At 51.7% G+C, this 107950-nt stretch carries 141 protein-coding genes and 1 tRNA gene; 91 read left to right on the forward strand and 51 right to left on the reverse strand.

Annotation, left to right across the window (positions count from 1 at the left end):
* The first annotated feature begins 162 nt into the window (after window positions 1-162).
* The 15 genes from QQS14_RS01020 (at window position 163) to QQS14_RS01090 (ending at window position 14281) form a co-directional block, all read left to right on the forward strand.
* Window positions 163-894, forward strand: coding sequence for a hypothetical protein (locus tag QQS14_RS01020; RefSeq protein ID WP_285905023.1), 732 nt, complete (start codon window positions 163-165; stop codon window positions 892-894).
* Window positions 895-900: 6 nt separating this feature from the next.
* Window positions 901-1557, forward strand: coding sequence for a DUF4400 domain-containing protein (locus QQS14_RS01025; protein ID WP_285905024.1), 657 nt, complete (start codon window positions 901-903; stop codon window positions 1555-1557).
* An 18-nt stretch (window positions 1558-1575) separates the two neighbouring features.
* Window positions 1576-1914 carry a hypothetical protein gene (locus QQS14_RS01030; RefSeq protein WP_285905025.1) on the forward strand — a complete coding sequence of 113 codons (339 nt, stop codon included), beginning with the start codon at window positions 1576-1578 and terminating at the stop codon, window positions 1912-1914.
* A 342-nt stretch (window positions 1915-2256) separates the two neighbouring features.
* Window positions 2257-4719: a VirB4 family type IV secretion/conjugal transfer ATPase gene (locus tag QQS14_RS01035; RefSeq protein ID WP_285905026.1), complete on the forward strand. Its 2463-nt coding sequence runs from the start codon at window positions 2257-2259 to the stop codon at window positions 4717-4719.
* Between the two features lie 13 nt (window positions 4720-4732).
* Window positions 4733-5554, forward strand: coding sequence for a TrbJ/VirB5 family protein (locus QQS14_RS01040; RefSeq protein WP_285905027.1), 822 nt, complete (start codon window positions 4733-4735; stop codon window positions 5552-5554).
* Between the two features lie 15 nt (window positions 5555-5569).
* Complete coding sequence (locus QQS14_RS01045; protein ID WP_285905028.1) at window positions 5570-5821, forward strand: hypothetical protein; 252 nt, start codon at window positions 5570-5572, stop codon at window positions 5819-5821.
* A gap of 95 nt (window positions 5822-5916) precedes the next feature.
* Window positions 5917-7110, forward strand: coding sequence for a hypothetical protein (locus QQS14_RS01050; protein WP_285905029.1), 1194 nt, complete (start codon window positions 5917-5919; stop codon window positions 7108-7110).
* A 141-nt stretch (window positions 7111-7251) separates the two neighbouring features.
* On the forward strand, window positions 7252-7407 hold the full coding sequence (locus tag QQS14_RS01055; RefSeq protein ID WP_285905030.1) for a hypothetical protein: 156 nt from the start codon (window positions 7252-7254) through the stop codon (window positions 7405-7407).
* Entirely contained in the window at window positions 7394-8149 is a 756-nt protein-coding gene (locus tag QQS14_RS01060; RefSeq protein WP_285905031.1) for a VirB8 family type IV secretion system protein, read from the forward strand. Before QQS14_RS01055 ends, QQS14_RS01060 begins: the two co-directional genes overlap by 14 nt.
* A gap of 4 nt (window positions 8150-8153) precedes the next feature.
* Window positions 8154-9113 (forward strand): TrbG/VirB9 family P-type conjugative transfer protein, encoded by a 960-nt coding sequence (locus tag QQS14_RS01065; RefSeq protein ID WP_285905032.1) that lies wholly within the window; start codon window positions 8154-8156, stop codon window positions 9111-9113.
* Between the two features lie 20 nt (window positions 9114-9133).
* Entirely contained in the window at window positions 9134-10165 is a 1032-nt protein-coding gene (locus QQS14_RS01070; RefSeq protein ID WP_285905033.1) for a TraB/TrbI/VirB10 family type IV secretion system protein, read from the forward strand.
* 4 nt (window positions 10166-10169) lie between these two features.
* Window positions 10170-12203 carry a hypothetical protein gene (locus QQS14_RS01075; protein ID WP_285905034.1) on the forward strand — a complete coding sequence of 678 codons (2034 nt, stop codon included), beginning with the start codon at window positions 10170-10172 and terminating at the stop codon, window positions 12201-12203.
* 53 nt (window positions 12204-12256) lie between these two features.
* Window positions 12257-13249: an ATPase, T2SS/T4P/T4SS family gene (locus tag QQS14_RS01080; protein WP_285905035.1), complete on the forward strand. Its 993-nt coding sequence runs from the start codon at window positions 12257-12259 to the stop codon at window positions 13247-13249.
* Between the two features lie 58 nt (window positions 13250-13307).
* Entirely contained in the window at window positions 13308-13862 is a 555-nt protein-coding gene (locus tag QQS14_RS01085; protein WP_285905036.1) for a lytic transglycosylase domain-containing protein, read from the forward strand.
* Complete coding sequence (locus QQS14_RS01090; RefSeq protein WP_285905037.1) at window positions 13862-14281, forward strand: hypothetical protein; 420 nt, start codon at window positions 13862-13864, stop codon at window positions 14279-14281. The genes QQS14_RS01085 and QQS14_RS01090 overlap by 1 nt, the downstream gene beginning before the upstream one ends.
* A 32-nt stretch (window positions 14282-14313) precedes the next feature.
* On the opposite strand, the gene QQS14_RS01095 is transcribed toward QQS14_RS01090, so the two are convergent.
* From QQS14_RS01095 to QQS14_RS01105, 3 genes are all read right to left on the reverse strand, one after another.
* Window positions 14314-14847, reverse strand: a complete 534-nt coding sequence (locus QQS14_RS01095; protein ID WP_285905038.1) for a metal-dependent hydrolase — start codon at window positions 14845-14847, stop codon at window positions 14314-14316.
* A 75-nt stretch (window positions 14848-14922) separates the two neighbouring features.
* Window positions 14923-15174 carry a hypothetical protein gene (locus QQS14_RS01100; RefSeq protein WP_285905039.1) on the reverse strand — a complete coding sequence of 84 codons (252 nt, stop codon included), beginning with the start codon at window positions 15172-15174 and terminating at the stop codon, window positions 14923-14925.
* A complete protein-coding gene (locus QQS14_RS01105) occupies window positions 15174-15440 on the reverse strand; it encodes a hypothetical protein (protein WP_285905040.1) in 267 nt (88 codons plus the stop codon). Before QQS14_RS01105 ends, QQS14_RS01100 begins: the two co-directional genes overlap by 1 nt.
* Window positions 15441-16368: 928 nt before the next feature.
* On the opposite strand from QQS14_RS01105, the gene QQS14_RS01110 reads away from it, so the two are divergent.
* The 31 genes from QQS14_RS01110 to QQS14_RS01260 all read left to right on the forward strand — a co-directional run bounded on the left by QQS14_RS01110 (window position 16369) and on the right by QQS14_RS01260 (window position 40926).
* A complete protein-coding gene (locus QQS14_RS01110) occupies window positions 16369-16893 on the forward strand; it encodes a single-stranded DNA-binding protein (RefSeq protein ID WP_285905041.1) in 525 nt (174 codons plus the stop codon).
* A gap of 123 nt (window positions 16894-17016) precedes the next feature.
* On the forward strand, window positions 17017-17244 hold the full coding sequence (locus QQS14_RS01115; protein WP_285905042.1) for a hypothetical protein: 228 nt from the start codon (window positions 17017-17019) through the stop codon (window positions 17242-17244).
* A 9-nt stretch (window positions 17245-17253) separates the two neighbouring features.
* Window positions 17254-17595 carry a hypothetical protein gene (locus QQS14_RS01120; protein ID WP_285905043.1) on the forward strand — a complete coding sequence of 114 codons (342 nt, stop codon included), beginning with the start codon at window positions 17254-17256 and terminating at the stop codon, window positions 17593-17595.
* A 25-nt stretch (window positions 17596-17620) separates the two neighbouring features.
* Window positions 17621-17791 (forward strand): hypothetical protein, encoded by a 171-nt coding sequence (locus QQS14_RS01125; protein ID WP_285905044.1) that lies wholly within the window; start codon window positions 17621-17623, stop codon window positions 17789-17791.
* A gap of 109 nt (window positions 17792-17900) precedes the next feature.
* A complete protein-coding gene (locus tag QQS14_RS01130; RefSeq protein WP_285905045.1) occupies window positions 17901-18647 on the forward strand; it encodes an ERF family protein in 747 nt (248 codons plus the stop codon).
* A 78-nt stretch (window positions 18648-18725) separates the two neighbouring features.
* Window positions 18726-20051, forward strand: a complete 1326-nt coding sequence (locus QQS14_RS01135; RefSeq protein ID WP_285905046.1) for a hypothetical protein — start codon at window positions 18726-18728, stop codon at window positions 20049-20051.
* Window positions 20052-20137: 86 nt separating this feature from the next.
* Complete coding sequence (locus tag QQS14_RS01140; protein WP_285905047.1) at window positions 20138-20593, forward strand: hypothetical protein; 456 nt, start codon at window positions 20138-20140, stop codon at window positions 20591-20593.
* A 70-nt stretch (window positions 20594-20663) separates the two neighbouring features.
* The gene (locus tag QQS14_RS01145) at window positions 20664-21125 is read left to right on the forward strand and encodes a glycine zipper domain-containing protein (protein WP_285905048.1); all 462 of its coding nucleotides are present in this window, start codon (window positions 20664-20666) and stop codon (window positions 21123-21125) included.
* Window positions 21118-21522 (forward strand): hypothetical protein, encoded by a 405-nt coding sequence (locus QQS14_RS01150; RefSeq protein ID WP_285905049.1) that lies wholly within the window; start codon window positions 21118-21120, stop codon window positions 21520-21522. Before QQS14_RS01145 ends, QQS14_RS01150 begins: the two co-directional genes overlap by 8 nt.
* 82 nt (window positions 21523-21604) lie before the next feature.
* Window positions 21605-21736: a hypothetical protein gene (locus QQS14_RS01155; RefSeq protein ID WP_285905050.1), complete on the forward strand. Its 132-nt coding sequence runs from the start codon at window positions 21605-21607 to the stop codon at window positions 21734-21736.
* Complete coding sequence (locus QQS14_RS01160; protein ID WP_285905051.1) at window positions 21733-22284, forward strand: hypothetical protein; 552 nt, start codon at window positions 21733-21735, stop codon at window positions 22282-22284. The genes QQS14_RS01155 and QQS14_RS01160 overlap by 4 nt, the downstream gene beginning before the upstream one ends.
* A gap of 77 nt (window positions 22285-22361) precedes the next feature.
* A complete protein-coding gene (locus tag QQS14_RS01165) occupies window positions 22362-22676 on the forward strand; it encodes a hypothetical protein (protein ID WP_285905052.1) in 315 nt (104 codons plus the stop codon).
* A complete protein-coding gene (locus QQS14_RS01170) occupies window positions 22676-23713 on the forward strand; it encodes a DUF6094 domain-containing protein (RefSeq protein WP_285905053.1) in 1038 nt (345 codons plus the stop codon). Before QQS14_RS01165 ends, QQS14_RS01170 begins: the two co-directional genes overlap by 1 nt.
* An 11-nt stretch (window positions 23714-23724) precedes the next feature.
* Window positions 23725-24300, forward strand: a complete 576-nt coding sequence (locus tag QQS14_RS01175) for a hypothetical protein (protein ID WP_285905054.1) — start codon at window positions 23725-23727, stop codon at window positions 24298-24300.
* A gap of 79 nt (window positions 24301-24379) precedes the next feature.
* A complete protein-coding gene (locus QQS14_RS01180; protein ID WP_285905055.1) occupies window positions 24380-24538 on the forward strand; it encodes a hypothetical protein in 159 nt (52 codons plus the stop codon).
* Window positions 24539-24551: 13 nt separating this feature from the next.
* Window positions 24552-26885, forward strand: coding sequence for a DEAD/DEAH box helicase (locus QQS14_RS01185; RefSeq protein WP_285905056.1), 2334 nt, complete (start codon window positions 24552-24554; stop codon window positions 26883-26885).
* 90 nt (window positions 26886-26975) lie between these two features.
* Window positions 26976-27512 carry a hypothetical protein gene (locus QQS14_RS01190; RefSeq protein WP_285905057.1) on the forward strand — a complete coding sequence of 179 codons (537 nt, stop codon included), beginning with the start codon at window positions 26976-26978 and terminating at the stop codon, window positions 27510-27512.
* 54 nt (window positions 27513-27566) lie between these two features.
* Window positions 27567-27839, forward strand: coding sequence for a hypothetical protein (locus QQS14_RS01195; RefSeq protein ID WP_285905058.1), 273 nt, complete (start codon window positions 27567-27569; stop codon window positions 27837-27839).
* Between the two features lie 78 nt (window positions 27840-27917).
* The gene (locus tag QQS14_RS01200) at window positions 27918-28961 is read left to right on the forward strand and encodes an AAA family ATPase (RefSeq protein ID WP_285905059.1); all 1044 of its coding nucleotides are present in this window, start codon (window positions 27918-27920) and stop codon (window positions 28959-28961) included.
* Window positions 28962-29362: 401 nt separating this feature from the next.
* Window positions 29363-30508: a DUF3150 domain-containing protein gene (locus QQS14_RS01205; protein ID WP_285905060.1), complete on the forward strand. Its 1146-nt coding sequence runs from the start codon at window positions 29363-29365 to the stop codon at window positions 30506-30508.
* A gap of 74 nt (window positions 30509-30582) precedes the next feature.
* Window positions 30583-32745 carry a vWA domain-containing protein gene (locus tag QQS14_RS01210; protein ID WP_285905061.1) on the forward strand — a complete coding sequence of 721 codons (2163 nt, stop codon included), beginning with the start codon at window positions 30583-30585 and terminating at the stop codon, window positions 32743-32745.
* A gap of 72 nt (window positions 32746-32817) precedes the next feature.
* Window positions 32818-33174, forward strand: coding sequence for a hypothetical protein (locus QQS14_RS01215; protein WP_285905062.1), 357 nt, complete (start codon window positions 32818-32820; stop codon window positions 33172-33174).
* Window positions 33175-33392: 218 nt separating this feature from the next.
* Window positions 33393-34196, forward strand: coding sequence for an anaerobic ribonucleoside-triphosphate reductase activating protein (locus QQS14_RS01220; protein ID WP_285905063.1), 804 nt, complete (start codon window positions 33393-33395; stop codon window positions 34194-34196).
* Between the two features lie 68 nt (window positions 34197-34264).
* The gene (locus QQS14_RS01225; RefSeq protein ID WP_285905064.1) at window positions 34265-36370 is read left to right on the forward strand and encodes a ribonucleoside triphosphate reductase; all 2106 of its coding nucleotides are present in this window, start codon (window positions 34265-34267) and stop codon (window positions 36368-36370) included.
* Between the two features lie 15 nt (window positions 36371-36385).
* Complete coding sequence (locus QQS14_RS01230; RefSeq protein WP_285905065.1) at window positions 36386-36724, forward strand: hypothetical protein; 339 nt, start codon at window positions 36386-36388, stop codon at window positions 36722-36724.
* A 9-nt stretch (window positions 36725-36733) separates the two neighbouring features.
* Entirely contained in the window at window positions 36734-36904 is a 171-nt protein-coding gene (locus QQS14_RS01235; protein WP_285905066.1) for a hypothetical protein, read from the forward strand.
* A 428-nt stretch (window positions 36905-37332) separates the two neighbouring features.
* Window positions 37333-37773, forward strand: a complete 441-nt coding sequence (locus QQS14_RS01240) for a hypothetical protein (protein ID WP_285905067.1) — start codon at window positions 37333-37335, stop codon at window positions 37771-37773.
* A 191-nt stretch (window positions 37774-37964) separates the two neighbouring features.
* Window positions 37965-38120: a hypothetical protein gene (locus tag QQS14_RS01245; RefSeq protein ID WP_285905068.1), complete on the forward strand. Its 156-nt coding sequence runs from the start codon at window positions 37965-37967 to the stop codon at window positions 38118-38120.
* A gap of 138 nt (window positions 38121-38258) precedes the next feature.
* On the forward strand, window positions 38259-38792 hold the full coding sequence (locus QQS14_RS01250) for a hypothetical protein (RefSeq protein WP_285905069.1): 534 nt from the start codon (window positions 38259-38261) through the stop codon (window positions 38790-38792).
* Complete coding sequence (gene dnaG, locus QQS14_RS01255; protein ID WP_285905070.1) at window positions 38786-40267, forward strand: DNA primase; 1482 nt, start codon at window positions 38786-38788, stop codon at window positions 40265-40267. The genes QQS14_RS01250 and dnaG overlap by 7 nt, the downstream gene beginning before the upstream one ends.
* Window positions 40268-40281: 14 nt before the next feature.
* The gene (locus QQS14_RS01260; RefSeq protein WP_285905071.1) at window positions 40282-40926 is read left to right on the forward strand and encodes an HD-GYP domain-containing protein; all 645 of its coding nucleotides are present in this window, start codon (window positions 40282-40284) and stop codon (window positions 40924-40926) included.
* Between the two features lie 129 nt (window positions 40927-41055).
* On the opposite strand, the gene QQS14_RS01265 is transcribed toward QQS14_RS01260, so the two are convergent.
* The 16 genes from QQS14_RS01265 to QQS14_RS01335 all read right to left on the reverse strand — a co-directional run bounded on the left by QQS14_RS01265 (window position 41056) and on the right by QQS14_RS01335 (window position 50989).
* Window positions 41056-41799 (reverse strand): nuclease-related domain-containing protein, encoded by a 744-nt coding sequence (locus tag QQS14_RS01265; protein ID WP_285905072.1) that lies wholly within the window; start codon window positions 41797-41799, stop codon window positions 41056-41058.
* Window positions 41800-41903: 104 nt separating this feature from the next.
* Window positions 41904-44294: a type IA DNA topoisomerase gene (locus QQS14_RS01270; RefSeq protein ID WP_285905073.1), complete on the reverse strand. Its 2391-nt coding sequence runs from the start codon at window positions 44292-44294 to the stop codon at window positions 41904-41906.
* Window positions 44295-44405: 111 nt separating this feature from the next.
* On the reverse strand, window positions 44406-45524 hold the full coding sequence (locus tag QQS14_RS01275) for an AAA family ATPase (RefSeq protein WP_285905074.1): 1119 nt from the start codon (window positions 45522-45524) through the stop codon (window positions 44406-44408).
* 224 nt (window positions 45525-45748) lie between these two features.
* Entirely contained in the window at window positions 45749-46081 is a 333-nt protein-coding gene (locus QQS14_RS01280; protein ID WP_285905075.1) for a hypothetical protein, read from the reverse strand.
* Window positions 46082-46186: 105 nt separating this feature from the next.
* The gene (locus tag QQS14_RS01285; protein WP_285905076.1) at window positions 46187-46477 is read right to left on the reverse strand and encodes a hypothetical protein; all 291 of its coding nucleotides are present in this window, start codon (window positions 46475-46477) and stop codon (window positions 46187-46189) included.
* Window positions 46478-46495: 18 nt separating this feature from the next.
* The gene (locus tag QQS14_RS01290) at window positions 46496-46852 is read right to left on the reverse strand and encodes a hypothetical protein (RefSeq protein ID WP_285905077.1); all 357 of its coding nucleotides are present in this window, start codon (window positions 46850-46852) and stop codon (window positions 46496-46498) included.
* Between the two features lie 16 nt (window positions 46853-46868).
* Entirely contained in the window at window positions 46869-47168 is a 300-nt protein-coding gene (locus QQS14_RS01295; RefSeq protein ID WP_285905078.1) for a hypothetical protein, read from the reverse strand.
* Window positions 47169-47405: 237 nt separating this feature from the next.
* A complete protein-coding gene (locus QQS14_RS01300) occupies window positions 47406-47678 on the reverse strand; it encodes a hypothetical protein (protein WP_285905079.1) in 273 nt (90 codons plus the stop codon).
* Between the two features lie 58 nt (window positions 47679-47736).
* A complete protein-coding gene (locus tag QQS14_RS01305; protein ID WP_285905080.1) occupies window positions 47737-48132 on the reverse strand; it encodes a hypothetical protein in 396 nt (131 codons plus the stop codon).
* Window positions 48133-48215: 83 nt separating this feature from the next.
* On the reverse strand, window positions 48216-48509 hold the full coding sequence (locus tag QQS14_RS01310) for a hypothetical protein (protein WP_285905081.1): 294 nt from the start codon (window positions 48507-48509) through the stop codon (window positions 48216-48218).
* A 52-nt stretch (window positions 48510-48561) separates the two neighbouring features.
* Window positions 48562-48840, reverse strand: a complete 279-nt coding sequence (locus QQS14_RS01315) for a hypothetical protein (RefSeq protein ID WP_285905082.1) — start codon at window positions 48838-48840, stop codon at window positions 48562-48564.
* Between the two features lie 87 nt (window positions 48841-48927).
* Window positions 48928-49740 (reverse strand): DUF7168 domain-containing protein, encoded by an 813-nt coding sequence (locus QQS14_RS01320; RefSeq protein WP_285905083.1) that lies wholly within the window; start codon window positions 49738-49740, stop codon window positions 48928-48930.
* A 12-nt stretch (window positions 49741-49752) separates the two neighbouring features.
* Window positions 49753-49956, reverse strand: coding sequence for a hypothetical protein (locus QQS14_RS01325; protein WP_285905084.1), 204 nt, complete (start codon window positions 49954-49956; stop codon window positions 49753-49755).
* Window positions 49957-50012: 56 nt separating this feature from the next.
* Window positions 50013-50225, reverse strand: a complete 213-nt coding sequence (locus tag QQS14_RS01330; protein ID WP_285905085.1) for a hypothetical protein — start codon at window positions 50223-50225, stop codon at window positions 50013-50015.
* A gap of 6 nt (window positions 50226-50231) precedes the next feature.
* Window positions 50232-50417: a glyoxalase superfamily protein gene (locus QQS14_RS16585; RefSeq protein ID WP_425607902.1), complete on the reverse strand. Its 186-nt coding sequence runs from the start codon at window positions 50415-50417 to the stop codon at window positions 50232-50234.
* 5 nt (window positions 50418-50422) lie between these two features.
* Window positions 50423-50989, reverse strand: a complete 567-nt coding sequence (locus QQS14_RS01335; protein WP_285905086.1) for a hypothetical protein — start codon at window positions 50987-50989, stop codon at window positions 50423-50425.
* A 1793-nt stretch (window positions 50990-52782) separates the two neighbouring features.
* Between QQS14_RS01335 and QQS14_RS01340 the strand changes: the two genes are divergently transcribed.
* The 3 genes from QQS14_RS01340 to QQS14_RS01350 all read left to right on the forward strand — a co-directional run bounded on the left by QQS14_RS01340 (window position 52783) and on the right by QQS14_RS01350 (window position 54794).
* The gene (locus QQS14_RS01340; protein WP_285905087.1) at window positions 52783-53070 is read left to right on the forward strand and encodes a hypothetical protein; all 288 of its coding nucleotides are present in this window, start codon (window positions 52783-52785) and stop codon (window positions 53068-53070) included.
* A gap of 296 nt (window positions 53071-53366) precedes the next feature.
* Window positions 53367-53669 carry a hypothetical protein gene (locus QQS14_RS01345; protein ID WP_285905088.1) on the forward strand — a complete coding sequence of 101 codons (303 nt, stop codon included), beginning with the start codon at window positions 53367-53369 and terminating at the stop codon, window positions 53667-53669.
* Window positions 53670-53708: 39 nt separating this feature from the next.
* Entirely contained in the window at window positions 53709-54794 is a 1086-nt protein-coding gene (locus tag QQS14_RS01350) for a tyrosine-type recombinase/integrase (RefSeq protein ID WP_285905089.1), read from the forward strand.
* 138 nt (window positions 54795-54932) lie between these two features.
* Here the strand turns inward: QQS14_RS01350 and QQS14_RS01355 are convergent, their stop codons facing one another.
* From QQS14_RS01355 to QQS14_RS01385, 7 genes are read right to left on the reverse strand one after another with little or no spacing between them, the layout of a single operon-like run.
* Window positions 54933-55784, reverse strand: a complete 852-nt coding sequence (locus QQS14_RS01355; RefSeq protein ID WP_285905090.1) for a DnaB-like helicase C-terminal domain-containing protein — start codon at window positions 55782-55784, stop codon at window positions 54933-54935.
* 8 nt (window positions 55785-55792) lie between these two features.
* Window positions 55793-56227 carry a hypothetical protein gene (locus tag QQS14_RS01360; RefSeq protein ID WP_285905091.1) on the reverse strand — a complete coding sequence of 145 codons (435 nt, stop codon included), beginning with the start codon at window positions 56225-56227 and terminating at the stop codon, window positions 55793-55795.
* A gap of 7 nt (window positions 56228-56234) precedes the next feature.
* The gene (locus QQS14_RS01365) at window positions 56235-58064 is read right to left on the reverse strand and encodes a type IV secretory system conjugative DNA transfer family protein (RefSeq protein WP_285905092.1); all 1830 of its coding nucleotides are present in this window, start codon (window positions 58062-58064) and stop codon (window positions 56235-56237) included.
* Window positions 58064-60385, reverse strand: coding sequence for a TraI domain-containing protein (locus QQS14_RS01370; protein WP_285905093.1), 2322 nt, complete (start codon window positions 60383-60385; stop codon window positions 58064-58066). Before QQS14_RS01370 ends, QQS14_RS01365 begins: the two co-directional genes overlap by 1 nt.
* Window positions 60366-60872: a hypothetical protein gene (locus QQS14_RS01375; protein WP_285905094.1), complete on the reverse strand. Its 507-nt coding sequence runs from the start codon at window positions 60870-60872 to the stop codon at window positions 60366-60368. The genes QQS14_RS01370 and QQS14_RS01375 overlap by 20 nt, the downstream gene beginning before the upstream one ends.
* A 7-nt stretch (window positions 60873-60879) precedes the next feature.
* On the reverse strand, window positions 60880-61698 hold the full coding sequence (locus QQS14_RS01380; protein ID WP_285905095.1) for a hypothetical protein: 819 nt from the start codon (window positions 61696-61698) through the stop codon (window positions 60880-60882).
* 3 nt (window positions 61699-61701) lie between these two features.
* On the reverse strand, window positions 61702-62673 hold the full coding sequence (locus tag QQS14_RS01385) for a ParM/StbA family protein (protein WP_285905096.1): 972 nt from the start codon (window positions 62671-62673) through the stop codon (window positions 61702-61704).
* Between the two features lie 537 nt (window positions 62674-63210).
* Here QQS14_RS01385 and QQS14_RS01390 point away from each other — a divergent pair.
* Entirely contained in the window at window positions 63211-64485 is a 1275-nt protein-coding gene (locus QQS14_RS01390) for a cyclic di-GMP phosphodiesterase (protein WP_285905097.1), read from the forward strand.
* On the opposite strand, the gene QQS14_RS01395 is transcribed toward QQS14_RS01390, so the two are convergent.
* Window positions 64482-65213, reverse strand: a complete 732-nt coding sequence (locus QQS14_RS01395; protein WP_285905098.1) for a SprT-like domain-containing protein — start codon at window positions 65211-65213, stop codon at window positions 64482-64484. The genes QQS14_RS01390 and QQS14_RS01395 overlap by 4 nt on opposite strands.
* 260 nt (window positions 65214-65473) lie before the next feature.
* On the opposite strand from QQS14_RS01395, the gene QQS14_RS01400 reads away from it, so the two are divergent.
* From QQS14_RS01400 to QQS14_RS01440, 9 genes are all read left to right on the forward strand, one after another.
* On the forward strand, window positions 65474-66382 hold the full coding sequence (locus QQS14_RS01400) for a hypothetical protein (RefSeq protein WP_285905099.1): 909 nt from the start codon (window positions 65474-65476) through the stop codon (window positions 66380-66382).
* Between the two features lie 156 nt (window positions 66383-66538).
* Entirely contained in the window at window positions 66539-67408 is an 870-nt protein-coding gene (locus tag QQS14_RS01405) for a DnaB-like helicase C-terminal domain-containing protein (protein WP_285905100.1), read from the forward strand.
* A 340-nt stretch (window positions 67409-67748) separates the two neighbouring features.
* The gene (locus tag QQS14_RS01410) at window positions 67749-68432 is read left to right on the forward strand and encodes a hypothetical protein (RefSeq protein WP_285905101.1); all 684 of its coding nucleotides are present in this window, start codon (window positions 67749-67751) and stop codon (window positions 68430-68432) included.
* Window positions 68433-68588: 156 nt separating this feature from the next.
* Window positions 68589-69677, forward strand: a complete 1089-nt coding sequence (locus QQS14_RS01415; protein ID WP_285905102.1) for an RtcB family protein — start codon at window positions 68589-68591, stop codon at window positions 69675-69677.
* 412 nt (window positions 69678-70089) lie between these two features.
* Window positions 70090-70401: a hypothetical protein gene (locus QQS14_RS01420; protein WP_285905103.1), complete on the forward strand. Its 312-nt coding sequence runs from the start codon at window positions 70090-70092 to the stop codon at window positions 70399-70401.
* Window positions 70402-70914: 513 nt separating this feature from the next.
* The gene (locus QQS14_RS01425; protein ID WP_285905104.1) at window positions 70915-71151 is read left to right on the forward strand and encodes a hypothetical protein; all 237 of its coding nucleotides are present in this window, start codon (window positions 70915-70917) and stop codon (window positions 71149-71151) included.
* A 20-nt stretch (window positions 71152-71171) separates the two neighbouring features.
* Window positions 71172-71699 (forward strand): hypothetical protein, encoded by a 528-nt coding sequence (locus tag QQS14_RS01430; RefSeq protein ID WP_285905105.1) that lies wholly within the window; start codon window positions 71172-71174, stop codon window positions 71697-71699.
* Window positions 71700-71830: 131 nt separating this feature from the next.
* A complete protein-coding gene (locus tag QQS14_RS01435; protein WP_285905106.1) occupies window positions 71831-72799 on the forward strand; it encodes a CBASS cGAMP-activated phospholipase in 969 nt (322 codons plus the stop codon).
* Between the two features lie 13 nt (window positions 72800-72812).
* Window positions 72813-74384 (forward strand): nucleotidyltransferase, encoded by a 1572-nt coding sequence (locus QQS14_RS01440; RefSeq protein WP_285905107.1) that lies wholly within the window; start codon window positions 72813-72815, stop codon window positions 74382-74384.
* Window positions 74385-74858: 474 nt separating this feature from the next.
* Here the strand turns inward: QQS14_RS01440 and QQS14_RS01445 are convergent, their stop codons facing one another.
* From QQS14_RS01445 to QQS14_RS01545, 21 genes are all read right to left on the reverse strand, one after another.
* Window positions 74859-75047 (reverse strand): hypothetical protein, encoded by a 189-nt coding sequence (locus QQS14_RS01445; protein WP_285905108.1) that lies wholly within the window; start codon window positions 75045-75047, stop codon window positions 74859-74861.
* A 31-nt stretch (window positions 75048-75078) separates the two neighbouring features.
* The gene (gene ybiA / locus QQS14_RS01450) at window positions 75079-75585 is read right to left on the reverse strand and encodes a riboflavin biosynthesis intermediates N-glycosidase (RefSeq protein ID WP_285905109.1); all 507 of its coding nucleotides are present in this window, start codon (window positions 75583-75585) and stop codon (window positions 75079-75081) included.
* A 1-nt stretch (window position 75586) separates the two neighbouring features.
* Window positions 75587-76168, reverse strand: a complete 582-nt coding sequence (locus tag QQS14_RS01455) for a hypothetical protein (protein ID WP_285905110.1) — start codon at window positions 76166-76168, stop codon at window positions 75587-75589.
* Between the two features lie 49 nt (window positions 76169-76217).
* Window positions 76218-76553 (reverse strand): hypothetical protein, encoded by a 336-nt coding sequence (locus QQS14_RS01460; RefSeq protein ID WP_285905111.1) that lies wholly within the window; start codon window positions 76551-76553, stop codon window positions 76218-76220.
* Between the two features lie 15 nt (window positions 76554-76568).
* Window positions 76569-76841, reverse strand: coding sequence for a hypothetical protein (locus QQS14_RS01465; RefSeq protein ID WP_285905112.1), 273 nt, complete (start codon window positions 76839-76841; stop codon window positions 76569-76571).
* Between the two features lie 164 nt (window positions 76842-77005).
* Window positions 77006-77809, reverse strand: a complete 804-nt coding sequence (locus QQS14_RS01470; protein ID WP_285905113.1) for a DUF6884 domain-containing protein — start codon at window positions 77807-77809, stop codon at window positions 77006-77008.
* Window positions 77806-78195 carry a hypothetical protein gene (locus QQS14_RS01475; RefSeq protein WP_285905114.1) on the reverse strand — a complete coding sequence of 130 codons (390 nt, stop codon included), beginning with the start codon at window positions 78193-78195 and terminating at the stop codon, window positions 77806-77808. Before QQS14_RS01475 ends, QQS14_RS01470 begins: the two co-directional genes overlap by 4 nt.
* Before the next feature lie 10 nt (window positions 78196-78205).
* Window positions 78206-78493 carry a hypothetical protein gene (locus tag QQS14_RS01480; protein WP_285905115.1) on the reverse strand — a complete coding sequence of 96 codons (288 nt, stop codon included), beginning with the start codon at window positions 78491-78493 and terminating at the stop codon, window positions 78206-78208.
* Window positions 78493-79392: a hypothetical protein gene (locus QQS14_RS01485; RefSeq protein ID WP_285905116.1), complete on the reverse strand. Its 900-nt coding sequence runs from the start codon at window positions 79390-79392 to the stop codon at window positions 78493-78495. The genes QQS14_RS01480 and QQS14_RS01485 overlap by 1 nt, the downstream gene beginning before the upstream one ends.
* Window positions 79393-79404: 12 nt before the next feature.
* Window positions 79405-79689, reverse strand: coding sequence for a hypothetical protein (locus tag QQS14_RS01490; RefSeq protein ID WP_285905117.1), 285 nt, complete (start codon window positions 79687-79689; stop codon window positions 79405-79407).
* A gap of 170 nt (window positions 79690-79859) precedes the next feature.
* Window positions 79860-80246, reverse strand: a complete 387-nt coding sequence (locus QQS14_RS01495; protein ID WP_285905118.1) for a hypothetical protein — start codon at window positions 80244-80246, stop codon at window positions 79860-79862.
* A 2-nt stretch (window positions 80247-80248) separates the two neighbouring features.
* Entirely contained in the window at window positions 80249-80602 is a 354-nt protein-coding gene (locus QQS14_RS01500) for a hypothetical protein (RefSeq protein WP_285905119.1), read from the reverse strand.
* 1 nt (window position 80603) lies between these two features.
* Entirely contained in the window at window positions 80604-81023 is a 420-nt protein-coding gene (locus QQS14_RS01505) for a hypothetical protein (RefSeq protein ID WP_285905120.1), read from the reverse strand.
* 156 nt (window positions 81024-81179) lie between these two features.
* A complete protein-coding gene (locus tag QQS14_RS01510) occupies window positions 81180-81494 on the reverse strand; it encodes a hypothetical protein (RefSeq protein ID WP_285905121.1) in 315 nt (104 codons plus the stop codon).
* Window positions 81488-81847, reverse strand: coding sequence for a hypothetical protein (locus QQS14_RS01515; RefSeq protein ID WP_285905122.1), 360 nt, complete (start codon window positions 81845-81847; stop codon window positions 81488-81490). Before QQS14_RS01515 ends, QQS14_RS01510 begins: the two co-directional genes overlap by 7 nt.
* 10 nt (window positions 81848-81857) lie before the next feature.
* Window positions 81858-82742: a hypothetical protein gene (locus QQS14_RS01520; protein WP_285905123.1), complete on the reverse strand. Its 885-nt coding sequence runs from the start codon at window positions 82740-82742 to the stop codon at window positions 81858-81860.
* A 122-nt stretch (window positions 82743-82864) separates the two neighbouring features.
* Window positions 82865-83275 (reverse strand): hypothetical protein, encoded by a 411-nt coding sequence (locus tag QQS14_RS01525; protein ID WP_285905124.1) that lies wholly within the window; start codon window positions 83273-83275, stop codon window positions 82865-82867.
* A gap of 10 nt (window positions 83276-83285) precedes the next feature.
* On the reverse strand, window positions 83286-83624 hold the full coding sequence (locus QQS14_RS01530; protein ID WP_285905125.1) for a hypothetical protein: 339 nt from the start codon (window positions 83622-83624) through the stop codon (window positions 83286-83288).
* A gap of 332 nt (window positions 83625-83956) precedes the next feature.
* On the reverse strand, window positions 83957-84256 hold the full coding sequence (locus QQS14_RS01535; RefSeq protein WP_285905126.1) for a hypothetical protein: 300 nt from the start codon (window positions 84254-84256) through the stop codon (window positions 83957-83959).
* Window positions 84253-84471 carry a hypothetical protein gene (locus tag QQS14_RS01540; protein WP_285905127.1) on the reverse strand — a complete coding sequence of 73 codons (219 nt, stop codon included), beginning with the start codon at window positions 84469-84471 and terminating at the stop codon, window positions 84253-84255. Before QQS14_RS01540 ends, QQS14_RS01535 begins: the two co-directional genes overlap by 4 nt.
* A 127-nt stretch (window positions 84472-84598) precedes the next feature.
* Window positions 84599-84994 (reverse strand): Ros/MucR family transcriptional regulator, encoded by a 396-nt coding sequence (locus QQS14_RS01545; RefSeq protein ID WP_285905128.1) that lies wholly within the window; start codon window positions 84992-84994, stop codon window positions 84599-84601.
* Between the two features lie 173 nt (window positions 84995-85167).
* Here QQS14_RS01545 and QQS14_RS01550 point away from each other — a divergent pair, with 173 nt between their 5' ends.
* The 26 genes from QQS14_RS01550 to QQS14_RS01675 all read left to right on the forward strand — a co-directional run bounded on the left by QQS14_RS01550 (window position 85168) and on the right by QQS14_RS01675 (window position 100054).
* Complete coding sequence (locus tag QQS14_RS01550) at window positions 85168-85569, forward strand: hypothetical protein (RefSeq protein ID WP_285905129.1); 402 nt, start codon at window positions 85168-85170, stop codon at window positions 85567-85569.
* Window positions 85569-85991, forward strand: coding sequence for a hypothetical protein (locus QQS14_RS01555; protein WP_285905130.1), 423 nt, complete (start codon window positions 85569-85571; stop codon window positions 85989-85991). The genes QQS14_RS01550 and QQS14_RS01555 overlap by 1 nt, the downstream gene beginning before the upstream one ends.
* A 199-nt stretch (window positions 85992-86190) precedes the next feature.
* Complete coding sequence (locus tag QQS14_RS01560) at window positions 86191-86436, forward strand: hypothetical protein (protein WP_285905131.1); 246 nt, start codon at window positions 86191-86193, stop codon at window positions 86434-86436.
* Window positions 86437-87077: 641 nt separating this feature from the next.
* Window positions 87078-87611: a hypothetical protein gene (locus QQS14_RS01565; RefSeq protein ID WP_285905132.1), complete on the forward strand. Its 534-nt coding sequence runs from the start codon at window positions 87078-87080 to the stop codon at window positions 87609-87611.
* Window positions 87523-88164: a hypothetical protein gene (locus QQS14_RS01570; RefSeq protein ID WP_285905133.1), complete on the forward strand. Its 642-nt coding sequence runs from the start codon at window positions 87523-87525 to the stop codon at window positions 88162-88164. The genes QQS14_RS01565 and QQS14_RS01570 overlap by 89 nt, the downstream gene beginning before the upstream one ends.
* Entirely contained in the window at window positions 88154-89209 is a 1056-nt protein-coding gene (locus QQS14_RS01575) for a phage Gp37/Gp68 family protein (protein WP_285905134.1), read from the forward strand. Before QQS14_RS01570 ends, QQS14_RS01575 begins: the two co-directional genes overlap by 11 nt.
* Before the next feature lie 16 nt (window positions 89210-89225).
* Window positions 89226-89594: a DUF7831 domain-containing protein gene (locus QQS14_RS01580; RefSeq protein ID WP_285905135.1), complete on the forward strand. Its 369-nt coding sequence runs from the start codon at window positions 89226-89228 to the stop codon at window positions 89592-89594.
* Between the two features lie 64 nt (window positions 89595-89658).
* Window positions 89659-89907 (forward strand): hypothetical protein, encoded by a 249-nt coding sequence (locus QQS14_RS01585; protein ID WP_285905136.1) that lies wholly within the window; start codon window positions 89659-89661, stop codon window positions 89905-89907.
* A gap of 19 nt (window positions 89908-89926) precedes the next feature.
* A tRNA-Pro gene (locus QQS14_RS01590) sits at window positions 89927-90003 on the forward strand.
* Window positions 90004-90123: 120 nt separating this feature from the next.
* A complete protein-coding gene (locus QQS14_RS01595) occupies window positions 90124-90546 on the forward strand; it encodes a hypothetical protein (protein WP_285905137.1) in 423 nt (140 codons plus the stop codon).
* Between the two features lie 2 nt (window positions 90547-90548).
* On the forward strand, window positions 90549-90941 hold the full coding sequence (locus QQS14_RS01600) for a hypothetical protein (RefSeq protein ID WP_285905138.1): 393 nt from the start codon (window positions 90549-90551) through the stop codon (window positions 90939-90941).
* 44 nt (window positions 90942-90985) lie between these two features.
* On the forward strand, window positions 90986-91381 hold the full coding sequence (locus QQS14_RS01605) for a hypothetical protein (protein ID WP_285905139.1): 396 nt from the start codon (window positions 90986-90988) through the stop codon (window positions 91379-91381).
* A gap of 687 nt (window positions 91382-92068) precedes the next feature.
* Window positions 92069-92353, forward strand: a complete 285-nt coding sequence (locus tag QQS14_RS01610; protein ID WP_285905140.1) for a hypothetical protein — start codon at window positions 92069-92071, stop codon at window positions 92351-92353.
* Between the two features lie 57 nt (window positions 92354-92410).
* Window positions 92411-93397, forward strand: coding sequence for an endonuclease/exonuclease/phosphatase family protein (locus tag QQS14_RS01615; RefSeq protein ID WP_285905141.1), 987 nt, complete (start codon window positions 92411-92413; stop codon window positions 93395-93397).
* A 374-nt stretch (window positions 93398-93771) separates the two neighbouring features.
* A complete protein-coding gene (locus QQS14_RS01620; RefSeq protein WP_285905142.1) occupies window positions 93772-94662 on the forward strand; it encodes a methyltransferase in 891 nt (296 codons plus the stop codon).
* 8 nt (window positions 94663-94670) lie between these two features.
* Window positions 94671-95186 carry a hypothetical protein gene (locus QQS14_RS01625; protein WP_285905143.1) on the forward strand — a complete coding sequence of 172 codons (516 nt, stop codon included), beginning with the start codon at window positions 94671-94673 and terminating at the stop codon, window positions 95184-95186.
* 130 nt (window positions 95187-95316) lie between these two features.
* Window positions 95317-95649 carry a hypothetical protein gene (locus tag QQS14_RS01630; RefSeq protein ID WP_285905144.1) on the forward strand — a complete coding sequence of 111 codons (333 nt, stop codon included), beginning with the start codon at window positions 95317-95319 and terminating at the stop codon, window positions 95647-95649.
* A gap of 11 nt (window positions 95650-95660) precedes the next feature.
* Window positions 95661-95984: a hypothetical protein gene (locus tag QQS14_RS01635; RefSeq protein ID WP_285905145.1), complete on the forward strand. Its 324-nt coding sequence runs from the start codon at window positions 95661-95663 to the stop codon at window positions 95982-95984.
* Window positions 95974-96360 carry a hypothetical protein gene (locus QQS14_RS01640; RefSeq protein WP_285905146.1) on the forward strand — a complete coding sequence of 129 codons (387 nt, stop codon included), beginning with the start codon at window positions 95974-95976 and terminating at the stop codon, window positions 96358-96360. The genes QQS14_RS01635 and QQS14_RS01640 overlap by 11 nt, the downstream gene beginning before the upstream one ends.
* Entirely contained in the window at window positions 96350-96952 is a 603-nt protein-coding gene (locus QQS14_RS01645) for a hypothetical protein (RefSeq protein ID WP_285905147.1), read from the forward strand. The genes QQS14_RS01640 and QQS14_RS01645 overlap by 11 nt, the downstream gene beginning before the upstream one ends.
* Window positions 96953-97584: 632 nt before the next feature.
* On the forward strand, window positions 97585-97746 hold the full coding sequence (locus QQS14_RS01650; protein ID WP_285905148.1) for a hypothetical protein: 162 nt from the start codon (window positions 97585-97587) through the stop codon (window positions 97744-97746).
* A gap of 42 nt (window positions 97747-97788) precedes the next feature.
* Window positions 97789-97992: a hypothetical protein gene (locus QQS14_RS01655; RefSeq protein WP_285905149.1), complete on the forward strand. Its 204-nt coding sequence runs from the start codon at window positions 97789-97791 to the stop codon at window positions 97990-97992.
* Window positions 97993-98000: 8 nt separating this feature from the next.
* Window positions 98001-98705 (forward strand): radical SAM protein, encoded by a 705-nt coding sequence (locus QQS14_RS01660; protein WP_345782782.1) that lies wholly within the window; start codon window positions 98001-98003, stop codon window positions 98703-98705.
* A gap of 76 nt (window positions 98706-98781) precedes the next feature.
* On the forward strand, window positions 98782-99138 hold the full coding sequence (locus QQS14_RS01665; protein ID WP_285905151.1) for a peptide chain release factor family protein: 357 nt from the start codon (window positions 98782-98784) through the stop codon (window positions 99136-99138).
* Between the two features lie 10 nt (window positions 99139-99148).
* The gene (locus QQS14_RS01670) at window positions 99149-99631 is read left to right on the forward strand and encodes a DUF6166 domain-containing protein (protein WP_285905152.1); all 483 of its coding nucleotides are present in this window, start codon (window positions 99149-99151) and stop codon (window positions 99629-99631) included.
* A gap of 117 nt (window positions 99632-99748) precedes the next feature.
* Window positions 99749-100054, forward strand: coding sequence for a hypothetical protein (locus tag QQS14_RS01675; protein WP_285905153.1), 306 nt, complete (start codon window positions 99749-99751; stop codon window positions 100052-100054).
* A gap of 107 nt (window positions 100055-100161) precedes the next feature.
* On the opposite strand, the gene QQS14_RS01680 is transcribed toward QQS14_RS01675, so the two are convergent.
* The gene (locus QQS14_RS01680; protein ID WP_285905154.1) at window positions 100162-100923 is read right to left on the reverse strand and encodes a LexA family transcriptional regulator; all 762 of its coding nucleotides are present in this window, start codon (window positions 100921-100923) and stop codon (window positions 100162-100164) included.
* Entirely contained in the window at window positions 100904-102004 is a 1101-nt protein-coding gene (locus QQS14_RS01685) for a hypothetical protein (RefSeq protein ID WP_285905155.1), read from the reverse strand. Before QQS14_RS01685 ends, QQS14_RS01680 begins: the two co-directional genes overlap by 20 nt.
* Window positions 102005-102253: 249 nt before the next feature.
* Between QQS14_RS01685 and QQS14_RS01690 the strand changes: the two genes are divergently transcribed.
* The 6 genes from QQS14_RS01690 (at window position 102254) to QQS14_RS01715 (ending at window position 106541) form a co-directional block, all read left to right on the forward strand.
* The gene (locus QQS14_RS01690; protein ID WP_285905156.1) at window positions 102254-102829 is read left to right on the forward strand and encodes a hypothetical protein; all 576 of its coding nucleotides are present in this window, start codon (window positions 102254-102256) and stop codon (window positions 102827-102829) included.
* Between the two features lie 3 nt (window positions 102830-102832).
* A complete protein-coding gene (locus tag QQS14_RS01695) occupies window positions 102833-103222 on the forward strand; it encodes a hypothetical protein (protein WP_285905157.1) in 390 nt (129 codons plus the stop codon).
* A gap of 1 nt (window position 103223) precedes the next feature.
* Window positions 103224-103703 (forward strand): hypothetical protein, encoded by a 480-nt coding sequence (locus QQS14_RS01700; RefSeq protein ID WP_285905158.1) that lies wholly within the window; start codon window positions 103224-103226, stop codon window positions 103701-103703.
* A gap of 4 nt (window positions 103704-103707) precedes the next feature.
* The gene (locus QQS14_RS16590; protein ID WP_425607903.1) at window positions 103708-104379 is read left to right on the forward strand and encodes an IS1/IS1595 family N-terminal zinc-binding domain-containing protein; all 672 of its coding nucleotides are present in this window, start codon (window positions 103708-103710) and stop codon (window positions 104377-104379) included.
* On the forward strand, window positions 104372-105058 hold the full coding sequence (locus tag QQS14_RS01710) for a hypothetical protein (RefSeq protein ID WP_285905159.1): 687 nt from the start codon (window positions 104372-104374) through the stop codon (window positions 105056-105058). Before QQS14_RS16590 ends, QQS14_RS01710 begins: the two co-directional genes overlap by 8 nt.
* A 1138-nt stretch (window positions 105059-106196) precedes the next feature.
* Entirely contained in the window at window positions 106197-106541 is a 345-nt protein-coding gene (locus QQS14_RS01715) for a helix-turn-helix domain-containing protein (protein WP_285905160.1), read from the forward strand.
* A gap of 284 nt (window positions 106542-106825) precedes the next feature.
* On the opposite strand, the gene QQS14_RS01720 is transcribed toward QQS14_RS01715, so the two are convergent.
* A complete protein-coding gene (locus QQS14_RS01720; protein ID WP_285905161.1) occupies window positions 106826-107845 on the reverse strand; it encodes an IS110 family RNA-guided transposase in 1020 nt (339 codons plus the stop codon).
* Between the last annotated feature and the right edge of the window lie 105 nt (window positions 107846-107950).

The following is a 107950-nucleotide window of genomic DNA, read 5'->3' on the forward strand; positions in this document are numbered from 1 at the left end:
CAACCGGCTCAACTCTCTTGATTTTTCTTTCAGCAAATACTCCCCCTATCCTTCTAAGAGAGAAAGCTTGTTGTAGGCGAGTGCTCGCAGTTTTCTGCCCCCCAAATCCTCCTGTTTTTTTGATTTTGGACCTCTGAAATCATTGAGGCAGGAGGATTTTATATGTCTCATGAAGATTTTCAAACATTGTTAGGGTCACTCGCCAACCTGGGGCCTGAGCAGAAGGTGGCAGCCTGCCGGGCAATGGACGTCGTGCCCTTGGCCTACACGAAGACGTCCAAAAACTTCAAGACCGGTGATGTGAGCAGGAGAACTCTGCTTGCTTCTTCGGAGCTCGTATTCGACGGTCCTTTCCAGAATGTCATCACCAACCTGACCAAGGCCCTGAACAGCATCGAATTCGTGCAGAAGGGCTTCTTCAAGAACCGTTTCCGGCTCACCGATTCCAAGTTGGCAGCCTTGGTTGATCCGCAGACCATGCAGGAGGAAGGTCTCATCTCCCACCTGAACGCGGTGATCGAACAGTTCAACAAGGAGCTGTCCGGTGCAAGCGATGGTGCTAAAACCGACTTTGTGAAGCGCCGTGAGCAAGCCAAGAAGAAGTCCGGCCCCAAGCAAAGTGCAGGCCCCCAGAAGGGCGAGAAGAACGCCCAGAAGGAACCGGAAGCCAAAGAGCCCCAAAAGGCTGGCAAAGCCAAGGCCAAGACCAAGCCCAAAAAAGAAGCAAGTCCGGCGCTCGAAAAGGAAATGGATGAAGCCAAGGCCAAGGACGTCCTGATCAAGGCCATTACGGATATCACCGGTTCCGAGCCCAAGAAGAATCTGAAAATCGAGACCCTTCAAAAAATGCTTCGTGATTTGCAGGAAAAAGACGGCGAAACCAAGGCCGCGTAATCCCTCATGAGCGAAAGCAAGAGTGAAAAAAAACCCAGCTCGTTGGCCGGGACTATCTTCTGGATAGTTTTCGGCGTAACGGTGTTTTCCTTTGCCGCTTACATCATCCAGATCAACTTTGCTGAAGGCACGGACGGGGTGATGAAACACGGTTTCAGGGGGAACGGTGCGCCGTTGCAAATTGAACGGGCATTGTACATCAAGCATGGCTTCGATATATCATGGATGGATGCGTCTTTCCTACAAACAGCGCGAGAGGCCATCCATCCATTTTTTGAATGTATCGACCTGCTTCTGCTTCGCATGTACGGGTTGGTCCTTATGATTCCGATTCTTGCTTTGTACATGGTTTCATCTGTTGTAGAAGGGTGGCTCGCGTATAACGAAAAAATCCTTGACGCGAGTAAGGTTAGCTCGTTTAGATTCCATCTTAGCAAAGCGGCTTTGGCCGCATTGTTCGGATTCGGGTTCATCTTTGCGGTCTTTCCTTTTGGTCTTGAAATCCCCCTTCTGGGCGCGATCCCCATAGTCATTCAGGTGTCAGTCTTCGGGAGCCAGACGTACTTTTGGCTTTCCAATCCATACAACATGCTGGTGATCATGACTGTGCCGATTACCTTTCTCACATATCAAATAGCTGCGAACTTCTCGCGGAATATCTAAGAAAATAGGAGCAACATAATGAATATTCTGAAAAAAATCATTGATAATGCATACCTTCAAAGCGCCATCCTTTTTGCGGCTGTCGTCATGGTCATTGGTTGGGTCGACCCGACCGCCGCCTCAAAGCTTGATGCAGCGTTCAAACCTATCGACACGGCAAAGAGCGACATTATGAGCGTCATGACCTCCATCGTCGGCCCCTCGGTGGTCGTGCTGAGTGTGGCCATTGGCGGCGTGCTCATGGCCATCAAGAGGGAGTGGATCAAGTATGCCTTCTTCGGCATCGGCGCAGGACTGTGCATTTCAATGGCAGAGAAAGTCGGTGATTGGGTCAAGAGCCTGACCACTTCGGCTTAGGATTGTCCGTGTCTGAAAAATCACGGGATATAGGGTGTGTATATCCGACGTTTTGGGGAAGGCCGTGTGTGGCCTTCCTCCCTCGTCCTTATTACATGTTTCTGATTGGTTCGACCGCTCTGGTGTATGCATTCATGCAGTGGTTCGGCATCCACACTTTTCTAAGCTTGATTCTATGCCTGGTCTATTTCATCAGCGTCTCTTTCTTTGGGATAATTCGAGTACGCAAGGACTCATTCTATTTTGATATTCTGATCTGCAAATATTTTGATTGCGGGACGACTAAGCATTTTCGAAGACGTGGTGGAAACATATACTATTCCGGCAAATTTTAGGGCAGCTATGTTTGAAAACTACATTTCCATGGGTGCGATTGTAGGCATGGGCTTTTTCTGTTCAGCCCTCGTTCTTTTCCTGGGCATTATCTTGCCAAAGATTGTGAGGCCTGACCCGCACTATAAAAAGTTCACTAACATCTACAAGAAATTTATCGTTTCGCATGTGGACAAAGATGGTCTCATCACTACACAGGATGGCCGCCATGCGCAAATGATCGAGGTTCTTGGCCGAAACTTCAAGAGCATTGACCCTGACGTGGCGTATTCCATTCTGACCCGCAGGATTCAATGGCTGGGCGGAATGCCGACAGAAGTTTCGTTCATGATTCAATCGCATCGGCACACCTACAGCGCGAGTAATCCCGTTAAGTTTAACAAATTGAGCAATTTTGTCCAAAAAATTTATGCGAAGTGGAACTCCAATTTCATCTCGAATTTTCGGTCCAGGCATTACATCCTTTTCATAGCGGATAACGCAGGCACCTTGGACAAAGTGGAGGGCCAGTTCAAAGGGAAAGAGCAGAAGAGACACGACTCCCTGATCGCTTTGAAGCAAGCCATCAAGCAAACCAAGGATAGGCTTGGTGCGGAGTATGAGATTCGAGACATGTGCAAGGCCAAGGTTTTTTCGTATTTGTCTTCGCTCTTGCAAGGACGGACTGTAAAAATCAAGCCCAGCGATACGGGCTACGTGGAAGGCCTGATTTCAGGAACAGACCTCTATTGGCCGGAAAACAAGAGATATCAGGAATATCTCGGAGCCACCAAGCGGTATTCCGCGTGGCTTTCATTTACGAGCCCAAACGCTTGGACCCAAGCCGACACCATCACCGACCTTTTTTCTCTTGAGATAGAATTCTCATTGTATCAGACATGCCGCCGACTGGATCGGCAAGCGGCTCTGCTCAAGATCAAGGACTTCCAGTTGTCACTTGGTTCTTCTTCGGTTTCGACCACCAAACGCGAGGATGAGTTTGAAACGTTAACCGAGGAGATAGAAGACACCACCAATATGTTCGAATATCGTTTCTCCATCGAAGTTTTTGGAGACGATTTGAAGGAATTGGAGCAATCCATCACGACGATTCAACGCCGGATTGAACACGATGGATATCTGGTTAAACGCGAAGACTTGAATCAGGAACCGTTATTCTGGAGCAAGTTCCCCGGGTCCCATACGCTGAATCCGCGGGTGCATTATCCTACAACGGAGAATATAGCGGTACTCTGTTCTTTCCCGGCCCGGGTGAAGGGTCTGAGTTCGTGCAGCTTTGGCAATATGCCGTGGACGCAGTTCAAGACCGAAGAAGGGGACGCCTACACGTTCATTCCGCATGTGGATGAAAGCGACGAAGCCCTGGGCAATATGATGATCATTGGAGGAGCTGGCAAGGGTAAGACCACCCTCATCAGCTTCCTCATTAACTGCTGTTTTAAGTACGAGAATTTCCGGGCCATTTGTTTCGACAGGCTCAACGGTATGGAAGTCTTCACACGCATGGTAGATGGCGTATATTTCCTGGGAGAGGACGTCGACCGTATGGGTATGAACCCGCTGCAACTTTCCAACAGCGCCAAGAACAAAAGCTTTTTGGCCAAGTGGATGTCCTTGATACTTGGTGTTGATGAAGAAAAGGACAAACAGCAGTTTCGTGAAATAGATGATACCATCAAAGGCATGTTCGACGAGAAGTTTCCCAAGGAAGACAGGACGCTTGAGCAGTTTTCATACGGCATAGGGCACTCTGGTTTGGAGCTACGGGATGCCCTTGATCCGTGGCTGGAAGGTGGCTCCAATGGGGCCTATTTCTCATCCAAGGAGGACTCCCTGAGCTTCACGGAGCATAGCCTTGTCGCCTTTGACATGACCGACATGCTGGAGCGCGAGTCCTTGCTTGGTCCTTTCCTGTATTACCTGTTCCACAAGGTTACGATTGAAGCCGAAGGCGATCCCTTTGTGATGTTCGTGGATGAGGCTCCGGCGTTTTTCCGGCAGGAGATGTTCCAGCCCAAGGCGAAGGTCATCCTTGACGAGTTTCGGAAAAAGAACGGTGTCGGCATATTTGCCGGTCAGAATGCCAGTGATTTTACTGGTCAGTGGTTTGCTGAGTCGTTCAAGAAGCAGATTGCCACATCGATCTTTTTCCCTGATCCGAAGGCCAATCGTTCCGATTACGTGGACCAGTTCGGCCTCAATGAGCGCGAGTTCAGGTGGATCAAGGAGTTCAAACCGGCCAAGGGTGAGCATTACGTGCTTGTGAAGCGTCAGAGCGGGGAGAGCGTCGTTCTGAATGTGTCCCTGGCCTGCCTTGGGGATTACCTTCATATTTTCAATTCCAGTGCCCGGGCTGCAAAGGTGATCCGTGGAATGTACGAGAAAAACCCGGACGGCTTTAAGGAAGAATACCTCGAATATCAACGGAAGCGGAGCTGGCGCGAAGTTCCCGAAGTCGAAGAAGCCGCCTAAAGAGGGCCACGGTATGTTGAAGCGAAAAGAGGTTTTGATAGTCCTGGTCTGCCTGGCCTGCCTGGTGCCGGTCAGAGGTTTCGCCGGGATGGCGGTCACGGATGCGACGAGCTACACCTATTATGTTGAAATGCTCAAAAAAGAATTGGAACAGATCGAGAAGCAGGTCGAAAATATTGAAGCGGTTCAAACCGTTTATGACGAAACCAAGAAGGTTTATGGCTCCTTGAGCGGTGTCTATACCAAGATTAAGGACTATTACGATAAATACAAGGAGATTAGGTCTCGTATTGCAGGAGACATTTCAACGACACAGAGGTATCTGCAACAGTACATGGATGAAGCTCAGAGCATGGAAGACTATCTCAACGACGCGGGGTATGTGGACGTTGAAAAAATCTTGGGCGATGTCTTCAAGGATGTTCGCAATCCGAGTAATGACACTGATATACATCGAGAGTGGCCTAAGCGGAGGGCATACAGGCAGGCAGCCATACAGAGTGCTCTCAAAGAAGCCGAGCAGATAATCCAGGCTCTCCCTAGCGACATGGCAAGGCTTGAAGCGCTGCTTGGGGAGATTGAAAGGACTGAGGATTTGAAAGCCTCCCAGGATCTATCAAATCATTTTTTGGGTGAAATTTTGGGCGTTTTGCAGGAATTGAAGGCGTTGCTGGCCAAGGATGTGGCTGCTAAACAGGCTCTTCAATTCCAGGGGGTAGACGGACAGGATCAAAGTTTGGTAAAATATCAAAAGACGAACACGGCAAAGATGCCGCAGATTATCCAAACTATAATCGATAGAGACACCTCCGGGCTGGATTTAAATGAATTTTAAAAAGGGGTGGGTACAATGAGAACTCTTTTCGCTATTCTTTGTTGCCTCTTCTTGATGGGCTGCGTCGAAGAGAAGATGGACTTCAAGTCCGAGACAGATCCGCAGTTTACCAGGACCGATCCCACCGCACAGACGGCAAAGGGGCTCGCTGAAGACCCGTCTGCAGGGAAGGGGGCTGGCAAGCCTAAGTCGGCAGTGGCTGCGTTGATGGAAAGGGCTGAGAAAAAACTCAAGGAACATAACCTGGGATCTATCGCAGATTATTAGCAAAAAGCTAAAGAATAAACTTAAAACCGGCTACTTTTCAGCCGGTTTTTTTTGTTTTGGTGGGGGAAAAGGTGCCTTGATTAAGGAGAAGGCCCATGCCCAAAATTTCGGCTGTCATTTTTATTTTGTTTTGCTTGTTGATTCTGCCCTCCAGTTCTTTTGCTTTCGGGGATGTAGGAATGGAAGAGACGCCTAAGGCTGAAAACATCCAAATATCCGAAACGCCAATAACAACCGGATACAACTCATATAAGTTGTATGATATGTTCAAAATTGCAGCGTTTGAGTATTGGTCAGCCTTCTACGATGAGTTGGATAAAACCAACGCCTTGGGACATTTGGCCAGCGCACTCATCGTGTTCAGTTTTTGTCTGATGGCTGGAAAGGTTTTGATTGGAAAGGGATTTGACTCCATGGTCGAGCTTATCGGGGTCATGATTCTTACCGGCGTCTCTCTATCCTTCCTGCAAAGCAAAGAGTATATGGAAGCTCTTGTGTTTGGATTTGCCATAAAATTCCCCTTGGAAGTTTCCTCCTTTTTCATGAGTATAGCAGGCGCCGGAAATGCGAGCGTGATTTCGCAACTGTCGGGCTGGGAGAAAACGGCTGCGCAAACATTGGATTTAGGGAACGTGAAAGGGCTTTTCGATGCCTTAGATGGCAACTTCGATATAATTTGGAATTTTTATCAGGCAAAATCCCCTGAAGGAATGATAATTTATACGAATCCATTCACGACGCTTGTAGTCATTACGTTCATGCTAATCATGTATGCCATGATATATTTGCAGTTCCTGATCACATATATCCGCTCTACAGCATTGATTTTGGTTTGTAGCATTCTTGCGCCGTTCTTTGGTGCAATCATAGCCTTCACTCCTGCCAAAAAGGCCATCGTGACTATATTTAAGACGGTTTACTATCATTGGCTGGTGATGATTGTATCTACCATTGTCTTAGGTCTTTTCATGGCTACCACCACGGCTTTTGTCGCAGACCTCATAAATGTCCAGTCGCCTTCAATGTTAGTAGGCGAAATAATTTTTTGCATTATCTGGTTTATCATTGCGTATCAGCTTCTCTCATCTGTTCCCAGTTTTGTATCACAAATTACGGAAATGCGAGGTATCTCTGGTGGAATTGGTGCGGCAGGCATTACTGCTGGGGCAGCCTACATGACGTCAAAAGTGTTAAAGGGTGGGGCAAAAGTGGCATCTGCAGCCAACAAAATGAAGAAAAGAGCTGACGCAAGATTCAAGGATAAGCAAAAAAACAAACAGAACCCCTAAAATCTAAAAAGATCGAAGCAAAAGAGGTCGGCCTAAAATCCGACCTCTTTTTTGTTTTTTTTTGTTTGCTCGGGTTCAAAACCATGGAGGTGAAAGAAAACAAGGCTTCGCAAGCGCGGGGTCGCAAAAAGGAGCAAGCCCTTGAAGAAGATCATATCCGTAATCCTCGTCATCTCGATGCTGGCAATGGCAGGCTGTGCCACCCGTGAATCCGGCGGCAAGCGAAACAGCACTCAGGATTTGCGTAAGAGCCCTTGCGCTTTCCTCATCGTGGAGTCCCAGGATGCCACTGTTTAGACGTGATAAAGCCCCGGAAGAGGTATCAACTCCCCTTTTTGACAAAGACCTTCTGCCGAGCGAGAGCGTGAAGGATGAGGTGGCCTCGGGCTACCTCTCCTACACCAAGGTGCAATATTGGCTGATCGGTATCATTGTGGCTCTTGTAGTGTGCAATTTCTTCCTGATCAACGGCTATCAGGCGTTGCTTCCTCTCAAGGAGGTCAAGCCCGTCTACATCGGCCTGGACATGTCCGATGACAAGTTCGTCTACAAGCTGATTCCGGTCGAAGACATTGATGGCCAGCTCGCGATCGCAAAATACTTTCTGCGTCAGTTTATCGAGGATTGGGGTACGGTTGATAACGTTCTTGAGGAAAGTCGCATTGATCGGATTTTCGCCATGTCCAACGATGAGGTCTTTAACGAATTCAGGCGTATTCGCGATTCGAACAAAAAAGATCCGGACACAGGCAAGCCCATCGGCCTTCATCACATTCCTGGATTCAAGCGCCAGATCAAGGTGTTTCGCGATGCTCCTATTGCCCAGCGTGGTGATGTCAGGGTCCACGAAATTGATTTCCAAACCATCGACAGTAACGACAACAATCCCGGTGCGCGCGACACCAATGAATGGAACGCCAAGATCGCCTACGTTTTCAAGCCGCTCAAGATTCATTTCCAAGAAGACGGTTCTATGCTCAATCCGTCAGGAATGATCGTCCTTGAAAATACCATCACGCATCGCAAAAAGGTCGAGTAACACCATGTTGAAAAAGACATTTATCCTTTTCGCTACAATCTTCTGCTTCTGCGCAAACCCGGTGTACGCAATCAATGACATCATGGCCCAGGACCAGACAGGAATGCCCGACCCGTCGGTAGCGCAACCCATGCAACAACGTCAGTACCTCAACTCGTATCAGGAACGTTTCGAGAGTAGCGACGAAAAAGAGAACATCAAAAGATTCGAGTATTCTCCCGATAGAATCATCAAGATTCATCTGCGCGAGAACATGCTGACGAACCTCATTCTGCCCCAGGGCGAAAAGATCCTCAGCTTCGACCTGCGGGACAAGTTCAACTTTCGGTTCTTGCCCAAACCGGCTCCTCTTACCAACGTGGCTATCATCTATGCCATCAATCCCGGCGCCGACACGAACCTGACTGTTTTCGGAGAGTCTGGGAACATCTATTCGTTCTATCTCCGCAACTATTCGACCAGCGTGAAGAATGTCGCCCCCGATTTTCTGGTCTATGTGGATGATCCGGCTATTCCTGAGCTCATGAAGGTGTTGGCTGACCAGAAAAAGGCAGACGAGGAGGCGAAGACAGAGGGAGAAATGTGCGTGGATTGTCAGAAATCCAATATGCCTCGCGAACAGAAGAAAGATTTTGATCCGGACTATCTGCGCTCGCTGCCTACCATGGTCGATCCTTCAAAAATGAATATGTCTTACGTCACCAGCAAGGGAGACATGTCGCTTCAGCCTCTCAAAATCTGGGATGACGAGTACTGGACGTATTTCCAGTTCGACGTGAACTCCTTTGACAAGATGACAAGTGTTCCGGTCCTATATCTGGTCAACAGAGACGGCATTGAGGAACTCGTCAATACCCGTGTGGTCAAGGGAACGGTCATAGCTGAAAGCGTCAACGACAAATGGACCATCAGAAACGGCGATAGCTATCTCTGCGTTCGTCAAGAAACTGCCAACGGACGGTAGAACTTATGTGGAAAGGGATTTTGCAGCATAAGTTCGCCGTAGGGTTGGCCACGTCGATCATGCTTGTGTCCTCGGTCATTGGAGCAAATATAGCCTTCAATGATAATACCCCTGAGGTCGACGATACGACCCATTGGGTAGACAAGACGGGGCAGGTTGATGCGGCTTTCCTGAAGAGCGCAGTGAGCGAAGTGCCTCTGGCCCTTCCGGAGCCTGAACCTGTGCCTGAATTGCCCCCGCCGCCAGATCCGCTTCCCTCGGCAGAAGAAGTTTTCAAATTTGAGCAGCCTGTCGCTTATCGGGATATGGGTGCTGAAAACATAAACAACATGCGACGGTCGACCGAAGCGGCCACCTTCATCAACAGTGGAGATGGAGGAAATTTCGATGACCAGGGAATTTGGGAAAACTCCCAAGAGAAGTGGGACGAACCTCGATCCATGTCCAGCTACCCGGTCAACATGACTCGGGTCTTCACGGTCGACAGATTTATTTCCTGCATCTTGTACAATGAGCTTGATTCGGAGCTGCCGGGCAAGGTCGTTCTGGTGGTCGCGAAGAATCATTATGGAGCTCACGGCCGCAAAATTTTGTTTCCAGCTTACACGAAACTGGTGGGCTACTATAAGCCTTTGGCGAAAGTTGGAGAAACCCGCATAGGGTTCATTATCGAAAGACTCATTACGCCCGAAGGGGTGAGCATCAATCTTGAAAATGCGGAACTGGCCGACGCGCAGGGTCGGGCGGGAATGACCGGAGATATTGATAAGCGGTATTTGGAGAAGTACGGATTGGCTTTGGCTATTGCCGCGGTGGACACGGCCGTCAAGTACAAGATCGCTACGGAAAACGCGAATATGGCCAATGTCGTGCAGAACTTCGGCACCAGCTCGGCAAACCTTTCCCGTACTGTCCTTGAAGAGAATATCAATATCAAACCGAAGTTGCGGATACCTGCGGGTACTATTGTCCAGGTGAGTCCGCTGAAAGATGTTTGGTTCATGAAGCCAAAGAACGGAACCATAAAATATCAAGAGGTTAAAAAAGGGTAATCGTATGAAGAATGGTTTCAAAATTTATTTATGGGTCGCGTTGTTGCTCCTTTTTGTGGGGGCTTTTGCCATTTCTGCATTCGCGCAGGAAGATGCGAACAACAAACGAGTCAAGGCCAATCTGGTCAAGCCGATCAACATAACCCAACAAACCAGCGATTCCGCGGCCACGGTTGCCGAGATCAATCAGGCCGGCGTTTCTGTCGGGTTGAACGACATGCAGTTGATCGGTCGTAACGCATTCACCAAGAATGAAATGGGGGATACCGGCGTTGCGATTGAATGGCACTCCATCTCTTTGAGCAGAGGTACGGAGAATCTTTCTGAGCCGCTTACCAAGTCCCTGGCAAGTAAGTTTACGACGAGCGATGCCAAGGTGGAAACCGGCCAGCAGGTGACGGTATATGGCGATTGGGACGAACTTCTGAAAGACTTGGCTTCCCTAAAGAAGGCCCAAGAAGAGAAAGTCACGAAGGTGAAGGATGTCGATGAGGAAAAGAAGTCTTCCACCGGTCTCCAACCTGGAACGTCCTCGACAACTACCGCGCCTTCGACCACCACTCCCTATTCGAGCATGAACACTGATATTCAGAAAACGACCTATGAAGATTGTCCTGTATTCATCAACGAAGGGGCTAAAACTGTTGAAGAGCAGAAGAGAAAAATCGTAACCGGCGCGTCTGGGACTATATATGAAAACGGTCTTTGTATGAGCACGGGTGTATCCTATCCGTTTCAGACGAAGGACGGCAATTGCGAGTATCAGTGGAACCTTGAAGATGGAATCGCGACCAAGATGGTTCAGCGGTATTATGAGCGGAACGGAGAAGCCCAGGATATCGGAGATTGTTGGGCTTCTAATTCAACTTACCCCATTGTTGAATTCGCTGGTGTTTGTGAAGTTTACATTGATGAGCCCAACATGAGAGCGTTCCCTCAAACCAGAACAGGAATTTTGGTCGGGGAAACAAAGATTTATTACAACGAATGTACGCCTCAGGGAAATACGGAATGGCCTTTATATATCGAGAATTGTACTAATCCGGACACCGGGGCACAGAAATATGACCATGATCTCACCAATCATTTTTCATATCCGTTGGAGCGGAAATATTATCTTGATCCTGATGATGGAACCAAGGTCTATGTTAACGAGTGCAGCCGAAGCACGAGCGTCAGCTATGAGCACAAATACACGACTGACGGTTGTGGCTGGGTGATGGATGATGAGTTGCTCCGAGGCCAGCAGTATTCCAGTACATATATTGAAGCTCCTGGCGGGAATCTTGAGATTGCACCTTGTGCGGCCAGGACCGCGCCTGTGCCGTATGCGTATGTAGGGCTTGCGGCAAACGCAACGGAAGTTTTCTACGAATACAACATGCAAAACTCGCCCTTGAATACTTATTTCCAGGCAACTATGAGTCCTCAAGAAATTCGCGGTGACCCTGTTACCTTGGAATACATTGTCCCTGATGGTGTGACCAAAATTACAATTGACGCTATTGGTGGCGGCTACACCGGAGGACAAAATCCCAACACCAACTCAGTTTCAGGTGGCAATTGCGGTCAAGGACCGGGAGGCCGGGCGGGGCAACTTGTTACCCGGATTTTTGATGTAATTCCTGGAGAAATTATCGAGGTAACACCCGGTTTACATGCGAAGTGGTATACCCCTACAAACACTTATTCCCCATTTATAGTGAATGGGACTTCCACATTCGTAACAGGCTCATTTGGGACCATTGAAGCAAGGGCTGGCAATACATATGTCGCCGTGGGACCTTATGGGGAGAACGGATTAGGCAATCGGTCAATCGCTCAAAGAGGTGTGTCCTTGTGCGGAGGAACCGCTACATACTACGATGGTGGCCTTGGATTCGGAGCCGGAGGGAGTGGACACCCAGGCTTCGGTGAGTTCGGCAATGGTTGTTGGGATTCTGGCGGGGCCTATGGTGCTGCCATAATCACCTTCAAAACCATGCTTTACCTCCGGCCTGACGGCACTTACTACGAAATCCCGTACAACGGGGATTAGCGGTAAATCCTTCTTCCCTTTCTTCCGAAGCAGAGATTTAAGAGAGTGCAAGCATGACAGAAAATCCCTCCAGATTGGCAGGAGAAGCGGGCGAGTACAACGCATTCCTTGAACGCTACTCAATGAATATTGGTAAACATATTCATCAGCAGGAAAAGGACGATCTCATTGAACTGTGCATCAATGAGCCTGGGGGCGTTTGGATCGAAACCAAATCCCGTGGTTGGGAATACATCAAGGATGCCTCCCTCACGCTCGAGGAGATGGAAACCTTTGCCAGGCAGTTGGCATTTGCCAAATATCAGCAGTTCCATCGGGATCAAAAGCCTTTGCTTTTCTGCGACCATCCGAATTGGGGGTGTCGTGTGGCCATAGCTGGCCGCGGCCTGGTCGACTCCGGTTTTGCCTGCTCGATGCGGTTTCCTTCGAGTCACATTTTCCCTTTGGATTCCTTTTGCAAGAAAAAAACTTGCTCGGAAATCGAAGATGAGTGTGAGGTTGAAATCGATGTCGAGGATAAAAACCTCGTTAAAATGATTGAAGCCCTGTTGAGGGATGAGAACATAGTCATTGCCGGTGGCACGAACAGCGGCAAGACGTCCTTCATGAAGGCCCTGTTCCAGAAATATATTCCGCTGCATGAGCGGATCATTGTCATCGAGGACACCAAGGAGTTGGTCCTTCCGCACAAGAACATCGTGCGAATGATCAAGTCAAAGACGAGTGTCGACGTGGCCCAGATCACCTATGGCCAGATCATCGATGTCTGCATGCGCATGCGTCCGGATCGTCTTGTCCTGGGTGAACTTGATGACAACAACGTACGGCCGTTTCTCGCGCTTCTGAACTCGGGTCACGGAGGGAGCATAACATCCCTTCACGCAACGGGTGTGGACGGGGTTCATGCCAAGATTGCGACTTTAGGCGCCAGCGCAACAACCCCGTATGAGGATGTCCTTCGTCAGGCACGGCATGTGGTCAGAAACGTGCTGTACATCAAGGGACATCCTCGCTTTGGCTTTGAATTGGAATTCAAGCAGTTTTAGAAATATGCGACCTTTCATCCTCTGGATTCTCTTGGTGCTTTTGTCCCCGTCCCTATGCATGGCCGAGGACTCCGATCCGTTTGGGTTTACGGCGGCAGCTCGTCATTACCAAGTTTCGGTCGAGCTCTTGAAGGCAATCAGCTACGTTGAAAGCCGTCACAAGAATACTGCCATAAACAAAGGCACCTTTGACGGCAATCCTGACCAAGGGCACATGCAGGTACACTCCGGTACGTGGCGCAAAAAGCTTGGAGAGGCGCGTTGGAAACGCATGCTTGAAGATCCGAAGTTCTCCACCATGATAGGAGCGTGGATTTTGCGCGGGTATATCAACGCACACGGAAACAACTGGAATGCTGTGTGTGCTTACCACACCAATTACAGTCTCGAATATTTGCAAAGAAAGGCTGCCCAAACTCGAGAGCAGGACGACATTGACCGTTATAAGCGAGGTTCAGACTATGTTCAGAAGGTGTATGCTGCGATGAAAATGTATATGGACAAGGATACAGCCTCGAAATACGGCAAGGAGCCTGTGGAACAGCAAAGGGTCGCCACGGCAAAACAGGAATATTGGGGCGAAGATGACCGTCCCTTGAGGAGTAGCAACTGATGCGGGTGATAGCGTTTCTGATCTTCATGTCGATGTCCGTTCCCGCCTTCTCGCAAACCGGTTTGGCCGATCTGAAAAAGCAGTGGAGCCGCCAAAATGGGGCAGACAATTCCATGGAAGCCTTTATCTGGAATTCATCCTGCCGTGAATACGTAACGTGTCAGTTTGATTCGTTTGGAGGTAATTCCTTTGGCTATGGTGACATGTGGAAATATCAGGGCACATGTTCGACCTGCGCGGGCGACAGCAAAAGGGGCTATTTGCGGGAGGTCGTAGAGGCCGGATATCAGATTATTGAGACAAAACCTTCAGATGGATCGGTCAAGGTCATCTTGCAGCAAAAGTCAGCCTCAGAACCAAGGATGCGGCCACCGCAGATGCGGGCCCCGGAAGAGCAAGAAAAAGCCCCCGTCGACTAGGCGGGGGCTTTTTCAATGGAGTCGTGCCCGGGTCAGAGCAAGAAGGTGTGAAGGGGAGGGCCACCGAGCTTGTAGTAGATGACCACGCCCAGGACCACCTTGGAGAGCAGGGTAATCCGGCGCTCCTGGTATGTCTGTTCCAATACCGGCATCAGGGAGACCCTTTCAACGGGATCAAGGATGGGCGCGCCCACCTTGGTGAAAGAATCAGCAATGCAGTGAAGGCTATATGCCACCAGAAACAGGGTTATGAAGTTGGGGCCGAAATAGAGGGCAGAGGCTATGGCCAGCGGGATGGAAACCGACCATGCGTGAGTCCACTTCCGCCGCTGTTCGAGCCAGAGATCAGTCCCTTCCTTGTCGTAAGCCCATTCGTCCAGTTTGTCCGGAGCCAGAGCGCCAGCGAGCAGGGCTTGCAAGTTGATCATGTACGAAACGCCCCAGCCCAAAAGGGGGCCGATGAGCCAGAAGTCTTCGACATACTCGACGGCCGGCTGGTATTCGTAACCGAGGCCAATGAGAATGCCAGCGGTTGATGCGTGTATGATGTGAGTGCGAGCTTCCATAGTATAAAGCCTCCTTCAAAAGATATTCCTGAATGCAATTTTAACATTCAGGAATATCTTTTGGAAGGCCTCAAACTACTTTTTAAGAAGCTGAAGTTCTTTTTCCAGAATCTCCACCCGGAGCAATAGGTTCTGGAAATCTTTTTGAGAGATGTTGGACTGTGGGATTGTTGCGTTACCGGTCCTTGCCAAGACCTCACTTGCCCTTTCCCTGATTTCGTCGACAGGGACTTCTTGTTGGAGAACATTGATCCAGAAAAACCAAAGCAGGCCCATGATGACGAGCAGCGTGACAACCTTGTGGAGTGGAGACTTGTATATAGCCATCAACCATCTTCTTCTTCGTCTTTGAGCCAGCCCGGGTCGCTTTTTGCCTTTTTCCAGCCGTAGTACCAAACCGGCAGGACGGCGACCAGCGCAATGCCAAGTGAGGCGAAATATGAGATTCCACCTAGAGACATCGATGCTGCCGCGGAAAGAGCATAGACAACCATCAGGAGGGCAAAATACTTTCTGGGAACCGCCAGAATGATATCAGGGAGAGGCTTTCGTTCAGCCTCACCCTGATTGCTGGGAGGGTGATTGTCAGTCATGCCTACACGTTCCGAGTGTTGAAGTTTTTCGGTTCAGGATATTCGGAGCACCAGCCCCACGCATGCCCGGAGTTGAGATCGCGCCTATGCTCTTCGGATCGTCTCCAGGCCATACACCCCGCAGCCTTGCAGTTTTGTTCCGTTGCGCTGAACTGAGATCGCTTCGGGCACATCTTAGTCAACGCCTGCTGTTCTGTCATGTACATATTCGAGACTCCTTTTTGTCTATGCCAAATTTTACCACAATTTTGCTCAGTGGAATAGGCAACCCAAACTTTTTCGTAGCGGTTGATGGTCTTGACAGGCTTATTTTGAATGAGTTATGGGTCAGGCATCTAATTCAATCCTTTTTAGGATTCTGGCTTTTCTGCCAGCCTTTTCAGACCGCTCAGTGAAGTTTGATTAGGGAAGAAAAAGGATATGTAAGCTCCTTGAATTTGTGGTTTTCGAGAACGATCTGTTCTTGTTGATTTACGATTCAAAAGACTTACCAAACGGAAGTGAGAAGCTTCGAAGTAGGGCGGGCCGTGTAGCTGCATCAGTTGAAAAACGTTAACCTGCATAAGTAGAACCAGTTCTTTCCAGCCTCACACGGTATTCGTGGTGGGACGCCAAGGCGGTCCTTTAGAGGGGGCGGTTTCGTAAGGAACATGGTCCCATTGGAATTTGAAGCGGACGAGGTATACGGCCTTTACGCTTTTTGAGAGCAAGACAACAGTCTTGCACACGTTCGGATGAACTCTCCACTCATCCAAACCCGGCATCAGTCGGGGATGAACGTTACCAACCAACCATACTATCGGAGAGGGCTGGACAATTGCGTCCGGACTTCTTTGATGCCCACCCAATCAACCTGGGGAAAGACTAGACTCTTCCTCAGGGAGTGGTCCGGTCTTTTTCCGTAACTCCACAAGGAGAGAGAGAAACAATGGCCGGAACATTTCAAAAAACTATCGCAGTCGGAAGGCTCGGCAGAGATCCGGAACTTTCCTACACCCCGAATGGACAGGCACGCTGCAAATTCAGCATGGCCATCGATGAGGGGTATAGGGACAAGCAGACGAATCAGAAGGTCGAGAAAACGGAATGGCTCAACATCGTTGCCTGGCGGCAAACCGCTGAGTTCTGCGGAAACTACCTCGGAAAGGGCCGTTTGGTCTTGATCGAGGGAAAGATCCAGACCCGCAAGTGGCAGGACCAGGCTACTGGGCAGGATCGGTACATGACTGAGATCGTGGCCGACCGTGTTCAGGCCTTGGACAAGGCTCCTGAAGGTCAGCAGCAGCCCCAGGGCGGCTACCAGCAGCCCCAGGGTGGCTATCAGCAGCCCCAGGGTGGCTATCAGCAGCCCCGCCAGCATCATGCGCCGCAAGGCGGCTACGGCCCCGGGCAGGAAGACTTGGGACCGGCCTTCCCGTCGGAAGCGAGCGGCATGGATGACGTCCCCTTCTGATTTGGAACATTCTAAAGGCTAACGCCTAACCAAGCCTACAACAGGGAGAAAGTTCACACCGCTCCCTGTAGGAGTAGGTGCGTCTTTCTCCCTGTTGTGAAAAACCTTCAAGGAGAGAGATGTATGCACAGTGCTTTTTTGCTCCTGGTTGAGATTTTGGCATTCTGCGCCTGCCTGTTCTACGCAGGCCTTGGCTTTCTCGGACTTCACTACCTGGAAATCGGTCGATTCGATGTGAATCAGGCATTGGTTTCTTCGGTCTTCTGCGTCATGGGCGTTTCCCTTCTGGGGATAGCCTCCATGCGGTTGGAAAAGTGCCGCCGAGATGAGCGGAATCAAAATAATCAGTAGGAGAAAAACATGAAAGCCATCATCAGCTGGGTTTATTTCTTCGCTGCATTCGCGAAACCTGTGTGCTTCTTCCTGGGTGGCTTTGCCGTAGCAACGGCAGATGTCCATTTTGGAGGGGTGTTCACCCGAATATTCTCTGTAGCCGATTCATTTTACGGGCTTCCCGTCAATGTGTGGGTTGCAAGAGGCATACTGTTCTTTCTCGGTGCGCGGATTTTCATCGCATGCGCTCAGAGCGTATCAGAGTCACTCCGTCGCGAGGAAACCCATTTCAGAAAAAGAGTGTTGAATGATTTGCGACAAAACCCCGTTAACGCGGACGGTTACGACCTCCGCAGGGGAGAGTTGTAAGCGTTCGCACAACAAAGGAGACAGTATGTCTTACTTTGTCCGCATCATGGTGCGGTTCTTGACCCGTAAGGGTTTTGTCGTCATCCCCTCAGCGGCAATTGCCAGCTATGGGGGATGGGGAAACAAAGAATTCCGCAAGGAATTCTATTGTTTCGAGGACAGCGTTCTGAATACACTCAAAGTGTATTCAGAATGATTTATTTTAAACCCCTCTGCGGAGGGGTTTTTTTTAAACCACGTCACCTGTGGGAACACACCATTCCCATAGGGGGAGTGGTGTGTTCTCCACACAACTGGAGGACAGTATGGATACATTCCGAACTCAATCCGAACAGATTGACAAGATCATTCCTGCCTTGTTTGAGGCCAAGAAGGTGATCGCGGAGGTGCCTACAAAATCCGACAACCTCGAGTTCAACTCGAGGTACGCGGATTACGGTGCTGTCTGGAGTGCATGCAAACAGCCTTTGGAAGACCAGCAGCTTATGGTGATTCAGGCTCCCGTGCCCAGCGCGCGAGACGGTTGCCTTGCTCTGGAAACAAAGGTTGTCCATGTCCCCTCCGGACAATGGATCGCTTCGCTGGCTGAAATCCCTCTGTTGAAACGTGATCCGCAGGCCTTCGGGTCGGCGCTCACGTATGTTCGTCGTTACGCGCTTTGCGCGGTTCTTGGTATCGTAACCAAGGATGATGACGCCAATGGAGCGGCAGGAAAAGAACGCCCTCAATCTCATTCCGAACCACCGCGACCTCAGCAGCCGCCGCAAGGACCGCCGCAACAGCAGCGTCCGAACTCGCAGCCGCGAGGCCCGGTTGGACAACCTCAACAGCAACGGCCCCAGCCGTTTCCCTCGCAGCCTCAAGGCCAACAGGGGGGCGTGCTGCCGCCGTTGAGTGGTGTGGACTATGTTCCTGCCCGAGGCAATGACGGACAGATGTACGTCAAGGCCGTGGGTCAGACCTGGCCGCATCATCAAAGGCTGTTGAATATGGGCTTCTTCTTCAGCAAGGAAAAGAAGCTGTACTGGAAACCGCAACAACAGGCGGCATAAAGCCGCATGACCCCGAAGAGGGACCACAAGCCCTCTTCGGAGGCAGTGGTCCCTCTTCAGAACTTTTGGAGAGAGACAATGACAAATATCGAGAAGAGAATCGGACTTCTTGGCTTCTTCGCCAGGGGGCTGGTTAAGGCTGATGTCATTCGCACCAAGCTCGACCTGGGCGACCGTTCTACCTATTTGGGTATGAGCGATCTCGCCGGAAGATGTCGCCGCAGTGTAGTGGCCAGCAAAGTACTCAATTCCAGAAAGAATCTTGAGGACTTGTTGTCGAAGCATGTTGCTTCCGGCAATGAGGAGGCTATTCAGGAAATCCTGCGCCAGATGGTGACGTTCAGTCGCGGTCATGCGTGGGAACACATCCTGGGCAAAGGTTTTGCCGCCCTCGGTGTGAATCGGATTCCTCAGCTTGAGGTTCGCTACATTCATGAAGGGGCACCGATCATCATCCACATGGATGACTGCTTTGTGTTTCCTGACGGGAGCGTGCGTATTCTGGAATACAAATGCAACGAGGAAGTTCAAGATGACATCTACCCTGAAAACGAGTTTCAGCTTTACGGCCAGCTCGGTTTCATTCAGGGCTTGTGGGGCCATCCCTGCTTTGCTGTCAAAGCCGACGGACAATACCTTCATGCGGGACTAACATTTCCGCAGTTGGTGGACGCCATGTTCGGCATCAAGCTTCCTTCCACGCCTGAAGGGGTTAACCTCGAAGGCTACGTGGTTTCGGCAACGCTCAATCCGAACAAGAGCAAGAAGGCGGCTTTGAACCCCTTCGGCCCTTACGTTCCGAACGCTGCCATTACCAAGGAATGTCTCGACCGGGCCAAGTGGATCTGGAAAGACATTCAGGACATCCGTAGCGGACCCAAAACCCTTGATGATCTGTGGGTTGACTACAAGTTCAACCCGCTTTGCGACTTCTGCGATCATTGGGAGGGGTGTCCCAAATTCAAGCTTCAGGAGATTCCCGAGCTTGAAGCGGATCTCACCGAGCTCTACGAAAAGAAGCAGCAATACAAGGCGCTCGAGGCTGACATCAAGAGACTGGAAGCCAAGGCCAAGGTGTCGTTCGACGGCACCATGAAAGCCCAATCCTGCTTCGAAGAAGACGATACCATCAGTTACATCACTGACGGCATCCATACCCTCAAGTTCTCGGTCAGAGCAGGCCGGAAGACCATCGACAAAATGTTGTTGGAATCCAGCCTGACCAACCTGTCCGTTGAACAGCTTCAACTGGCGATCGAAAAAGGTGGTTTGACCGCTGACATGGTTGAGGAGCTCATCGAGTCTTCTACCAAGCAGGGCGACCCCTTCACCGTTTGCTATGTGAACAAACCCAAGCAGAAAATAACCAAGGTGGCACAAGAGGCTGAAAAGCTGGCCGCCTGATTCATCCAACCCTGGCGGGAAGGCGTTTTCACGATTCCCGCAGGGGCTCGTGGTGCGCCTTTTCGCCTTTTACGGAGAGAAACATCATGAGACGGAATATTCTGATCACTTTGGCCCTGGTCATCATTGCCTTCGCAAACACCGGCTGCGTCACCTCTTCCATGTCCCGCTCTTTCGGATCGTCCGTTCCGGACCTTCTGGGTGCGGTTCTTGACGGGGATGATGTAGTCGAAGCGGTTTACGGCACGGTGAAGGATGGCGCCAAGCAAGCTTCCAAAGGGGGCTTCTTCGGGCCGACATTCGATGAATACGATGTGAGTAGGATTTCTCAGGTGTTGGAGACCGTTCCTTCGGCAAAGACCGTGGAATGGAAGAATCCCTACACACTGACCTACTACGAGGCCGTTCCCAAGCCGGCTTACCACATGAACGGCTCTGTCTGTCGCAATGCTGTCGTCCGCACGGGCTACGGCACCAGCAACCAGGTGGAAGTCGTTGGTCGGCGCATCCAAGGCAACTGGCAAATCGTAAGCATCAACTAATAAACCCTATGCAGGGAAATCAACCCTGTATGGGGGTGGTTTCCCTTCAAAACTTCAGAAGGAAGAAACCATGAAAAAGATCATTTTCATCATTGCATTGTTGGCCATTGTCACAGTCGGTTCCGGCTGCACCATGAACATGGCCCAGAAGGGTGCCGGTCTCGGTGCTCTTTCTGGCGCTCTGCTCGGAAGCCTTGTCTCTGGAGACAAGGAGATCGGAGCCGCCGTTGGCGCACTGGTCGGCGGTGCTGCCGGTTACATGATCGGCAACGAGTGGGACAAGTACGATGCGGCACAGGTCAGCTCCATCGCTGAAACCGTGCCTTCCGGTCGTACCGTCGGATGGCAGAACCCGGACACCGGGAGAAGCTACCAGGCGACCCCACAGCCTGCCTACACCCAGAATCAGCGTGTCTACCGTGAGGTCGTCATCAAGGAAGACGGTCCTGACGGACGGCCCATTTATGCGACGGTTTACCGTGGCGACGATGGCAACTGGCATCTGGTTCAGGGAGGCGACAACAATGGATAAAGAACAAACGGTTGACTTTGAATTGATTAATCCTCCGGCAGCTCAGGAAGTTCTGGAAACAACGGTAAAAATTCCTGTCCGCAAGACGGTGTTCACGATTATATTCATCCTGTCGCTTGTCGTCGGGCTCGGATATGTCGGGATGCAGTACGTGGACTCGGAGCTTTTTGCCCAGCCTTTCGGAACGAACGGAGAACAGCCGGCAGAAGAGATCGTCAAAACCGTCGAAACGGTACTCCCGGCACCCAAGGCGAAGGTCAAGGACAGCAAACCGGTCAAGGACAGTAAACCCAAACCTGAACGTCGCAAGACTCAGGTGGGGGTGGACCCGGCTACCGGCGTCGTCATCATGGGCATCGTCCAGCAGGGTGCAGACGGCAACTGGCGTCTCAACTAACCAACCTACTCAACTTGAGGGGAAACATCATATCCTCTCAAGGACGTGGTGTTTCCCCTCGTTTCATACGGAGAGAAACACCATGGTACAGAGAGTCATCATCAAGATGAGTGAACTCAGTGTGATCCGTTTGATCTTCAATCCCAAGAATGAAAAGCGCGCTGCCATGCGTGTCGAACGCAGGCGTGTTTCTCAGGGAAAGGAGGCAGCATGAGCTCACTGGCTTTCCAACTTGAAAAAGTCGAGGACTACAGGAAAGCGTTGGAGGTGAAAGGGAATATTGAAACCCTTGTCCAATCCTCTGACATTTCGGAACACTCCAAAAAACCGCTTCGCATCCTTCTCCGTGGATTCAGCGGCGCCAACCCCCTGTCTTCTTCCACCTTCGTTCTTCTGGGCGAATTGTGGGTGAGGACAGCACGGGCAAAGCTGCTTGAAAAGGCGCAGAAGGTGCAGAGGGAGAAAGAGGCTCGAGAGGCTCGGGCAAAGGCTCTGGCCATCTATCCGATGCTTGAGGGTTACACACTTGGGCAAAAGGATCTCGATAACCGTTTGAACGTGGTCAAGATCGCGTTCAAGAACTATCTCGACGGCAAGAAGCCCGTCGAGAATCCGCATTCCGTCAAGGAGTGTGTGGTTGAGCCTACCGAGTTTCTGATGGAGGTTAGCCGAATTATGGGTGGTTTCGATCATCTCAGAAAGCTCTACCTCCTCAAGAACAAGAAATCTGACGCAAAGGCTTCACTGGCCAAAGCGGCATAATATTCTGAACCTAACCCGAGAGGGCGTTTAACACCGTCCTCTGGGCGGTGTTGCGCTCTCTCTCACGGAGAGAGACAATGGAAATCTATCTTGATCAGGAAATTCTCGACATTTGTGCGGAAGCATCCACTGCTTACTCTGCTGAAGGCCGGGTTCGTCAGGTCATCACCAACGCCGACATTGACCTTTTCGAGGCCAAGAAGGTTGAGGTAAATCTGCTCGAAAGCGGCCAATACGCTGGCGGGAACCTTTCGTGGGTGACCAAGCTGCGTGTTGTCGCAAAGAGGACGCTCGGCTGCATTCATGTCTTCCTGGAAGATGTGAATCAGGGTTCTGTGCATGTCGATAACCGCTTCGAAACCGATGAATCGGATTTCGGGGAGGCCGCGTAATGGCGAGACTCCGTTCACAAGCCCAGAAGGGCTATTTCAAAACTCCTCCGCACCTGGTTCCTCTCATGACCAAGTATCTCAAGACCCTCAACGACGTTGAGAATATCAGAGTACTTGATCCTTGTGCAGGCACAGGCGAGGCCCTGGCGCTCCTCGGAGATGCTTTGGAACTCGAGAGGAAACAACTGTATGCAAATGAGTTGGACGAATCCCGGTTCAAGGAATGCGAATCATTGGGTGTCAATGCCGCTTGCGGCGACGCCATAGATGATCTTCAGGCCACGCACTGGCGATTCGGATTGCTCTACCTGAACCCTCCCTATGACGACGAAGGGAATATGGAAGGCCGGACGGAAGCAAAATTCCTGAAGAGTTGTCTCCAGTACCTTTGTCGAAACGGAATCCTCATCTATGTGGTGCCGGAAACCGTGTTGGCCAAACAGGAGGTAGCCAAATTGCTGCCCGTTGTGCTGAAGGACATGGCCGTGCTCCGTTTCCCCGGAGAAGACTACAAGCCGTTCAAGCAAGTGGTCCTCATTGGAAGAAAAATGCGCGGTGAGTCCCGTATGTTCGTGGATCAGTTCAACATGGCTGTCGCCTCCCCCATGACCCTTGGCGATGACGGTCCAACCTTCATCATCCCTGGGACCGGATTGAATGCGCCTGAGTTCTACTCCCACAATCTGACTCCAGAGCAGATCAGCAAGTATGCTTCGGCACCGCAGGCTGTGAAACTCATGGAAGTCGGAATGACAAGGCCAGTTGAAACAAAGGTGCAAACCCTCATGCCATTGCGAGCAGGCCATCAGGCTTTGATGCTGGCGAGCGGGATGATGGATGGAGCCTATTCGGCTCCGGAATCCGGCAACGTTTGGGTTATTTCCGGTAAAACGGAGATGGTCAAAACCGAAACCAAAGCCAATTACGAGGATAAATCCGTAACGACCGTGCGACACACCCCGACGCCTGTGGTCAAGGTTCTGGACCTGACGGAATCACAGGCAAAGGGCGAACTCGCGTTGTTCGATCTGAAATAGGAGAGGACAGAATGTACAAAGTCAAAGACGAAAAAGCCTGGGTTTCTCAGGCCGTCTTCGATCCCGAAGACGACACATGCATTAAGTGCTTGTGGGTGGGCTCCCTTGAATCCTGTAAGGCTGTTGCAGCCAGGATTCTCGATCGGGGCGGAGCATATTACTCTGCCCCCAGAATCGAGTTTGGCGAAGGCGAGACATACCATAATCTCGCTTTCCCCATGCAGGGTAGATCCCGCATCAGGACTCGACTCAACTCCAACTTCTTCATGGAGGGAATTCTCTGCCACGACAAGTTGGAAGAAGTTGTGTCCGGTTCCGGTGCATTCTTGTACGATCAGGTGTTTTCCGTTCTCAAGGGAAAGTTCGAAATCCCCGTTCTTCGTGAATGGGTGCCCGATCTTTTCGAGGCGGCCCTTAGTTCAGGAATGATCGCCCGTCTTGAGGTAGTCGGTGAAAATTTCGCCGTCAATCGCCAAGCTGCCTATCACATCAGCATGCATAGCAACGCACTTGAGGAAATGCTTCTTGAGCAGCTCCCCAAGTTCTCACGGCAGGCGCAGGACGTCATCATGGCGGCTGCCTCCTAACATAACCAAACCCTATGGGGCAGGATTTATTCGGCCCCACGGGGCCGTTGTCCTGTCCTTTTTTTGAAGGAGAGAAACAATGGATTCACATACGATGCGGATTGCCGCTTTCGGAATCACAGGAGCTCTTCTTGCTGGCGTGTCGGCATGGCTGCACGTCAAAACGAAGGGCGAAAGTGGTTCCGGTTGGGGGTTTTGGGCCATCATATTCCTGTTCGCCAGCTTTTTCCAAAGCTAGCGGGGGGGGGAAGATGTCCACGAACCCACCGGAAAAATCGCTTAAAGACTTTGTTCTCGGTGCGGCTGACCAGCTTGAACGCAAGGTCGTCGATCTTCTGGCGCCACTTTATCGGCCTGGAGAAGAGAACGATTTCATCAAGGAAGTGCGAGAGCTTTGCAAAGGCCACGGCAAGACTCCTTTTGCGGCACAGATGGATTCCCTTTGTGCCATCCTGAAAGGATTCAAGTCGGGGTTGCGATGCATCAGCCTCGTAGCGGAAATGGGCTGTGGCAAAACCCTTCTGGGATGTTTTACAGCACTGCTCCTGTCCGTGATTCTCAGGCGTCCTGCTCGGGCGCTCGTTTTGTGTCCCCCCACGCTGATCTCAACGTGGAAAAAGGAGCTCAAGTCGATATTCGGCAACAAGGTGAACATTGTGAGCGCCAATGGCCCTGAGGCTATGTATCTCCTGACCAAGGCGCGAGCGAAACGAACCTTGCCGGACAAACCTGAGTTTTGGATCATGGGATTCAATCGGGCGAAAACGAGCTTCACCTGGGAACACGCCGGGATTTTCCGCTCAAACACAATAAAGAAGGATTCTGTAGGCAGAGATCGTCGCACGGCTAATTCGTGTTGCGTTCACTGCTGTACCCCGATTGATTGGAATGAGTTCCGGGAGTCGAAACGTAACTTCTGTCTGAAGTGCAAGGCGCCGTTGTTTGGGCCTGCAAGTAGGCGCAGACGGTACGCTCCCGCTCTCTACATCAAGAAATATCTCAAAGGCTACTTTGACCTTCTGATTCCGGATGAAGTCCACAAAATGAAAGGTGGTGACACCATTCAGGGCGCGATTCTGGGCCAGTTGGCGAGTTCCTGCCGGTACATTCTGCCCCTGACGGGCACGCTGTCTGGAGGAAAGGCCTCTGAGGTATTCTACCTGATCCAACGCGCTGTCGCGCTGAACTTCACCAAGGAGATTCGCAAGAAGATTCTGCCGGGGTTCAATGAGAAGATGAGTTTCGTCAGTCAATTTGGCTGTCTGGAAGAAGTCTTCACCCATTACGACAGCGACAAGGTTTCAGGGCGAGCGTCCAAGGAAACCAAGACATTGAAGGAGAAGCCGGGCATCAGTCCGCTGATCCTGAAACAGTTTTTCCTCGCGTCGACGGTGTTTTTGCGTATCTCGGATATTGCAGAAGAAATGCCGCCGTATGAGGAAGAACTGGAGTTTTGTGAACTCCCGTCAGGTCTGCATTCGGAGTACAAAAGCTTTGAAGCGGAATTGACAGACGCGGCGAAGGAAGCCCTGAAAAATAAGGACATGACGGTGCTGGGCAAGATGCTTTCAACGCTTCTCGCTTGGCCCGACATCCCCAAAGAAATTGAGATAACCAATCGTGATGATGAAGTGGTGGCTTCTGCTCCCGAAATGGACGTTGTGACGGGCAAGGATGAACGTCTCATCGAGATCATAAGGGAAAATAAGGCAGAAGGCCGGAAAGTGCTCATATTTGCTGAGTACACCGGGAAATGGGCAACGGATACAATCCTTGCCTCGCGCTTGAGAGCGGCAGGATTCAACCCGCTGGTTCTCAAGGCCACCACAGTCAAAACGGATGAACGCCTCGATTGGATCGAGCGTAAGATGGAAGAAGGCGGGTATGATTGCATGATCTGCCAGCCTCAACTAGTCGAAGTAGGATTGAACCTCCTGATGTTTCCCGAGGTTCTGTTCTATCAGACCGGGTATTCCACCTACGTCCTACGCCAGGCCTCTCGTCGGTCTTGGCGTCCGTCACAGACCCAATATGTCCGTGTACGATTCATGATCAACCGCGACACGCTGCAAGAAGCGGCGATGGCATTGATTGCCAGCAAGTTTGAAGCGAGCCTTGTGCTTGAAGGAGAACTTTCGGACAAGGGCCTGGTGGCTCTCTCCGAAGCTGGTGACAACATGGCCGTGGAGCTTGCCCGCGCATTGGTCAATAATCTGAAAATGGACTCTTTGGAAAAGACGTTCGCGTCTTACCGCGCCGCGGATTCCAAAGTATACGGTCAGTGCAAGAAACCCCAGAAGGTCACGCCCGAAACTTCGGTCGAAAAGCCTCCCGCAATCCCTGCTCTCGAAACTCCCAAGGTCGAAACCAAACCGGTCAGCCAGGTTGCTCAAAGCTCCTTCCGCAAGGTCGGAGCACTGCAGCGGCTGGCTGGTATGGAAGAGGCCACAGGGACGCTCGGGCGCCGGAAGATTCGGATCAAGGTGGACGGTTCCGAAGTATTCATTGGTAGCGCGACCTATCGGCTCAAGGCAGCTCCCTCTCTTCCCGGCTTCGAAGCCTGGGACATTCTGGAGGCTGCATGATCTAACCAAACCCAAGCAACCCGTAGGGAAGGCATCACGATTCCCTGCGGGGGGCGTGGTGCCTTCTCTACGTTGCAACGGAGAGAAACAATGGCACAGAAACAAAAAATAAAGTTCAGTCGGTTCAGAGGCAAAAGAATTGGTCTTGTCCGTAAGCGTCATGGAGCCTGGGAAGAAATTCAAGGCGAGGCCGTTGGCTTTCACGTCAATGGCAAGACGACAATCATGCTGGTGTCGCAGGACGGTTTGTTCCGGCAGTGCAGCATGGGATGGGACCCGGGCCTCTGGATGATTGCCTGGGTAGGTGAAAAACCGGATCAGCCTAAGATGGATGACCTTTCGTCGGTCAAGCCGCGAAAGAGGGTCGATCCTGCCCTGTATGAAGACTTCAATTTTGAAGAGGTGAGTGATCACGACCTTCAAATCCAGGTCATGGCAGAAAACATTCAGAAGCGTGGCCCCGGTCGGCCGCCTAAAGCGGATAGCGGTTTTGAAGACCTCCGCTTCGGGTTGGACGATCGGCCCGACGATCTGTTTGACCTCACCTCCGAGATGTCTCTTGGCATCGGGCTCGAGGACGAGGATGTCTATGATCACCTGAGTTTCGGAGTCGCTGAAATATACTAAACTTCCATGGGGGGAGCTCCCTGTGGGAGTTCTCCCCTCTTTGAGAGAGGATTCATGTCCAAATTCATCAAGAAATGCTCCACCTGTGAAAATAACGGGTGTTGGGCTTGTGACACCAAGTTAACGGACGAAGAGGTGATTGCCTGTCTGTTCTATTCGCCCAACAAGCGAAGTGAACTGGAGGCCGTTGAACTCAATCTGAAATTCGGGCGTCTGGCGCGTCCTCGATATCGGCGCAAGCTGCTTGAGCGTGCGAAGGCGCTGCGGGTTGGCAAGATTGAAAGCATCGCTGATGCCATCGAAGTCCTTGAACTGAAAGTCGCATAGACAAAATCAACCGCTGTGCGGGAACTAAGCACCCGCATGGCGTGGTGCGTGGTTCCTGCTTCTTATCAGGAGAGAAACATGTACCAAGAAAATACTGCTGGTCCCATGGACCACACTTTTGATTTAGGGGTATTCTACGGACCCAAGGCTTCCAAAGCTGCCACTCGTTTGGCCGGCTACAGAGAGCCTTCGATTCATACCCCGAAAGCTAATCCCAACTACCTGTTCCAGCCGGATGTTCTCCAACTGCTGATCTTCTGGTGGACTCGTCCCCAGAAGGACAACAAGGGCCTTTGGCTCTGGGGTCCGACCGGTACCGGAAAATCGTCGGCCTTCGAGCAGTTCTTTGCCAGGCTGAACGTCCCGGTCTTCCAGAAATCCGTCAACGGGTTTACCCGGTTCGAGGAATTCGAAGGTCACTTCGCCACGGACGAGAGCGGTAATCTGGTGTTCCAGTACGGCGTCTTGCCGCTGGCCATGATGCATGGCGGCATTCTGCTTATCGATGAAGCGGATCAGCTTGATCCCGAAGTCGCGAGCGGATTCCATGCCGTTCTGGACGGCCGTCCGCATGTGCTTCTTGAAAATGGAGGCGAGGCCATAACGCCCCACCCCAACTTCAGGATAGTCTGCACTGGCAACACAAACGGAAGCGGAGATGAAACAGGATTCTATCAGGGGGTTCAAATCCAGAACGTTGCGTACATGGCTCGCTTCCTCGCAAAGAAGGTGGGCTACATGGACAAAGAGCTGGAAAAGAGGGTCTTGAAAAAGGTCGTCGGCTCCAGCCTGGATGACGATCTCCTGGATAGGATGATTGATTACGCGAATGACGTTCGCACCGCCTTCACCGGCGAATCGACTGACTCCAGTCAGCCCATGCGGCGTCAGGATCGCGTCCGTATAACGATGGAGATACGCTCTCTCATCGATTGGGCGCTTATGACCAAACAATGCGAGAAGGTGGCCAGTTTTGGCATCGCTCCCATCAAGTACGCGCTCGATGCATGTCTGCTCGACAAGGCTTCAACTGGCGACAGGGTGAAGCTGGAAGAATGGTTTCAGCGCAAATTCGACAAGGGGTTTGCCTCCTCCGAATCTGACGACAAGGAGGTGGATTGACCCGGAGGATCTGTTCAAGAGACCAGCAGACAGAAATCCTACGCCTGCGCCGACTTCATCGTCGGCAACCTCAGCGCCTGCGAGTCCTTTTTTCAACAAGCCTATCGATTGGGTTTACCTAATTGGTCCCGGCTCGGGAAAGAACGCGCATATTCCGAAAATCTGGAATGCCACGGCTTTCCATGATCGCCTCGAAATTCAGTACGGCTCTCAGGGAACAAACTTGGCCATCAAGGTCAAGTACAGGCACGAATGCCTGAATGATTCCCCGGAAGATGAGCTGGACAAGAGGAAAAAGGAAAAGCTGCGGAAAGGCTACCATTACAAAAAGTAACCCAATGGGGGAAACTCACCCCGTTGGGGGCCGGAGTTTCCCCTTTTATCATTTAAGGAGAGAAACAATGGCTGAAGCAAAAACAATCGCAATTCTGGAACAGATGATGTCGATCGAACCGCGTATCCGCATTTGGTCGGGACGCACTTCCATCGAAACCGAAGAATTGAACACTGCGGAGAATCCTCCGAAGGAGTTCAATTCGACCATTCCGATCTGCGACAACGACGACCTTCGGGAAGCTCGTAAGATCAGAACGGACGTGGAATTCGGTCTCGGCCAGCTCGGCATCAAGCCCAGCAGGAGCTCTTTCCTGATCAGTCAGGAGAAGTGGCCTGAGGCGCTGCAACTGTTGCAGGAAAACCAACAGAAGTTCGAGGAGTTTCTCACGGAGTTCCTCGCCAACCATGACGATAAAAATCTGGACTTTCCCTCCCGGTTCCCCGGCTGGGAACATCTGGTGGAAGACAAGCTGCTCTCTTCTACCCAGGTGCAGTACAAGTTCGGGTTTTCCTGGACGGCCTATGCCATGACCCCGGCGCCGGAATCCATCGTGAGGCCGGAAGACGCCGGGCTTGAGGCTCTGGTGGACAGCTTCGGTGATTCTCTTTTCCACGAGATCGCCGTTGATGCCCGGAAATCCTACAAGGCTTCCAAGGGATCATCCTACGAACTGTGGTTTCAGGATGCGAGCAAGACGGACTGCACGGCCAAGGCTCTGAGTCCGCTGCGCCGGATAAGCGAGAAGCTGGGCAACCTGCTTCTGCTGCATCCGTCGGCTGTTCATATCCGCGACCTGGTGGATGACGTCATCAGCAAACTCCCTTCCAAAGGCCCTTACGTCGGTTCCAGCTACATGATGATCAAGGGTGTCCTTGAGGTCGTGACCAGCGAAAAGGCAATGGAAGAATACGGGCGCTCTGTTCAGAGCAATCGACTCAATTCCGAAGACTTCCTCAACGAGAAGGCTGCAATGGTGTTCGGCGGCAACGCCCCCGAGGCCAGGGCCGCACTCGAAGAGGATTCGTCCGAAGACGTCGTGATCTCCTCACCGGAGGTCGAGGAAAATTCGGAACCTGTTTTCGAATTGCCTCAAGGCGTCGATCTTTGGAATTCTTCGGAAGAAGAGGAAGAAAAAACGGACCAGACGGATTTGCCCACCCCTGCTTTTTCGGAAGCATGCGTGGTCACGGACGCCAGCCCGTTCTTCTAAAACACCCTCGCCAGCGGGGTTATCCTTAAATGGAAACCCCTGCTGGCGGGGTTTTTCCGTATTCGGAGATTGTTATGATCATAGACAAGCATTTTCAAAATTCCCTCCAGTTTACGGCTGTCATGCAGTCAAAGCAATATGGGGTGGAAGTAGAATTTGGTGGGAACAGCGCCTACACCAATGGCAAGCGGATAGTCCTTCCGATCATCGATTTGGAGAAGTCTGCGTACTCACCAACAATCAAAAAGTTCATAGAAAGGGGCCATGACCCGCGTGAAGTGATTCGCAAACTTTACGTTGGACTTGGGGATCACGAAGCTGGAGGGCATGGCGCTCATACCGACTTCGAGGTTATGCAGGAAGTCAATGACGAGTTGACGCGCAAGCTGTTGAACGTCATTGAAGATCCGCGTGTCGACCGACTCAACGGACTACTTTATCCCGGCTCCAAGACCAACCTTCGTGAATACGATGAGTTGATGTACTCGGAAGGGCCGAAGTACCCTGCGGGACCGGTTGACCCGCTTGTTCTTCTCCATAACTACATGTTGAGCACGTTGATTTACAACATGCTCGGCCATGCGGTGATGAAACCTTTCATCGAGGTTGAAAAGCCTTTGATGGAGAAGACTTTCCCCCCTGAATTCGTAACCAAGCTCGACTCAATCCTTAACGAGGCGGTGCATGCTCGAGATTCGTGGCATGCGCTGGAGCTGGCGAAAAAGGTCGTCGCCCTCTTAAAGGAAGAAGCGCAAAAACAACAACAGCAGTCCCAAGCCTCTGATTCTTCGAAAGAAGATCAAGCGCAAGACTGCCAGAACGGTTCATCCGACGATTCAAGTCAGGATGACGATTCTGAGGGACAAACCGGCCAAGGCTCGGCCACATCGGATTCTTCGGAAGACGAGAAGGGCGGATCTGAAAGTCAGTCCCAGGCCGAATCGCAATCTCCGGACTCCTTTGAAGGAGAACCGGAAAAAGACGGCCAAGATGACTCCTCTTCCCAAGGTTCTCAGGACCAGGGCGAGGAGGGCAAAGACCAATCTGGCTCGAGTTCGTCCACATCTGATTCTTCGGAAGACGGGATGGACGATGCCGACGAAACCTCCGATTCTTCCCAAGAAGAAAACAGCTTGGGCCAAGATGGCTCCACCTCCAAAGATTCGCAGAGTCAGGACGGTGAGTCTCAGGACCAAGCAAAGGAGGGTGGTTCCTCGGATGAAGGGCAAGGAGATGATCAAGACTCTGGGGACTGTGACGGTTCGACCTCTTCGGAGAGCGAGTCGGGCGACTCAGAAAGGAATTCATCTTCTGGTTCCGCTTCGTCTCATTCCCAATCGAGTTACAAGGACGTCTTTGACGCAACCCTGGACCCGAAGAATTGGGAACAATTGCCGGAAGGCAAGGGCGAGGAGCTGAAGGCACTGCTCAACGAGATAGGGCTGGATTGCAAAGCCGACGATCAGGATGTGAAGCCTGCCATTCAGGTTCCATACCCTGATAACGACATAACGCCCCTGGATGAAAATGAAGTCGCCGCTGAAGCGGGATTTCTCATGGGGCATTTGGGCGCGGTTCTGCAAGACTACGAACGGATGCATACGCATTACAAACGGTCAGGGACACGGGTTGACACTCGTCGAATCTACCGTTTGAAGTTCAAAGATACTCTGATCTTCAAGGCAGAGAGTCAAAAGAAAATCGACAAAGCAGCCATCCACTTCATGCTGGATAACTCTGGTTCAATGGGGTGTTGGCGTCGACAGAGAATGCCTCTTGCCTTGCGTTCGACCTTGGCAATGACCATGGCGCTTCGCAGCAACCGTCGATTCAACACGGCAATAACGGCCTTCCCCGGCAATTCGTCATATGACTGCACGACCTTGCTTCGGCACGGAGAGCGGTACACGAACGAAATCGGGATTGCCCCCACGGGCTATACGCCTCTTGGCCAGGCCGTCTGGAACATCCTTCCGGACCTTTTGGCCTGCCGGGAAGATCGCAAGATACTCTTCGTCATCACCGATGGTGGCCCGACCCCGTTGGAAGCCGCAATCATGGCATTGGAAGATGCGCGCAGCTACGGTGTTGAGGCATTCTGCCTTGGCATTGAAGTTGATGCTAACGATGAAGAGAATTTGGCAAGCATGTTCGGAGACAATTTCAGGTGCATCACCTCCATTGAGGAAATGCCTGAAGCCGTATTCGGCATGCTTGAAGCCGCGTTAATCAGATAACCAACCAAACTGCCGGAAGGCGCACGGTCGCCTTCGGGTGGCCGTGCGCTCTCCGGTTGAAGGAGAGGGACAATGGTTGACACACAGAAAGAGGATAGAAGGGTGAGGGCTACCAAGAGTCCTGACATACGCTATCTGAACCCCAAAGACTTGCTGCCTGAGGCCTTGCTGCCGAAGCGGTGCGGTCTTTACATCGAACTTCACAAAGGGCCGATTATTGGCCCTTTCTGCTGCATGATTCAGGAGTCTCGATTCCTGCATTTCATGGTGGCAGACGGGACCAAATACGAATTCAAAGGCGACTCCCAAATCGAGTTTGACAGTGAGCGTTACGGCGACTTCACTGTCCATCACGGTTTGCCGGTCAGTCTGAGGGATCGTTACCTGGCTCTCGAAAAAACTCTCTTGCACATGAACATGTGCAGGTAGAGATGGAAGTTCAATTCAAAAAGGTTCCTTATCCTGGCCGCCCGAAAGGGCATTCCTCCTCCTGGCCTGGGAACGGAACCAACTATTTACTTAAATTCCAAAATCCTTGAGGGGATGAGCAATTGTTCCCTCAAGGAGCTTTTGCTTTCTCTTCAAATAATCCGTGGGCTTTTTTTTCAATGAGCCCTCTGAAAACAATGAGATTAAGGAGAGATTGCATGAGTATATGGGAAAATATACGCGGTTTTCAGGAATTCAGCATGTGCGATTGGCCGGGCAAGGTAGCCGCAGTCATCTTTCTTGGTGGCTGCAACTTCCGGTGCCCCACCTGCCACAACTGGACCCTGGCCACGAATTCGGGAACCCTTGATCGGATACCCCGCCATAGGATTATGGACTACCTGGAAGCCAGCAAGCAGTGGCTCGATGGTGTCGTGATTACCGGCGGCGAGCCGACGATCACCCCGGGCCTGAGCATCCTTCTGAAGGAGGTCAAGGCCCTGGGCCTTCCGGCCAATATTAATACAAACGGATCTCATCCGGAGGTCATAGGCGATTTGCTCAAAGACGAGCTGGTCGACATGGTGAGTGTGGACGTCAAGGGCCCCTGGGACAAGTATCCGGAGCTCACCAGGCGTTCAAAACTGGCCACCGCAAGGGCGGAAGCCGACCTGAGTCTCATCTTCGAGTTCGCCAAGCTGTATCCCGGCAAGTTCTACTTCCGGACCACCGCGGTTCCGATGCTGACTGACGAGGATCTGGCCATCTGCAGGTCTTACCTGCCGACGGGTCACGAGCTTCACATTCAGGAGTATCGCGAGCCTGATCACCTCAAGGATGAGGAGACTGTAAACAGTGAATTTGGGATGGTGTTGGTCATCGACAAGAAGACCAACAAGGACGTTCTTGAACTCCCTGCCTTCAAGGCCACTCTCGCGTTGAGGGACATGGGCGTTTCTGATCCCATATCCGCCATACTCAACTGGGGAACTCCCGAGTTCACCATCATCAACAATTTATAACACCCCAACGGGGAGAATCACCCGTCGGGGTGGTTCTCCCCGCTTTTCAAACACGAGGAGAATTTACAATGGAACCCAAATTCATAATCAAGCGGGACGGCTCTCTCGAAAAGAGCGATCCGGTTCGTATTCAAAATGCCATTATGAGGTGCTTCGAGTCCTGCGGCTCGAACACGGCCCTGGTCCCCACCTTGGGACGTCTTGCATGGACCAAGGTGTGTGCCCTCGGGCAGGAAAGGGTGGGCATTGAAGTGGTTCAGGACCTGGTTGAGGCGACGCTCATGGAGCAAAACATCTTCAAGGAAGCCGCGACCTACATCAAGTATCGCCAGAAGCGTGCCAGCGTGCGTGCCGACATGGCCATTTTCAGGGACACAGCCAAGCAGATCGACTCCTACCTGGACGAGACCAACTGGCGGGTCGCTGAAAATGCCAACATGGGCCACTCCTTTCAGGGGTTGATGCTCAATCTGTCGGGAACGCAACAGGCCCGGTACACCCTGGAAAAGCTCCCAGTCGAGATCAAAGAGGCCCACGGGGACGGATTCATGCACATCCATGACCTTTCCTTCGGCCTCGCCGGCTACTGCGCTGGCTGGTCTCTTCGGGATCTCCTTCTCGAAGGGTTCAACAACCCAGGCTACTGCAGCTCGGCCCCCGCGAAGCACTTTGACGCCGCCCTCGGGCAGATGGTCAACTTCCTGGGTACGCTGCAGAACGAATGGGCTGGCGCCCAAGCATTCAACAATGTGGACACCTACCTGGCCCCCTTGGTCCGCGCCGATATCCTCAAGCTCCAAAAGGAGCTTGGCGTCGAACCTCCCACAGAGTTCGTCTACAGGAGGGTGGTTAAGCAGGCCATGCAGAAATTCGTGTTCAACCTTAACACCACCTCGCGCTGGGGTGGACAGTCCCCGTTCACCAATCTGACCTTCGATCTCTCCTGTCCCAATCACATGGCCAACGAGCCTGCCATCATCGGCGGCAAGTACCATGAAGAGTGGAAACTGGGAGATTTCCAGAAGGAAGCCGACATGATCAACAAGGCATACGTGGAAGTGATGACCGAAGGCGATGCCGACGGCCGGATCTTCTCCTTCCCGATTCCGACGTACAACGTCACCGAGGACTTCCCTTGGGAATCGGAAGTTGGCGGGATGCTCCTGGATCTGACGGCCAAGTACGGCGTGCCGTACTTTCAGAACTTCATCAACTCCGACCTCAGGCCTGAGGACGTGCGCTCCATGTGCTGCCGACTCCAAATGGACATTCGGGAGCTGAAGAAAAAGACGGGCGGCCTGTTTGGCGCTGGTGACCTCACCGGCTCCATAGGCGTCGTCACCCTGAACATGGCCAAGTATGGCTATCTGGCCGAGAGCGAGGAGGAATTCTTCGAACTCGTCACCAAGCATGCCAAGCTGGCCAAGACGTCTTTGGAGATCAAGCGCAAGATGCTTAACGGCTTCCTGGGGGCGGGTTTCTACCCGTTCACCAAGCGCTACCTTAAGAACGGCTACAAGGGACACTTCAGCACGATTGGCCTGGTCGGCGGCCATGAGGCCTGCCTCAACCTCATCGGCAAGGGGATCGAAACCCGTGAGGGTTCCGAACTCATGCAGCGCGTGCTTAAGCACCTGCGGAAGCTGACTGAGGAGTTTCAGGCTGAAACCGGAAACATGTACAACCTGGAAGCCACTCCGGCGGAAGGGACCAGCTATCGCCTGGCCAGGATCGACAAGCGGCAATATGCCGACATCATCCAGTCCGGCAATGGTGAGACATACTACACCAACTCCACGGCTCTGCCCGTGGGGTACACCACGAACCCGATTGAGGCTCTGGAGCATCAAAACGATCTCCAGACCCTGTATACCGGCGGCACGGTGTTCCACACCTACGTGGGTGAGGCTGCGAGCGACAGGAATGCGCTCAAAAGCTTCATAGTCAAGGCCATGTCCTTGACGAAGCTGCCTTACATCAGCTTCACGCCGACCTTCTCAATCTGCCCGGATCATGGGTATCTGAAGGGAGAGGAGGAGGCCTGCCCGCATTGTGGTTCGGAAACCGAAATCTGGACCAGAATTGTCGGCTATTATAGACCCGTGTCCAGGTGGAACAAGGGTAAGCAGGCCGAGTTCTGCGACAGGATCGAGTTCGAGGTTGAAGTGGCCTAGCCCAAAGGAAAATCAATGATCACAGCGACATTGACCATCATAGGAAAAACTCTTGCTTCGTTGGTTTTTTTGATCATCGCGATCCTTGGGACCAACGAAATCACGATGAAGCCCAAGCACATATCCCCCATCTACAAAGTCAGCGATGTTCAGGTCTGCACAGACCAAGAGCTGCTGGTGGCCGGGGTGTGGTACAAAATGAGCGATGCCAGTGAGAAGCTGTCTCGGATCAGCGCAAGCGATTCGGAACGGCTTTTTACGGTTCGCCAGTTTGAGGGTGTCTTCGGAATAGAGAAGACTGAAATTGAGCAAGCCTTCTACCGCGAAGTAAGGCAGCAAGTCTGCCCAAGGTGAGGAGGACTCATGATTAAAAGAGAAACACTCGAAATCCTGTTTTGTTTTCTGATTCTTTTCGGGATCGGATGCACAAACACGATCGGCGGCGTTGCGCTGAGAGCCTCCCTTGCGGTTGTCCCGCACTGGCTGGGGTTGATTAGCGCAGATGCTCTCGAAGCTTTCGTGATGTTCAAATAAAGCCACAAAACCCGTCAGGGCAAATTAAGCCCTGACGGGTTCAGTTTGTCCTGGCTTTACAGGAGAAACAAACATGGCTATTGTCTTAATAGCCTGGCTAGTAGCCATCAGCGCAGGCTCATGCCTCTACGCATTGATAGGCCAAGGTTATGTTTGGATAAATTGGCTCACGGGTATAATCACTTTGATTGCAGCCTGTTTGATCAGCCATTTCGGAGGTAAAAATGGAAATTAACACCTATTCCTCTATTGCTCTTTTGGTTATGTCCATCATCGTCGGTGCTGTCGGCCTGTGGTATGTGACCAGAAAGCACAATGGTGACTCTAAGTCGTAGTCCAAACCCAACCCTAAAAAATGATTAAGAAACCCGTCAGGGCGCACGAAGCCCTGACGGGTTTCTTGCGCTCTCTGGCAACGGAGAGAAACAATGAATACCACAATATGCAGCGAAACTGGTTTTATAATCAATGTGGCCCCTGTTGTCTTTGTCCCGAAATTTGCTTGGGATGAAAACAATCTTGTTTGGGACGAATACGATCTTCACAGCAAAAATCCCATTTGGGGTGTTGAAGATGCGATGATTGACATGGATCTTATTCATGATTTGGCCGATCTCTGGCCTCTCATCGTGAAAGCATTCGAACGCGACAAGGAACAGAAGCTGTCTTCCATCAAGGCAGATGGCAAGCCCGTTGAAATCTGGTTCACTCTTTCTGAGTGGAAAAGGTTGGTATGGGATCATGACGAAGATGGTGCGTATGACACCCTTATTGAAGGAGGAAAATACCTTGAGGTAACTCTGGTGCGTTCTCCATTTGATCCCAAAAAGTTTTTGCTGACACGTATCAACAAGCTTTTAGTACATTAGAAATCCGTCATGTCGTGCAGACCCACTTCGTCCGAATGGAAAGAGGGGTGTATACACTACCCGAGGCGGCATAATAGCAGAACATAAGCATACTCCTGGGCCTGAGGGAAACCTCAGGCCCAGGAAACACCTTCTCCTCCTTTCGATGGGCGGCGGCAATCGTGCCGGCTCCCTAGAAAGGAGGAGAAGTTATGTTTTATGTTCTGCAACTGCTTTTCAGTGTCACAATTGCCTCTACCATTGGTATCGCTATCAATTACTTTTGGAGGCTCTCAATTGCCAACGTCATGGGGAAAACTCTCCCAGCATTTGATGCCCTGAACGGCGTCAAGGATGTGCTGTTTTGATGGCGTGAAAGGGTTGGTCTGCGGACCAACCCTTTTTTTTTGCTCTTTTCCAACAGTCTAGTTTCCAATGGGAAAAACGTTGAAAAAAAGGCCGTTTTTTTTTTTGAGCCACCCGCGAGCTGAGGAGGTTGAGGGAGAATGGTTTTGATGATTACACAATTTACTGATCTTGATACCGCCGATACGATTTGTGAGCTTTGGGGAATACCGCACATCCATCACGCACTGAAAATTTGTGATGGGAAAAGAGATCCGAAACCTCTTATGCGGGGTTCGTGGATAGAGGTGAATGAAAGGAAAACTGAATTCATCAACACCTGCGTCCTGCCTGGAGATCGAATCCAGCTTTTACCCTTTTTGATGAGTTGCGCCGAAATATACTTGGGTTCTTTGACCTCAGAGCGTCCTGTTGTCACTTCGGAGGTAGCCGTCATTGCGATGGCTTTGGCTATGCACGCTGACTATTATTGCCAAAGCCGCGGGCTCTGGAAGGAAGCACTTTTATCGATTGATTCGGTAGGCATCATTGGAGGGGTTTCATCACAAACTCTGTCGTCTTTTGTTGTTCGGAATAAGTTCTGGTTGGAAACACAGTTCCGTTGGGGGAAGTCTTTGCGTTCAACCTCCCTCAGTCTCTTACTTCGTCTCAGAAAGGATGCATTCATATGTTGAACAACATCATGGAAATAAAAAGCAAGCTCTCCCTGGAGAAGATAGCGCACAGATACAACCTTGATCTTAAACCTTCGTCAGGCTCAATGAAAGGGGCATGCCCCTTTCATCAGGAAACCAAGCCGTCATTCCACATATTTCCTGAAGGGCGGTACTATTGTTTCGGCTGTCAGGCCGCGGGAGACGTTTTCGATTTTGTGTCCTCAATGGAGGGATGGGATTTCGTTACGACCTTAAAATGGTTGGCTGAACAGGCAGGCGTCCAGCTCACGCAGGCTCCATCTGTCAGCCCTACAAACGCTCTTCAGCGGACGGTTGACCTGGCGCAGTCTTTCTATAGCCAATCTTTAGAATTGCATGCCCACGGCAAAGCCGGGGACTACGCCCGGAAACGAGGCTTGACGAGGGAGATTATTGAGCGCTTCGGAATCGGGTATGCCTCTGACGAATGGCAAAACCTTGCCGCGTTTCTTCGAGATGAGGGGTGCTCCGTTGATGACGCGCTTCAGGTCGGAGTTGTTGGCCAGGCCGAATCAGGCCGAATCTATGATCGGTTTAGGGATAGGCTCATCTTCCCGATCCACACCTTAACTGGAAAAATTGCAGGTTTTGGTGGCAGAGACATAACCGACACGCAGGACGCAAAATATCTCAACAGTCCAGACAGTCCCCTCTTCAAAAAAAGCCGGATGCTCTACGGTCTCTTCCAAGCGCGCAAGTCCGTCCAGAAAATGAAGGCCATCAATTTGATTGAAGGGTATTTGGATGTTTTGTCATTGGTCAGTCATGGCTATGAAAACTCAGTCGGCTACCTTGGAACAGCCTTCACCGAAGCTCATGCTGATCTGATTTCGCGACTGGCATCCTACGCTTACGTCATTCCTGATGCAGACAATGCAGGCCGTAAGGCCGCCATCCAAATTTGCACGTTGTTGCTTCAGCGGGGACTTGAATGCTGGGTGGTTGATTTGCCTGAAGGCGAGGACGTCGACAGCCTCTTGAATAAACGGGGAGGTGAGGCTGTTTTCGACAGGGCTTTGCGTGGGGCTACTCATGGGTTCTCCTACATTACCCCGTGGGTAGATGCGATGAACATCAAAGACAAGAGCAGATGGGTCTCGGACTTCCTGAATACGGCGGAGCAGCAATTCCATGGATGGTTGATCCCCAGACTTTCCATCATGCTCGAAATATCTGAATTCGAACTCAGACGTATGATTCGAGACGCCCCAGAAATGTATCTGGAGGAACAAAAGGTTCTTCAGTTTTTGTCCTCTTTCCCTGCTTACGTCGCATCGATGCAGGCTCGCGGTGTCGAAGAACTATTCCAAACTCCCTGTGCCAAGAAACAGTGGGACGCACTGCTGGCCGGAGAAAGTATTGATCAGGAAAAATTGGAGCTGGCAGGTGTCGATGTCGTTAATTATTGGCAAAACGAGATTCAAGTTATGCTTCCTGAAGAAATCGGTGTCTAGAAGGCGAAAGCAACATGTACAATTACGAAATCTTGGGCGCAGCCGGTCAGAGTTGTATACGTGATGCCAAGGAAAAATTGGATGTTTGCGCAAAGCTGGAAATAGACCTGCACAGCATCCGAGTTGGGAATCTCTGTAGTTTTATTGGTAAGATTCAAGGCTTTTCTGAATCCCAATGCAATCGGTTGCAGTGGGCAGGGTTCTTCCACGATCTCGGGAAGTATTTTCTTGCGCCGGATATCCTTTTCAAAAAGGAATACTTGTCGGCGCAAGAGAAGGCTACCATTCAAAATCATGCAGTGATCGGTGCCAAAAAATACATGCATTTTGCAACTTCCGTAGGGTGCTATTTTGATAGGGAAGTTTTTTGTTCAATATTACAACACCATGAGCGATTTGACGGGCATGGGTATCCTTCCGGTATGCCAGGCCGCGCTCTTGATTTGTCGTCACAAATTATCAGTCTTTGCGACTATGTGGAAGCGTTGAGCGCAGACCGCTGTTATCGGTCTGCGTTTCCAGCCGAAAAGGTTGCAGAAATGGTGGAGTGTGAGGCTGGCAGAGCATGGCCATTATCCGTGGCCGATCTTTTTCTGAAAAATCAGAAGGAGTGTTTCAACGTTCTTCAAGCTCCTTTGGATCACAGAAGAATTTCTTAGCTTGAGGCAAAGGAGATGGCGCCGGGCAACCAAGCGATGAGATCCAATTGATGAACCCAAGCAAATACGAATGGTGGTTCTTTGCTTGGGAGGAAAGGCCATATTTTTCACGGAAGCGGAAAAGGTTCATCAAGCTCCATCCTTCTTAAAGAGTTCTGCGTCATAGAAAACAGGCTCAAAGCCGCATTGTCCCAACACGGACGCAATCTTGACCATATCCACCAGATCCAATCCGGGCGAATTCAGAAGGCCATGTGAAAAGGCCCTGTAGAACTTCTGAAAGTTTCTGGCATTGAACCACGGCAATCTGCTGTCGGCCATCCTTTCCACGCGAAAGCCTTTGTCAGGGAAGACGATAACAGTTTGAACGGTGATCGACTTCTCGCAGGTGACAGTGAGGGTCTGCTGCAAAATGTTATTGGCCCGCAGGGATTGAGAAACGGGCGACCAGGTGGTCTTGGCTTCTCCGGTATACGGGTTAACCTTCTCCCAATTGTTCGGATTCTGAAGGGGCTCCCCAGGGGCCGGGACGTAGGTTCCGGCATATGCCTTGACCTCAACGTGCAACACGCCAAAGGGAGAGAGAACGAGTATGTCATACTCGCACTTCTGACCCCGGAAGCGCACACCGACGTTCCAGTAAACGATTCCCTTCCCAACGGCCTCGAGGAGAAAGAGCACGTCCCTCTCTCCTTCCCAGCCTACGAGTCGGGCAGGCGAGACCGTTATTGAGCCGTTGTGTATGGAAAGAAGCCGAGAAATGTATTCTTCCGATCTCACTATGGAAGAATCGGTGAAATTTGGCTTGCCCTCAAAAAGGCGAAGTATGATGTAGCCCAGAATGACTACAGCCATGATGGCAATGATATCCATTTTATACTCGCTTCAACCGTTCTCCTCTCTCCTGTTTGTGTGAGGTGTTCTCTCCACCGGTTCAAACAATTTTACATTGCAAGAGAGGGATGCGTCAACAGGGCTTAAAATTTGTTTTTGTAGATGAATGTGATTTCGCCGTCTAACTCCAGCTTCAGTTTGGCTTGGTAGGTTTTTTGGTCTTTCTTGGAAAACGTGTAGTATTTTTTGGTTCTCTTTGTTTCCAATAATTCCTGGAGTGCTTCTTTGGTGAAGCCTCCCTCCCCATCATATTTATTTATGAAAAAGTTGCAGCCGTTTTCCCTGAATGCAGAACAGCCAAAGTTGTTCTTTCTTTCCAATATCTGACCTTTCTTGCAGGCCGGGCATAACCCAAGGCCTCCTGAATCGAAAACAGGCTTGAGGCATTTGTTCTCGGCATCCCATTCCAGTGAAGCCGTGTAGTGTTTATTCTTCTTTTTGCTGAAGCAGCGAAGGGGAGAGGTCTTTCCTTCAGAGAGCAGTTTCTTGGCTTCCGAGGAAGTGAGTGTGGCGCCAAAGGCCTTTCTGGAGAGAAACAAGGGACACTTTGCCTTTGAAGAGCATTTATAGCCGGCTGGCGTCTCGACGACAGTTTCATCACAAATGGGGCATTTGCCCAGTTCGGGAGTTACCAGACGGATTAGCTTGAGTTGTTCCTTCTTCTCTCGACAGCTCTCAACAATAATGCTCAGGTATTCTTGTACGATTCCCATAGCATATCTGTATGCTTCCCTCTCGTCAGGGTATTTCTCAAAACCAGAAACGAGTTCGCTTGCCCAATAGCACATGGAATCCGGTGCGCAGAAGAGATTCATTTCAGGTATGTGTTTTGCCATCTCTTCTAAGAACTTGATGAGCGCAAGTCCTTTTTCGGTAATTAGGATTTCCCTGCCGTTTCTTTCCAGCAGGTTGCGAGAGCCCCAATACTCGATGAGAGAAGGAGCCTGCTTGCATATCGCGTTGTTCAACCCGAATTCGTTTTCATACTTTTTGATCTGTCCAAGCAATGATGCCTCTGTGTAAGGCTCAAATGTGTAAGAGGGAACCTCGAGGATATTTGTCTGGATGATCTCTAGTTCATCCCCTTCGACAAGGAAGGGAATGGCCTTTTCTTCTTCGGCATTCCAGTCCGCGGCTGTAGTCCAGGCTTTTGCTGCCGACTTTTGGTTTTGAGCCTTGAAAAGGTGTTTTCCAACCGAGATGAGGTTTTCATTACACAGAGTCACCTCGGGGGGAAGGAGAGAAGCTATGAACTGCTTGCAGATCAAGGCGTAAAGACTTTTTTCGGCCGTGTTGAGTTCATTGACGTTGATGGGCACTTCGGTCGGGGAAATCGCAACTTCATCGAATTCGTTTGCAGTAAACAAGTCATCGACGAAGTGGGGTTTCGCATTTAGCCGCTCCAGTATCTTTTCAACGAGCTCGATATGGTAAGGGTGAAGAACCGCGAGTATGTTCTGGAGGGACGTGTTTTTGTTTTTCGCGAATTGATGGCCAGCCGTTTTATAGAACGAGATAGCCCTGTGCTGTTCGTAGAGCGACTTGGCCACAGCCATTGTTTTTGAGGCCGCAAAGCCGAGGACAGAATTGGCGGTAGCAATCATGTCCACGGTGTTGAATGGCTTTGGCGGGAGCTTGGATTCTTTGAACCTTTTAACTTGTTGGACGACAGCTTGCCGGGATTCGATATCCTTGAAGATCTTTTTGGCTTTTATGTTGTCGCTGAAGGAAAGGGTTTGAAGACTTTGCGGGTCAACGCAATGCGCATCAAAGGTTGAGCCATTGAAGATGCATGCGATGGCAACTTGGTAGCTAGAACCTGCGGCGCATGCTTCCATTTTACGGTGGCGCTTTGCGAGTATTGCAAGAATGGGAGTATATCGGTTGATGACAACATCGCGTGTCTGCGCGACAATAGCCACGAGTCGCGACATATTCATGGTAACCAGCCAATCCGTTTCCGCTTTTATAAATGATCTGGCGGCGAGTTTGTCCAGGGGTTCAAGTGAGCCGGCGGAAGCTATTGCTCTTCTTATTTCGGAAGGGGCCATTGAATGTGGCCAAAATCGGCTACAGCGTGTTTTTGATCCCAAATGCATGCGGAGTAGCCGGAAAACCCTTTCCCCCTCTTCCTCGGGGTTTGTGGCGCAAATAACGTGGTCGACGTCTTCTCGCTGGAAAAGGGCACGGACTTTTTTGAAGTGCTCTTGAGTATCCTTGACCGGTTGAGCGAGTAGTCGGCCGGGAAGCATGGGAAGTTGGTCGAGAGTCCACATTCCGGACCATGCAGGGTCATGGTTCTCCGGGGATAGGTATCTGAGAATGTTGTCGACCAGCCAAATTATGATGGTTTCCGTGTTCTCGAAATGGGAGCCATTCCATTCGGCATCGATGGCCTGGGCGATGGCTTTTGCTACGTCAATATTTTCAGCTACGATCAGTGACTTCACGGTGATGTTTTTTCTGTAAGACATGTTCCCCTCTCATCTACATGTTTTGGTGAGAGGGGGACCAAAGAAAAACATCCAAAAAAAGGAATTTTTTTGACTATTCAAACCTCCCCGGCCTGAAGGCCGAAGAGGATGTCAAATCAACCATTCGGCAAAGAAGGGATCAGTCAGCCGCCAATTTCCGTCCGGTCCCTTCTCGATGAGATCCTGCTCGACAAGACCCTTGCGCGCATAGGCCACGTTCGAGGCGACCAAACCATGGCGCGCCAGATATTCCCCTCCGGTCATCTCCCTGGAGGGGGCCGTGGCCAAAGCCTTCAGCAATTTGATCTGATTGAGTGTGAGCGAGGACACAACCATTTCAAAGCCGGGTGCAGCTTGCTCTACCACCAGGGCATAGGCCCTCTGTGCTTCTTCCAAGGTTGCGGCCTTGTCGGCAAGGCTGAATGCGTAGAAGCCCAATTGCTGCGCATAGAACCCGTAGCCTTTGGAGCGAAAAGCCAGGAACTCGGCTACGTCGTCTGGACAATCCTTGCCGTCAGCAAAAAGAGCCTTGAAATAGCCAGCCAGTTCATCCAGGGGCAAGGGGGGAAGGGACATCATGAGCGCGCTCTTGAAAAATGGCCTCCCCCGGTTGGTGAACATGGCCTCAAGCACGCTGCGTCTGCTCCCGACAAAGAAATGGGAAAAAAGCTGGGTCTGCACACGAGTTCTCAGGAGCCCTTCAACACCTTCGCTATTCGGGAGTCGTGTCACTTCCTGAAACTCATCAAAAACAAGCACAACCTTCTCATCCAGCTTGCTGGCCATGGTTTCCAGATCCTGCATGGTCTGCTCAAGAAGCTCCAGGCCTGAAGCCCCTTGCTTGGGGGCTACAGTGAAAACCGGATTCCCATCCTGATCGATGGTGACCGCAGGCTGAAAGCTGGTCAGGACGTTCTTTGCCCACCGAATGGCCTTATCCAGGCCCTTTTCGTTTCTTTGGATAGCTGCGGCGATACCCTGTGCCAGGGTTTTTGCGGCGCTTTCGGAAGAGTCCACCTGGTCGAAGGAGGTGTATATGGTCAGAAAGCCCTCGTCCTGCAACTGAGCGAGAACACGAAAGACGAGAGAGGTTTTGCCATACCTTCTGGGTGAACTGAGCACGACATCAACACCCCCACGAGCATGGCCTGTCAGCTCTTCCAGTTCGGCAGTGCGGTCACAAAAAGGGCGGTCTGGCGGCAATGCCTTTAAGATGAAGGGGTTTCGCATGCCATCTCCGGAGATTGAAGCTTCAAGGTTTTCGTTTCAACAAAGCTGTAACAAGAAGCTTGAAACCGGTCAAGGCTCCGGCGCATACGAATCAGCCCTGCTGCCTCTGCCTGCGGCGTCATGGCAAGAAAAGTCGTCGACATCGGTCGGCCTGTGAAGCGCGAACCCTTGGAGTCGAAGCTGACTCTGAGAATGCCTTTTTTGAAGGAATAGGATGTCAAAAGCTATCTGATGAAAAACACGTAGCCAAAGACGGCCACGGCTAGGATAGCCACGGCACAGTGAGGATACAAGATAGTGTTGCCGTACCCTCTGGCCTTATCTCGGTTGTCTAGTGCTTTTATCCATTGGACATAGGAGTGTGCGGTTAGTGATAGCCCGCCAAAGCCTACCACTATAGCAACTATATTGTGGGCTACCTCGAAAGCAAAGAAAACAGCGCACACTGTGGCGAAGAGAATTCCAAGAGTCCAGCGAAAGAAGCGACTGGCTTCCTCCTCGTGGGAACGAATCTCTTCGATCTGTTCATTAGTGTATAGTTGTTTGTTCTGCGGCACTTTCTGAGCTCCTCTTATTTGTCGATTCTGGTTTTTAATACGAACACCGGCATTTCATCCTTTCCCTCTGGCATGGCCGAGGACGAGCTGGCCGAGGGGCAACTGTCAAGGAACACTTGACAGTTGCCCCTCGGCCAGGATGGCGTCAAGGCCCTTGTTCCGCTTCCTGCTCTCAGAGTCTTCGGGCATCAGGAGGACAATTGGAACACCAAGGGCTTGGGCTTGCTTGATCCGCTCCTGGGCAAGATAGCCGGTCTTGGCCGGGGCTGTGTTGTCTGCCACGGGCAAGCGGCTGTTTTCGTCGAACATGGAGTGGCCAGGGATCGCAGCCATGAGCGTGTTGAATTTGGTGCCGGTCACTTCAGGTACGTCTTTTTTCGATTCGTTCTTATTCATGTGTGGAACCTCCCCCACCTACTGGCGGTCCTTTCCTTCCTGTGCCGTTGGGCGGTTCTTCATCAACACCTTAACCGAGTCCGGGATTTCGATGAAGTCCTTCCCTTCCTGGTCTGCCTTTTCAACGGCGCGGAGAAGATCGCCAAGGGCTGTGAGCAAACTTTTCTCAGCTTCAAGAATGGTGTCGCTTGTTGCGTGGGGTTCATTGGCAAGGGACGCGGTTTTGTCTTCTCGCTCCTGGTTGTCCGAGTCTGAGGAAAGACAGCGCGTAAAGGATGTGGCCAATAAGAAGATCAGGAAGACCAGCCCGGCAATTTGCAGGATTCTTCCCCTGTGCCAGTAGGGAGCATCTTTTTGCGATTCGTTCTTATTCATGTATTGAACCTCCCTCCTAGTCCTGGCTCTCGCCTTTGTCTTTGGATCTGGCCAGGGTGGCGTCAAGGCCCTTGTTCCGCTTCCTGCTCTCTGAGTCTTCGGGCATCAGGTGGACAATTGGAACGCCACAGGCTTGGGCTTGCTTGATCCACTCCTGGGCAAGGTAGCCGGTCTTGGCCGGGGCTGTGTTGTCTGCCACGGGCAAGCGGCTGTTTTCATCGAGCATGGAGCGGCCAGGGGGCGCAGCCATGAGCGTGTGGTTGCCCTGCGTGGCAACCTCCTTGCCGACCGGAAAGGTGAACTGGGGGCCGGTCACTTCCTGCTCATCTTTTTCGGAGTCGTGTTTTTCTGTGTCACGTTTTACCTCGTCTCATTGGTTTTGGTGTGTCACGAGTTGGGATTGTGTCGCATTGCCTGGTGTTCGCAATCCCCGCCATTACGGTTCTATTTGGTAAGCCTTCCTAATTCCACTCATTCATTGGTCAAGGTTGACATATCGTGCAAAGTGGGACCGCAAAGGGCCGGGGCCGGTAGCATAGCGGTAAACTTTTAACTATCCGTGCGGATGCTTTTCACGCCATTCGTTCACCACTTCGCGCTGCATGTCGTCCAGGCGGTGGAACCATGCCAACCAAGGGTCTTTGGTCCACGACTCGTCGGTCAGCTCGTCCATGCGGCCAAGGGCCATGGCGCACATGATCTGTTCGCTGTGGCTCCCGGTGATGTTCCCAGCCTTGGACCTCTCTATAAGTTTAAAACAACGCTCTTTGCGCTCGGCCTTCATTTCTTCCTGGGTCAAGGTGACGTATTCGGGTTCGGGGGGCATGTGTGTATCTCCTCTTCTTCCCCCTGCGAGGCTGCGCCTCTTGGGGGGTGGTTCACAATTAGTCGCTGCTCGATCTCTGAGCGGAAAAGTCATTCTTCACGTTTACTAAGCGGACGCCATCCATTTTGAAAGTGTCAGCTATTTCGAAGTGTGCGCCATCAAGAAGCATTCCGCCTCCGTTGTCCGACGATATAAGTTTGATTTCCGAGATTATGAGGAATGTTGTGTAGGAGCTGCTGTTCGGCCCTTCTTGGATCATGAGGCGATATTCACCATCAGTGGAGTTGAGCCAGTAGCCAACACCTTCCGGGGCAGTTATATGGCCTCCATTGATCATGACTATGCCTTTATCCACCATCAGACTTATTTCCGGGGCTTCTTTGAAGGTCAAGGCGGCATGAAGAAGAGTAAGACTTACAATCCCAAGAGCTACAGTTGCCACTATCATGCGCATGCTAATCGTCCTCGGTAGAAAACTTTGAAGTTTATCATAATCATCATGTGGGGGACCGCAAAGGCCGGGGCTATGGCACAGTTCTACAATTGGAGGAAGCACGTACCGCCTCTCATGTGCTTCTCGCAAAGGTCTTCATAGAGGTCTAGGATATCGTCAAGGTCGTCCGGTATGTCCATCATTCCACCCTCTGTCTCCCAATAAACCCGGAGAAGGCCGTGGGCCTCGCCAATGGTAATAGCGATCCCTACAAGGGCAAAGGCGGCTTGAACACGAGTTTCACCCAAAATTGGGTCATCGGTATCTGCCCAAATTCTGGCCTCTGCCATTATCTTCTCAAACATGGGCTTGAGGTCGTCGGGGAAATGCCGTTGCATGGTCTATATTCCTTCTTCAACACCCTGCGCGGCTGGTATGCCTGAGGGTGGTTCAGTCGTTTTTATTCCACTCGCCCTGGTCAACGACCTGGGTGGAAGTTTCCGACTTCACTTCCACCTGTTCGGTCTGCTGCTCTGCTTGCGTCTCCCACATTGCCAATTTCGCCTCAACCTGAGGGGAATGCACAAGCGCGATCATGGCAAAGCCCAAAGCGGTTCTAATCGCGGCGGGTTTCCAATTATGAGAGCGCATGAAATTGGCTATGGCTTGGACAGCGGCAAAGCCGGTGCCGACATATAGAATCAGTTTCGTAAGCTCCATCATATCCATGAATTTTATCTCCTCCTCTGCCCTCTGGCCAGACTGCGCCGGGTCAGGGGGGTGGGGTTCTTAACCAAATGACGGCCAACCGCCCTTTCAGCCTTCCAAGGCCAGGGAGCCTGTTCCGGTGCGGAGGCCTCGCGCGAGCTCAAGGCTCCTGCCGTCGCTTTCGCCTTGTTCCATTGCGGCAAAATTGGTCTTGCATTCCCTTTCCGCCATGTCGCGAAGATCAATTTTTCTCTTAAGGTATTCATCAATGAGGTCGAATTTCGTTTTTACAAGCTCGTCCATCCTCATCAACTCGGTGCCCACGGAGGGCCGGGCCGGGCCGGAAACGGCTCCGGCTCCTCTGCCCTTGTTGTAAAGGGCTTGGGAAAGCCCCTGGACAAGTCCCTCCGCGTAGCTCATCCGAGCAATGTAGCAGCCTTCGACCGGGAATTGCCGAGCGTATTTGTTCGACATGCGGTGCATGGTATGGCGGGCGTAGTCGTAGGCGAGTCCTGCGATTTCCACGTCCACATCTAATCCGATGAGCACGAAGCCCTTGAGGTTGTAATCATCGTCAGACATTTTTCCGGCGTTTTTTGCGTCGCAAAAGGCGTAAAAGCCGTGGTAGCGGCTGAACCATGAGGCAAAGGATTCGTTGATGTAGGATCGCACGTTGAAATGATATGCAATGGTGCTGACCAAATCGGCCACCCATCGGGGCCGCTGGGTCCACCCGTAGGGGGAAAACTGTTCAATGATGCCTTCGGCGTAGACGGAGGCCTCTCCTTCGTTGAGGTTGTAGGTGTCGAGCAGTTCCTTGGCCTTGGCCAAGGCTGCTTCCGCCTCATGCTGGCTGGTGGTGGACCTGGCCAGGTTGAGGAGTTTCACGATTTTGGCGCTGACTGCCTTTTTATATTTCATGTTTCCCTCTACTCAATCGCCGTCGTCCGCAGGGTGGAGCTTGTACTTGATCGTCCGAAGCCCATGAATCAGACGGGCGCATTCCCGGCACGTTACCGTCTTCTTGCGGGTGGGCTTCAATCTGTTGACCTCGGACCAGCCCAGGCCGCACAACATGCCCTCATGTTCGGGGTGGACTAGGTGAACGCCTTCGTCATTTTCCTGAAATTTGTGCATGCGGACCTCATTTATTGCACCCCGCCCGGGCTTCCCCAGGCGGCCAGGGTGCTTCTCTAGATTGCCATCTTGGCCCGTTCCATGTCAGCTTGGATTGTGCCGAAATGGTTCTCAAGCTGCCTGATGAGCGCAAGGCGCTCGTCAAAGGAAGTCCCTTCCGCCTCGATCTTGGCTATGGCCTCGAAAGCCTGTTTAAGCCGATTTTGAGCATGCTCCAGGGGGTTTCTCATATTGGCGCAACAGGCGATGATCATTTGTTTGCTGTCCATGTAATCTTACCTCGTTTTTCTGGAGTCTCTCAACTTCCAAACCCTCTTGCAATCAGCCCAATCTTGATACCCTTCCGCTTGGGCCGCTCTATCTAGTGCCTCTTTATGCGAAACGGTCTGATCGCTCAACCTTGACTGCTGAACCATTTCTTTTGCCATCCGTTTAATATCAGTTGGAGACTTCACAAGCACATTCCTTACAGACCTTCCTGGTCAGGTTCTTTATAAGCCCAGCCCTTCATGGCCGCGAACCACAGAACCGTATCTATGTAGGCGACAGTTTTATGAGTTTTTCTGGCTATTCGTTCGCACATGGCTTGCGGAGTTTTATAGCCATGCAGATCGGTTAGGCGGATTAAATGGACATCGGGCTTACACACCGAATTGATCCCAAGATTTTTGGCCAGTTGAAAAGGAAGGGCTTTGCCCTTCATATATGGCAACGTTCGGAGGAAACTGATTTTTGTTTCAACGGTGTCCATGGCCGAGAAATTTTTCCACCACAAACGATGATTTGCTTGCCATTTGGATATGGCTGTTGCTTTGTGTGGATGGTTGCAGGTGCCAGTCCGATAGAATGCTTCTTCCATGGTTTTGGCTGCATTGTATGAAATGCCTGAACACAAAATCACCCAAATGGCCTCACCCAAAAAAGCCCTGCTATTACGACAAGGCTTTAATGAGATTGCCCATTCTGCAACCCGACGCCCCTCTTCATCTTCCAGAACCTTGGATTCCAACTTCCTGAATATGACGGCCTTCATAAAATCCTCTCTAAAAAAATAGAGTGGAGAGAACAACAGGCACCACAGTTTGAACAGAGCTTAGTCATGGGTCTCCTTAGGGCTATTCGCTCCCCACCGATTCCAGCCAAAATGCAAGCGCACAGGACCGACAATCACTCCCAAAATTTTTGCGCCACTGCCAGAAAATCCGGAACAGGTGATAGCAAGAGGAAGCCACGTCCTCTCACCTGCATCATCATTGTCAACATACCAAAGTTGAGGCCATGATATTGACACAGACACACCGAGGTGAAACGCAAAATTCCCGCAAGAAAATGTCTTATTTATCTTAACCATCACCACCTACCCTTCACACCCAACAGAGTCGGCAACACCCATCGCTTCCTCTTTGGTCCCATAGAGGCCATAACTAGATCTTTTTGAATACTCTGCAGGAACAAAAAACCACCCTTCGTGCTCAAGACAGATTGAACCCAGGCCGGAAGTCCACCAGCCCCTCTCTTGACAATCCCAGATTGTGCCATTGACTGTTTTGATGATCACCGAACACCTCATATATTCAAGTCAGCGACTGAACCCTTTTCTAAAGCCTCAACGCGTCTACACCTTCCCTATCTTTTTCCAAACGGCAATTCCAGAGCAGAAAACCCCGTTGTCCCCCTCTGAACTTTTGCAGCACAAGAGGCGCAAAGATCGGCCTCACTCTGATTTCTGGCAGCGCGATAGAAGATCCCATCACAGACTCGAGGACAAAGGCGCGGCTCGCGAGACACGACTACTCCTCCACCGGAAATGTGGCCACAATCCGGAGCCACGCCCCAAAGCCAACCAAAAGGCCCAAATTTGGAAAAGTGAGACATTCATTCATCTATCAAGCTCCACACGTTTTCAGTTAGACTCCACGGTCTTTGAAATTCTAACAGACATTTGTTGTTTTCAAGATTATAGCACATTCAGCACATTCCAAAAGAACTAAAATCGTTCCAACCGTTCATTTATGATAACTTTACGCGAAATTGCAGGATTATAATACTTTTGGCAAGATTATACACATAATCTTTCCGAGATTGGCTTACTTGAAAATTTTAAAAACGAAGGTCAGGCGGGGTGAGGTTGTGAATATTATGAAACATTCGCAATTGACATAATTCCATCAAGAGGTATCATGTATCCACGCTCCTGAACTCAAGTCATTGAGTCATAGAGCTTTTACTCATAGGCTACTTTTAATGATTTTGAGATTTGTGAGAGTTTTGGCAGTTGATGATTTTTGTGAGAGAATGGTATATGTTGGTAATATGCAACAAAGCCACAAAGTACAGACATTGTGCCGATTGCGCTCACAGTGTCCCGCATAAAAAATACCATGAGTGCGACTCCATGCCCACATGCACGATCGATGTGGCCAAAGAGAAAGAAGTTCCCGTCAAGTGCATTGAGCAACCAAGGAGGCCGGCCAGATGACGAAATTTTCCCTCACTTGCTCCCGCTGCAGCACCAAGGCCGCGCCACCTACTCAACACGAGGACCCTTGCGAGTGCGGCGGGGTTTTCGAGGAAGCCCTTGTCAGGCTGCCCAGGACAGTCACGAGCGACTATTACCCGACCATGGCCGCACAAAAAATTTCCTACGCCTTGGCCGGAATCCATCAGGCATACATGAACGGACTGGGGGCGGTTTCCGTATTAGATCAGAACGGAGAACCCCTTGGGATACGCCCGCACGAAATGGAGTGGGTCCAGGGAATGCCGGATGGCTGGTGTGGACAGAGAAAGGAAAATAGCAAGTAGTTTACAAGCGGGAGGGAGACTATGAACAAGACGGAACACCTTGATAAAAACGATTTGTTGGCCGCTTACAGCAAAGGGAAAGGTCCGTTCATTTCGTGTTACATTCACGACGACACTGACAAGCCGAACAAATTTTTCCAAGACCTTCTCGGGATTTCAGAAAACGATGTTCTCACCATCCGGATGGAAGAAATTCTAATAATCTTCCGCGACGACGCGCACGAGTTTGTGAATACATATCACGAGGATGAGGTTCATTGCTACATGTGCTCGTTTGAAGATGGAGAGAGCGTCACGGAAAACACTTGAGCAGAAAGGAAACAAGTCCAATCCAATGACACAAAGATACACTGCGATCAATGGCCATGGATGCGAAGCGGAACTCGTTCAAGATCCACGCGGTAAGGTGGTTCTGGCCGAAGATTTTGAGCGCCTTCGGCAGGCACTTCACGATGCAATTAGGAGACCCTTAGGGGTAGTGCCGGCCTCGGCTGAAGAGTTTTATTGCCACGAAGAGGCGCTGCTTGCCGATGCTCGTCGGAAGGACTCAGCCAAACAACCACAGAAAAACAACTCCCCATTCTAGGGGAACAGGGAGAAAGAGAATGAAAAAGAAACAGTGGGGAAACGCTCCCAGAACGAAGAACGGGGCCTTGAAGGCCGACTGGTGCAAAGAGTTCCTGAATGCCGACGCCGAGGACACCGTGCTCCAGTTTCCCATCCCGGGCACCCAGGCCGTGGTGCTGGTGAAACTCGACCCTTTCACCTCTCTGCCCGGCCGCATTCAGGACCTTCTCAAAACGGACGACGAGCTGGAGGCTGAACGCATGGCCATTCGCGAGGAGGCGGTGCAGGAATACAAAGCTCAACAGGAGAGAGCGGCGTTGCCTGAAGGCGAGGTTGGGTAATGGCTCCGGTGCGGCCTTTAGCCCCTGCATAGTATAGTCATGTCCAACATCACATTCAACACCCCTGTAGTCAGCGCCAGGCTCACCACGAAGCGAGCGCTCGAACTCTTCTTTGCGTGTGGAGATCAGGCGGCTGAAACATTCTTCAGGCGCACGCCAGGCCTCACCCCTAATGAGATGGGGGTGACGTGTTTTTTGCGTCACTCCTACACGGGTTCCCTTCTGACCATCAAAAAGAGCTATGCCCCCTTCATTGTGCGGATGCTCAACTTCCTTTTCGACCAAGGAGTCCCTGACTTTTCCAAGGCCACACCTGAGCACATCACCAACTATGCAGCTCATCTCAAAAAGTCCGGGCTGAAACCCAGCTCGGTGCAAACGCACCTGGCCGTCGTAAAGGCCTTTTACTCGTTGATGATCGATTATGGGATGCTTGTGGGGAATCCAGCGAAGGTGTTCCGCAATCGCACCAGCAGGGAATCAGCGCAGGCCAAGCGAGTCGCTGGGAACAAACTGCCAGGCGCCTTGACCAAGACCCTGGGCGAAACCCAGATGGACGAACTTCTTGCGAAGATCTCGCACGAAGCTCCGATTCGGGATGCCGTGCTGATCGCGTTCCTCTATTACACTGGAGCCAGAGCCGTCGAGGTTGCCAGGCCCCTGACTTGGGGAAATATCTATGATACAGGGGAAGATGGTTGGTTTGTTTTTCTGGTAGGCAAAGGGGGGAAGGAGCGGGAAGTGTATGTCCCTCCGCAGCTCCTCGATATGCTCATGGCCTTGAGGCGCAAAATCTTCATGGTGACCCCTTATGTGGCCGCACCGGGGCTCAATCAATTTCCTGTGTTTTCAAATCACAAGAAAACGGATGTGCCGCTCGACTACAATGGGATCTACAAGGTCGTTCGAAAGTGGGGGGATCATGCGGACGTAAGGCTGTCTCATGGCCAAAAAAACCTCTCTCCCCATTGGCTTCGCCACACGAATGCCACACACCTCCTCGACAAAGGGGCCACCCTTGAGGAGGTCCAGGCAAGCCTCGGACACGCGAACATCACGACTACGCAGATTTATGCCAAGCACAACCATCGCAAACGGGCTGCCGGCCGGCATTTTGAGAGTTGAGCAAGCACCCGCTATATTGTCCACCTTCAATTTGATTTTGAGCAGGCGAGGACACGGAAAGCGCCTGGTGGAGAACTATGAATTCGTGGTCAAATTACTCATAATTGAGATCCCAACCTTAGCTTGCCTACCCCTGCCTCATACGCTTTCAGTTCCAATCAGCCCTGATCCAGGTTGGTATGGATAGACCTCTTCCTCTGTAAATATATTCTGGCGGCTTTTAACCACTTGCAGCGTCAAGGTGTTCGTAGCCAGGTCAAAATCGTTCCGAGGAATTGCGAATACATTGTCAGCGCCGGCTTCTATCCAAGCGTTTTTCATGATTGCCTGAGGGGAGCGGGTGCCTCCATCGTCAACCAGATCAACACAAACGATGATGTGAGATTCGAGTCTGAATGCATGGGATTTGATCTCGTTGAGCGTGTGCAAAGGGGCCACGCTTCCGGAGAGTAATGACTCAAACGAATCGATGACAATCAATTTGATTTTGTCTTTGGCTAGGCTTCCCAGCAAATCATAACAGCTGTAGCCGCAACTTCTGCCATGGATCGTCAACGTGCTCTGTTTCAGCGCCTCCTTGGCATCTTCCAACTGCTGGGATTTACCCTGGCGTATGATGTCTTCAAACTCAGCCCGAGGAATGTTCCCCTCGATGCACGCAAGCTGGATCAAGGTTTCCATCGCAGATTCGCGCATCCCAAAATAATAAGACGGGAGTCCATTCTGAACGATAGTGGGGCGAACATTGTCCTTCTTGATTCCTCTCTTCACCTTGGCCACACGCTGCAGGACGTTAAGAATGAAATGAAGCTTGGCTGTCTGGTGAGAACTGTGGATGACAGTCACATCACCTGGCAACATGTTCAATGTCGCCTTGTCGAACAAGGGAAACCCGGTTTCAGGCCTGTCTGACTTCTCTAACACCTTCTTCTTCATTTCTTTCCAGATGGCTTCTGCCGCTTCCGCAACAACCAAAGAGAGACTGTTCATATATTCTCCTATTTCAGAATACGTTTAATTTTGTTCGTAATATTATTCAAAGCTCCGGAATAATCAAACGAGGAATCTGAGGGTAAATTCTGCGCCTGGTTGATTATGTCTTGAGCCGACATCCCTTCCAGTCTTTGGGCCAGCGGCATAATTATGGCTTTGGCTTCTTCAGAGAGAGGCTGGCCATTTGTCGCTTCCTTCAGTGTTTGGAAAAGCCAACGATTGGTCGTGATGCCGGCGTCGAACATTTCGGGGACAACGGCTTTGACTTGACTCAGATTGACCTGGCCTTGGACAATGCCTTGTCCTACCCCTTTCAGGACGATCATCAACGATCGTCCTGCCGCCAATACGTCAGATGCGTCCACCCGTTCTTTCGGCATGTCGGAACAACCACACAGAAGAATCAGCACAAGCAGAGCTGAACAGCTTTTAAATCCCATATGGACCTCAGTATTGATGGTTTCGCCCTTCGTCCGGAACGTCATCCCATTGGTCGACGACGCTCTCGAACTCATCTCCAATTACAGGCCGCTCGCCCATGCCAAGAATATTGTCCTCGAAGTAGTTGATGACTTCTTCCGGCTTCCGGTCAATCAGCGGGAATTTGATTTTATAAGGAGCGCGACCTTCGGAAGAAACTATGGCATGGCCACGCGGTAGCCCTTTTATTATATCGGGGACCAATAGCGGCACTTCCTTCTTATCAATCCTCTCGCTGATGGATGACGTATATATCACTTTCGAGTCCCCAGGATTGGCCGAAGTTCCTTGCGTCCGCATGCGTTTCTCAATTTCCACGGTGCCAAAATCCGTGGATATTTTGTCGGCCATTTCCTGTTCAGGTGTTCGCAAACAAATTATGTTTTCGAGCAGGCCGATGATTTGGTTTTTCATGGCGGTACTGCCCTTGGATTCGATGTCTGCGGTCGTCTGCATGCCCAAATACATTTGAACCCCGGCCTCGCGGCTTTTGTTGAGCATATCTACATATCCACCAAAAAGGACTGAAAAAAACTCATCAACCATGACGTGAATCGGGACAAATTTTGATTTTACCTTGAACGAATAAATCTGACCTACAAAGCTGACCAAATCCTGCACAAGCAACTTGCCGACAGTCGACGAAGCGTAGTTGTCGATCATGCTGCCGAGGTAGAAATACACGACCAACTTTTTGTCGATGATCTGCTGCCATGACAGATCGGCATATTCCGGTGAAAGGATGCCGCCGACATTTCCGGCAGTGAGGACTTTCATCACCGGGATCAGCGAGGTGGTCATCTTGGAAAAGTGGTCGCGGTTGTGTTCAATCTTGGTCTGCAAGTCGACCATGGTGGCACGCAAGACTTGTGCATGGTTGGCAGTGATCTTGTTTTCCGCTTCAAACTCATCCACTTTGTCTGCCAAAGACTCCATGCTGACAATGCAATACTGCTTGATATTTTTTAAGGTTATGGGAATACCAATCGTCAACATGACATCGGCCACGGTTGCTATTACGTCATAGCAAAAGGCAATAAAGACGTCAGACCCTTTTCCTTGGTCCATAATGGATGTGATCCGGCCAGCTATATCACCTGCACCCACATAGTTGGCTATGGGATTGATGGAGCAAGAGCGTGTCGGATGGGCCAATGACACAAACCTGAAATCATCCTTCCTGCCTGCTTCGACGCACGATTGATAAACGGCGTTAATAAGAGAACGATCCCCTTTTGGATCAATAATGACAACAATTTCACCGTATTCAATACGTTGTACGGAGAGCAATTCCAGCATCCTGGTTTTGCCTACGCCGGTCGTGCCGACGATCAGAGTATGGCGCGGCAGATCCATAACAATGTCTTCTTCATGGTCGCTCAGGTTGTGAACGTAATGTCGACCGGCTATCTTGCCCTCTTTCTTGAGTATCTTATTGTTTTCAATCTCATTGGTCAGGTAATGGTAGAGTTGCGAGTGCGTTACGTCCCAAGTAAACCCACGCCCCAAGTACATTCTTTGAGGTTTCTTTTTGATAAACTTTCGCAAGTGCGGCAAGTTGACAGTGTATTCATTAGGCTTGTTAAGCCTTCGAACGCGATATGAGACGTTCAGTCCAGAAAGGATGTGGTATCCACCCAAGTAGGAAATAAACGCAATGGAGCCCAGCCCCAGATAACCCATAATTCCGTACCATTTCAGAAGACTGTAAAGTGCATAGGCCAGGAATAATTGGGTCAATCCGCAACGATAGTAAAATCCCCACTTCGTAGGGATTTGTGATGCCTTGAAAGCCATTATTCTCGAACCTCTTCCACGTTTCGCAATTCAACATACTCACGTAACGGCCTGATCTGCCTTTTGGCCGTGAACATTTCAATCAGCTCAACGCCCATGAATCGTTTAATTTTGATGGGATGGGAGTCCTCAAAGTCATCAATTGCAAAGTATGAAACCTCATTCATGATCTCAGGCAACCCTTCCTTGATGGGAGCAACTATCTCGCTCCTGGAGAGCATGTGTATCGTTTTTATGAGCGCGCGTTGACCATCTTCTGATTGAAGCATTTTATTCATTCCAAGAATGTGCTCAAACACTTCCGGCACCTTGAGAAAGAGTTTCCCTTTTGTGGCATCTCCATTGGTTACGTAAATGGCCAGCGGTTTTTTGGGGTTGTTGATTCCCTTCTTGTTCAACAGGACGAAGAGCTGGGACAAGAAAGACTCATGGTCCAGAATCTCCCCGGCATCAGTCACAATTTGATCAGTTCCCTTGATCTCTTCGCTAGGAGCGGCATCTTCAATAGGACCATCATCTTCCGGAGCCGCGGCGTAGCTCAAGGCTGCCTCGATTTCGGCATTCATTTCTTCCACGGTCTTCTCCCTTCGAATCCGTTCATGAGGAAGAAGCTCGGTGTCCTGGCCATTATTTTGGGCAAGAGAAGGTGTCTCCATTTCTGGCATCACAGGATCTTCCTCGGAGTCGTCTTCATCCTGGCGCGGCGGCTCCTCGGGCGGTGGGCCAGACATAATTTCTTCTTCGGATATGGAAGAAGAAAGATGAAACTCCTCCCCTTCGTCTTCTTGTCTGCCTGTGGGGAGCACCTCCGGAGCGGTTTCCGGGGGCGTTCCCTTCGCGGGGTGGGGTGTCTGTTTGGTTGAGACTGATGTTTTGTTAGACTTCGTTGTAACCGCTTGAGAAATAGGCGCGGCTTCTGGGCCTGGCTGGCTGGTCGGATTTTGGACTGTCTCATTGCCGTTTTCATCTGAAGGAAGGCAAAATGCACTTTCCGGGAGAGGAGGAATCAAGCCCTTGACCAGGCTTTTTTCCGAAAAAACGTTTCGTTCGAGCTGCACACACGCGAGTTCCGGATGCATGTCATGTTCCCGGGCAACCTGGAGCATTATTCCGTCAATGAATTCTTTTTGGATGAAGGCCAATCCTGCCTTCTTCACGCGCTTGCCCTTAGCTGGTCCACTCGAAACAAGGACGTTATATCTCTCTGAAAATTTAGGAGTACCATCGCAGCTCGGGGCGGCAAGCACGCCCAAATGGTCCATGTAGTGAATGACGGCCGCATCGTTTGGGAAGACAGGGCTTCTTCTGGAAACGTTGGTCATGAAGCTTTTGAACAGGACACAACACCACTCGTCTGAAACCTGATAGACATGATCCTTGTCGTGAGTTTCTTCGAGCAATTCTTTCAAGGCTGCCGTCAACCCAAGGTACATTTTCTGTTCGGCGTCTTCTTTCAGGCCAAGTATGGCATCCTCTTTGTCTCCGGCGATATCTCCGTCGATCAGCGCGCGCATCCGGTCCATTATATGCCGGTAGAGTTCTGACGTTTCAACCGTGTTAAAAAAGGACGGAGGTACGAGCCACATCATGTACGCGATACTGTAGTGCGAGGTGTTTTGTGGAAGTGCCTCCCAACCTTCGTGCAGATTGGTCGGATGAATCAATTTGAAGTTCAAAATGCTGCCAAGATGAGGGTTATATTCCACCTTGCGATAAGGTGTTTGATGAGACAGCGTATAGTCATGGATTTTGTGTGCATCATGGAAAAGGCCAACGAAAAAGTGAGCCAGGATGATATGACCCTTGTCTCTCAACATGGCCTCGGTGTTTATTCCCGACTCGGTGAAAAGCTTGAAGGATTCCCCTATCTCGGCATTTTCACAGGCGACACGGAGGCTGTGGATCAGCAAGCCAAAGCGACAAGAGTGGTGATTGTTTTTGCTGGCAGGCATGTCCCAAAACATCGTTATGAATTCAAGCAAAGTGTGCTTGAGAACATTGTGGAGATCGGGGCGATTGGACATACCGGACAGGTTGACCACATAATCGTAGTAGCCGCGGGTTACGTCGAACGCCATTTCTGCATATTCCCGCTTGATCCGCTTGAAGTTCGGATTGTCCGGTTTTTTGCTTTCCTTGATTGTCGGAAAATACTCAGGTCGCAAATCTATGTGTTTCCAATGTCGCGTCCTGGTGATGATCGTTTCCGGACCGAAGCGGTTTCTGAAACGGGCATGGGCTTCCATCTCAGCCTGAGTGGCCACAATGCCTTTGGTCGGTTCCTCTTGCTTCCTAAACAGCTCAACCAGCTTTTGCCACATTGTTTTCCACCCTTTCAAGCGCGTCTATTTCTTCACGCAAATTTTTGATTTGAGCATTGAAAATTGAAATTACGTGCTGAGACTTCGCTTCAGGTACGATCCGTGCCAGCACGAGCTTCACAAGAAGAGTCTGGATGTTATCCATGCTCATGGCCAACCTCAGGAAGTCCTCCCCTAAATTGGTCTTGGTGTTAAAAGGTCGGCTTTTCCTTTTTTGGAATTTTCTTTTTTTCCCGTTTTTGAATGAGATCCGCAGCGAATTCTCATTTTTCAAATCGACAAACAATTCCCATAGGCTATCCAATTCCTCTCGGTATGCTTCTATACGTCCAAAACAGGAAAGAAGAAGCGAGTTGTACTTATCGACCTCAAGAGTCCCTTCCAGCTTCATGTGGAACAGGCGAACAAATACCTTATCCAATCGCAAAGCCAGATCGGCCATTTTCCTTGATTGGTCAGTGTTCAAATTTGCTTTGATTTGGCCCATACACACCTCACTCCGACGACATGCCTAAAAGGGCCTGTGTGAAATCTTTTTTCCCTTTATCTTTATGGGAATCTTTTCCGATCTCTACTTTACCTTTCACCTTCATAGCGGGAGCCACATTGGATCGCGTCATAGCTTTTTCCTGGAGAGTACCCAGATATGGACACTCTTGCACAAAGTCATACACAAACGATTGCTTGTCCGAAGCGGCTTCCAGCTCGGCGGGGGCGTCACCTGTCGTCTCACTCAAATACTCCTCAATGGCACGAGCCCACTTCAAAACTTTTCTTCCTCCACCGGGTGAAACGTCCGGATGAGAAGCGAGAGCCAGCTCCAGAAATCGCAAGCGAAACTCCGGATCGGCGTTCGAACCAAAAGACAGTTCGGACAGCGCTATTTTCTCAGAAGAATGGTTTTCGATTGCTACGATCTCAGTCTGTTGGGCAGGGACGGGAGTTTTTTTGGCCTTACGAGGTTTTGCCGGATGAGCATTCACTGACGCTGTGGGAGTATTGCGTTTCGCATAGTCTACAGCAAAATCCAGGATGAATTTTTTTACTTCCTCAGAATAATTGCACATGGCGAGTTTAGTCTTGATATCCACATGCAGAGGATCAGCAAGGTCGAACCACAGGTTGAAGTAGACGGGTTCCGCAGGCTGTTTTGCAGGTAGGTCCACAGTCTCCTCGTTTGCAAAAAAAGCCTGAAGCCTTGAATACAGCGTGGGGTAGAAATTCCCTTTTCGCCCTCCTCCTTTGAAGAACGCCAAAAGGGTTTTATCCGACTTGCTGACCCTCATGGCCAGTCGACAACGCCGTTTGCTCATGGCCTATTCCCCGGCCAACGAGTGAAGGCTTTTCATGTAGCCGGTCACGTTGCCGAATACGGGGTCATCCATGATTTCGACCTGGATATTCCCTGCCAGCTTGCTCTTGAAAATATCCCCCAGCAGCACGGCGCCGCCACCTCCGACAACGATCCTGTCGAGCATTTCGATTTCACCCCAGAAGGGCCGTATCTCCTTCAGGAGGTTGTTCCAGTATCCCTCGGTGATCTCCTTGACCTCCTTGGCCATGCTGATGGTCTCACGACCGTATGTTTGTTTTTTGGTGCGAAGGAGTTTTTGAGCTCGACGATCGGAGAGGGTCGCTCCCGTTTTGGCTTTGAACTGGTCTTTGATTTTTCCCAATACGTCTTTGACCCCGAAGGACAGCGACGTATAACTGTCGGAGACGAGGCTGCCCCCATCGAGGACCATGACATCCAAGGTTTTGTATCCGATGTCGATGAGGCCGATTTCCTCATCTTCGTGGAAGTCGATCTCCTGAAGCATCGCCATGCCCTGGGGAAAGACGACAACCTTGTCTGCTCTTGCGGTGTAGGGTGTTCCGTCAACGGAAAATTCAAAGAAATTGAATTGCTCCATTTCCTTGACCTTTTCATTCTTTCGCTGGTCCAAAGGGACACCTATGCCGAGATATTCCAATTGAGTATCGGTCACTTTCCCACCCATCGATCCAAGATGATCGAACATGGCCTTACACATCAGCGCATACCATTCCGGCGTACCGTGGAAATTGGCAGCCAGGTTCAGGGAGGAGCTGGAGTTGCCGCCGACGACATAGCTTTTGCCTTGGCATATGCCGCCACACGTCATGACCGTTTCGTCCATCCCTCCTCCGAGCTTGATGCCCGTGGAGAAGGAACGATCAACGAATGACGGGAACAAAAATTTGCCCCCTCTGTCGTCAACGACTTTGACCTGGGAGTACCCAACGTCAACAGCGAGTAACTTGGACATAAAAACTCCTTGAGTGTTTTTGTTCTACCCTTTGGCTTTTCGCCCCCCTTTAAAAAAGAAAAAGAGGAGTTTTCAAAAAAAAACGCCCTCTCAGAAAAGCAATAATTCCAATCGATTTCAAAACTTTGCGAGGCAACAAACCCTTTTGTCTATAAGACACTTGAACACAAAGACACTTGAACACTAAGACAGTAGGACAGTAAAACACTTGAACACTAAGACACTAAGACAGTAAGACACTAAGACAGTTTCGCGCAAAAAAGCCCGGTTTAACAGTGTTCCCGTGGCACCAAAAACAAGTAAAAAACGCGGACGCCCCCAAAATGGGAATTTGAGTCTTTCGCTATTTTACAGATAGCCCCCCTTCCTCAGTCTGTGGTATTTCATATTACAGATACCCACTTCCGAGTTCACCTTCATCTCTTCTCCTACCTAAAAACTCATTCTCCAAAGAAAACAAACCTTCTCGCAAATTTTTTGAATTTGACGTACCTCAAGAGAAAACATAATTGAGCCTAAACTCTGTTAGGATGAAACATGCCCAAAAAAACAAAAATAGAACTCCCCTATTCAGTGAGGGTTGAAGACTTGGAAGTAGGCATGTACATCCGGCTCCCTATGACAGGGTGGATGGACCATCCTTTTCTACGATCCAAATTTCTTCTGCGCACGGATGAACAAATTGCCATTCTCATGAGGAGTGGCGTGAGCGAGGTGCAGGTTGACCCGCTCAAATCCAAACTCATGCCGCGCAAATCCGCCGCCCGGTCAGTTCAAACTTCACAGCAACCGTCTGACTCGCTGAAACGGAAAATTGACGAACTTTGGAAATCAAAGAAGAGAATTCAGAGCAAGGTTGAAACCAGGAGGAAACAGTTTTCTAGGTGCCTGGAGTCCCACGTTCATCGGATATCCATGGCCAACGAACTTGAGAAGATGATCCTGGCGCAAGCACCATCTGATTCAATTCAGGCCTACATTGACAGTCAATGGGAGAACCAACCCGAGACATCCGACCAAACGAACATAAACATTTCAATCATCAACAACACGTCGAGCTCGCTACCTTATCATCATGGTGCCAACACTGCTGTTTTGAGCATCATTTTGGCACTCGAACTCGGTTATGAGATGGATGAATTGAAGAGTCTGATGTTTGGCGCACTTCTGCATGACATTGGCCTGGAGGCTCTGCCTCAGGGGTTGAGAATATATAAAGAGAAGCGCCAGAAGTCCGAGAATAGGGCCAGAAATGCGCACATAAAATTAGGTGTGGAATTGTTGAAGAAGGCCAAGGTTCTGGACGAGGAAATGCTCAAAGTTGTCGAACAGCACCATGAGCATATAAACGGGATGGGCTTCCTTGGACTGAAAGGCGACTCGATCTCTGAATTTGCTCAGATCGTGGCCATCTGTAATCATTATGACCGGCACATCAACAATCCGGTTGTGACAGAAAAACGAACCCCTCACCGTACAATCGTGGACATGTTCAATCTTTTCAGAGAGCGCTTCAACAATGAAAAGCTGAACAAGTTCATATATACGATGGGCATTTACCCTGCCGGTTCAATCGTAAAACTGAATGATGGGAATATGGGAATGATTACGGGGACGTTTCCAGACGACATGAAGAATCCTGAGATTCTTTTGTATGACCCGGACCTTGACCCTCGTGACGCTTTGTTCTTCCGGATTAAAGAGTTGGGGGATTCGGTGGAAATCAAGGAAGACATAATTCCGCACACGATTCCTCTGTCGATCCGCTCCTATCTGAATTATACGGAGTCGCTGAACTACTCGCCTTTTTAGTTCCTGATCGCTTGGAACTCTCCCCCGCATTTTTTGCAGATGACTTCTAGAGCCGGTTTCCCCCACAGAGTTTGCTTGCACGGGCACATATAGGTCGTTTTCGCGTTGGGATGGGGCATAGGCGCGTTTTCGACCATAGGGAGGGCATCGGGGCCATCGTAACGGACAGACGCCGTTGGAACGCCCTGCTGGGCCGCTGGCTGGGCCTGCGGTTTCTGAATGCGGATGTCCATGGCCGTGGTGGGCACTTCGAATTTTACGACATAACCGGATTTGATGAGCTTGGTTGCAGCCTCTTCGAACCTTCCACCTTCAATCACGTAGTCGGCCATGGTCTGACCGAGCATTGCCCCTCCGGGTTTTCCTGTGCTGGAGGGCATGAGCCCGATGGATTTCATTTTCCATGCAAACTCCTTGTTGTGGTATCCGGTGCGGGAGGGTTTCCCGAATGAGTATTGCCAGTGGTGGACCATTTCGTGGGCGATGGTCTGGAAAATTTCCATGTCGTCGCACTGGACGAACACCTTGGGATTGAGCGCAATTTCTGCGATTCGATGGACGGTTCTGACGCCACGGATGGCGAAAAATTTCTCTCTGTATCGTCCGTAGTATTTGCCTCGATACTGATAGGTGAAGAGCAGATCGGGCAATTTCCCTTCGAACAGCGTTTTGTTGAAGAATTCGAATGCCCGGTCCAGATTTGAGTATTCGGCTTGTGTGAAGCCCACGCCCCCCTCCTTCTCTCGCGTCTGTGCTTTGGGCCGCGGGTCAAGCCGCGTTGCCCAGGCGTCATGATGTCGTTCAGGATGTTCAGTCGGAATTAGCGATGTAATTCACTGTGGCCAGTTTGTGTTTAGCTTGCCCCTCTCTGTTTTGTAAAGTACTATACAAAAAATTTAGGCGATATTTCGAGTCGTTGACAAAATGAACAAGCAGAGTTGCCTTTTCCAGTTGGCAAAAAGTGGCTAAAAAATAATAAGGAGTGGTCATGCTGTTCGACATTTTCTGTGGCTGTGTAGAACGCCACTTGCCGGAACTTCGGGATCTCGTTGCCGAGGCAAAGCTGTTTGTGTTTGAAGGGGCACCTCATGAATTTTTGAAAGCGCGGCCCGGGTATCATGAGAAATTTGATGAATCGCTTTTCTATCTCCCGTTTCCGGTGGTCGCAGTGGAAGATGCCGGTTCGCTGGTCATTCTTGCCGACGTGAACCGCGACAACCACGTTGGGTTGAACAGGCCGCGCACGTTCATCGATGTGCAAGGCATCAATGTGGACAGGAGTAATTTTGAACACACCACTGATTTGCACGGAGAGGCGCTGGAATATCTGAAAAAAATGCAGAGGGATTACCCGAAGGCAATAACCGTGAATGTTGGCGAGCTGACGACAATGACACTCGACCAGGACATCAAACGATTTAGAGGGGTCTTTCGCGCTGACCGCTCTGTCCTTGTCGACAAGAAAGCTGGAATACTTTTCGAGGATTCGCTTGGGTACTCAATGAAAGAAAGCATGCGCCCTGCCGCGAGCAATGCGCAGGTGGCGATTGAGGAGCTGGCCATGCTCACGCGAGACAAGGACTTCGTGTTTGAGCAGACGCCGGCTAAATCACCGAAGGTGAAGAAGGGAGCTATTCCTCGCTCCCACGAACGACCGCAGTACACCATCCTGCAGCCGGACCAGATTCGGAAGATCATGGAAGTGAAAAATCCCACGGAAGATTCTCAGGGGACAAAACGGGCTCCCCACGAGCGCCGCCGTCACTACAAGTGGCTGGTGCCGGGTGAGGGGAAGCCTTGGAAGAAGGAACAGCGGATCGTGGTCAATGCCTGCTGGGTTGGAATTTCGGAAAAGGAGATTCGGGGGAAAATCTATCGGGTTCGCCTCGATGTGTAGCGCCGACATTTATGACACTGGGTATGACACAATTCTAAAGAAAGTTTAGAGTTCAGAAAAAGATTGACCTTTCCAAATGTGAGAGGTCTTTTTTTGTTTCCCTTCCTTTGATACTTCAGAAGTAGGACACAACCTTTTAACGCAAGGAATATCATAATGGAAAAACTGAGCGAATTCGGAATAAATGAAAAACTGGAAAAGCAAGTCTCTTCTCCTCCCAAGAATTACCACATAGAGACCACAATTCCTGAACTCGACCACCTGTTCGGGAATTTCAAAATTGGTGAAGTCTCGATTGTCACAAGCCCAGAAAGATGGTTGCTTGATGATTTTTACTACAACCTCATCGTCCTGCTCACCTACAACCAACGGGTGAACACGCTCTACTATCCCATGCTCAACGACAACACGGTAGAGATGTTTCGCCGCCTGTTGTCTATCAAGAGCGGGACGCACACGTCTGCCATCGACCACCTGTCCATCACAAGCACTTACGACAACCTCAAGCTCTGTGATGATGCGTACACCTTGGAGGCCATGCCGCTCTACATCTCGGAATCCCCCCACCTTCTGCAAGAGGATTTGGAAGATGACATTAAGAAGTTCAAAGGAGTTGAGTCGGATGGGTTTCGCCTGGTCCTTGTGGACAACCTCTTATTCATGAGGATGATTTCGGGTGTTTGTGGAGAACTTGTTGATCCTTGGCTCTATGCATTCACGACCCTGAAAAGACTTGCCGAGCGGCATCAAGTCCACATCATTTTTTTCAGCCAGGATTTAATCGCGACCAATTACGCTCGTCTTTCTGATTTTATTTCGGTTTTCTGGCTGTACGAGCTCGAAGGCGAGTGCGAGGGAAGTATTATAACTTGCAGAAGGGAGCGCTTGGAGCGAAACGAGGATGACGTTAACTTCCAATACGAGCCTGCAACCGGCGCCATGGCCGTTACCTACTACACACCGTTTGAACTTGAAAAAGCGCCGGAACAGATCGAATACGAACGTCGAATGCGAGCAGAGGAATAAGCCGCGGGGCCAGGGCCAAGAGCCTCACAAAGACGGTCCACTTTTGACAAGGCCCCTCTGTTTGCTGCAAAGCATAGCTCAGGGTGGAGCTCGAGAATCCTTTGCCATTGTGTGTGGTAGAGCATCTCAGAATCGAGCTTCACCCTTCTTTTCTTGCCCTCACCCCGGCCCCTGTCGTATACTCTTTCCAGAGCGGCAGGGGCCGCTTGTTTGGTTCGCCCCTATATGGTGAACGAAGCCTCCACACAGGCACCCCGTCTTCTTGCTTCAACGAGTTGTTCCCCATTGTGAGGGAGCTATTGCGAACCTGGCCATCCCTCAGAACATATGGAGGACAATCATGTCTGACGATCTCATTTTCCCCAACAATCGAAGCGTTAAGCGAGCCAAGGCTGATGCGAAGGCACTGGCCAAGGCCGAAGGGCTCAAACTGCACGAGGCCCAGGATCGCATTGCGGAGCAATACGGCATGAAGGACTTCACATGGGCCGAGGCCGTGGAGCATCTTTCAAAGAGGCTGACGATCACTTTGAAATGCCCTTGGTGCGGCCTTGACGGGAAGCTGCCTGTTGTCGGTGTGGCCAATTGGCAAGAACTGCCCAAAATGGCCGTGGAGTGTACCAAGTGCCAAAAAATGATCGGAGTGGTTCCGAGCTCGGGCACCGTCAACTGTGTCCCCCTGGAGACGAACAATGACGGGGAACTGCATAAAGCCGTTGATGGCCCTATGCAAATGATCGTCATGCAAGACGCTGCGGAATACGAAATGGTCTTGGCCACTCCGAAGGAATCAGCCCCCATGGAAGGGAATTCAGGTGTCGCTTACTGGACCCGTCAAATCGAGTGGGTTGCCGAAGATCCAGAGGAACGGATGACGAAGCAAAGCACCAGCGAACAGATCATGTGCGCGTTTGCCCTTGGGCATTGGAATAAAGTGGGGCACTGGAAGGAATCCCCCGCTGCGTGGAAACGACTGGACGATAATCAGAGGAAAGCCGTTGAACGTTGGAGAAGGGAGAAATAGAACGTATCAGAGAAAAATCCGGTTCCGCTTTGTGTGGAGCCGGATTTTTGCTATAATTTGCTTCGCAAAGCTGAACTTTGAAAGGCACATGCGCCACATGATCTTGGGTATGAGATAGATCGTGTCGCAAATCATCTAAACCGGGAATCGCACACAATGGATAATCGACTCAAGCTCACCATTCCGGCAGAAGAAATTGAATCTGGCGCGATGGAACAGATCGAAGCCGCCTTGTCTCTGGACTTTTTGAAGACCTTGGCCATCATGCCCGATGTCCATGCCGGGTATGATCTGCCCGTGGGAGGCGTAGCCCTCCTGGATGGCCATGTGTGGCCCGGAGCCGTGGGGGTCGATATCGGCTGCGGCATGTGCCACGTCACGACCTCTTTGACTTTGAAGGATATCCCGGTTCTTTCCGAACTCAGCTCCCGGATTGAGAAGCTGATCCCTGTCGGTTTTGCCGTCCATGCCAAGCCGACCAAGCAATTTCCGAAGTTCCCGAACGCCTCCAAATATTCCGCTATGCGTTTTGCGGTGAATACCAAGGCGAGTGTTCAGCTCTCCTCGCTCGGGGGGGGCAATCACTTTGCCGAATATGGCGTTAATTCTCAGGGGTTTATAGGCATCACCATCCATAGCGGTTCACGCGGCTGCGGTGAAATGATCGGTGATTTCTATATGCGTCAGAGCGTGGGACCGATCCCTCTGGATTCGGACTTGGCCCAGGCCTACCTCGTGGACATGCTCTGGGCCCAGGACTTCGCTCTCAAAAACAGAGAAGGCATGATGCGGCGGTGTTTGCAGGCCATTGGCTTCGACGAGGATCAGACCAGGAAAGCGATGGAGTCCATGATCAACGAGAACCACAATCATGCCGAAGTCTGCAAGGATGGCGTGCTGCACCGCAAGGGGGCGACTCCGGCTGAAGAGGGACAGCTTGGCATCATACCCGCCAACATGCGTGACGGCGTTTGGATCACTCGAGGCCTCGGCAACAAGGAATTCCTTTGCTCGGCTTCGCATGGAGCTGGCCGGGCCATGAGCCGCGGCGAGGCGCGCAGGAATCTCGACGCTGAGAAGTTTGCCGCCGACATGGACGGCATCTACATCAACAGTCTCGACGGCAAAATTGACGAAGCGCCAGACGCCTACAAGGACATCAAGGGCGTATTGGCCGCACAGGAGGAAGCCGGAATCATCGAATTGGTGGATCACTTCCGGCCTATCCTGGTCCTCAAGGGTTGACCTAAAACGAGCAGCCCCGCAGAGCCCTTTGAAAAAGGATAAAAAGCATGGGAAAGCTTTGCACGAATTGCGGCCAGTGTTGTCTTTCCGGGCCATGCCCCATTGCCAAAGAAGCTGGGATAGAAGCTGGCCCCTGCCCCTACCTCATAGAAGCTGACGACAAGTTTTTCTGTGGTGTGTATGCGGCCTTGCCGGATGGCCCTGAGAAGCGCGCAGTCGGGATAGTTCTGGGCGTTGTCGTGTGTGGCCCTGATTGCAGGACACAGCAAGTCCGTGGAATGAATTCGGCAGAGTTCATCAGCAACATGAAGGCGGAACGCGATTTTTTGAGATCCCGTGTTTTAGAAATTCAACGCTTTGGGACATAACGCTGTCGAATGATGGCGAAATCTTTACCGCCGGGAGAAACATCATGCATAAGCAAGCAAACGACTCGTGGGAATGGGACAAGAGTGGCCAGCGGCTTTTCAAAAGAGATCCTGAATCCTTTTCGAGCGAAACCATCCTGCTGGTCCACGACGAAAGATTCAAGCCTGCCATGCCGTACGCACGTCAGATAGCCGCCGCGCCTGATATGGCCAGGGCACTGAAAATGATGTTGAAGGCCTTGGATGAACTCATGCCAGGAATCGGCAAGATTTGTGTGCAGGACTATGCCATACTCAACGATGCACCTCTGGCCGCAAAAGAAGCTCTGGCTAAAGCTGGAATTGAAATTGTGTAGAGTGTATAATTGGAGTCATGAGCAAGTATTTCAAAACAATCAAGACTCGTGACGATGGGTATATCCAACTTGGATTCTGCCCTGATTGGCCTAGCGGTATGGAGATGAAGAGCGGCAAGATCAAGTTTGCTGGAACTTGCTGGCACTGGTCAGATAATCGAAATCTTCTGGTGCATGGTCGTATATTTTGGATAGGCCCGTTCTCGCTTGCTGTCGCACGGACTCTCTATATAACAGATCACGCAATCAAACCCGGAGTTAACTCATGACAAGGCAAATCACACTCGCCCAGCATCGTATGGGGCCAATCCGGAAGCCTCTGTGCTTTGGCACCCGCAGGCCGCTGCTCAGGGATTCTCACAACGGGTACGCCTACAATTGGTGCGGAGAATGCGAACATGTAGGCTATTGTGGCTTTGCCTGGCGTGAGGACCACATGAATCCCGGGCGCGCCCTGGCTGCGAGGAATCAGCCTCTTTATGCTGCTCTGGTCAGCATTTTATGGAGAGAACCATGAAGGACTGCCCCTACTTTTATACCCTGCACCTCACTGGCGAAGCCTGTTGCCACCTTGATCTGAAAGACGACACGGGCTGCAAGGATTGCAGCGTTGGCGCAATGTGGGAAAAGCAGCAGAAGCAAGAGGCTGCTCTTCGGGAGTTGAGGGCTCTTGCTGAAACCAATCCTCATTGCTCTATCGGGCACGCTCTTGAGCACTGTGTCGACCTTTCCACGCTCAAGCTGAATTGAGAAAACAAGGAGACAAATTGATGGGATGGAAAAACGTAAAAGAGCACTACCGGATTAAACATATCGTTCAAGTCCGGCCTGAAAAAGGGATTTGCATAGGCTCTCCCTATGTTTCAGAACTCATAGTCGTAGATTTGGATGGGCGCATCACCAAAAGGTATGAAAAGAGGCCCGTAAATGCCGACCTGCATCGATACCAGCAAGAAATGAATGGCGATCCGGACAAACTCCGCATGCTCATCCAAACCCCTGATTCCTTCTCCAAGTCCATCCCCGTCTACACCTTTGACGGTGCCCAGATTCTGGAAAAGTACTGCGAGGAGTTGGGCTGGCCGAACATCACCCATGATGGCGAACTGATGTACGACAACACCTTTTTCGAGAATCGTGCCGACGCGATCCAAAAAGCTGTCAGTGAGAATATGTCTTGGAGCAAGGCCCTGGACCTCTCCATAGCCGAAGCGGAAAAACGGCTCGAAGAACTGCGCGCAGAACGTGAACGGCAGGAAACGGACCAAGCGACCTTGGAGGCCATGCTCAACGAGTAGCGAAGGATCTGGGAAAAGCGCTCAAACAGAGCACCTCGGCCCCAAAAGCAAACGGTCATTCTACGGAAAAGAATGGCCGTTTGCTTTTTTGCTTTCCGTGCGTCATACCCAAAAAAAACACAAGGAGCTGTATGCGAAAAATACTCAGCATTGACGGTGGAGGTATCAAGGGCGTTTTCCCTGCCGCCTACCTCGCAGAAATTGAAGAAAAGCTTGGCGAACCCATTGTCGACTATTTTGACCTGATCGCCGGCACGTCCACTGGCGGCATTATCGCATTGGGGCTCGGACTCGGCTTTTCACCCCGGGAAATCCTCGCCCTCTACGAGGACAACGCCGACAAGATATTCCCTCCGATTCCCAGAAAGCGGTTCTTTGGAAGTGCACGAGAATACTACCGCTGTGCATTTGAAGCAAAATACAGCACTAAACCCCTTCAAAGTATCCTAAGGAGAAAATTCCAAGGACGGCTACTCGGGCAGAGTTCGAAAAGGCTGATGATCTGCGCCACCAATCTCATGACGGGAAGGGTAAACGTCTTCAAAACGTCGCACCATGAACGTCTCGAGACCGACTACCTCATTCCTGCCGAGGAAATCGCTTTGGCAACCTCCGCGGCGCCATTCCTTTTCAATCCGCATAAAATGCCGAATGGAATAAGCCTGGTTGATGGTGCTCTTTGGGGAAATAACCCTGTCGGGTATGCCGCCATTGAAGCCGTCAACTACCTGGGCTGGGCCAAGGAGGATGTCGTGATCCTGAGCCTGAGCTGCACAAGCGAAGCGCCCGAGTATGCAAAACTGGCCGGCAAAGATATCGGCGGGTTGGATTGGGGCTTGAGTGTTGCGGAGTTGGCCATGGATAGCCAGAGTAGCGCTTCCTTGGGAATTGCCACGCATGTTCTGGGTGATCCCAAAATGGAGCGCATCAAACGCATAGACCTCACTGTGCCGTCCAAAATGTTCACGCTGACCGGCACGGATCGGCTTGAGCAGTTGTCAGCTCTAGGCCGCGACAAGGCCAAGTATGACAAGAAAAACCTTGAGGAAATGTTCTTCTCACAGAAAGCCGAACCCTTTGTCCCCTTCCGCAAACTGTAGGTAAATCATGCCCATGGACCCCACTTTCAAACGCAAAGCCAACGAGTATCTCCTGAAGATCGTAGACACTCTTGATATTACGGACACACAGCGCGGAATTGCCAAAAACCGATACAAGGCTCTTGGTGATTGGTTTCTCCGGGAAGCAAGCTCCTTGCGACGATATAACCCAACGGTTCACCCTCAAGGCTCTCTTCTCCTCGGCACTGTGGTGAAGCCATACGGGGCTGAGGATGAATTCGACGTCGACCTGGTGTGCGAGATCCAGATAGACAAGGCCTACATAAGCCAACATCAGTTAAAACAGCTCGTAGGAGAAGAAGTTAAGGGATACGCACAAGCCAACAACTTCAAGAGGGAAACCAAGGAAAGAAAGCGCTGTTGGACGTTGGAATATGCCGATGAGGCCAAATTCCACATAGACGTCCTGCCGGCTATTCCCGACAGCGAAAATTTGCGTCTGTTGCTGGAAGCCAAAGGATTCGAGGGCATTCCCGATCAGACGGACAAGGCTATCTCTATAACGGATAATACGGATGTCAATTACTACCAAATCAGCCAGACTTGGCCGGTCAGCAATCCGAAAGGATATCATGAATGGTTTAAGAAACGCATGGAAGTCCGTTTCACGGCCAAACGTGCAATGCTGGCGGAATCCATGCAAGCTAATGTCGAGGACGTGCCGGAATACAAGGTAAAAACACCTCTCCAGCAATGTGTGCAACTCCTCAAGCGTCATCGGGACATGATGTTTCAGAGCGACAGGGACAATAAGCCCATCTCGATCATCATTAGCACGCTGGCCGCTCATGCCTACAACAACGAAGACAATATCGTTGATGCGCTTCTGAATATTACGCAAAACATGCCACTCTACATGAAAGAGGTTGCAGGTCGAATTTGGGTCCACAATCCCGTAAACCCTGCAGAGAACTTCGCAGACAAATGGATTGATAACCCGAAGCTGAAAGAGAACTTCATTGCTTGGCTAAGTCGCGTGAGGATGGATTATGCCTACGCTCTCGAGTCGGCGGATCTTGACGGACTCGCAGACCGGCTTGGGCAGCCACTAGGCAAGGCTTTGACTACCGACACGCTCAACGAAGTCAGGCCTAGTCTCGGACAAACCCTTCGCACCGCAATGGCGAGTGTGCTCATGCAACCGTGGAATCTGCCTAAATACACCTTCCGGCACAAGCAAACCCCGCCCTGGGAGGAAAAGCTGGTGGGCACGGCCTCCGTCATCGGTCAGATTAACTACAAGGGAAGCTGGACTCCTTTTGACAGTGAAACAAAGAACCTGCCCAAACGCTGCAAGCTTCGTTTCACCGCAAAAACCAACATCGTACCGCCCTATACGGTTCATTGGCAGGTCGTGAATACCGGGTATGAGGCGGCAAGGAAAAAGCAACTTCGGGGAGAGATCAATCCTGGCAAAGGGGTGATGGGAGAGATTCTGGATGAAGAGACGTCATTTACGGGGATGCACTGGGTGGAATGCTTCGTTGTGCGAAATGGCGTCATACTCGCCCGAAGCGGGCCTTTCGATGTCAACATAGGCCAAAGACTCCAAAATCGCTTCTGAGGGCAACGCTGAGACTTCTGGAGGCGCCTCCACAAGAAAGCCCCCGGCACACTCATTGTGCCGGGGGCTTGGCTATTCTTTTGTCCGGCGACCGCGAATGTCCAGGCGCGGATTTTGGTTTGCCGGATTGGCCGATGGTCTGGATTCAATCGGGAGCTCGAATTCTGGTCATTTTGGGGGTTACTCCTTGCCCGTCCCTACGCAGGGGGGCGATACTTCCGAAAACAAGACAACGGCTGTCGGTCAGTTACCCACGCGGCGTCTGCCGTGCCGGTGGCGCCAAGGTTTTTCTACAGCATAAACACCACCTCCCTTCGATCATTTTGCATTTCAGCCTATCGATTCGGACAGGCCTCGGGCCTTCATTTTACCACACATGCCAGCGGTCCTGCCAACACAAAAACGCAAAATGCTAAATAAAAAGAGCGACCGCAGCCGCTCTCATCTTCCAAATTATTTGCAGAGAAACCCAGACTAGCACGGCTCCACGTTCAGAACTTCAACATCACCATAACCGCCGTTGGCACAAGATTCATCGATAGCGAACCGCACATCGAACTCACCATAGCGAACTGCGTTTTCTGCAGCCTCCCGGGAGTCGGCATCCACGACAACGCTTATGGGCTGAATGACCGTTGCCGTGACAGTGTATTGCTTCCGCATTCTATTTCCCTCCACATATTTTTCAGACGGGTCAGATCATCCACCTGTCCACGCCGGTCTGCTGAAACGTGCGTCTGACTTGCATCCACACTTGTCCGAGCCAATTGGAGCCCTGCCAGCTTTCCGGATTCTGGGCTCGCGGATCGTCCTTTGCCAATCCAATCCCCCAAACGGCATCGTAAGGGCTTGCTTCGGCAATGGGCCGTTCACCCGTTTTCAGAAGCTCGAGCAGCACGTTGATGTTCTGGGCGGCTTTGGCAAAATTGCCGAGGTAGGCAATGTACCGCGCCTTGGCCTCCCATTCCTCGATGTCGAAACGGGCGACCATCCGTCCCAGCTTTTTGTGTTCTTTGGGGTCGGCGGTGTGCATGATCTGCCCGGCTATCCCAATGTCACCAAACAGCATGGCCTTCTGGTGCATGAGATACTGTTCACCGCAACAATAATTCAGACCACAGACATGGAAACCGATTGGCGCCCAATGAGAGAACACGTCCTCCTTTCGGAAAAACAGAAAGGGGTTCACGTTCTGGTCCATGCTACACCTCCTCGACAGATGCGGCTTTGACGGCCTCGATGCCGTTCTCAAAGAGGGCCGACTGCACGAGCTCCCGGAGGGGGAAGTGGTATTGCTTCTCCACGGCCATCTTTGCGTCCCGCTCGCTTCTGGCCGGGACCGTCACCTTGAAACGGACAACGACCTCGGCTTCCACTTCGAAGTCTTTGACCTGACTCCCTTCGAGTTCTTCCTTGAGGCGGATCTGTTTCACCACTTCCGGATCACGGTAGTAGTTGGGCATGGCCGGTTTGAACGGGAAGCCGTTGCCCAGCTTTTCGATCTCATAGTCCGGGCCTACCAGCTCTTCACCGTAGATGTTCACGCACACCTCGGATTCGGGGAAGATGACGCAGTGGCTCCACCCCTGCCCTTCGTGAAATTCGACGGATTCGATATACCCCCTCTCATCCGGGCGGGTATGGCGTTCCACTTCGAAGTCGTTGGCGTCCCAGGTCATCACGCCGCAATCCATTTCTCCCTTCAGGGATATGATCCGGGAACCCACGGTCCATTTGCTGAAATTCTCGGAGCCTTCGGGCCACTCCATGCTGTTCGCTGTCATTGTGTTTCTCTCCTGTTTTTCCGGGTATGAACGAAAGACGGTCGTCTGGTTATTGCAACCGTCTGATTTTGTCGTTTACGGCGAAGATCTTCTTCTTGGCGTCAGCCGTGTAGCCTTTGGCAGCTGCGACTTCTGGATCGGCAAGCACCAGTTCCGCGTGCTCAAGAGCGTCTTTCATTTCAGTCACGAGCGCGGTGGTGAAGCTGAATTCCGCAGTGGAGTACAGGTATCGTCCCTCAACGAGGTATTCCTCTCTGAGGATCTTCCAGATGGAAGGGCCTAATTCCTGCCCTTCCTTGGAGATGACGTGCTTTTCGATGTCTTCAGCGGAAGAGGAAACTTTCGTCTCGCACCTGTTGAAATCAACGAGGATGTGAATCTTCATCTTTCGATCCCCTCCTCAATCCCAATCGCCAGTGGGATCAAGTCCGAGTTCCTGAAACTCGACCGGCTCCGGATCACCCGCATTTGCGGCCGTGAAGCCGACGAAGAAGCCATCGATGTCGAGGGCAGGCCCGGAGCTGATCGCCATGTTCAGCTTGTCGCAGCAGGCCTCCGCGAGCCCGTGCAGGGCTTCTTCCGCGAGCGACTTGAAAGAGTCGATCACGCCCGGGTTTACTCCCGCTTCCTTTGCGAGGGCATAGACCTCTTCAAAGTTCAACTGTTTGCTCATTGATTCTCTCCTTGTGAGTGGATTCGTGGCACACGGCGCCACAAGCGTATTTTACCACACCAAGACGGATAACCACCACAATGAATTGAACTAAGGGCAAAAAAAGACCGCCCGGAGAGATAAAAGGCGATCTTGGCTGATGAAGCTGGGTTGTAATATTTCGTTTACGGCAAGGGAGCCAGCCCAAAAATATCACGAACAGCCTCAATGGAATTCCTTTCAACGGCCTGAGGAAGAGCCTTGTGGAGCTTGGGCAGGTCAAGCCCGGCAAAAGGATATGAAAGTCGCTCCTTGGCCTTCTGAGGCAGAATTTCGGCCATCTTCTCCCGATAGGCCTTTCCCCCCAGCACAAGTATTTGAGAATACCCGCTCCAATCGATTGCCCGCACCTGTTCCATCAGGATGTCCATTGTCACGGTTCCGGAATCAGGCTTGAGAAAGGACGTATCGTAGTCCTCGATGTAGGTATGCCCTTCCAGCGCAAGGCCGTACTTGGCGCTGAGAATGCGAAAAGTGTCCCCGAAGTGACGAGCAAAGGCGAGACTGAGTTTGAAGATCCTCGACGTATAGGCGGCCTGAGCCTGAATAAGCGTTGTGCCGTCTTCTGAATGGCGAACCATACCCTTTTGCAGGCTGGCTATGATGTTGGGCCTGGCGAAGGCTTTGCTTTTCCCGCAAGGGATGATGACAAAAACTGGTGCCGGAGCTGAGGTGTATTCTTCGTCTCTCAGCCTCGCCAGATCGCGTCGAAGGCTTTCGATCTGTCTGGAACGAAGGGCCAGTTCTTCGACGAGGAGCCGCGATCCGAGTTCGCGATCCCGCGCCTGGGCATTTGCACCGTGGCCATCGTCAATGTTGCCATGCAGTTCATCCGGGAACCGCTGTCTGGCAGCTCGCCATGCAGCCCATTCGAGCTTGGCAATCTCTTGCCTGATCTCCTTCTGCTGAGAATTTGAAAGATGACTCATGCAACAGCCCCGAAACCGCTCCGATAGTGTGGAGACTTGCACAAAGCGGTCTTGTAGCCTTCCACAAACTCTCGGAAGGCCTTGAACACTTTGTCCGCCTCACTTTCAAAGTCGTGGACCAGGGCCGTCGAATCCGGCTTGAACTTGAACGTTCTGAAGCTGGCCACATTTTCCCCGTCGACCGTCAGCCCCACAATCAAAGTTGTTTGGAGTCCTTCGGCGGTGGTGGAAATATGCGGTTCAGACTCGTACCCGGCTTCCCGGGCAATCTCGTTGCAGGTCACACGCAGCCGTTCGTACTTGGCGGCATATTCCTTTTGCCAGAAGTCGCGCCACAGACGGATTCCGGAAGCACGTTTCCATTCATCCAAAAAAACAGAAGCCATCAGTATCCTCCTACACGAGCGGGAGATAGACGTTTGTGTCTTCGGCCAGTTTGACAATGGTCTTTGCGAATTCGATCGTTGCCCGGTTCCTGCCGTCGACCATGCGGTTGTTGGCGATTTCCTGGAACACATGCAGGAAGCCCCGCATCGCACTCTGTTGAAGTGACGGGTGCATCCGGTTGAAGCCCTTGGCAAACCCCTGCATGACGAGCCTGCCGTCTGCTCGGTTTATGGCCCGTTCCAGTTCTCGGGCCAATTCCAGGCCGACCTCTTCCGGCGTTCTGTCCTGAATTTCCACTAGCTCCCCTCCATGATTTCAACTTCACCCTGATAGAAGTAGATCACATTGCGACTGCCGAAGGCCTTGTCGAGCGGGTTGGGATTCTTGATTTCTCCCAGGTCCACCCTGTAATCATACTTGCTGCTGTCGCAAGCAAGCACCGTCCCGACGTCCCCCTTGCGATAACGGCCACAACGGTCGTTAACCAAGACGCGGACCTGCCTGCCCTCATGAGGGGTCCGGCGCTTGCCCTGCAGGATTTCGCCAACCACAAAGTCACGGTTTCTAGCCTCGAACCACAGGCCGATATATTCGACGGTCGAGGTCGGATGGAAGTTCATGAAGGCTTCGTCAATGACGAGCTCGTCATACTCGTTGCCGGTGGTGGGCACATCGGCCAATAATTCCCAAGCGGCATACAAGGCATTGAGGTTGGTGGTGAGGTCCTGGACCGGGCCGAAATTGCCAACGAGTTCTTCCAGACTGTTGAAGGTCTCATCGGCCCTGCCTTCGCGAGGATCGTCCCAGTACTGGCCTTCGGGCGCCCGGTAGAAGACGTAACCATCCATCGTCCTGACGATCATGTTTTCCACCCTGCAGATGTCTTTTCTCGAATCATTCTCAGAGTGGCAAAGGCTTGTGGAGGTTGTCGGTTTATCCATGGCCCGGGTTTGGGCGGCGAGACATATCCGAACGGCCTGACTGATCCCTTTGAGCCAGTACCAGATATCCCGCAGGCCTCCGGCTTCGGTACAGCCGGTTTCGGTGTCGTGGACGCGGTAGCAGTAGGCCTCACACTCGGAAGCCACATGGACCGGCAGCAAAGGCTTCAGTCCAAGCTGTTTCCGGCAGTCATTGATCTTGCCGATAAGAGCGTTGGACATATCCAGCACTCTTTTGTGTTCGTTGGTATTCATGCTTTCCTCCCCCTAGCTCAGATTTTCCAGAACAACGCCCTGACACCCCTTGTCCAGGGCGGCAGCAAAGGCTTCATCAAGGCAGAACAATTCTGTCGGCGCGCTGTAGTAGAACAGGTTGTTTTTCTCACACCACGATTTGAAGGCCTCGGCTCCCTCGGACCAATCGGCGCCACGGCCGAAGAACGCGGCTTCCAGCTCCGGGGTGAAACCGGAAATGTAGATTTCGATGTCCCGGTGCTGGAATAGCCCGAATTTGTGCCCGTCTATCTTGATGACGCTTTCCTTGGTTGCCATGCGCTTTCTCTCCTTGGCGTCTGCCGGATTGGTTGTAGTCCCGGCCCCTTATTTTAACATTTCTCAATGCACAGAGGAAAGGAAAAGAAAGAGAATGGCTGGAAAAACAAAAGAAACACCCCGCCCGAAGGCAGGGTGCTTCTTTATTACCGGGGGTCTTTTCTACTGGATTATCCGAAGGCGAGAAGTGCTTGGCCGGATTTCATGCGGCACTGCTTGCGCCAAGTGATTGCCTCCGGGTATTCAGTATCCGTGAGAAGGTTGAGGATACGGCTCGGGCAGTCGTAGTAGAAAGGTCCGACTGTCTCATCCATGACTTTGTAGAGGAAGTTCAGGCGACCATCCTGGGTCCACTCATAGAGCACGAGGACTGCGAAAACCTCGCCCGGATTCTTGTCGTTGCTCACGGCGATGTAGTAGACGCCTTTTTTGCCACGGCTCCCCTTCTCGGGGACGTCGGACCATCCGTGCATGGTGAATCCTCTGCCCACGATCCAGCTCTTGATGAACTGCTCGTCGTTCTCGAAGTCATGGCGTTGAGTGTGAGTCCAACCCATGGCTACTTTCCCCCCTTGCTGAACATTGCATCAATCTGCTCATCGGCCTCGATGCGCCTCAAGATTTCTTCTTTTGGAACATACTGAGCATTCATCGACGAATACGAATCGCCATACGGCAGGTGGATCAGGATCGCTTTGCCGGTGGGCGTGTCCGCATACATGTACATGGCATAGCCATCGGCAACCGGCTCTTTGTAGATGCGCCCGGTGTTCTCGCCGGTGTAGCCAGCGTCTTTCAGGAATTGAAGCAGTTGAGTCTTGTGTTCTTCTTCGGCCTTGGAATAGCCCTCCGCAAAATACTTGGAGTAGTCATACGTGAACTCGAGCGAGGCGGGACAGGAGTATATCTTCATCTTAGGCCTCCCCTTCCACGGTTTCGACCTGGAAGTCTTTCGCGCAAAGGCCGTTCACTGCCGCGCCCAGGTTGTGAAGGGCGTTGAGGATGCACACCTTCTGCGAGTCCTCGCACTTGTCACCCTTGTCCGGCATGAGCCCGTTCACCAAGGCCAGCATGCCATCGATGGAGCCCTGCAAATTGGCGCGCAACGTGTCCTCGGGATCAGCCATGGACACGTTGCCGTTTTCGTCGTGCGCCAGCAGGGGGATGATCTCGGAAGGCGTGTGGGTCACGATCCTCAAAGACTCGCCCTTGTGCGGCTCGAAATTGATGCCCAGGGCTTCCACAATTTCGTCTTCGGCGGGAAACCAATCAGCCATGAACAGAAAAGCATCAGCGCCCCACCCGTGTTCGTGCATCGCGACATAGGTACTCATTGTTTCTCTCCTTGATACTTGGTTATTGAGGCCATGCGGCCCCTCATAATTATAGCAGTTTTCAAGGATTGAGAGAACAAAATCAGCGGGAAATGACATAAAAAAAGGCTCATGCTTTCAAAGCATGAGCCTACAAAATGGCAAAACAATCACTCGCTACGGCAGACCTTGCAGAATCATCGCGCAATGCGTCTCGTTGTGGCCTTTTGCCCACTCAAAAGAATAGTCGAAAGCTCCCCTGAAAGAGTCAAAACGGTCCAGCGGGCGTGGGAAACCATTCTCACAGTAGGTAACAACGTATTTACCCCGCCTCTGCGAGTCCTGGGACACGATTATGGCGTACTCGTCCATGCCGGTTTGCGGGATCTGGTTTTCCAGGTCGACGCAACTGTGATTCTCCAGAAAGAGAAAAGCTACCCTTCCTATCTTTTTGAAGCTATGACCTGGAACAGCCGGGCAATGCTTTACCATGGGTCTTCCTCGTCCAGTTCGCGGTATTCGTGCTCCAGAAATTCCGGAGCAAATTGAGTCACAGGACAACCGTAGACCAAGAGGCCACGGATAAACCCGTCCTGGAACTGAGCGCGAGTCATCTTCACGCGCCAAACAATGAAGTCACAATCGTATCCCCCGGCGGAAAGACCCCCATGAGAAACATACCGCTTGCGCTGCTCAAAGGACACTTCAACGGCCTGGGGCGTGGAGCCGCGAGCAATCCACTGCCGGTACTTCCAATGCTCTTCCAAAAATTCGAGGAAAAGCCTCTTTAATATTGCGGAGAGCCCATCTTTTGGCTCGCTCCACACGATCTTCTGGTTCGTCACAATTGCCTCCTTAGGCCGAGAATCCCGGCAGCAAACATTGACCTACTTCCACCACCCGGGGCAACTCAGTCAAGCCGTTGAAGAGCCTGGAACGCTTCCTGGCCTTGGCCAGCTCGTTCCGAACTATCCGGCCGCGTTGCATGGGGTACTCGAAGGAAGGACGCTCATGAACGGCAAGGATTGCGTCCACAAGCGCATTGATCCGCATAGTTTTGTACCGGGGGACACCCCTGACCATGGCAAGCCCACGCAAGGAGCGGTTGTTCATCCCTTCAAGCTCTTCTCTGGAAAAGCGCCAGTACAAGTTGTCGATGCGCGTAATCTTGAATCTGGAAATCGTCTCCTTGACCTTTTCAATGGCTTCATCCCGGTTCTGGGCTATCTGGTAAAGTGCGCCGTCCTCGATGGCCGGCCAGAAGGCCGTCCAACAATCCTGCCACTTGCCGTTGTAACTCCACTGGACTGCAACGGTCACGCCGGACACCTCATGGACGTTGGTCAGGAGACGGCCATTGACGGGATGGTAGACCGGCTCACTCTGGGGGAGCCCTTCAAGACTGATCGGGTGATACATGGGGGCGGAGAGGTCGAAAGCCAATGCCTCCTCGATGAGCTGGCTCCAGTCTTCTCCATGCACGTATTCACCCTTCAGAAAGCGGAAGCACTCGCAGGAAATATGCGAAATCAGGTCACGAAGGTTCATGAGGAATCCAGCATCCCGCGTATCGAGATTTTTGGTGTCATTGACGCCATACCCACGCAAGACAGCCCTCACCTCCTCCACACGACTGAAAATGCGCGCATGATACCTTTCCGGCACCAGAAGGGCCACTTCCTCAAGCGGAGTCGTGTACCAATTGACGCCGTAGTGTTGTTCGTATCCGATTCTGGACATGCTGTTCTCTCCAAAAAACGGTTGTCGCGGTGACACTTCCCGCAACGAAATTATAACATTCCCAGGAGAGTACAGGGACAAAAAAATACGAAAAAGCCTCATAAAGAGGCTTGGAAGGATGGTTATTCTCTGTCGTAGTAATCGTTGGAGGCCCGGATATCCTTTTCGAACTGCAACATCTTCGCATATTCGGGAGAGGTTTTGAATTTCTCTATTACCAAGGCCAGAGCTTCATCCCCCATATCCAAGAGGGGCATCATTCTGTTCAACAGAGCAACCATATCAGGCCAAACCTCAACCGTTTTCACGACGGGAACGATATGTGTATAGCCTTCATCGTCCTTAAACTGTTCCTCACCCACCTCCACCTGATCGTAGGCGGCGTCCTCCACAGCGTCTACGGCGCGTTGAAGAAAGCTCCTCGCTTCTGCTAAAGCCTCTTCCCAAGTAATTCCCTCCTCGTTCAAATCAGTACCGAGCCACGACAAGGCTTCTTCAATGTACGCGGAAATACCAATAAAATCGGAATACATGCTCTCCCTCCTAATATTCAGAAGCAAACATGATGGTGGTGTAAGACCGATCGCGCTCAGTGATGATCCAGACTTTTTCGTAGTCTTTGGATTCATAGGCGCTCATGATTCGCTCGTTGTCGAGGAGGTCCTGGATATTCCGATCCGCGTCTTCCTCGGCCACGTCGCCCCAATCCCCATGCCGGTGTCTCTCCAGGCAGCGAAGAATGTATTTTTTGAACTCGATATGCTGCGGTTCGAATTCGTTCCGTCCAACGCCGATGTCGAAGGCAACGCCCTGGCTGACCGTGACCTTCCCCAACTTCAGGGGAAGGATGTTGTTGAGGACGGGCTTTTTTTCCTGATCCATGCCTCTCTCCTTGATTGGTTACTTGGGTACACCCCCCGCAACGGAATTTTAGCACAGAACAGTGCCTAACTGCTAGGTTTTATCCCCAAAAGACAAAATCAAAAACACCGCCAGGAGCCGAACGGCGAGCTATCGCACCTGGCTTGCCACGGTGCCCCGGCCATGCGGCCCGAGCCCCGGCCCAACGGCCATGAGTGAAGGGAGTAGAGAGTCTTTCCCCGTCCCGAAGGGCGGGGAAATAGACCCTCTTCTCCTCTTGGTCTTCACCCCCCAGAAAGCGGATTACACCGATGGACAGGCAGCGCCGTTTGAGGACTGGCCTCCGAGCTTGGTCAGGATATGATGTGAAAGGTGAAGCCCAGAGCCTCAAGACGGGCAGGCATTTCAGGAAAAGCAGGGAGAGGAAAGGAAATATCCACAACCCCTCTTTCAAAATTTACAGAAGAAGACACATACCATTTCTCGCGGAGCCGAATTGCAGAGTACTTTACAATGGCCAGCTCGTAATCCGGCACCTCAACTCGAACCCGGATACGAGAAAGATTGAGAACCCTGGCAGCAACAACCCTATGATTTCCATCAGTTCCTACCTGAAATTTGCCGTTGACCTTGTTGACGTAGACTCCGCTCAATTTTGTCCCTGGAGCCTGCCATTGGCCGCGTAGTAGTCAAGGATGCGGCGAACACGGTTCAACCGGATGTCCTGCCGATTCGTGGAGATATTGCGCGGAGACACGTTGGCCCAATGCAGAGTCGAAGTCTCGATGCAGGCGGGGGCAGGCATGAACAGTTCGAACGGCTGAAAAGCACCCGCAATCTCGGCACGGATTGCATCATCTGAAATCATCACATCCTCTCCTGCCCTCTCATACGAAAGATCGCTCGAAAATTTCGACTACGCGACCAAATCAAAAAGGGAAAGCTCACGCGGGAAAATGTCCCGCGTGAGCTTTTTGTTTGTTTGTGAGAGACAGCTATTTTTTCTGGCGCTTGACCTTTTTCCACAACTCCATCTCATTCATCTTCTTGCGACGATCCCGCTGCAGGGATTTGCAGACCAGGGGGAGTTTCTTCTTGTAGCCGAACTTCTCCCGGTATTCTTCGGGGGTGAGGTCGTGGGTGGCCAGATGCTTCTTGGCCAGGATCTTGAAGGACTTTCCGCACACGCAACAGATGATGGTTTTTTCGCGGATTGCCTTCTTCGGGTCCACGCTCGCTTCATCATCGCCGCCGACTTCACCGCCCTCCGCAACAGCTTTGATGCCCGAAGCCAGTTTTTGGACCATGGAGGTCAGTTCTTCTTCAGCCATGGTCCTGACACCGGCCTGCGCTTTGACTATTTCAAGCGCTTCCTTCAGATACTCATCCATATCATAGCTCCTTGTTTTACATAAACAGAGTTACACGTTCAATGAACGACATAAATACCAAACCAAACCCTATTGTCAAATACATTCCACAAACACTCCCTCTCCCTCTGCAAACCGTGATATAATCATGTGACCTTAAACAACATAAAAACACCAGCCACAAGGAGAAACATATGATTTCCTACGCCGAAACCCAGACCTACATAATCACCCATGAACACCAGAACGGCGTCGATGTGTATACGGTCAGGTGCAGATGGTATCCCGAATGGAAAGATGTGGTGGAAGCCCTGGGCATCGATTTTGAGCCGCACAAGGGCGAATCCATCACCATCGACAGTTACGAGGAGTTCGGCGCTGTCCCCAGTATGATCCGCACGGAAGATGGTGAGGTGGAGGTGGTGGATGAAGGCTTTCAGGACCGCCTGAACGTCTTCATCGACATCATGCGGCGTGAAGTGAATGAACGAGTCAAGGGCCAAAGCAACAAGAAGGCCAGCATGCTGAACGCCCTGACCGAGCTTCAGAAGAACGTCAACGCCATCGGTACCTCCGACCTCAAGGATGCAGGCTGATGAAGACACTGTTTTGCGGCTTACTGCTTGTGTCCTTTCTGGGCGTGATCGGGTGCAGTTCTGCCCACAAATCCATCGTGGGGGCATCCCTGACTCTGGACGCCTCTCCGAATAAGTATTTGTGGGTTGTGAAGGAAGACATGTCCTACCGTGTGGGAAACATTATTTCCTTTGTTCGCTCAAACCAGGTGTACCGCTACACCAACATCTCTGACAAATTGGTGTTCATTAAGGTTGGTGATGGACACAGCTACAGACCAGTAGAGTCTTTTTCTCCGGGCCAGACTTTGGCTTTTGACCACGCATCGGAAGATGTTGTTGCCTTTCTGGCTTTGGATGGCTCAAAGACGGGGGTGTTAAAGTTTTGTCTTTGGGATGAGTCTTTTGTCCGCGCCTTCTCAAAGGAAAGTGGTTTGCCGTAAGGCTTTTGCATGATATAATTGTGTGAACAGGAGGCATAAAAATGTTCAAATACAATAAAAAAATATGTGTGACCATCTCCGCAATATGCCTCTTTTTGTGTGCGAGTCAGCTCTACTCAGCCTGGGGGACTGATTGCGCGTGGGGATGGGTTTCGGCCTGCATAGGATGGCTCTCGGCTACCCTCAATGAGGCTGAATTATGGTGAGCACCATCCCAAAAAGCAAAACCCTCCACGAGGGAGACAAAATACGGGTGAAGATCAACGATCCGTCCAACCGTTTCACAATAGGCGACACCGGGACACTCCTGCCCAACGATTCCGCGAAATACGACTACAAAGCAGATTTGGGCGCGATAGCCAAACCCACTCCCCTGGACATAATCAGCGGTGGCCGGAACATAATCTATTTTTACGAAAACGAAATCGAAGCCGTAAAGTCTTGAACGCAATCAAGGAGGCGAACCTCATGCACACCCCCTCATACACAATTCCGACACGCCCCTGCCCCACAAGCTGCCCTTTTTGTGAAAGCCAAGATTGTGCTGTGTGTAATGAAAGCGAACAATTTGTCCGCCACTTCATGCATGGCCCCGTGGTCAAGCCCATGAGCAAGGAAGAACGCGAGTGGTGCATTGAGGAAGCGGACAGGGCGGGCGAGGGATCCTACCCTCGTGAGGAAACAGAACATCTCAACGACAAAGACCTGGCTTGGGCCACCTATAGGGCTTGGTGCGAATATGTCCGGTCTAACTGCCTTTAGGATTGATTTTCCAAATAGACATTTAAAAAGGACGATCTGAATGACTAATATAATTACCCTCAAGTGCTGGTCTTGCGGCAAGAAACAGGTCGTGGAATCTCCCAAACCGCAACTCGGAGTGGATTTGGCAAAAGCAGCGCTTTCTGCTGGCATGTACCCTGTTCATGATTCACGGTATGGAAGGATGCTGGTGTTCTGCAGCGAGGAATGCATCAATGACCAAATGACCAAAGCCGGACACATTCGCTTACGCCCCAAAACCTGCGAGCGGCCATCCAACTAACACCCTGCGCCAATGCGACGGGGTGAGAAACGAGGTACAAGATGAAAGATTTATTTGCTCTGGATGAAAGCGGCCTCAATATCATTTGTGGAGATGGAATGAGCTTGATGTCTTCTCGTGACAGGGCCGAGCAACGGATTCTCATCCGCCGCATCGTTGCCGCCTGGAACGCTTGCGCAGGAATCTCCACGGACGAGCTTGAGGCCGGGGCGGTTGAAGCGGCTTTGAAGGCCAGGGCTTCTGCATCGGGCTTGCTGGAATCGTTGGAGGCGGTGGTCGCTGACTACAAGGATCTGCCGGAGCCTGTTCTGGTGGAGGTGGCTCCCGACTGGCTCGGGGGTGCCCTCGCCGCCATTGCCAATGCCAAAAACGAAGGGGACCTGCCCGCCCCTCCCGATGCCGTGAGAACCCTTGTGTACGCGGCACAAGAGCTTATGGGGAAAAACCCCTTCTTTGAAAAAAGTGGAGGTGGTCAGGAATTTTGCAATGTTTGTCTTCGGGCTGGGGGAGAACATTTTTCGGATTGTGCCGTTGCTCGCCTTGGAGCTGCGCTCAAGCCTTTCGACGGCAAGTGAAAGGCAAACTCCATTTTCCAAAAGCGAGAGGTATTCCATGAGTGATTCAACTATGGGTTTGATTGCAATTTTGATCTTCACTTTTTTGGCTCTCTCGGCCGTAATGGTCTTGTTTTACGTGACCGACAAAATGAAACTGGAGGCCCTCAAAATGGCGAAAGATTTAGCAATTAAGATAGAAGAGCATGATCAGATCAAGCCGACCCTCGCGCTTGAGGACGTGCAAAACCTCGTGGACAACCTCAAGGCCGAGAACGAGCGCCTAATAGCCGAGCGCAATCGTATTCAGGAGCTCTACGATAAGGCGCAGGATTTGATTTTTGGCACATACCAGCCGGAACTTGAGGCTTTGAAGGCCGAGCACCAATGGATCAAAGGCGAGAAGGATAAATTACTCCAAGCTATGAGGTGGGCCGCTGAGATCATCCGCGACTCTTACGGCGAAGACCCTGACGCGATGATCAGTTCAGATTGTCAGGCGGTCAACGTGCTGGAGCAGGCTATCAGAGATAACCGTGAAACCTCGGCCAAAGAGGTACATAATGCCGACTAAAATAGAATGGACCGACGAACGCTGGAATCCCATAATCGGATGCTCCAAAATCAGCCCGGCATGTGACAACTGCTACGCCGAGCGCATGGCCTGCCGCCTCGCCACCATGCCCGCCACGGCAGCCAGCTACGGGCAAGTTGTGGACCTGAGCACACGGGCGTGGAATGGCACCACCGCCCTGGTGGAGTCGGCCCTGGCCACCCCGTTGAGCTGGCGCAAGCCGCGCCGAGTGTTCGTCGGCAGTATGACCGATCTCTTCCACCCGACTGTGCCAGACGAGTGGCTGGACTGCGTGTTTGCGGTCATGGCCATTACACCGCACATCACCTACCAAATCCTCACCAAGCGGCCCGAGCGGATGCGGGAGTATCTGTCGGAAGGCACCGATCCCTACATCACCGAGAGGTGGTGCAATGCCGCGATAGAGATGAAAATTGACGACATGGAGGACGACTGGGACAAGTTCCCCCTGCCCAACATCTGGCTTGGCGTCACAGCCGAGGATCAGCCCCGGGCCGAAGAGCGTATCCCTATACTGATCAACACCCCGGCGGCGGTGCGGTATGTGAGCTATGAACCCGGCCTGGGGGCGGTGGACCTGGACCGCCTCCAAGAGGAAGGGGCCACCTACCACGCCTTAAGTGGTTCGGTCGGCGTCGAAGGTCGGGGCCAAGCACCCTATCGAAAGCTCGACTGGGTCATCTGCGGCGGCGAATCCGGACCAGGAGCGCGGCCCATGCACCCGGATTGGGCGCGGAGACTGCGCGATCAGTGCCAGGAGGCCGGGGTTTCGATCTTCTTCAAGCAGTGGGGGGAGTGGTTCGTTCCCGAGGACGGCGCCCGCGCTTGCCGGGTGTGCGGATGCACCGAGCACAACGCCTGTGATGAGAGATGTTGGTGGGTCGAGGAGGACCTGTGCAGCTCGTGCGTGGGCAAGCCCGCTCCCGCTGGTGATCGCCCTGTCAAATTCCGCCGCATCGGCAAGAAGGCCGCCGGCCGCAAACTCGACGGGCGCGAGTGGAACGAGTTTCCGAATAACTCCTAAACCCTCAAAAACAGCCATGCTCATCACCGCCCAATATCTGCGCGACCACCCGGATCACGTTTTCGTGTTCGGAGATAACGCGGTTCGTCGCGGCAAAGGTGGCGCCGCTGCCTTGAGGGACGAACCAAACACCTTCGGCTTCATCACCAAGAAACTGCCCATGCGCCACGATGAGGCCTTTTACAGACCCCAGGAGTACCAAACTGTCTTCCAGGGGGAGAAAATGCGCCTGGAGGCCGAAATACGCAAAAATCCGGGCAAGACCTACCTTGTCTCGAAGGTGGGTTCGGGGCTGGCCAGCCGGTTCGGAATTTGGGAGGAGGTAATCAGGGACGGCCTGAAGTCGCTCAAAGGCTATCCAAATGTGGCTTTTCTTTATGCATAATAGGTATTTCGTGGTATACTGAGGTGGCGCGATCAGCGCACATAACACGACAAGGAAATTTTCAATGAAGCTGAGATACTTAACGAAGGGTCGGAAGGGCGAGGTTGTTCTTTTTGAGGAAAAGCCCACATTTTCCAAAAAGGATGGCCGATGGACCGCAGAAACCGGGGCGAGAGAGATTGTTCAAAATCCCCCTGCCTTTGTCGAGCCGGGACACATGTGGGAGTTCTGCAACCACAAAGTGGACCCCTACAACGAGGGTGAAAAGCTGTGGAACGACTGCTGGTGGAGACCGTCGGAACCAACCTACTAGCACAATCGATCGGGATCAACGGGGCGTGGCGCAGTCTGGTAGCGCGCCTGCTTTGGGAGCAGGATGCCGGGGGTTCAAATCCCTCCGCCCCGACCAAACAACAAGGGAGATCAAATATGAAAAGTTTTGTGATCACGCTGGGTATCGCTTTCATCAATTTGAAAACATGATATAATAATGTTGTGTAAACCACTTCTAAGCTGAGGATACAGACCTATGCAAACACTCGAAGAAAAGCTTGTCTCCCTGCACAGTCAGATGAACGAACTCCATTACTTCTTCGAACGGAACAACCAGTTCGTTGACCAGATCGCCGCTGCCATGGGTGAATCCGAAGAAAGCCAGGTATGGGAAGAAATGCCCACCGCTCGCAAGGACAAGTGGCGCAGGCTTGCGAAAAGGGCTCTGACCGGAACCGGGATTGCAACGCTTATCCTGAACATAGCTCCAACCCCGGGAGCGGCTGACAAAATGAGAGCCATCATCACGCCCCACCAAGACGGCTTCGAGGCGGTTGCCATCGACACGGACGGACATATGGCATGCACGCCACTGAATTTTCCGACCATCGATGAAGCCATGAAATGGGCTCGGAGGCTCGCACCGTGGCATGATTTCGATTTTGTCATCAAGGGATAACGATGTCCAAGAAAGCCCTTTCCGCTTACAGCCAAGCCGCCGAACTTGTGTGGCCAGGGCTGACCTTAATAAAGGAGCACATCGCAGCTCTGGAACAGGTTCGCGCCGCGGGAGAAAAAGGGCTCCCTCCACGGGAAATCAAGCGCGGGCTGGGAGAGGCCTTCCTTGCCCTCACAAATTCAAGAAAAGGCCCTACCGCCTTTAGCGATGAGGTTTGCGCAGCCATGAGCGGAGACATGGACCGGCGGGCAGATATTCAGGAAGAGAATGCGCTGATCCGCCTTGTACAGGACACGGACACCTACCACGAGGCATATCACCTGACCAGACTTGGTAAAAGACTCATGGAGGCGGCCAGGAGGCTTCCTTCCATAAGCGAAAAAGCTAGGCTATAATTCGAACCGGCTTCACCCAAACCAAACTTTTGACAGGAGGCAGTATGGGTTTCTTCAGTTGGAAAACAAGTGACACGGGTCAGAGTATCAGCAACAAGCACAGCAGCCGGGGAGCCCTGGAAGTGTGGATGTACCTGCCGGATGGCCGGATTATCCACGAACCCAGCTATGATGGGTATGGAGTCTTTGGCGGCATTGACGTTTACGAGTTTATTGCCGTCCACAACGGTCTTGGCGCGGGCGACTGTTCCACCAATGCGGTCAGGGCGGCGGCAATCGCTAAATTGTATGAAATTAGCCCGGACGGGGAATTTGCAGAAGCTGAAAAGGCGGGCATTCGGTGCCCGAAATTTGCCCGTACCCCGGACAGTTGTTGGATGGCACTTAGGTTTCCCCGGGTATGCCCGGAACAGGGTTTTTTCTACGAAGATAAAGCCTAGCTATCGAGGGACAGCCATGATTGAGCCATGGACACGCGGCCCGATCTTTTAAAAGAACCCCTCACCAGCCACGCGGCCGCGAGGCCGCAATAGGGAGGCCCATGCCGAGAGAAAACCCCTCTACCCCCTGCCCCGACTGTGGGGCCATGCCCGCGGAACTTCACCGAGACGAATGTGACGTGGAGCGATGCCCAGCGTGCGGAATGCAACGACTTTCCTGTTGTTGCACGGATAGCGAGAGAAACACGAACCGCATGCCCTGGACGGGCGAGTGGCCAGGAAGGGCAGAATGTCGTGAGTTCGGCATGTACGCCAAGTTTGTGTCGGGCAAGGGTTGGGTCGGGTGCCAACCTGACGATCCGGACGCGACGGAAGATCTGAACCGGCTGTTTATCGAGTGTCGATGGGACAAAAAGAAGCAAAGGTTTCTGAGATGAAATCAAGAAGTTCCACAGTGCGTGTACTCCGCATCCGCGACAACGAAACCGGAGAAGTCAAGCAGTGCATGGATGCACATGTCGCTAGCTATGACACGCTCTGCGGGTACGCTCTGGAAGACGAGATTTGCGAGGGCCGTGCCACTCTTATAAAACGGGGGGAAGGGCGTGTCACATGCCCTCAATGTCTTCAAATCATCGATGCTGTGCTCAATGGCTAACCCCTACGTTTAACCCAAGGAGTTACTGCATGAAATTCAAAGCAGGCGATACCGTGACGTGGACAAGCAAATCAGGGGGTTTCTCCAAAACAAAAAGCGGCAAGGTCATAGCGGTCGTTCCGGCCAAAACGCCTTTCGAAAAAGTCATTGACCAACACAAAATCACCCAGGAGAACTTCAACCTCTCGCCGGCCAAGATGCCCGGGGCTCCTCGTGACCATGAGTCATACGTTGTTTTCGTTGAACCCGAGTCGAAACGGGCCAAGGGCCGAATCTACTGGCCGAACGTAAGCGGCCTGACTTCTCAGACATAAGCCCTTGCCACGCACGCGGCCGCAAGGCCGCAACCCCTAGCCCCAAGGAGGACGTCTATGCCCCACACCCGCCACATCGCCCTGCCCTTTCTCGCCCTGGCCACCCTGGTTCTGATCCTTATCCCCTGTTCTCCGGCCCAGGGCCAACCCAAGACCGCAGGCGAACTCACCGTCACGACCTGGAACGTGCAGTTCATGTGGGACGGGGTACTTCCGGAGGAAGGCCAGCTCGTTCGGAAAACACCCGAGGAGGCCGCAAAACACATGACGGACATTTCCACCGTCATCCGCCAGATAGACCCCGACATCCTCAACTTGGTCGAAGTTGAGAATATCGACGCCCTCAACCTCCTGAATTCGAGATACCTGAACGACCTTAGGTACTCCGCGTTTTTGGAGAACGGCACAGACACCTATACCGGCCAGGACGTTGGCCTGCTTACCCGGGTCAAACCAATCCAGGCCATCAAGCGCTATTCGCACCGGGGCAAGAGCGACGACGTGGAGAAATCCGTCTCGAAAAACTACTACGCCCTTTTCCATGTCGAGGACGTGCGGTTTGCGGTCATCACCCTCCACTTTCTGGCCATTCCGACGCACAAGGGCCGCGTGTTCGAGAGGCAGGCCCAGGCAGAGGCCATGGCCCATTTGGCGAGATTCTTGATCGGCCATGGCTATGAAATCATCATGCTGGGCGACTTCAACGATTACGATGGCCAAGTGCTCGACCTCAATCAGAACAGGCCGATCACGAAGGTCTTGGAGATATGCAAGCTCATGACGGACGACGATCCGTCCAACGACCTGACCAATGTGGCCATGTTCATTGAGCAGGATCAAAGATTCACGGCCCACTACGACAAGAACAAGAACGGCAAGATTGACGGGAGGCGCGAGCTTTCTGCCATCGACCACATTCTGGTTTCTTCGGGGATTGTCGAGAGACTGCATAGGGTCTGGATACATCAACAACAAGACGCGATGAAAGCCAGCGATCATTTCCCTGTGAACATGACATTCTCAACCTCAAAACAAATGCACTAACAACTGAAAGCACAGGTTAACAACCAATCTCCTTTTTAGTATTCTTATCTTATTTAAAGAGGAGGTATATATGAACTACTGAAGAATCGTCAGAATCATCATTTGAGTCATTCGGTTAATTTTGATTATCATCGAAATGATTTAAAACACTGGCCCTTCGGGGCCTTTTGCCTTTTTCAAAATAACCGCGACACTTCAGAAATAACTGCGACATTTCATAAAACACTGCGACATTTCAGAAATTTCCGCGACACGACAAGCCAACCCACGGCTGTGAAGGTCTCTTTGCATGCATTTAATAGCCTTTGTGTGGTAGAATAGAGTGAGAAGCGTACCCTACCAGACAAAAGATCCCCCTATAGGAGGCCACTCATATGCGCAAAATCAGCAAGCCGGTCATAAAAAAACACAAAGAGGCCTGCGCCCTTCTGAAAAAAGAGGGGGCGCTGACCCAGGATGAGCGCATTTTCGTTTTCGAGAACTGGCATGAAGGCGTTGACCATGACCAATCATGGGCTGGCGCCTTTTTTACGCCCTGGGACATGGCAGCCACAGGCTTTCGCATTGAAGCGCGTGCAGCCGGGCGTCGCGTGATAGACCTATGTGCCGGAATCGGCATTCTTTCGTATGCCTCTTGCGTCTGGGCCAACTTCGACACAGCTTCTGAAATAGTCTGCGTAGAACGCAACCCTCACTACGTCGAGGTGGGCAAGAAGGTTCTGCCGGAAGCCCGGTGGATATGTGCAGACGTGTTTGATTTGCCCAAAGACTTGGGGCATTTTGACGTAGCCATATCCAACCCGCCTTTCGGGAGGGTGCCGAAAAACGGCACGGCTCCACGCTATACCGGCCCTGAATTCGAGTACCACGCTATGGACATTTCGGCGGACCTTGCTGACTATGGCGTATTCATCATCCCGCAAGAGAGCGCGAGCTTCAGATATTCAGGAGTGCCATATTTCATGGATAAAAGTGAAGGAAAGCATCTCAAATTTCAGGAACAGACCGGAATTCGCATTGATCCCAACTGCGGTATCGACACCTCAATGTGGTCGAAAGAATGGCGCAACACCATTCAAACCCCGGAAATCGTCGTGTGCGACTACCAAGAAATGAGAGAGCATCAGCGGCACGAAACCGAAGAAGCGCATCTCTTCGAAACTGAACTCGAAGATTTGGCCGGAGTTGAGAACGAACCAGCTCTCCACATTAACTCTACACAGGGAAACCCCGTTCAGCTTTCCTTGTTTGACTGGGCGGCGTAGGAGGCATCGTGGAAATATCACAGGACCAGATTTCGGCCGAGGCCCAAAGAGCATTTAGCCCCACCGACTTTTTCATGCCTTTCGTCCCCTGGGAATCCCTGGATTGCAATGGATACTCGGCGTCAGTGTCCCCTCAAAACATCTTCACATCCCGCAAGGACATCCGCGTTTCACAGGTGCAACGCATCATCGGATACTATCTTGCCCACGGGGAAATGCCCGCCAAAAAGCACATCTACGTCAACAAGGTGAGCGGTTCCTACCAAATATCGCAGGACGGAAATCATAGGACAATAGCGGCACGACTACTGCGCTTGAAACGCATGCAGGTTAATGTTTCTGACGTGAGCTATGCCCGGGCTATACAGGAGAATATGGCGGCACGAATCAATGGGAAGTGGTATATGACGGACAAGTCCAGACTTGAAATGGGTGTTGTAAACATGTCTCACCCTATCCCTGGTATTCCAGGCATCTTAGACCGCCTTAAAATTTTGGGGTTTACTCTCATTGAAATTTCTTAACACTCTCTGCTCCACAACAACACCCCACGAGAACACAAACCGTAGCACAAAACACCAGTTGGATTGATCGGAAACTTGAGGTATAATATAGCTCAAGCATACACAAACAGAAATGAGGGCAGGAATGGCCATGAAAATCAAGTTCACTTTCAAAAAACAATCCCGATCAACGGGCCTTGCCGGCATCGGTGAGGGGTCACCCAATACGGACATCAAGCTCTGTGGCGTAGAGATCGGAATGATCTTCATCAACGACGGGGCATTCAATTCTGACGGGAAGGGATGGGGCGTCCGGGTTGAGGGCAACAACCCCAACTATCCGCAGGAAAATTGCCCGTGGAAGTGGGTGCAGTTCAAGCCGAGGTTTGCCACCGAGCCGGAAGCTCGACAGTGGGTCCAGGCCCATGCGGAAGGGATTTTTGATATTTTGTTTGAAGAATACAAGACGCTGGTTCAGAAGTAGCGCCGGAGGTGATGGAAATGAAATACAAAAGCGATAAAATCTACCGGCTGCTGTTCGACCATATCGGGTTGGAGCGTGGCGACGAACTCACGACCAAAATGGTCGAGGAACACCTGTCCGAGTTCACCAGGGCAAGCGACGACCTCAAAAGAATCAAAGCTGAAAATAAACGCCTGCGCCACGGGGTGCGAATGGTGTGGACTGAAGCTCGCCACTTCGACGAGGGTGCCGATTGCGAGTTTGATGGGGGCGAGGCTCTGAATAGCATGCCACGCATTGTTGAGTATGTTCGCGAAGCCATGCCCGAAGTCGAGGAGGTGTCCAATGGGAACTAAACCCGAGCTCAGAGCACGCGGGACACTCGGCCCAAGCTCCGCACCAGACCTTGCCGGGCCATGGGTTCTGGAGATGGTCGAAAATGGCAAGTCCCTTGCCCGAATGTCCGGATTCGGCTCTCCCGAACAGAAAAGCGATGCGCAGCGGATCGCAATTCTTTGGAACGAGTATCGCAATGTTTCTATGCAGGATCTTCCCGATGTGCTTTCTGGCATTGTGGACTTGTTCGAAGACATGGCGGCCTGGACGGATATCGACGGCATGTGCCAGTTTTGCAGCAAGGAAACGGCACAGGGAGAGCACCATCCGGATTGCCGGGGCGTCCGCGCTCAAGAGATCATCGCCAAACTCAAGGGAGAGGACCATGGCGAATAAATCCAAAATTTCACCCTTGAACGCCACGGCGACCGTGGCGGCGGCCATCATGGCCGAACGGCAACGGCAACACCGGGTGCCGGTGAGAAATCCAGAAAAAGTTGCGCACTGCATACACCACGCGCCCATGGCCGTGGGGGATGTTTTCTGGCTGCGGGAGCCGGGGTGGGTTGAAGATTATTCGCCCATAGATGGAGTCCTGACAGTAAAATATAAGGCCGATGGCATGATAGTGCCTGTTGAATGGCCCACGCGATTTTTATCCTCGAAGTGGGTCTTGAGACACCAGGGAATCCCAAACGGCATCTTCAAGGAGGCGGCCAGGACTTTCCGCGTAATCACGCGGGTGCGCGTTGAGCGGATTCAGGGCATAGGCGAAGAAGACGCGATTGCCGAGGGATTCGAACCGGACACATGCATTGGCCTCTCGGCCTGCGGTGGCCCGTGCGACGATTGCAGGCCCAAAGGAAGCGCTCGGACTCAGTTTCGCGATCTCTGGGACTCCCTCTACCCCGGCTCCTGGGACCGCAATGACTGGGTGTTGGTCTACGACCTGGTTCCGTGCGAAAAACCGGAGGGGTGGCCGCTATGACCACCAACCTTCCCGCCATCCACTCCCATGCCCTGGGCGGACTCCCGGCGATCCTCGCAATTGAGGCTGGCGAGTTCAACGAAATAGAACAGGCCCGAGTCGCGCTTATCGACTCAATGCGCATATGTCGGGCTTACGGCCAGCCTCTTCCTCGGCAAGCGAGACGTGAGGCTGGCAAGATATTTCTCCACACCAGGGCCACGAAAGCTGTGCTCAAGCTGAGGATGCTAATGATGCTACACAGGTCTTGAAAACCAGAAACGGGGTGACTCGTTCGGGGGTTCGCCCCCCTTCATCGACATTGCCATGACCTCGTATGCCCCACGATATGACAATTTTCTTCACACAGGCTGCTTTTTCCAATGGAGAAAGCGTCTTGTTGACGTAGTACTGCACGAATGCGCTCACGCCATTGAGCACAGCATTTCGGCCAGCCAGATTCCCGCAGCTTTGGACGGCGTGAAGTTGGATTATAACCATGGAGAAGGGTTTAAAACAGTTCTGGCCCACCTCACGGAGCACACCCTGACTTTAGTACAGGCATTGTGCGATGATTCCCAAGAATTTTCAACCGCTCAAATGTAAAGCATGTTATAATAGCTCCAGAAACACACACAAACAAGGAGCAACCCATGACCACCATCAGACAAACCAACCCGCTCTACCGCAACTATTACGAGTGCAGTTGCGGGCACACCTGGGAAGACGAATGGTCGTGCATGTGCAACGACCGTTGTCCGGAGTGCCGACTGGAAATCGAACCATACGACTCCGAAGACCTGACGGATCGCTGATCTGTTTTCGCACGACTGAGCAACTCAAAAGGAGCATTCCCCATGGAAAGACAGTGTTATGTTGATGTGTTTGGAGAAATCAACTTTCTTGACGACATGAAAGACTCCGAATTCGAGATCGTCCAGCAAAATGGGTTCAAGGAAGTTTGGATACTGGGTCCGGAAATTGGGGGAGAACAGGAGGTCATAGAAGAGTACGAGCTTCACGAATCTCTCGAAGCCCTTCAAGCCCGTTTGGCGAGCTAGAGAGAAACATGTACCTCCAACTCACAACCCGTTGCCAAATGACATGCAGCCACTGCTGTTGGTCATGCACGTCTAGCGGGCAGGACATGCCCATGCAGGCGTTCAAGGAAGCAATCCGCGTTGCCGCCAGCTTGGAATTCCCAATGCCGATTACGCTGGGAGGCGGGGAGCCTACCCTTCACCCCTTGTTCTGGGACATGGCCGAATTCGCGTCTCAAAACCTCCCTGAAGGCCACGTTGGCATCATCACCAACGGGCATGATCCGGAACAGGCTTTTCGTGTCCTGGAATGGCACTTGGCGGGACGGTTGGACGCAAAGCTCTCGCAGGACAAATTTCATGCCCCGATCAGCCAAGAGGTCGTTTCCGCATTCCGAAAGCATGGCCTGATTTTGGAGTCTGGCGGCAAACTTGTGAAGGTGGGACGTGCCCTTCAAAATGGTATTGGGGATTCAGTAAGGCACGATGGCACCCCTATCTGCATCTGCGACGAATTTTTCATGCCGCCGTCCGGAGAAATCTTCAGTTGCGGCTGCAAGCTGATGTCCTTTGGGACCGACCCAAGCGCCTGGGAAAACGCCTTCGAAAGCTTCTTCCGAACCGAACTCTACTCCTGCGTTTCTGTGTCTCGCTGGAAGAGTGAAAGGCTACAACGGCTCATGAGCAAGTCAAAAGGCACGACATTGGTGCGCCCCGAAGCGGTGCCACGGTGAAACCATCAAGAAATAGCTTCAAAGCAGCGGCCAGAGTTCTCTGGACAAGGTTTGAAGGAAGCCGGAGGGGGAATATATGGAAAGCAAGAAAGCAGTTTTCAGCGTCACCAAAAAAGATTTCACGATCACCTATTTTTCCGGGACTGGCGCGGGTGGCCAACACCGAAATCGCCACATGAACTGCGTGCGAATCAAGCACAACGAGACTGGCATCCTCTACACGGGGCAGTCTCATCGCGAGCGCGAGGCCAATTTCAAGGAAGCGTTTGTGGCCCTGTGCAACGACAAGCGCTTCCTGGCCTTCTGCCAGATGAGACTCGTGGAACTTGAGCGCCGGGAAACCCTTGAAGAACGGGTGGACAAGCTCATGGACCCGGGTGCCTTGAAAATTGAGATCCAGGAGAACGGCCGGTGGGTCGTTGAAAGTGAATAAGGAGAGCGCCATGGACTATTGTATCCGTTGCCAGATGGAAAAATCTGACGTCTGTGATGGCATCTGCCCGGAATGTCAGACGCAGATTGACAGAGAAACAGAGAAAGCCTTGGCGAGCGCCAACCCCAACCTCGGCCCATTCCGAGGCGACGTGGACATGCGCCGGGTCAACGGCAACCCCGGGACAAACGTGCCGTGGGAGATCGTTCACCATTCGCCCACGGGCTTCGAGTGGGGGTATGGGGGAAGCGGCCCGGCGGATCTGGCCCTGAACATCCTCCACCAGTTTTTGCCCCCCGGGTGTGATGGGGAGTCCCCTGTCAACTGCCACAAGGGCCAGGCTTCTCGTGTGGCCTTTCGCCTTCACCAGGGATTCAAGTGGCACTTCTTGGCCACAACCCCGGCAAGCGGCACCAGGATCGCCAAGGAGGCCATTTGGGGGTGGTTGGCTGGCCAGGGGGTGCCAACCGACCAAATCACCGCTCAGGGCTAAAAATGGAAGGCAACGAAGTGTCTTTAGGGGGGAGGAGGGTTTGAACACTTGGTCCCAACTTGGTCCCGGCTTGGTCCCAACCTGGAGAAGGCACAAACCAAAGGAAGGCTGAACCACATGCCTGGTAATGATTTCTTGTCGAACTACCCCGTCCTCTTTGAGGGCAAAAATCCGAACGCAGGCAATAAACGGTTGCTTTTCATGGCCAACGAACCGGATGCCGTGCGAATAGTAGACATTTCCTCTGACATCCAAGACGGGCGTCACAGCACGGTGATGGTCTTGGGGTTTGTAGAAGAAAAAGGGGAATGGGTCGCGAACCATGGGGAACGGCTTGCACTCAAGCTGCTGTTGGAAGAAAACGCGGCCTTGAAGGCCAAGGGTCTTCAGCTCCAAAGAGAAATAGAGGAGCTTGAGAAATAAAACGACCAACTTTCACAGTCTTTCAACTAAACTCCCCCGCCCTGAACGAAACAAAAGCCCGCCTTGGAATTCAAGGCGGGCTTTTCAAGATTCATTGCGCCACCCCATCAAACAAGCTGCTGCAGAACCCACACGACCTGGCCAACCATCCGTTTGGACATTTCTTCGGCAGGGATGGTCAAATCCATGTGTTTGTCATTGTCCGGTTTGAGCAGAAAGGTGTTCCCCTGCATGAACACCCGACGAATGACCAAACCCTGGTGAGGAAAATGCAGGGCGCACAGGGCACCGTCCGGGTGTTCCAGTCGGGCCTGGTCAATCCCCACGAAAGAACCGAAGCCGATGGCAGGCTCCATTGCCGCAGAGTTTACCTTGACCACCGCAAGTTTCGGCGGGCAGAGAGACTCGGGCATGGACAGTTCCTCGGTGGGATTGGGCACCCAGACTGTACCATCCTTGTCGGCCCCGGCCATTGTGGAAACCTGGACCACCCGACCGCGGCTGTTCATCCGAGAGGACGCCCCTGGGGCCTCGCGCAACAGAATGTCGGCCGGGATTTTGGCTTTGTTGTCGTGAATGTAGACCGGCTCGTTCCCCTCGGACAGCCAATCCGGATTGAGCCCGTGACTCCTGTACAGCCTGAGAAACCATTCGGAAGGGATGGAGCAACGGCGCTTTGCATCCGAAATTGACGACTGACGCACATCAAGCACCTCGGCCAACTGAACCTGGGTGCGTGCGCCGGTAGCCTTTTTGATGCGCTCCATGGCGCTTTCGAACCATTTCAACTGCGCCTCATCACACTTGCTTTCTTTTCTTGAATATCTTGGCATCATCACTCCACTTTCGTTAAATGTCTCCCCAAACATTGTACAACCATTCCAACTGCGTTGAATTATAACTCTTCCAAACCTCGGAAATCAATGATTCGAACTGACAAAAATCAGATTGATTGAGCCACATCCAAACCTCTGGCAGTTTAACCAGCACGTTATCCATTTTCACTGAGATGTCACACGGCCCTATGCCCGAATGATGACCATAAGATGCGTCTGGAGTTGCGAAAGAACGTTCACCCACGGAAGTATTTGAAAACACCTGGAATGCGGGGGTGAAAATGACAAGAGCGTGGCGCAATGAGGACAGCAGGGAAAAATCTCCACTGACAAGCATGTCGTTGAGTTTTATCGCCCAGGATTGCCCGTCATTGGAAAGGGAATAGCTGAACCTCTCGTTCCACTGTAACGGCACATCCTCGAAGTGAGGCCTGTAAATGCTTTTCCCAATTTCCATATCCTGGGAGGCCTCAAAACGCCCGGCCCCCACCATGTAGCAACGCTTGGCCAGCCGATACAGGTCAAGGTAGTATGGGCACAGACGATTTCTTGCATCCCGGTCGGTTGGGATACAGGTCGCTGAACCATTGAAGAAGCTGCCCAGACACCTAGAAACATAATCCGCCCAAGAGGCATTTACGTATTCCTCTCGCAGAGACGCAAAAGCCTTTGCCAGAGGATCTCCTTTCCCCCCGGAGAGGGCGTTCAGATTCCCGTGGCAGTATTCTGTGTAGCCACTGTCAGGAGAGCATTCCAAGGCGACTTTCGCGGCCTCGAGGAGGGCGCGGGCATATTTGGTCTGGACCAAGAGATCGCCCTTTATGGCCATGTATTTTTGAATTTCGACAGCCAGAAACCGGATGTCCGATCTGCGAAGCCGTTCTCCCTGAACTATGGTCCAGAAAATCCTCGAGAATTTTTCGAATACGAGGTTTGGGTGCTCTGCTTGTTTAAGAAGAACCCCCATCATCCCCTGGACCCAGCCCGGCAGATCCCGAAGTTTTCTGTACTTCCAGTTACGGACAGTCTCGGGAGGGGTGTTACTCACATGGGCAAACTCGGATTCGGACATCCCGAGCACATACAAAAGACGGGCAAATTGGTCGTAGTCCATGGGTTTTCTCCTCCGGTTCAAACTGCCTGTTGAATCAACACATGTCAAGCGTGTGTTAATTAGTGTTGATATTCAACGTTGAACAATCCGCATAAATTTGCTGAGCATACAACAACAATGTGCTCTAAAAGCACTTGAATTAGTGAGAGTAAAAATATTACAAAATCCTTTCTTTTGGTAAGATTTCTTGATAGAATGAAAATCATCAAGAGCTGGCAAGTCTCTGCCGGACAAAAGGAGGGTCGGAAAATGAACGGAAAATACGCCATCATCGACAATTTCAGCGGGTTTTTCTGGGGTCAGGCGGAAGCCGAGGATGCAATGAGCGCTTGTCGCGCCTTGGACACCGAAATCGCCCCCGGAGATCCAGCCCAATACGAACGGTGCTACCCCCATGATCTGGCCGCGAATGAGTCCGGCTACCACGTCTATCAAATATCGCCGGAACTCTTTGCGTGGCTGGCAGGCCAAGACGGTCAGGACCAGACGGTTATTGACCGCATTGAGGCCGAGGGGCAGCACGAAGAGTCTTTTCGCACAATCCGCGGGGACAGGGTGACTGACTACTTCGTTGGTGAACTGAGAAAAGCCCTTTACGCCACACGAATGGACCCTTCTGACGCAGACCTCTTCGCTATCTGGTACTACGAAAATACTACCGGGGCGGAAGACCACTCCATCGACGCCATCCTCAAGGAAATCGATCAAATCATCGACGATGCCAGCGCGGAGGGTCGGGAAAGCGCCGTCTACGAGATCCGGGCCTTCGAGGCCACTTCTGGAAAGCCGGAGGCTTTCAGCTTCACCTTTAACATGGAGGACTAGGCCATGGCCATGCAGATTATCATCAACGAGACAGGGGCCACCGAGACGTTGACCATGATCAACCCGGACAGCGGCGTGGATTGCGTGGTTGATTTTATTGGCAACACTGGAGCATTGGCCAACGGTGAGATTGTTTGGGACGACGACCACGGCGCCTACCGTTGCGACCAGGACACTTACGACTGGTGGGAGAGAGTGATCGCGGCTCACGAGGCGATGGAGCAACGCATAGATGGATTGGAGATTGAGCACGGGAAGGATACTGTCCAGAAAGCCATCGGCAATTCCGCCGAGTGTGATCTTGAGGACGTGCCCACCTACGTCAACCGAGCTCTGAACGATGCCTTTGGCCTACCGACACTGATAAGGCCGATGGGCAAAAAAGGAAAATGAGATGACCACCAACGGATCGGAAAAAGAAAAACGCGGCCGCACCAAACAGATGCCCACCGCCGGAAGGAGAATGGTTTCGTGTCGAGTTGACGAGGCGACACGGAAATGTTTGGCCGAGCTATTTCCAACACCGTCCGGGGGTGTCTCGTGGGTGGCGGACTGGGCCGCAAACGCGATTCATCGCTCCCTGCGCGAAGCCCTTACCAAGTTTACTCAAAACGAGAAACTGGCCTTGCTCGACATGCACAATGGCCATCACCTCATGCCCCGCATGTGCGGACCGGACCACCTTGCGCTGATGGTGAGGGACTCTGCTCCCGACGGCCTACCCGACAAGTGGGGGTATGACAGCGAGGAGCTGACCTTGAAGTGTGAAAGGTTGTCGTCCCTTGAGGCCATGGCCGTGGCCGTATGGTCTTGCGCCTTCTGGACGTCAGGGCACTGGGAAAAAATCAGTCCTGAAGAGTACACTGAAGGGTGATTTCATGCCGCTTCCGAACAAAGGCAATCCTGTTTGCCCACATTGTGATAGTCACCCAACTAGAAAGATTGGAAAAGATCGCGAAGGAAGGCAGCGCTACCGCTGCAACAACTGTCTGAAGATATTCATCCTGGAGCCCAAATTCTGTGTCATTTGCAGCGCAGAGATTCCGCGTGACAGGTTGAACGGCAATACTTGCTCCGAAACATGTTGGGAAAAGAAGCGTCGGGACATCTGGCTTGAACACTACTACAGGCGTGTAGCATTGGACCCCGATCTGAACAGAAAACGACACGAACAAGCCAAGGCGCGGCCAGGATTTGATGAGTCGATGGCGCGTCAGCATAAAAACAAGTGGGAGCGCATCAGGAGCGACCCGGAAAAGCACGAAAAAAGTAGGGAGAAGGCCCGACTCTGGTATGCTCAAAACAAGGAAAGGGTTCTAGCACAACGAAAAGAGCGACTTGATAAAATGTCTCCCGATGAGCTGAATAAGTGGATGGAGTCAGCGAGAAAACGAAACCAGGCGTACCGCAAAAAATGGCACAAGGAATTGCGCAGTAACCCAGAGCTCCACCAGAAGTATCTGGATCGCCTGACTGAATACCGTCGCCGCCGCGCACTGGCAGAACTGCTTTCCGTTGGCACAAAAATTCAGGAGAAATTTGATGAGTGAACTCGTAAACTGGAATATTCAGGACGTGGCCGAATTGGCTTCGGCCAGTACGACGCAGTTGAAGGAGGAGTTGGCGAAGGCTGTCACCATCACGGCCGAGACCCTCCAGTACATGGGGAGGATCTGGCAGGAGCTTGAAAGACGTGGCGAAGACATGTCGGAGCTTCGTAGCGGCCTGGCCGCCTACCTCCCCGCCATTGCCTCCGGCCGCCTTCGCGCCGAGGCAGTGGTGCGGTTCGCGGGGAAAGCCATGCTTCTCAACAAAATGGCGGCCCTGCCCATCAACCAACAGGACGAGCTGCTCGCGGCTGGTGAAATTGAGGTGATCACTCCCAACTCGGACGGGGAAATGGATGCCCAGAGGGTGCCGCTGCACCGGGTGAGTTCGGAACACTTGCGTGTCGCGTTCGGCCCTCACGGGTTGAGAAACCTGAAACAGCAACGAGTGTTTGCCCTTCCGGTAGCGCGGCCCAGGAAGGCAAAGCGGGCAGTGGACACTACTCTCAACTTTGATGATCGTGGATTTCTTCGGAGCGGCAGGATGGCTGTCACAGCAAGAGGAGAGCGTATCGGGGTCAGAGAGATTGCCAGGGCCGTCGCGGATCACCTTGGAGTGGAAATTGAACTTCCTGGAAGTGAAGACCGAGCCGACGACAGACCAGGGGAAATTGCTGGCTAGATGGGCTCTTTCCCTGGGCTCTCGACGTGTTGCTTTAACACGGAAAGCCCCGGCCAATTTCTCGCACCAGGAGTGCGAGTTTTTCTCTCACCATCAGCAGAGCGCAAACCTGCGGTCACACAAAACGGCTAGGGTTTACCCTCGTAAGTAGAAGCGGCAGTTGTTGCAAAATTTGCTACAACTGCCCATATGCGGACTGCCAGCATGTCATGCACGCTGACGAAAACGCTGCAATCAACATAGGGAGGAAGTGGGCCACACAGAAGTTGGCAGAAAGCGGCGAAATAGTCTAAAGCACGCCCCAAAGATTGCGGCAACGTTTGCTCAATCAGTACGTTGAACGATGATATGAATTATACAGCCGCCCGGGCCACCTGCGCCTTGAGCATGGATAGTCGCGCCCTTCGCGGGCGTGTGGGTTGAAATCGTCCGCGACAATCCCCTAACACCCCTAACCCAAAAAAACGCCCCCCCGGTTGAGTGTAGATACCGGGGGGCGTTCTCTATAGAGGCACGTTCTTCGCGTGCCTTGCAGGCTCTTAGCTCTGGTCGGGGGCTCGAATTCTCTGCATGGCTTCTCCAGGGTTGATTGCCGGAATACGGCGGCTTTGACTTTCTGTGAAGGGCCGCCTCACTACCTACTGCTGGCTAGAGTACCTAGACGAATCCGGACGGGTATTGGCTCATCGCGCCTCCTGTGGGAATATGTCCATGAGTGTTTTTTGGCCAATCGGGCAAGACAACACTAAAAATCTCACCCTTGCCGATGCCGAGGCCATATTTTTAGATGTTGGGCTCATTCTTGTAAGTGTTCATAGACATCACCTCCTTCACTAAATTTTGTTTTCCTTTCGGCAATTTAATTATACCACATTCAACCGAGCCTACAAAGGCAAATTTTGCAACATGCCAAGAATTTTTAAAACCACGTATAGGCAACATCTTCGACACTAAACATCACAAGGCTCTCCGTTAAAGACAAACAGCAAAGCGCACATTTCTTAATAGAGAGGGGTTTTGGTGAGAAGGCTAAACTCAAAGAAAGTCACGCCCCACCTCTTGATTTTGAGAAAAAAGCACAGTATGGTGTATCTAGGTTGGGCTTTAGAAACAGAATACTTTGGATTACGAGGTTCCCATGCCCCAAAAATCAAATGCAGCGAATGCCCTTACCACCACAGCCAGAGACAGGCTTGCCGAAATGGGAGGGAACATCCGCAAGGCCCGAACCAGAAGGGGGATCACTCAAAAAGACCTGGCGCTCCGCACGTCAGTGAGCCCGGTTACAATCGGCAAACTTGAAAAGGGAGATCCAACGGTTGGGCTGAGCGTATTGGCCATGGCTCTCGACGTTCTTGGGCTTGTTGACGACATTACTCTGTTGGCCAACCCTAATACCGATTCAACTGGAAAGGCACTCGAAGAAGCCAGACCTGTCAAAAGAGTCCAGAAGCGCTCTCGCTCTAAGAATCTTGATTTCTAGGGGACAAAACCATGCCCACAGACCAGACATATGTTTATCTCCATATATGGACCCGCCCTGATGGCAAGAGATATTTTTAGGCAAAACTGAATCAGATGCAGTCATATATCCGGCCTGTTTATGAGCGTTTTGTTGCTCTGGCCTTGATGGGAATCCGCGCTTTCGATCCTTATCACCTTATCGACTTTTCTAGTCCGTGGACATACCAGGTTCTTCGAAAGCCGGTCTGACCTGTTTGCCGTCAGCTATCTCTTGGGCATCTTTTACGGAAATAACTTCTCTGGTTATGCTGCTTGATAAAATTCTTCGTCTTTAGTCAATACTGCCCAAACTATTCGTGCTGTCTTATTGGCTTGAGCTACCACGGCTTTCATTGTTCCTCGCCGAGCTACAATGTCGGCAACCCAACGATTTCTGCTATCGATTTTTCCCTGACATCGATACACAACACTGCGTGCTCCATGAACAAGTAGTTTTCTTGCGTAACAATTCCCTCGCTTACTAATACCCATCAATCGATCTTTCCCCCCAGAAGAGTGTTGCCTTGGAGTTAGGCCAAGCCAGGACGCAAACTGCCGACCATTTTTGAAAACACTCGGATCTCCAACTATTGAAACAAGAGCTGTAGCTGTCAGCAAACCAATTCCGGGGATGGTGAGTAACTTTTGGCATTCTTTGGACTGTTTACAAAGCTGATGTAGACGGCTTTCATACTTTTCGATTTTTTCATCTAAATCACAAAGATCAGTATAAAGATCTGAAAAGAAATCTCTTTCTAGCAAAGTCAGACGATTGTCCAAATCTTCAACAATTTCAGGCAACATCTTTCTAATTGAACGAACACCTTGTGGTATGGATATACCTGATTCAAGAAGTAAGCCTCGGGCCTGATTGACCACGCTAGTTCTGCCGCGAACCAGTCGTTCTCTGATCCGGTGCAGAGCTTGGAGATTGAGTTGCTCTTCACTTTTTATTGGAACAAAGCGCATATTGGGCCGAGTCACAGCTTCACAAACAGCTTCAGCGTCATTTGCATCGTTCTTATTGGTCTTGACGTAAGGCTTGACATACTGAGGCGGCATCTGACGAACCTCATGCCCCAACTTTTCTAATTCTCGAGCCCAAAAGTGAGATCCACAGCAGGCCTCAATGCCAATTAGGCAAGGCTTTAAGTTAACAAAGAATAACAAGAACTTGTTTCGAGTAAGTCGCTTTTTCAATACGACTTTACCGACAGAATCTACGCCATGAAGTTGAAAAACGTTTTTTGCCAGATCAATGCCGATGGTGGTAATGTCTTTCATTGGACCCGCTTCCTTACGTTTAAGCTTGCTACGTCATGTACAAGCTTGGTGGCAGCCTAGGCTGACCCCGGTGAAAAGCCAAAGAGCTTATCAAGGGGCGGGTCC

Origin of the sequence: Pseudodesulfovibrio pelocollis, from assembly GCF_030282845.1 — a bacterium.
GTDB lineage: Bacteria > Desulfobacterota > Desulfovibrionia > Desulfovibrionales > Desulfovibrionaceae > Pseudodesulfovibrio > Pseudodesulfovibrio pelocollis.

Excerpts from the sequence above, each read along its gene's own strand:
- QQS14_RS01020 (WP_285905023.1), top strand. The coding sequence starts at position 163 with ATGTCTCATGAAGATTTTCAAACATTGTTAGGGTCACTCGCCAACCTG.
- QQS14_RS01025 (WP_285905024.1), top strand. The coding sequence starts at position 901 with ATGAGCGAAAGCAAGAGTGAAAAAAAACCCAGCTCGTTGGCCGGGACT.
- QQS14_RS01030 (WP_285905025.1), top strand. The coding sequence starts at position 1,576 with ATGAATATTCTGAAAAAAATCATTGATAATGCATACCTTCAAAGCGCC.
- QQS14_RS01035 (WP_285905026.1), top strand. The coding sequence starts at position 2,257 with ATGTTTGAAAACTACATTTCCATGGGTGCGATTGTAGGCATGGGCTTT.
- QQS14_RS01040 (WP_285905027.1), top strand. The coding sequence starts at position 4,733 with ATGTTGAAGCGAAAAGAGGTTTTGATAGTCCTGGTCTGCCTGGCCTGC.
- QQS14_RS01045 (WP_285905028.1), top strand. The coding sequence starts at position 5,570 with ATGAGAACTCTTTTCGCTATTCTTTGTTGCCTCTTCTTGATGGGCTGC.
- QQS14_RS01050 (WP_285905029.1), top strand. The coding sequence starts at position 5,917 with ATGCCCAAAATTTCGGCTGTCATTTTTATTTTGTTTTGCTTGTTGATT.
- QQS14_RS01060 (WP_285905031.1), top strand. The coding sequence starts at position 7,394 with ATGCCACTGTTTAGACGTGATAAAGCCCCGGAAGAGGTATCAACTCCC.
- QQS14_RS01065 (WP_285905032.1), top strand. The coding sequence starts at position 8,154 with ATGTTGAAAAAGACATTTATCCTTTTCGCTACAATCTTCTGCTTCTGC.
- QQS14_RS01075 (WP_285905034.1), top strand. The coding sequence starts at position 10,170 with ATGAAGAATGGTTTCAAAATTTATTTATGGGTCGCGTTGTTGCTCCTT.
- QQS14_RS01080 (WP_285905035.1), top strand. The coding sequence starts at position 12,257 with ATGACAGAAAATCCCTCCAGATTGGCAGGAGAAGCGGGCGAGTACAAC.
- QQS14_RS01085 (WP_285905036.1), top strand. The coding sequence starts at position 13,308 with ATGGCCGAGGACTCCGATCCGTTTGGGTTTACGGCGGCAGCTCGTCAT.
- QQS14_RS01090 (WP_285905037.1), top strand. The coding sequence starts at position 13,862 with ATGCGGGTGATAGCGTTTCTGATCTTCATGTCGATGTCCGTTCCCGCC.
- QQS14_RS01095 (WP_285905038.1), bottom strand. The coding sequence starts at position 14,847 with ATGGAAGCTCGCACTCACATCATACACGCATCAACCGCTGGCATTCTC.
- QQS14_RS01100 (WP_285905039.1), bottom strand. The coding sequence starts at position 15,174 with ATGGCTATATACAAGTCTCCACTCCACAAGGTTGTCACGCTGCTCGTC.
- QQS14_RS01105 (WP_285905040.1), bottom strand. The coding sequence starts at position 15,440 with ATGACTGACAATCACCCTCCCAGCAATCAGGGTGAGGCTGAACGAAAG.
- QQS14_RS01110 (WP_285905041.1), top strand. The coding sequence starts at position 16,369 with ATGGCCGGAACATTTCAAAAAACTATCGCAGTCGGAAGGCTCGGCAGA.
- QQS14_RS01115 (WP_285905042.1), top strand. The coding sequence starts at position 17,017 with ATGCACAGTGCTTTTTTGCTCCTGGTTGAGATTTTGGCATTCTGCGCC.
- QQS14_RS01120 (WP_285905043.1), top strand. The coding sequence starts at position 17,254 with ATGAAAGCCATCATCAGCTGGGTTTATTTCTTCGCTGCATTCGCGAAA.
- QQS14_RS01125 (WP_285905044.1), top strand. The coding sequence starts at position 17,621 with ATGTCTTACTTTGTCCGCATCATGGTGCGGTTCTTGACCCGTAAGGGT.
- QQS14_RS01130 (WP_285905045.1), top strand. The coding sequence starts at position 17,901 with ATGGATACATTCCGAACTCAATCCGAACAGATTGACAAGATCATTCCT.
- QQS14_RS01135 (WP_285905046.1), top strand. The coding sequence starts at position 18,726 with ATGACAAATATCGAGAAGAGAATCGGACTTCTTGGCTTCTTCGCCAGG.
- QQS14_RS01140 (WP_285905047.1), top strand. The coding sequence starts at position 20,138 with ATGAGACGGAATATTCTGATCACTTTGGCCCTGGTCATCATTGCCTTC.
- QQS14_RS01145 (WP_285905048.1), top strand. The coding sequence starts at position 20,664 with ATGAAAAAGATCATTTTCATCATTGCATTGTTGGCCATTGTCACAGTC.
- QQS14_RS01150 (WP_285905049.1), top strand. The coding sequence starts at position 21,118 with ATGGATAAAGAACAAACGGTTGACTTTGAATTGATTAATCCTCCGGCA.
- QQS14_RS01155 (WP_285905050.1), top strand. The coding sequence starts at position 21,605 with ATGGTACAGAGAGTCATCATCAAGATGAGTGAACTCAGTGTGATCCGT.
- QQS14_RS01160 (WP_285905051.1), top strand. The coding sequence starts at position 21,733 with ATGAGCTCACTGGCTTTCCAACTTGAAAAAGTCGAGGACTACAGGAAA.
- QQS14_RS01165 (WP_285905052.1), top strand. The coding sequence starts at position 22,362 with ATGGAAATCTATCTTGATCAGGAAATTCTCGACATTTGTGCGGAAGCA.
- QQS14_RS01170 (WP_285905053.1), top strand. The coding sequence starts at position 22,676 with ATGGCGAGACTCCGTTCACAAGCCCAGAAGGGCTATTTCAAAACTCCT.
- QQS14_RS01175 (WP_285905054.1), top strand. The coding sequence starts at position 23,725 with ATGTACAAAGTCAAAGACGAAAAAGCCTGGGTTTCTCAGGCCGTCTTC.
- QQS14_RS01180 (WP_285905055.1), top strand. The coding sequence starts at position 24,380 with ATGGATTCACATACGATGCGGATTGCCGCTTTCGGAATCACAGGAGCT.
- QQS14_RS01185 (WP_285905056.1), top strand. The coding sequence starts at position 24,552 with ATGTCCACGAACCCACCGGAAAAATCGCTTAAAGACTTTGTTCTCGGT.
- QQS14_RS01190 (WP_285905057.1), top strand. The coding sequence starts at position 26,976 with ATGGCACAGAAACAAAAAATAAAGTTCAGTCGGTTCAGAGGCAAAAGA.
- QQS14_RS01195 (WP_285905058.1), top strand. The coding sequence starts at position 27,567 with ATGTCCAAATTCATCAAGAAATGCTCCACCTGTGAAAATAACGGGTGT.
- QQS14_RS01200 (WP_285905059.1), top strand. The coding sequence starts at position 27,918 with ATGTACCAAGAAAATACTGCTGGTCCCATGGACCACACTTTTGATTTA.
- QQS14_RS01205 (WP_285905060.1), top strand. The coding sequence starts at position 29,363 with ATGGCTGAAGCAAAAACAATCGCAATTCTGGAACAGATGATGTCGATC.
- QQS14_RS01210 (WP_285905061.1), top strand. The coding sequence starts at position 30,583 with ATGATCATAGACAAGCATTTTCAAAATTCCCTCCAGTTTACGGCTGTC.
- QQS14_RS01215 (WP_285905062.1), top strand. The coding sequence starts at position 32,818 with ATGGTTGACACACAGAAAGAGGATAGAAGGGTGAGGGCTACCAAGAGT.
- QQS14_RS01220 (WP_285905063.1), top strand. The coding sequence starts at position 33,393 with ATGAGTATATGGGAAAATATACGCGGTTTTCAGGAATTCAGCATGTGC.
- QQS14_RS01225 (WP_285905064.1), top strand. The coding sequence starts at position 34,265 with ATGGAACCCAAATTCATAATCAAGCGGGACGGCTCTCTCGAAAAGAGC.
- QQS14_RS01230 (WP_285905065.1), top strand. The coding sequence starts at position 36,386 with ATGATCACAGCGACATTGACCATCATAGGAAAAACTCTTGCTTCGTTG.
- QQS14_RS01235 (WP_285905066.1), top strand. The coding sequence starts at position 36,734 with ATGATTAAAAGAGAAACACTCGAAATCCTGTTTTGTTTTCTGATTCTT.
- QQS14_RS01240 (WP_285905067.1), top strand. The coding sequence starts at position 37,333 with ATGAATACCACAATATGCAGCGAAACTGGTTTTATAATCAATGTGGCC.
- QQS14_RS01245 (WP_285905068.1), top strand. The coding sequence starts at position 37,965 with ATGTTTTATGTTCTGCAACTGCTTTTCAGTGTCACAATTGCCTCTACC.
- QQS14_RS01250 (WP_285905069.1), top strand. The coding sequence starts at position 38,259 with ATGGTTTTGATGATTACACAATTTACTGATCTTGATACCGCCGATACG.
- dnaG (WP_285905070.1), top strand. The coding sequence starts at position 38,786 with ATGTTGAACAACATCATGGAAATAAAAAGCAAGCTCTCCCTGGAGAAG.
- QQS14_RS01260 (WP_285905071.1), top strand. The coding sequence starts at position 40,282 with ATGTACAATTACGAAATCTTGGGCGCAGCCGGTCAGAGTTGTATACGT.
- QQS14_RS01265 (WP_285905072.1), bottom strand. The coding sequence starts at position 41,799 with ATGGATATCATTGCCATCATGGCTGTAGTCATTCTGGGCTACATCATA.
- QQS14_RS01270 (WP_285905073.1), bottom strand. The coding sequence starts at position 44,294 with ATGTCTTACAGAAAAAACATCACCGTGAAGTCACTGATCGTAGCTGAA.
- QQS14_RS01275 (WP_285905074.1), bottom strand. The coding sequence starts at position 45,524 with ATGCGAAACCCCTTCATCTTAAAGGCATTGCCGCCAGACCGCCCTTTT.
- QQS14_RS01285 (WP_285905076.1), bottom strand. The coding sequence starts at position 46,477 with ATGAATAAGAACGAATCGAAAAAAGACGTACCTGAAGTGACCGGCACC.
- QQS14_RS01290 (WP_285905077.1), bottom strand. The coding sequence starts at position 46,852 with ATGAATAAGAACGAATCGCAAAAAGATGCTCCCTACTGGCACAGGGGA.
- QQS14_RS01300 (WP_285905079.1), bottom strand. The coding sequence starts at position 47,678 with ATGCCCCCCGAACCCGAATACGTCACCTTGACCCAGGAAGAAATGAAG.
- QQS14_RS01305 (WP_285905080.1), bottom strand. The coding sequence starts at position 48,132 with ATGCGCATGATAGTGGCAACTGTAGCTCTTGGGATTGTAAGTCTTACT.
- QQS14_RS01310 (WP_285905081.1), bottom strand. The coding sequence starts at position 48,509 with ATGCAACGGCATTTCCCCGACGACCTCAAGCCCATGTTTGAGAAGATA.
- QQS14_RS01315 (WP_285905082.1), bottom strand. The coding sequence starts at position 48,840 with ATGGATATGATGGAGCTTACGAAACTGATTCTATATGTCGGCACCGGC.
- QQS14_RS01320 (WP_285905083.1), bottom strand. The coding sequence starts at position 49,740 with ATGAAATATAAAAAGGCAGTCAGCGCCAAAATCGTGAAACTCCTCAAC.
- QQS14_RS01325 (WP_285905084.1), bottom strand. The coding sequence starts at position 49,956 with ATGCACAAATTTCAGGAAAATGACGAAGGCGTTCACCTAGTCCACCCC.
- QQS14_RS01330 (WP_285905085.1), bottom strand. The coding sequence starts at position 50,225 with ATGGACAGCAAACAAATGATCATCGCCTGTTGCGCCAATATGAGAAAC.
- QQS14_RS01335 (WP_285905086.1), bottom strand. The coding sequence starts at position 50,989 with ATGAAGGCCGTCATATTCAGGAAGTTGGAATCCAAGGTTCTGGAAGAT.
- QQS14_RS01340 (WP_285905087.1), top strand. The coding sequence starts at position 52,783 with ATGAACAAGACGGAACACCTTGATAAAAACGATTTGTTGGCCGCTTAC.
- QQS14_RS01345 (WP_285905088.1), top strand. The coding sequence starts at position 53,367 with ATGAAAAAGAAACAGTGGGGAAACGCTCCCAGAACGAAGAACGGGGCC.
- QQS14_RS01350 (WP_285905089.1), top strand. The coding sequence starts at position 53,709 with ATGTCCAACATCACATTCAACACCCCTGTAGTCAGCGCCAGGCTCACC.
- QQS14_RS01355 (WP_285905090.1), bottom strand. The coding sequence starts at position 55,784 with ATGAACAGTCTCTCTTTGGTTGTTGCGGAAGCGGCAGAAGCCATCTGG.
- QQS14_RS01360 (WP_285905091.1), bottom strand. The coding sequence starts at position 56,227 with ATGGGATTTAAAAGCTGTTCAGCTCTGCTTGTGCTGATTCTTCTGTGT.
- QQS14_RS01365 (WP_285905092.1), bottom strand. The coding sequence starts at position 58,064 with ATGGCTTTCAAGGCATCACAAATCCCTACGAAGTGGGGATTTTACTAT.
- QQS14_RS01370 (WP_285905093.1), bottom strand. The coding sequence starts at position 60,385 with ATGTGGCAAAAGCTGGTTGAGCTGTTTAGGAAGCAAGAGGAACCGACC.
- QQS14_RS01375 (WP_285905094.1), bottom strand. The coding sequence starts at position 60,872 with ATGGGCCAAATCAAAGCAAATTTGAACACTGACCAATCAAGGAAAATG.
- QQS14_RS01380 (WP_285905095.1), bottom strand. The coding sequence starts at position 61,698 with ATGAGCAAACGGCGTTGTCGACTGGCCATGAGGGTCAGCAAGTCGGAT.
- QQS14_RS01385 (WP_285905096.1), bottom strand. The coding sequence starts at position 62,673 with ATGTCCAAGTTACTCGCTGTTGACGTTGGGTACTCCCAGGTCAAAGTC.
- QQS14_RS01390 (WP_285905097.1), top strand. The coding sequence starts at position 63,211 with ATGCCCAAAAAAACAAAAATAGAACTCCCCTATTCAGTGAGGGTTGAA.
- QQS14_RS01400 (WP_285905099.1), top strand. The coding sequence starts at position 65,474 with ATGCTGTTCGACATTTTCTGTGGCTGTGTAGAACGCCACTTGCCGGAA.
- QQS14_RS01405 (WP_285905100.1), top strand. The coding sequence starts at position 66,539 with ATGGAAAAACTGAGCGAATTCGGAATAAATGAAAAACTGGAAAAGCAA.
- QQS14_RS01410 (WP_285905101.1), top strand. The coding sequence starts at position 67,749 with ATGTCTGACGATCTCATTTTCCCCAACAATCGAAGCGTTAAGCGAGCC.
- QQS14_RS01415 (WP_285905102.1), top strand. The coding sequence starts at position 68,589 with ATGGATAATCGACTCAAGCTCACCATTCCGGCAGAAGAAATTGAATCT.
- QQS14_RS01420 (WP_285905103.1), top strand. The coding sequence starts at position 70,090 with ATGCATAAGCAAGCAAACGACTCGTGGGAATGGGACAAGAGTGGCCAG.
- QQS14_RS01425 (WP_285905104.1), top strand. The coding sequence starts at position 70,915 with ATGAAGGACTGCCCCTACTTTTATACCCTGCACCTCACTGGCGAAGCC.
- QQS14_RS01430 (WP_285905105.1), top strand. The coding sequence starts at position 71,172 with ATGGGATGGAAAAACGTAAAAGAGCACTACCGGATTAAACATATCGTT.
- QQS14_RS01435 (WP_285905106.1), top strand. The coding sequence starts at position 71,831 with ATGCGAAAAATACTCAGCATTGACGGTGGAGGTATCAAGGGCGTTTTC.
- QQS14_RS01440 (WP_285905107.1), top strand. The coding sequence starts at position 72,813 with ATGGACCCCACTTTCAAACGCAAAGCCAACGAGTATCTCCTGAAGATC.
- QQS14_RS01445 (WP_285905108.1), bottom strand. The coding sequence starts at position 75,047 with ATGCGGAAGCAATACACTGTCACGGCAACGGTCATTCAGCCCATAAGC.
- ybiA (WP_285905109.1), bottom strand. The coding sequence starts at position 75,585 with ATGGACCAGAACGTGAACCCCTTTCTGTTTTTCCGAAAGGAGGACGTG.
- QQS14_RS01455 (WP_285905110.1), bottom strand. The coding sequence starts at position 76,168 with ATGACAGCGAACAGCATGGAGTGGCCCGAAGGCTCCGAGAATTTCAGC.
- QQS14_RS01460 (WP_285905111.1), bottom strand. The coding sequence starts at position 76,553 with ATGAAGATTCACATCCTCGTTGATTTCAACAGGTGCGAGACGAAAGTT.
- QQS14_RS01465 (WP_285905112.1), bottom strand. The coding sequence starts at position 76,841 with ATGAGCAAACAGTTGAACTTTGAAGAGGTCTATGCCCTCGCAAAGGAA.
- QQS14_RS01470 (WP_285905113.1), bottom strand. The coding sequence starts at position 77,809 with ATGAGTCATCTTTCAAATTCTCAGCAGAAGGAGATCAGGCAAGAGATT.
- QQS14_RS01475 (WP_285905114.1), bottom strand. The coding sequence starts at position 78,195 with ATGGCTTCTGTTTTTTTGGATGAATGGAAACGTGCTTCCGGAATCCGT.
- QQS14_RS01485 (WP_285905116.1), bottom strand. The coding sequence starts at position 79,392 with ATGAATACCAACGAACACAAAAGAGTGCTGGATATGTCCAACGCTCTT.
- QQS14_RS01490 (WP_285905117.1), bottom strand. The coding sequence starts at position 79,689 with ATGGCAACCAAGGAAAGCGTCATCAAGATAGACGGGCACAAATTCGGG.
- QQS14_RS01495 (WP_285905118.1), bottom strand. The coding sequence starts at position 80,246 with ATGGGTTGGACTCACACTCAACGCCATGACTTCGAGAACGACGAGCAG.
- QQS14_RS01500 (WP_285905119.1), bottom strand. The coding sequence starts at position 80,602 with ATGAAGATATACTCCTGTCCCGCCTCGCTCGAGTTCACGTATGACTAC.
- QQS14_RS01505 (WP_285905120.1), bottom strand. The coding sequence starts at position 81,023 with ATGAGTACCTATGTCGCGATGCACGAACACGGGTGGGGCGCTGATGCT.
- QQS14_RS01510 (WP_285905121.1), bottom strand. The coding sequence starts at position 81,494 with ATGGTAAAGCATTGCCCGGCTGTTCCAGGTCATAGCTTCAAAAAGATA.
- QQS14_RS01520 (WP_285905123.1), bottom strand. The coding sequence starts at position 82,742 with ATGTCCAGAATCGGATACGAACAACACTACGGCGTCAATTGGTACACG.
- QQS14_RS01525 (WP_285905124.1), bottom strand. The coding sequence starts at position 83,275 with ATGTATTCCGATTTTATTGGTATTTCCGCGTACATTGAAGAAGCCTTG.
- QQS14_RS01530 (WP_285905125.1), bottom strand. The coding sequence starts at position 83,624 with ATGGATCAGGAAAAAAAGCCCGTCCTCAACAACATCCTTCCCCTGAAG.
- QQS14_RS01540 (WP_285905127.1), bottom strand. The coding sequence starts at position 84,471 with ATGATTTCAGATGATGCAATCCGTGCCGAGATTGCGGGTGCTTTTCAG.
- QQS14_RS01545 (WP_285905128.1), bottom strand. The coding sequence starts at position 84,994 with ATGGATGAGTATCTGAAGGAAGCGCTTGAAATAGTCAAAGCGCAGGCC.
- QQS14_RS01550 (WP_285905129.1), top strand. The coding sequence starts at position 85,168 with ATGATTTCCTACGCCGAAACCCAGACCTACATAATCACCCATGAACAC.
- QQS14_RS01555 (WP_285905130.1), top strand. The coding sequence starts at position 85,569 with ATGAAGACACTGTTTTGCGGCTTACTGCTTGTGTCCTTTCTGGGCGTG.
- QQS14_RS01560 (WP_285905131.1), top strand. The coding sequence starts at position 86,191 with ATGGTGAGCACCATCCCAAAAAGCAAAACCCTCCACGAGGGAGACAAA.
- QQS14_RS01565 (WP_285905132.1), top strand. The coding sequence starts at position 87,078 with ATGAAAGATTTATTTGCTCTGGATGAAAGCGGCCTCAATATCATTTGT.
- QQS14_RS01570 (WP_285905133.1), top strand. The coding sequence starts at position 87,523 with ATGTTTGTCTTCGGGCTGGGGGAGAACATTTTTCGGATTGTGCCGTTG.
- QQS14_RS01575 (WP_285905134.1), top strand. The coding sequence starts at position 88,154 with ATGCCGACTAAAATAGAATGGACCGACGAACGCTGGAATCCCATAATC.
- QQS14_RS01580 (WP_285905135.1), top strand. The coding sequence starts at position 89,226 with ATGCTCATCACCGCCCAATATCTGCGCGACCACCCGGATCACGTTTTC.
- QQS14_RS01585 (WP_285905136.1), top strand. The coding sequence starts at position 89,659 with ATGAAGCTGAGATACTTAACGAAGGGTCGGAAGGGCGAGGTTGTTCTT.
- QQS14_RS01595 (WP_285905137.1), top strand. The coding sequence starts at position 90,124 with ATGCAAACACTCGAAGAAAAGCTTGTCTCCCTGCACAGTCAGATGAAC.
- QQS14_RS01600 (WP_285905138.1), top strand. The coding sequence starts at position 90,549 with ATGTCCAAGAAAGCCCTTTCCGCTTACAGCCAAGCCGCCGAACTTGTG.
- QQS14_RS01605 (WP_285905139.1), top strand. The coding sequence starts at position 90,986 with ATGGGTTTCTTCAGTTGGAAAACAAGTGACACGGGTCAGAGTATCAGC.
- QQS14_RS01610 (WP_285905140.1), top strand. The coding sequence starts at position 92,069 with ATGAAATTCAAAGCAGGCGATACCGTGACGTGGACAAGCAAATCAGGG.
- QQS14_RS01615 (WP_285905141.1), top strand. The coding sequence starts at position 92,411 with ATGCCCCACACCCGCCACATCGCCCTGCCCTTTCTCGCCCTGGCCACC.
- QQS14_RS01620 (WP_285905142.1), top strand. The coding sequence starts at position 93,772 with ATGCGCAAAATCAGCAAGCCGGTCATAAAAAAACACAAAGAGGCCTGC.
- QQS14_RS01630 (WP_285905144.1), top strand. The coding sequence starts at position 95,317 with ATGAAAATCAAGTTCACTTTCAAAAAACAATCCCGATCAACGGGCCTT.
- QQS14_RS01635 (WP_285905145.1), top strand. The coding sequence starts at position 95,661 with ATGGAAATGAAATACAAAAGCGATAAAATCTACCGGCTGCTGTTCGAC.
- QQS14_RS01640 (WP_285905146.1), top strand. The coding sequence starts at position 95,974 with ATGGGAACTAAACCCGAGCTCAGAGCACGCGGGACACTCGGCCCAAGC.
- QQS14_RS01645 (WP_285905147.1), top strand. The coding sequence starts at position 96,350 with ATGGCGAATAAATCCAAAATTTCACCCTTGAACGCCACGGCGACCGTG.
- QQS14_RS01650 (WP_285905148.1), top strand. The coding sequence starts at position 97,585 with ATGACCACCATCAGACAAACCAACCCGCTCTACCGCAACTATTACGAG.
- QQS14_RS01655 (WP_285905149.1), top strand. The coding sequence starts at position 97,789 with ATGGAAAGACAGTGTTATGTTGATGTGTTTGGAGAAATCAACTTTCTT.
- QQS14_RS01660 (WP_345782782.1), top strand. The coding sequence starts at position 98,001 with ATGTACCTCCAACTCACAACCCGTTGCCAAATGACATGCAGCCACTGC.
- QQS14_RS01665 (WP_285905151.1), top strand. The coding sequence starts at position 98,782 with ATGGAAAGCAAGAAAGCAGTTTTCAGCGTCACCAAAAAAGATTTCACG.
- QQS14_RS01670 (WP_285905152.1), top strand. The coding sequence starts at position 99,149 with ATGGACTATTGTATCCGTTGCCAGATGGAAAAATCTGACGTCTGTGAT.
- QQS14_RS01675 (WP_285905153.1), top strand. The coding sequence starts at position 99,749 with ATGCCTGGTAATGATTTCTTGTCGAACTACCCCGTCCTCTTTGAGGGC.
- QQS14_RS01680 (WP_285905154.1), bottom strand. The coding sequence starts at position 100,923 with ATGTTTGGGGAGACATTTAACGAAAGTGGAGTGATGATGCCAAGATAT.
- QQS14_RS01685 (WP_285905155.1), bottom strand. The coding sequence starts at position 102,004 with ATGGACTACGACCAATTTGCCCGTCTTTTGTATGTGCTCGGGATGTCC.
- QQS14_RS01690 (WP_285905156.1), top strand. The coding sequence starts at position 102,254 with ATGAACGGAAAATACGCCATCATCGACAATTTCAGCGGGTTTTTCTGG.
- QQS14_RS01695 (WP_285905157.1), top strand. The coding sequence starts at position 102,833 with ATGGCCATGCAGATTATCATCAACGAGACAGGGGCCACCGAGACGTTG.
- QQS14_RS01700 (WP_285905158.1), top strand. The coding sequence starts at position 103,224 with ATGACCACCAACGGATCGGAAAAAGAAAAACGCGGCCGCACCAAACAG.
- QQS14_RS16590 (WP_425607903.1), top strand. The coding sequence starts at position 103,708 with ATGCCGCTTCCGAACAAAGGCAATCCTGTTTGCCCACATTGTGATAGT.
- QQS14_RS01710 (WP_285905159.1), top strand. The coding sequence starts at position 104,372 with ATGAGTGAACTCGTAAACTGGAATATTCAGGACGTGGCCGAATTGGCT.
- QQS14_RS01715 (WP_285905160.1), top strand. The coding sequence starts at position 106,197 with ATGCCCCAAAAATCAAATGCAGCGAATGCCCTTACCACCACAGCCAGA.
- QQS14_RS01720 (WP_285905161.1), bottom strand. The coding sequence starts at position 107,845 with ATGAAAGACATTACCACCATCGGCATTGATCTGGCAAAAAACGTTTTT.